The sequence below is a fragment of the Pantoea sp. PvP021 genome (assembly GCF_054056055.1).
The window spans coordinates 1-115343 of the sequence record NZ_JBSRXX010000003.1 but is presented as its reverse complement, the minus strand read 5'-3'; the positions used below and the strand labels follow the sequence as shown (position 1 = coordinate 115343).

General features: G+C 55.6%; 109 protein-coding genes, 3 tRNA genes, 1 rRNA gene and 1 other RNA gene (1 of these 114 running past the window's edge). 50 read left to right on the top strand and 64 right to left on the bottom strand.

Going from position 1 to position 115343, the window contains the following annotated elements; translation table 11 throughout:
- On the bottom strand, window positions 1–1072 hold the 5' portion of the coding sequence (locus ACVKSX_RS12160) for a tagaturonate reductase (protein ID WP_122889569.1). Its footprint begins 377 nt before the window's first position; only the first 1072 of its 1449 coding nucleotides appear in the window; the start codon lies at window positions 1070–1072; its stop codon lies off the left edge, out of view.
- A 2-nt stretch (window positions 1073–1074) separates the two neighbouring features.
- Window positions 1075–2490 (bottom strand): glucuronate isomerase, encoded by a 1416-nt coding sequence (gene uxaC, locus ACVKSX_RS12155; protein ID WP_010256553.1) that lies wholly within the window; start codon window positions 2488–2490, stop codon window positions 1075–1077.
- Window positions 2491–2889: 399 nt separating this feature from the next.
- Between uxaC and ACVKSX_RS12150 the strand changes: the two genes are divergently transcribed.
- From ACVKSX_RS12150 to ACVKSX_RS12105, 10 genes are all read left to right on the top strand, one after another.
- The gene (locus ACVKSX_RS12150; protein WP_010699779.1) at window positions 2890–4194 is read left to right on the top strand and encodes an MFS transporter; all 1305 of its coding nucleotides are present in this window, start codon (window positions 2890–2892) and stop codon (window positions 4192–4194) included.
- Between the two features lie 86 nt (window positions 4195–4280).
- On the top strand, window positions 4281–5057 hold the full coding sequence (gene exuR / locus ACVKSX_RS12145; protein ID WP_022623920.1) for a transcriptional regulator ExuR: 777 nt from the start codon (window positions 4281–4283) through the stop codon (window positions 5055–5057).
- Window positions 5058–5381: 324 nt separating this feature from the next.
- A complete protein-coding gene (locus tag ACVKSX_RS12140) occupies window positions 5382–6056 on the top strand; it encodes a DedA family protein (protein WP_010699781.1) in 675 nt (224 codons plus the stop codon).
- Window positions 6056–6403, top strand: coding sequence for an EnvZ/OmpR regulon moderator MzrA (gene mzrA, locus ACVKSX_RS12135; protein WP_010256540.1), 348 nt, complete (start codon window positions 6056–6058; stop codon window positions 6401–6403). Before ACVKSX_RS12140 ends, mzrA begins: the two co-directional genes overlap by 1 nt.
- Window positions 6404–6597: 194 nt before the next feature.
- Complete coding sequence (locus ACVKSX_RS12130) at window positions 6598–6972, top strand: DUF1090 domain-containing protein (protein ID WP_010256536.1); 375 nt, start codon at window positions 6598–6600, stop codon at window positions 6970–6972.
- A gap of 35 nt (window positions 6973–7007) precedes the next feature.
- A complete protein-coding gene (locus tag ACVKSX_RS12125; RefSeq protein WP_010256532.1) occupies window positions 7008–7313 on the top strand; it encodes a DUF883 family protein in 306 nt (101 codons plus the stop codon).
- 2 nt (window positions 7314–7315) lie between these two features.
- Window positions 7316–7711, top strand: coding sequence for a phage holin family protein (locus ACVKSX_RS12120; RefSeq protein ID WP_010256529.1), 396 nt, complete (start codon window positions 7316–7318; stop codon window positions 7709–7711).
- Complete coding sequence (locus ACVKSX_RS12115) at window positions 7711–7995, top strand: YqjK-like family protein (protein ID WP_010256526.1); 285 nt, start codon at window positions 7711–7713, stop codon at window positions 7993–7995. The genes ACVKSX_RS12120 and ACVKSX_RS12115 overlap by 1 nt, the downstream gene beginning before the upstream one ends.
- A 202-nt stretch (window positions 7996–8197) precedes the next feature.
- Complete coding sequence (locus ACVKSX_RS12110; protein ID WP_010256522.1) at window positions 8198–8611, top strand: DoxX family protein; 414 nt, start codon at window positions 8198–8200, stop codon at window positions 8609–8611.
- Between the two features lie 76 nt (window positions 8612–8687).
- Entirely contained in the window at window positions 8688–9662 is a 975-nt protein-coding gene (locus tag ACVKSX_RS12105; protein ID WP_010256519.1) for a glutathione S-transferase family protein, read from the top strand.
- 294 nt (window positions 9663–9956) lie between these two features.
- Here ACVKSX_RS12105 and rnpB read toward each other — a convergent pair.
- Both rnpB and rsmI read right to left on the bottom strand, forming a co-directional pair.
- An RNA gene (gene rnpB / locus ACVKSX_RS12100) (RNase P RNA component class A) lies at window positions 9957–10335 on the bottom strand.
- Between the two features lie 33 nt (window positions 10336–10368).
- Window positions 10369–11235 carry a 16S rRNA (cytidine(1402)-2'-O)-methyltransferase gene (gene rsmI / locus ACVKSX_RS12095; protein ID WP_010256516.1) on the bottom strand — a complete coding sequence of 289 codons (867 nt, stop codon included), beginning with the start codon at window positions 11233–11235 and terminating at the stop codon, window positions 10369–10371.
- Window positions 11236–11297: 62 nt separating this feature from the next.
- Here rsmI and ACVKSX_RS12090 point away from each other — a divergent pair, with 62 nt between their 5' ends.
- The 4 genes from ACVKSX_RS12090 to dolP are packed head-to-tail and all read left to right on the top strand — an operon-like array spanning window position 11298 to window position 14864.
- Window positions 11298–13322 (top strand): penicillin-binding protein activator, encoded by a 2025-nt coding sequence (locus tag ACVKSX_RS12090; protein WP_045139594.1) that lies wholly within the window; start codon window positions 11298–11300, stop codon window positions 13320–13322.
- Window positions 13280–13675: a YraN family protein gene (locus tag ACVKSX_RS12085; protein ID WP_010256511.1), complete on the top strand. Its 396-nt coding sequence runs from the start codon at window positions 13280–13282 to the stop codon at window positions 13673–13675. The genes ACVKSX_RS12090 and ACVKSX_RS12085 overlap by 43 nt, the downstream gene beginning before the upstream one ends.
- A 14-nt stretch (window positions 13676–13689) precedes the next feature.
- Window positions 13690–14277, top strand: a complete 588-nt coding sequence (gene diaA / locus ACVKSX_RS12080; protein WP_010256507.1) for a DnaA initiator-associating protein DiaA — start codon at window positions 13690–13692, stop codon at window positions 14275–14277.
- Between the two features lie 14 nt (window positions 14278–14291).
- On the top strand, window positions 14292–14864 hold the full coding sequence (dolP, locus tag ACVKSX_RS12075; RefSeq protein ID WP_010256504.1) for a division/outer membrane stress-associated lipid-binding lipoprotein: 573 nt from the start codon (window positions 14292–14294) through the stop codon (window positions 14862–14864).
- A gap of 52 nt (window positions 14865–14916) precedes the next feature.
- Here dolP and ACVKSX_RS12070 read toward each other — a convergent pair whose 3' ends face one another.
- Complete coding sequence (locus tag ACVKSX_RS12070; RefSeq protein WP_010256500.1) at window positions 14917–15621, bottom strand: pirin family protein; 705 nt, start codon at window positions 15619–15621, stop codon at window positions 14917–14919.
- A 129-nt stretch (window positions 15622–15750) separates the two neighbouring features.
- Between ACVKSX_RS12070 and ACVKSX_RS12065 the strand changes: the two genes are divergently transcribed.
- A complete protein-coding gene (locus ACVKSX_RS12065; protein ID WP_010256496.1) occupies window positions 15751–16650 on the top strand; it encodes a LysR family transcriptional regulator in 900 nt (299 codons plus the stop codon).
- A 9-nt stretch (window positions 16651–16659) separates the two neighbouring features.
- Here the strand turns inward: ACVKSX_RS12065 and ACVKSX_RS12060 are convergent, their stop codons facing one another.
- From ACVKSX_RS12060 to pmbA, 11 genes are all read right to left on the bottom strand, one after another.
- Entirely contained in the window at window positions 16660–18582 is a 1923-nt protein-coding gene (locus ACVKSX_RS12060; protein WP_031594357.1) for a BglG family transcription antiterminator, read from the bottom strand.
- Between the two features lie 107 nt (window positions 18583–18689).
- Window positions 18690–19430: a 2-dehydro-3-deoxy-phosphogluconate aldolase gene (gene dagF / locus ACVKSX_RS12055; RefSeq protein ID WP_187494972.1), complete on the bottom strand. Its 741-nt coding sequence runs from the start codon at window positions 19428–19430 to the stop codon at window positions 18690–18692.
- The gene (locus ACVKSX_RS12050) at window positions 19427–20548 is read right to left on the bottom strand and encodes a DgaE family pyridoxal phosphate-dependent ammonia lyase (RefSeq protein WP_354438922.1); all 1122 of its coding nucleotides are present in this window, start codon (window positions 20546–20548) and stop codon (window positions 19427–19429) included. The genes dagF and ACVKSX_RS12050 overlap by 4 nt, the downstream gene beginning before the upstream one ends.
- The gene (locus tag ACVKSX_RS12045) at window positions 20532–21662 is read right to left on the bottom strand and encodes an amidohydrolase/deacetylase family metallohydrolase (RefSeq protein WP_163637530.1); all 1131 of its coding nucleotides are present in this window, start codon (window positions 21660–21662) and stop codon (window positions 20532–20534) included. The genes ACVKSX_RS12050 and ACVKSX_RS12045 overlap by 17 nt, the downstream gene beginning before the upstream one ends.
- Before the next feature lie 43 nt (window positions 21663–21705).
- A complete protein-coding gene (locus ACVKSX_RS12040; RefSeq protein WP_010256482.1) occupies window positions 21706–22347 on the bottom strand; it encodes a DUF4310 family protein in 642 nt (213 codons plus the stop codon).
- An 11-nt stretch (window positions 22348–22358) separates the two neighbouring features.
- Window positions 22359–23135 (bottom strand): DUF4311 domain-containing protein, encoded by a 777-nt coding sequence (locus ACVKSX_RS12035; protein ID WP_010256480.1) that lies wholly within the window; start codon window positions 23133–23135, stop codon window positions 22359–22361.
- Between the two features lie 128 nt (window positions 23136–23263).
- Window positions 23264–23563, bottom strand: coding sequence for a DUF4312 family protein (locus tag ACVKSX_RS12030; protein WP_010256479.1), 300 nt, complete (start codon window positions 23561–23563; stop codon window positions 23264–23266).
- Between the two features lie 2 nt (window positions 23564–23565).
- Window positions 23566–23922 (bottom strand): SFCGS family glycine-rich protein, encoded by a 357-nt coding sequence (locus ACVKSX_RS12025; protein WP_010256477.1) that lies wholly within the window; start codon window positions 23920–23922, stop codon window positions 23566–23568.
- A gap of 1 nt (window position 23923) precedes the next feature.
- Complete coding sequence (locus ACVKSX_RS12020) at window positions 23924–24271, bottom strand: glycine dehydrogenase (RefSeq protein ID WP_354438924.1); 348 nt, start codon at window positions 24269–24271, stop codon at window positions 23924–23926.
- A gap of 295 nt (window positions 24272–24566) precedes the next feature.
- On the bottom strand, window positions 24567–24953 hold the full coding sequence (gene cybC, locus ACVKSX_RS12015; RefSeq protein ID WP_010256473.1) for a cytochrome b562: 387 nt from the start codon (window positions 24951–24953) through the stop codon (window positions 24567–24569).
- A 62-nt stretch (window positions 24954–25015) separates the two neighbouring features.
- On the bottom strand, window positions 25016–26356 hold the full coding sequence (gene pmbA, locus ACVKSX_RS12010; RefSeq protein WP_010256470.1) for a metalloprotease PmbA: 1341 nt from the start codon (window positions 26354–26356) through the stop codon (window positions 25016–25018).
- A 115-nt stretch (window positions 26357–26471) separates the two neighbouring features.
- Here pmbA and yjgA point away from each other — a divergent pair, with 115 nt between their 5' ends.
- Window positions 26472–27017: a ribosome biogenesis factor YjgA gene (yjgA, locus tag ACVKSX_RS12005; protein WP_010256467.1), complete on the top strand. Its 546-nt coding sequence runs from the start codon at window positions 26472–26474 to the stop codon at window positions 27015–27017.
- A 40-nt stretch (window positions 27018–27057) separates the two neighbouring features.
- On the opposite strand, the gene ACVKSX_RS12000 is transcribed toward yjgA, so the two are convergent.
- Both ACVKSX_RS12000 and mpl read right to left on the bottom strand, forming a co-directional pair.
- Window positions 27058–27798 carry an oligogalacturonate-specific porin KdgM family protein gene (locus ACVKSX_RS12000; protein WP_033772707.1) on the bottom strand — a complete coding sequence of 247 codons (741 nt, stop codon included), beginning with the start codon at window positions 27796–27798 and terminating at the stop codon, window positions 27058–27060.
- 353 nt (window positions 27799–28151) lie between these two features.
- Window positions 28152–29504 carry a UDP-N-acetylmuramate:L-alanyl-gamma-D-glutamyl-meso-diaminopimelate ligase gene (mpl, locus tag ACVKSX_RS11995; protein WP_010256463.1) on the bottom strand — a complete coding sequence of 451 codons (1353 nt, stop codon included), beginning with the start codon at window positions 29502–29504 and terminating at the stop codon, window positions 28152–28154.
- A 168-nt stretch (window positions 29505–29672) separates the two neighbouring features.
- On the opposite strand from mpl, the gene fbp reads away from it, so the two are divergent.
- Window positions 29673–30680 (top strand): class 1 fructose-bisphosphatase, encoded by a 1008-nt coding sequence (gene fbp / locus ACVKSX_RS11990; protein ID WP_010256459.1) that lies wholly within the window; start codon window positions 29673–29675, stop codon window positions 30678–30680.
- A 63-nt stretch (window positions 30681–30743) separates the two neighbouring features.
- Here the strand turns inward: fbp and ACVKSX_RS11985 are convergent, their stop codons facing one another.
- Window positions 30744–32303 carry a methyl-accepting chemotaxis protein gene (locus ACVKSX_RS11985; protein WP_010256457.1) on the bottom strand — a complete coding sequence of 520 codons (1560 nt, stop codon included), beginning with the start codon at window positions 32301–32303 and terminating at the stop codon, window positions 30744–30746.
- Between the two features lie 169 nt (window positions 32304–32472).
- Between ACVKSX_RS11985 and ACVKSX_RS11980 the strand changes: the two genes are divergently transcribed.
- From ACVKSX_RS11980 to ppa, 3 genes are all read left to right on the top strand, one after another.
- A complete protein-coding gene (locus ACVKSX_RS11980) occupies window positions 32473–32883 on the top strand; it encodes a lysozyme inhibitor LprI family protein (protein WP_354438926.1) in 411 nt (136 codons plus the stop codon).
- 61 nt (window positions 32884–32944) lie between these two features.
- Window positions 32945–33394: a DUF441 domain-containing protein gene (locus tag ACVKSX_RS11975; protein WP_003855520.1), complete on the top strand. Its 450-nt coding sequence runs from the start codon at window positions 32945–32947 to the stop codon at window positions 33392–33394.
- Window positions 33395–33494: 100 nt separating this feature from the next.
- Entirely contained in the window at window positions 33495–34025 is a 531-nt protein-coding gene (gene ppa / locus ACVKSX_RS11970; protein ID WP_003855519.1) for an inorganic diphosphatase, read from the top strand.
- A 59-nt stretch (window positions 34026–34084) separates the two neighbouring features.
- Here the strand turns inward: ppa and ACVKSX_RS11965 are convergent, their stop codons facing one another.
- From ACVKSX_RS11965 to tamA, 3 genes are read right to left on the bottom strand one after another with little or no spacing between them, the layout of a single operon-like run.
- Window positions 34085–34438, bottom strand: coding sequence for a gamma-glutamylcyclotransferase family protein (locus ACVKSX_RS11965; protein ID WP_010256451.1), 354 nt, complete (start codon window positions 34436–34438; stop codon window positions 34085–34087).
- A 2-nt stretch (window positions 34439–34440) separates the two neighbouring features.
- Window positions 34441–38208 (bottom strand): autotransporter assembly complex protein TamB, encoded by a 3768-nt coding sequence (gene tamB / locus ACVKSX_RS11960; protein ID WP_256844456.1) that lies wholly within the window; start codon window positions 38206–38208, stop codon window positions 34441–34443.
- A complete protein-coding gene (gene tamA, locus ACVKSX_RS11955) occupies window positions 38205–39920 on the bottom strand; it encodes an autotransporter assembly complex protein TamA (protein ID WP_174819611.1) in 1716 nt (571 codons plus the stop codon). The genes tamB and tamA overlap by 4 nt, the downstream gene beginning before the upstream one ends.
- A 518-nt stretch (window positions 39921–40438) precedes the next feature.
- On the opposite strand from tamA, the gene ACVKSX_RS11950 reads away from it, so the two are divergent.
- Window positions 40439–41761 (top strand): hemolysin family protein, encoded by a 1323-nt coding sequence (locus tag ACVKSX_RS11950; RefSeq protein WP_010256442.1) that lies wholly within the window; start codon window positions 40439–40441, stop codon window positions 41759–41761.
- Window positions 41762–41907: 146 nt separating this feature from the next.
- On the opposite strand, the gene ACVKSX_RS11945 is transcribed toward ACVKSX_RS11950, so the two are convergent.
- On the bottom strand, window positions 41908–42114 hold the full coding sequence (locus ACVKSX_RS11945) for a DUF1107 domain-containing protein (protein WP_003855513.1): 207 nt from the start codon (window positions 42112–42114) through the stop codon (window positions 41908–41910).
- A 314-nt stretch (window positions 42115–42428) separates the two neighbouring features.
- Here ACVKSX_RS11945 and ACVKSX_RS11940 point away from each other — a divergent pair, with 314 nt between their 5' ends.
- Window positions 42429–42986 carry a YtfJ family protein gene (locus tag ACVKSX_RS11940; protein WP_337030888.1) on the top strand — a complete coding sequence of 186 codons (558 nt, stop codon included), beginning with the start codon at window positions 42429–42431 and terminating at the stop codon, window positions 42984–42986.
- A 74-nt stretch (window positions 42987–43060) separates the two neighbouring features.
- Here the strand turns inward: ACVKSX_RS11940 and cysQ are convergent, their stop codons facing one another.
- Window positions 43061–43804 (bottom strand): 3'(2'),5'-bisphosphate nucleotidase CysQ, encoded by a 744-nt coding sequence (cysQ, locus tag ACVKSX_RS11935; protein ID WP_010256437.1) that lies wholly within the window; start codon window positions 43802–43804, stop codon window positions 43061–43063.
- Between the two features lie 293 nt (window positions 43805–44097).
- Between cysQ and ACVKSX_RS11930 the strand changes: the two genes are divergently transcribed.
- Window positions 44098–46041, top strand: coding sequence for a bifunctional 2',3'-cyclic-nucleotide 2'-phosphodiesterase/3'-nucleotidase (locus ACVKSX_RS11930; RefSeq protein WP_061902006.1), 1944 nt, complete (start codon window positions 44098–44100; stop codon window positions 46039–46041).
- A 44-nt stretch (window positions 46042–46085) separates the two neighbouring features.
- Here the strand turns inward: ACVKSX_RS11930 and fklB are convergent, their stop codons facing one another.
- Window positions 46086–46706: an FKBP-type peptidyl-prolyl cis-trans isomerase gene (fklB, locus tag ACVKSX_RS11925; protein ID WP_010256433.1), complete on the bottom strand. Its 621-nt coding sequence runs from the start codon at window positions 46704–46706 to the stop codon at window positions 46086–46088.
- A gap of 220 nt (window positions 46707–46926) precedes the next feature.
- Between fklB and ACVKSX_RS11920 the strand changes: the two genes are divergently transcribed.
- Window positions 46927–47604, top strand: coding sequence for a LysM-like peptidoglycan-binding domain-containing protein (locus ACVKSX_RS11920; protein ID WP_153020899.1), 678 nt, complete (start codon window positions 46927–46929; stop codon window positions 47602–47604).
- An 82-nt stretch (window positions 47605–47686) separates the two neighbouring features.
- On the opposite strand, the gene rplI is transcribed toward ACVKSX_RS11920, so the two are convergent.
- From rplI to rpsF, 4 genes are read right to left on the bottom strand one after another with little or no spacing between them, the layout of a single operon-like run.
- On the bottom strand, window positions 47687–48136 hold the full coding sequence (rplI, locus tag ACVKSX_RS11915) for a 50S ribosomal protein L9 (RefSeq protein ID WP_010256429.1): 450 nt from the start codon (window positions 48134–48136) through the stop codon (window positions 47687–47689).
- Window positions 48137–48175: 39 nt separating this feature from the next.
- On the bottom strand, window positions 48176–48403 hold the full coding sequence (gene rpsR / locus ACVKSX_RS11910) for a 30S ribosomal protein S18 (RefSeq protein WP_002210155.1): 228 nt from the start codon (window positions 48401–48403) through the stop codon (window positions 48176–48178).
- A gap of 4 nt (window positions 48404–48407) precedes the next feature.
- On the bottom strand, window positions 48408–48725 hold the full coding sequence (gene priB / locus ACVKSX_RS11905; RefSeq protein WP_010256154.1) for a primosomal replication protein N: 318 nt from the start codon (window positions 48723–48725) through the stop codon (window positions 48408–48410).
- A gap of 6 nt (window positions 48726–48731) precedes the next feature.
- Window positions 48732–49127, bottom strand: coding sequence for a 30S ribosomal protein S6 (rpsF, locus tag ACVKSX_RS11900; RefSeq protein WP_003855334.1), 396 nt, complete (start codon window positions 49125–49127; stop codon window positions 48732–48734).
- Between the two features lie 405 nt (window positions 49128–49532).
- On the opposite strand from rpsF, the gene ACVKSX_RS11895 reads away from it, so the two are divergent.
- Window positions 49533–49739: a hypothetical protein gene (locus ACVKSX_RS11895; protein ID WP_354438933.1), complete on the top strand. Its 207-nt coding sequence runs from the start codon at window positions 49533–49535 to the stop codon at window positions 49737–49739.
- A 48-nt stretch (window positions 49740–49787) separates the two neighbouring features.
- On the opposite strand, the gene yjfP is transcribed toward ACVKSX_RS11895, so the two are convergent.
- Complete coding sequence (gene yjfP / locus ACVKSX_RS11890; protein ID WP_354438934.1) at window positions 49788–50537, bottom strand: esterase; 750 nt, start codon at window positions 50535–50537, stop codon at window positions 49788–49790.
- Window positions 50538–50695: 158 nt separating this feature from the next.
- Between yjfP and ACVKSX_RS11885 the strand changes: the two genes are divergently transcribed.
- The gene (locus ACVKSX_RS11885; RefSeq protein ID WP_052271675.1) at window positions 50696–52627 is read left to right on the top strand and encodes a methyl-accepting chemotaxis protein; all 1932 of its coding nucleotides are present in this window, start codon (window positions 50696–50698) and stop codon (window positions 52625–52627) included.
- Between the two features lie 56 nt (window positions 52628–52683).
- A complete protein-coding gene (gene bsmA / locus ACVKSX_RS11880) occupies window positions 52684–53010 on the top strand; it encodes a biofilm peroxide resistance protein BsmA (protein ID WP_064690024.1) in 327 nt (108 codons plus the stop codon).
- Here bsmA and ACVKSX_RS11875 read toward each other — a convergent pair.
- From ACVKSX_RS11875 to nnr, 15 genes are all read right to left on the bottom strand, one after another.
- Entirely contained in the window at window positions 52984–54612 is a 1629-nt protein-coding gene (locus ACVKSX_RS11875; protein WP_050680381.1) for an isovaleryl-CoA dehydrogenase, read from the bottom strand. The genes bsmA and ACVKSX_RS11875 overlap by 27 nt on opposite strands.
- Window positions 54613–54832: 220 nt before the next feature.
- A complete protein-coding gene (gene rlmB, locus ACVKSX_RS11870) occupies window positions 54833–55567 on the bottom strand; it encodes a 23S rRNA (guanosine(2251)-2'-O)-methyltransferase RlmB (RefSeq protein WP_010256134.1) in 735 nt (244 codons plus the stop codon).
- 69 nt (window positions 55568–55636) lie between these two features.
- Window positions 55637–58129, bottom strand: coding sequence for a ribonuclease R (rnr, locus tag ACVKSX_RS11865; RefSeq protein WP_354438936.1), 2493 nt, complete (start codon window positions 58127–58129; stop codon window positions 55637–55639).
- 16 nt (window positions 58130–58145) lie between these two features.
- Entirely contained in the window at window positions 58146–58589 is a 444-nt protein-coding gene (gene nsrR, locus ACVKSX_RS11860) for a nitric oxide-sensing transcriptional repressor NsrR (RefSeq protein WP_010256130.1), read from the bottom strand.
- Window positions 58590–58807: 218 nt separating this feature from the next.
- Window positions 58808–60106 (bottom strand): adenylosuccinate synthase, encoded by a 1299-nt coding sequence (locus ACVKSX_RS11855; RefSeq protein WP_354438937.1) that lies wholly within the window; start codon window positions 60104–60106, stop codon window positions 58808–58810.
- Between the two features lie 166 nt (window positions 60107–60272).
- The gene (locus ACVKSX_RS11850; protein ID WP_010256126.1) at window positions 60273–60473 is read right to left on the bottom strand and encodes a DUF2065 domain-containing protein; all 201 of its coding nucleotides are present in this window, start codon (window positions 60471–60473) and stop codon (window positions 60273–60275) included.
- A 57-nt stretch (window positions 60474–60530) separates the two neighbouring features.
- On the bottom strand, window positions 60531–61535 hold the full coding sequence (gene hflC / locus ACVKSX_RS11845) for a protease modulator HflC (RefSeq protein ID WP_010256123.1): 1005 nt from the start codon (window positions 61533–61535) through the stop codon (window positions 60531–60533).
- A 3-nt stretch (window positions 61536–61538) separates the two neighbouring features.
- Entirely contained in the window at window positions 61539–62777 is a 1239-nt protein-coding gene (gene hflK, locus ACVKSX_RS11840) for an FtsH protease activity modulator HflK (RefSeq protein WP_033769798.1), read from the bottom strand.
- A 227-nt stretch (window positions 62778–63004) separates the two neighbouring features.
- Window positions 63005–64285 carry a ribosome rescue GTPase HflX gene (hflX, locus tag ACVKSX_RS11835; RefSeq protein ID WP_010256119.1) on the bottom strand — a complete coding sequence of 427 codons (1281 nt, stop codon included), beginning with the start codon at window positions 64283–64285 and terminating at the stop codon, window positions 63005–63007.
- Window positions 64286–64357: 72 nt separating this feature from the next.
- Window positions 64358–64669: an RNA chaperone Hfq gene (gene hfq, locus ACVKSX_RS11830; RefSeq protein ID WP_010256116.1), complete on the bottom strand. Its 312-nt coding sequence runs from the start codon at window positions 64667–64669 to the stop codon at window positions 64358–64360.
- Between the two features lie 103 nt (window positions 64670–64772).
- Complete coding sequence (gene miaA, locus ACVKSX_RS11825; protein WP_010256112.1) at window positions 64773–65723, bottom strand: tRNA (adenosine(37)-N6)-dimethylallyltransferase MiaA; 951 nt, start codon at window positions 65721–65723, stop codon at window positions 64773–64775.
- A complete protein-coding gene (gene mutL, locus ACVKSX_RS11820) occupies window positions 65716–67581 on the bottom strand; it encodes a DNA mismatch repair endonuclease MutL (protein WP_033785557.1) in 1866 nt (621 codons plus the stop codon). The genes miaA and mutL overlap by 8 nt, the downstream gene beginning before the upstream one ends.
- A gap of 46 nt (window positions 67582–67627) precedes the next feature.
- Window positions 67628–69298 carry an N-acetylmuramoyl-L-alanine amidase AmiB gene (gene amiB / locus ACVKSX_RS11815; protein WP_064690026.1) on the bottom strand — a complete coding sequence of 557 codons (1671 nt, stop codon included), beginning with the start codon at window positions 69296–69298 and terminating at the stop codon, window positions 67628–67630.
- On the bottom strand, window positions 69295–69771 hold the full coding sequence (gene tsaE, locus ACVKSX_RS11810) for a tRNA (adenosine(37)-N6)-threonylcarbamoyltransferase complex ATPase subunit type 1 TsaE (protein ID WP_064690027.1): 477 nt from the start codon (window positions 69769–69771) through the stop codon (window positions 69295–69297). The genes amiB and tsaE overlap by 4 nt, the downstream gene beginning before the upstream one ends.
- Window positions 69768–71288 carry a bifunctional ADP-dependent NAD(P)H-hydrate dehydratase/NAD(P)H-hydrate epimerase gene (gene nnr, locus ACVKSX_RS11805; protein ID WP_313925696.1) on the bottom strand — a complete coding sequence of 507 codons (1521 nt, stop codon included), beginning with the start codon at window positions 71286–71288 and terminating at the stop codon, window positions 69768–69770. Before nnr ends, tsaE begins: the two co-directional genes overlap by 4 nt.
- On the opposite strand from nnr, the gene queG reads away from it, so the two are divergent.
- On the top strand, window positions 71287–72426 hold the full coding sequence (gene queG, locus ACVKSX_RS11800; protein ID WP_010256097.1) for a tRNA epoxyqueuosine(34) reductase QueG: 1140 nt from the start codon (window positions 71287–71289) through the stop codon (window positions 72424–72426). The genes nnr and queG overlap by 2 nt on opposite strands.
- A gap of 350 nt (window positions 72427–72776) precedes the next feature.
- On the opposite strand, the gene ACVKSX_RS11795 is transcribed toward queG, so the two are convergent.
- The 4 genes from ACVKSX_RS11795 to orn form a co-directional block, all read right to left on the bottom strand.
- Window positions 72777–72852: transfer RNA gene (locus ACVKSX_RS11795), tRNA-Gly, on the bottom strand.
- A 25-nt stretch (window positions 72853–72877) separates the two neighbouring features.
- A tRNA-Gly gene (locus ACVKSX_RS11790) sits at window positions 72878–72953 on the bottom strand.
- Between the two features lie 28 nt (window positions 72954–72981).
- Window positions 72982–73057 (bottom strand) — tRNA-Gly (locus ACVKSX_RS11785).
- Window positions 73058–73211: 154 nt separating this feature from the next.
- Window positions 73212–73760 (bottom strand): oligoribonuclease, encoded by a 549-nt coding sequence (orn, locus tag ACVKSX_RS11780; RefSeq protein ID WP_010256094.1) that lies wholly within the window; start codon window positions 73758–73760, stop codon window positions 73212–73214.
- Between the two features lie 101 nt (window positions 73761–73861).
- Between orn and rsgA the strand changes: the two genes are divergently transcribed.
- From rsgA to mscM, 3 genes are all read left to right on the top strand, one after another.
- Entirely contained in the window at window positions 73862–74911 is a 1050-nt protein-coding gene (gene rsgA, locus ACVKSX_RS11775) for a small ribosomal subunit biogenesis GTPase RsgA (protein WP_010256092.1), read from the top strand.
- Window positions 74912–75082: 171 nt separating this feature from the next.
- A complete protein-coding gene (gene asd, locus ACVKSX_RS11770) occupies window positions 75083–75982 on the top strand; it encodes an archaetidylserine decarboxylase (protein WP_010256089.1) in 900 nt (299 codons plus the stop codon).
- Window positions 75983–75996: 14 nt separating this feature from the next.
- On the top strand, window positions 75997–79326 hold the full coding sequence (gene mscM, locus ACVKSX_RS11765; RefSeq protein WP_132500101.1) for a miniconductance mechanosensitive channel MscM: 3330 nt from the start codon (window positions 75997–75999) through the stop codon (window positions 79324–79326).
- A 49-nt stretch (window positions 79327–79375) separates the two neighbouring features.
- Here mscM and mdh read toward each other — a convergent pair whose 3' ends face one another.
- Window positions 79376–80314, bottom strand: a complete 939-nt coding sequence (gene mdh / locus ACVKSX_RS11760) for a malate dehydrogenase (protein ID WP_010256083.1) — start codon at window positions 80312–80314, stop codon at window positions 79376–79378.
- A 428-nt stretch (window positions 80315–80742) separates the two neighbouring features.
- Between mdh and argR the strand changes: the two genes are divergently transcribed.
- The 4 genes from argR to yhcN (ACVKSX_RS11740) all read left to right on the top strand — a co-directional run bounded on the left by argR (window position 80743) and on the right by yhcN (ACVKSX_RS11740) (window position 82663).
- Window positions 80743–81213 carry a transcriptional regulator ArgR gene (argR, locus tag ACVKSX_RS11755; protein ID WP_010256080.1) on the top strand — a complete coding sequence of 157 codons (471 nt, stop codon included), beginning with the start codon at window positions 80743–80745 and terminating at the stop codon, window positions 81211–81213.
- Window positions 81214–81687: 474 nt separating this feature from the next.
- A complete protein-coding gene (gene yhcN, locus ACVKSX_RS11750) occupies window positions 81688–81951 on the top strand; it encodes a peroxide/acid stress response protein YhcN (RefSeq protein ID WP_022623941.1) in 264 nt (87 codons plus the stop codon).
- A gap of 88 nt (window positions 81952–82039) precedes the next feature.
- Entirely contained in the window at window positions 82040–82306 is a 267-nt protein-coding gene (locus tag ACVKSX_RS11745) for a YdgH/BhsA/McbA-like domain containing protein (RefSeq protein WP_010256074.1), read from the top strand.
- 93 nt (window positions 82307–82399) lie between these two features.
- Complete coding sequence (gene yhcN / locus ACVKSX_RS11740; RefSeq protein WP_010256072.1) at window positions 82400–82663, top strand: peroxide/acid stress response protein YhcN; 264 nt, start codon at window positions 82400–82402, stop codon at window positions 82661–82663.
- Window positions 82664–82728: 65 nt separating this feature from the next.
- Here the strand turns inward: yhcN (ACVKSX_RS11740) and ACVKSX_RS11735 are convergent, their stop codons facing one another.
- The 5 genes from ACVKSX_RS11735 to aaeX all read right to left on the bottom strand — a co-directional run bounded on the left by ACVKSX_RS11735 (window position 82729) and on the right by aaeX (window position 87724).
- Window positions 82729–82998 (bottom strand): barstar family protein, encoded by a 270-nt coding sequence (locus ACVKSX_RS11735; RefSeq protein ID WP_354438940.1) that lies wholly within the window; start codon window positions 82996–82998, stop codon window positions 82729–82731.
- 55 nt (window positions 82999–83053) lie between these two features.
- Window positions 83054–84505: an NAD-dependent succinate-semialdehyde dehydrogenase gene (locus ACVKSX_RS11730; RefSeq protein ID WP_010699815.1), complete on the bottom strand. Its 1452-nt coding sequence runs from the start codon at window positions 84503–84505 to the stop codon at window positions 83054–83056.
- 113 nt (window positions 84506–84618) lie between these two features.
- On the bottom strand, window positions 84619–86571 hold the full coding sequence (gene aaeB, locus ACVKSX_RS11725) for a p-hydroxybenzoic acid efflux pump subunit AaeB (RefSeq protein WP_010256064.1): 1953 nt from the start codon (window positions 86569–86571) through the stop codon (window positions 84619–84621).
- A 9-nt stretch (window positions 86572–86580) separates the two neighbouring features.
- Window positions 86581–87513 (bottom strand): p-hydroxybenzoic acid efflux pump subunit AaeA, encoded by a 933-nt coding sequence (gene aaeA, locus ACVKSX_RS11720; RefSeq protein ID WP_010256061.1) that lies wholly within the window; start codon window positions 87511–87513, stop codon window positions 86581–86583.
- A gap of 7 nt (window positions 87514–87520) precedes the next feature.
- Window positions 87521–87724: a p-hydroxybenzoic acid efflux pump operon protein AaeX gene (gene aaeX / locus ACVKSX_RS11715; protein WP_010256058.1), complete on the bottom strand. Its 204-nt coding sequence runs from the start codon at window positions 87722–87724 to the stop codon at window positions 87521–87523.
- A gap of 230 nt (window positions 87725–87954) precedes the next feature.
- Between aaeX and aaeR the strand changes: the two genes are divergently transcribed.
- A complete protein-coding gene (gene aaeR / locus ACVKSX_RS11710) occupies window positions 87955–88872 on the top strand; it encodes an HTH-type transcriptional activator AaeR (protein ID WP_010256055.1) in 918 nt (305 codons plus the stop codon).
- 252 nt (window positions 88873–89124) lie between these two features.
- Here the strand turns inward: aaeR and tldD are convergent, their stop codons facing one another.
- From tldD to csrD, 8 genes are all read right to left on the bottom strand, one after another.
- Window positions 89125–90570 (bottom strand): metalloprotease TldD, encoded by a 1446-nt coding sequence (gene tldD, locus ACVKSX_RS11705; protein ID WP_287059532.1) that lies wholly within the window; start codon window positions 90568–90570, stop codon window positions 89125–89127.
- Window positions 90571–90634: 64 nt separating this feature from the next.
- On the bottom strand, window positions 90635–94459 hold the full coding sequence (gene yhdP / locus ACVKSX_RS11700; protein ID WP_010256049.1) for an AsmA2 domain-containing protein YhdP: 3825 nt from the start codon (window positions 94457–94459) through the stop codon (window positions 90635–90637).
- A gap of 148 nt (window positions 94460–94607) precedes the next feature.
- Entirely contained in the window at window positions 94608–96077 is a 1470-nt protein-coding gene (gene rng, locus ACVKSX_RS11695; RefSeq protein WP_003855268.1) for a ribonuclease G, read from the bottom strand.
- Window positions 96067–96660, bottom strand: coding sequence for a Maf family protein (locus tag ACVKSX_RS11690; RefSeq protein ID WP_354438943.1), 594 nt, complete (start codon window positions 96658–96660; stop codon window positions 96067–96069). The genes rng and ACVKSX_RS11690 overlap by 11 nt, the downstream gene beginning before the upstream one ends.
- 8 nt (window positions 96661–96668) lie before the next feature.
- Complete coding sequence (gene mreD / locus ACVKSX_RS11685) at window positions 96669–97157, bottom strand: rod shape-determining protein MreD (RefSeq protein ID WP_354438945.1); 489 nt, start codon at window positions 97155–97157, stop codon at window positions 96669–96671.
- A complete protein-coding gene (mreC, locus tag ACVKSX_RS11680; RefSeq protein WP_010256043.1) occupies window positions 97154–98176 on the bottom strand; it encodes a rod shape-determining protein MreC in 1023 nt (340 codons plus the stop codon). The genes mreD and mreC overlap by 4 nt, the downstream gene beginning before the upstream one ends.
- A 148-nt stretch (window positions 98177–98324) precedes the next feature.
- Complete coding sequence (gene mreB / locus ACVKSX_RS11675; RefSeq protein WP_004385136.1) at window positions 98325–99368, bottom strand: rod shape-determining protein MreB; 1044 nt, start codon at window positions 99366–99368, stop codon at window positions 98325–98327.
- 311 nt (window positions 99369–99679) lie between these two features.
- The gene (gene csrD / locus ACVKSX_RS11670) at window positions 99680–101629 is read right to left on the bottom strand and encodes an RNase E specificity factor CsrD (protein WP_010699819.1); all 1950 of its coding nucleotides are present in this window, start codon (window positions 101627–101629) and stop codon (window positions 99680–99682) included.
- Between the two features lie 286 nt (window positions 101630–101915).
- On the opposite strand from csrD, the gene msrP reads away from it, so the two are divergent.
- From msrP to ACVKSX_RS11600, 14 genes are all read left to right on the top strand, one after another.
- Window positions 101916–102920: a protein-methionine-sulfoxide reductase catalytic subunit MsrP gene (msrP, locus tag ACVKSX_RS11665; protein WP_010256016.1), complete on the top strand. Its 1005-nt coding sequence runs from the start codon at window positions 101916–101918 to the stop codon at window positions 102918–102920.
- The gene (gene msrQ, locus ACVKSX_RS11660) at window positions 102921–103526 is read left to right on the top strand and encodes a protein-methionine-sulfoxide reductase heme-binding subunit MsrQ (protein WP_010256013.1); all 606 of its coding nucleotides are present in this window, start codon (window positions 102921–102923) and stop codon (window positions 103524–103526) included.
- Between the two features lie 232 nt (window positions 103527–103758).
- Window positions 103759–104211, top strand: coding sequence for a type II 3-dehydroquinate dehydratase (gene aroQ / locus ACVKSX_RS11655; RefSeq protein ID WP_010256011.1), 453 nt, complete (start codon window positions 103759–103761; stop codon window positions 104209–104211).
- A gap of 25 nt (window positions 104212–104236) precedes the next feature.
- Entirely contained in the window at window positions 104237–104698 is a 462-nt protein-coding gene (gene accB / locus ACVKSX_RS11650) for an acetyl-CoA carboxylase biotin carboxyl carrier protein (RefSeq protein WP_010256009.1), read from the top strand.
- A gap of 11 nt (window positions 104699–104709) precedes the next feature.
- A complete protein-coding gene (gene accC, locus ACVKSX_RS11645; RefSeq protein WP_010256007.1) occupies window positions 104710–106059 on the top strand; it encodes an acetyl-CoA carboxylase biotin carboxylase subunit in 1350 nt (449 codons plus the stop codon).
- Window positions 106060–106131: 72 nt separating this feature from the next.
- The gene (locus ACVKSX_RS11640; RefSeq protein WP_010256005.1) at window positions 106132–106374 is read left to right on the top strand and encodes a YhdT family protein; all 243 of its coding nucleotides are present in this window, start codon (window positions 106132–106134) and stop codon (window positions 106372–106374) included.
- On the top strand, window positions 106364–107809 hold the full coding sequence (panF, locus tag ACVKSX_RS11635) for a sodium/pantothenate symporter (RefSeq protein WP_010256003.1): 1446 nt from the start codon (window positions 106364–106366) through the stop codon (window positions 107807–107809). The genes ACVKSX_RS11640 and panF overlap by 11 nt, the downstream gene beginning before the upstream one ends.
- A 16-nt stretch (window positions 107810–107825) precedes the next feature.
- Window positions 107826–108707, top strand: a complete 882-nt coding sequence (gene prmA, locus ACVKSX_RS11630; RefSeq protein WP_010699821.1) for a 50S ribosomal protein L11 methyltransferase — start codon at window positions 107826–107828, stop codon at window positions 108705–108707.
- A gap of 367 nt (window positions 108708–109074) precedes the next feature.
- Window positions 109075–110040, top strand: coding sequence for a tRNA dihydrouridine synthase DusB (dusB, locus tag ACVKSX_RS11625; RefSeq protein WP_008925814.1), 966 nt, complete (start codon window positions 109075–109077; stop codon window positions 110038–110040).
- A 23-nt stretch (window positions 110041–110063) separates the two neighbouring features.
- Window positions 110064–110360 (top strand): DNA-binding transcriptional regulator Fis, encoded by a 297-nt coding sequence (fis, locus tag ACVKSX_RS11620; RefSeq protein ID WP_003855228.1) that lies wholly within the window; start codon window positions 110064–110066, stop codon window positions 110358–110360.
- A 543-nt stretch (window positions 110361–110903) separates the two neighbouring features.
- On the top strand, window positions 110904–111929 hold the full coding sequence (locus ACVKSX_RS11615) for an amino acid ABC transporter substrate-binding protein (RefSeq protein WP_010255984.1): 1026 nt from the start codon (window positions 110904–110906) through the stop codon (window positions 111927–111929).
- A 68-nt stretch (window positions 111930–111997) separates the two neighbouring features.
- Window positions 111998–113176 carry an amino acid ABC transporter permease gene (locus ACVKSX_RS11610; RefSeq protein ID WP_354438949.1) on the top strand — a complete coding sequence of 393 codons (1179 nt, stop codon included), beginning with the start codon at window positions 111998–112000 and terminating at the stop codon, window positions 113174–113176.
- Window positions 113177–113191: 15 nt separating this feature from the next.
- Window positions 113192–114292 carry an amino acid ABC transporter permease gene (locus tag ACVKSX_RS11605; RefSeq protein ID WP_010255980.1) on the top strand — a complete coding sequence of 367 codons (1101 nt, stop codon included), beginning with the start codon at window positions 113192–113194 and terminating at the stop codon, window positions 114290–114292.
- A gap of 8 nt (window positions 114293–114300) precedes the next feature.
- The gene (locus ACVKSX_RS11600; protein ID WP_010699823.1) at window positions 114301–115062 is read left to right on the top strand and encodes an amino acid ABC transporter ATP-binding protein; all 762 of its coding nucleotides are present in this window, start codon (window positions 114301–114303) and stop codon (window positions 115060–115062) included.
- 193 nt (window positions 115063–115255) lie between these two features.
- Here ACVKSX_RS11600 and rrf read toward each other — a convergent pair.
- Window positions 115256–115343, bottom strand: a 5S ribosomal RNA gene (rrf, locus tag ACVKSX_RS11595); the annotation flags it as partial.

Here is a 115343-nt window from a genome sequence, read left to right as displayed (position 1 = left end):
TCGACAGCAGCGCGTGGCGAATAAACGGATTGCGGAAACGACGCTGTACCGCATCGGCAAACGCGTGCAGTTCATCGGCAGGCAGATCCAGCGTCGGGATCACTTCGTGACGCAGCAGGTTATCCACAAATCCGGCGATAGCCGGATCGGCCATCGCCTCTCCCACACTCTCAATACCGGCCAGAAACGCGACCGGTACCATTGCAGTGTGCGCGCCATTGAGAATGGCCACTTTTTGCGCTTTATAGGGCGCAATGTCATCCACATGCCGAACCTGCGGCGACAGCGCCGCCAGCTTCAGTTCATTAAACAGCGCCGACGGCCCCTGAATCACAAACTGATAGTAGACTTCGCCCGCCACCAGATAGCGATCTTCATAACCCAGCTCGCGTTGTAGCTGCTCGCTTTCCGCCGGGAAGCCGGTGACGATGCGGTCGACCAGGGTGTTATAGAACGCGCAGTGCTGATGAACCCAGGTTTTAAATTCGGAGGGCAGATGCCACTGATCGGCGTAGCGCAGCACCAGATCGCGCAGCGTGTCGCCGTTATGGTCAATCAGCTCGCACGGCACCACCAGCCAGCCCCGGTCGCTGGCGCCGTTGAAGAAGGAATAGCGCGCCCACAGCAGCTGCGTCAGTTTGCCGGGGAAACTGCTGGCGGGCTGATCGGTGAGCTGATCCGTGCCGACAAAGGCGATGCCCGCTTCGGTGGTATTGGAGAAGACCATGCGCAGATCAGGATTACGGGCCAGCGCCATAAATTCGCCGAACTGCTGCCAGGGCTGGATTTCACGGTTGAGGCTGCGGATCAGCCGGGTTTCGCTGACCTGCTCGCCCTGATCGTTCAGCCCGCGGATCAGCGTGGTATAGAGACCATCCTGCTGATTCAGGCTGTCGCTGACTTCACGGTTGCGCGGCCGCACCACCACGATCCCGGCATCGGTGCCCTGATGTTCATTCAGCCAGTCGATCTGCCAGTCAATAAAGGCGCGCAGGAAGTTGCCTTCGCCGAACTGGATCACCCGGTCGCGATAGACGGCGCCCGGAAAGTCGTGACGGTTTAGCCTTTTCATTATCAGGCTCCCAGCTCGATGCCGAAGTAATCGCGGGCATTGTTGAAGCAGATGTTCTGTACCATCTGACCTAACAGCGCTTCATCGGCTGGCGCTTCACCCTGTTCCACCCAGCGGCCTATCATCTGGCACAGTAGCCGGCGGAAATATTCGTGGCGGGTGTAGGAGAGGAAGCTGCGGCTGTCGGTCAGCATGCCGACGAAACGGCTCAAAAGACCAATCTGCGCCAGCTGCGTCATCTGACGCTGCATACCATCCAGCTGATCGTTGAACCACCAGGCTGAACCGAACTGCATTTTGCCCGCCTGACCTTCGCCCTGGAAGTTGCCCGCCATGGTGGCCAGCACTTCGTTGTCGCGCGGGTTCAGGCAGTAGAGAATGGTTTTAGGCAGCGCATTATTGAGATTCTGCGCGCCCAGCAGGCGTGCCAGCGGTTCGGCCAGCGGCTGGTCGTTGATCGAATCGAAGCCGACATCAGGCCCCAGCAGCTGGTACTGGCGCGGATTGGTGTTGCGCAGTGCGCCAATGTGATACTGCTGCACCCAGCCACGGCGGGCATATTCGCTGCCCAGCCAGACCAGCACCGCCGTTTTAAACTGTGCCGTTTCCTGCGGGTTGGGCGCGGCACCGCTGCGACGACGCGCCAGAATCGCATCCAGCGTGGCGTCATCCGCCTCGGCGTAGCAGACCACATCCAGCGCGTGATCGGAGACTTTACAGCCGTGCGCCGCGAAGTGATCCAGCCGCTGATGCAGTGCGCTGCGCAGATCGTCAAAACGCTGCACGCTGATATCCGTCAGCTGCTCCAGCGTCTCGATCCACGGCAGGAAGGTTTCCGCTTCGATATTAAACGCTTTGTCCGGACGCCAGCTCGGCAGCACTTTAACGCTGAAGCTGGCATCGTCTGCCAGCGCGCGGTGATGGCGCAGGTCATCCAGCGGATCGTCAGTGGTGCCCACCATCTTCACCTTCATCTGCTGCATGATGCCGCGCGTGGTAAAGCTATCCTGCGCCAGCAGTTCATTGCAGCGATGCCAGATGCTGTCAGCCGTTTTCTCAGAAAGCAGCGTATCGGTAATACCGAAAGGCCGGCGTAACTCCAGGTGGGTCCAGTGATAGAGCGGGTTGCCGATAGTGTGCGGCACGGTACGCGCCCAGGCGTCAAATTTTTCACGATCGCTGGCGTTACCGGTACAGAACGCCTCAGCCACACCGTTGGCGCGCATGGCCCGCCACTTATAGTGATCGCCCTTCAGCCAGATGTCATAAAGGTTGGCGAAGCGATAATTTTCGGCAATCTGCTGCGGCGGTAAGTGGCAGTGATAGTCGAAAATCGGCTGATCCTTTGCATAGTCGTGATAGAGACGACGGGCGAATTCGGTATCCAGCAAAAAATCTTCGGTCATGAAACGTGACATACATGCTTCCTCATCGACTGAACCACGGATGGCCCAAAGTTATCATACCAATTTTAGTCCGTTACGGATTTATTTGCGATCCTGCTCACATAAACGGCGGTAGCTGGCTGCCGTTATGGACGTTTTTGTCGCCCGCATCGCGCTAAATGGCTGTCATTACGCAGGTTTCCAGTATCCCACAGTGCAGAAAGGGTTTTTGTGATGGCTCTCAACTTTTAAAGTTGTATAACAAGTTAGGCTCTCGCCCCATCGTGAGGTCGTTAGCGACTCACAAATGGCAAGGTCATAACAGGGTTGCTCATACAGAACCTGCGGGCGTGAGCAGAGCTGCATCACGTGCTGTCCCGCTCCAGATAACAACAGCGGCAAGACCGCATACAGAACTGGAAGAGGTAGAGGATGCGTAAGATCAAAGGGTTACGCTGGTACATGATTGGACTGGTGACGCTCGGTACGGTGTTGGGGTATCTGACCCGTAACACCATTGCCGTGGCGGCCCCGACATTAATGTCAGAGCTGCATATCACCACGCAGCAGTACTCCTACATAATTGCGGCCTATTCAGCCTGCTACACGCTGATGCAACCGGTGGCAGGTTATGTACTGGATCTGCTCGGCACCAAAGTCGGCTACGCGGTGTTTGCTATTATGTGGGCGATTTTCTGTGCCGCTACAGCGATGGCGGGCAGCTGGGGCGGACTGGCGCTGGCACGTGGCGCAGTCGGTGCGGCTGAAGCGGCGATGATCCCGGCCGGACTGAAAGCGAGCAGCGAATGGTTCCCGGCTAAAGAGCGTTCGGTCGCCGTGGGCTACTTTAACGTGGGTTCGTCTATAGGTGCGATGCTGGCTCCGCCGCTGGTGGTCTGGGCGATTGTGGCGCACAGCTGGCAGATGGCATTTATCATGACCGGTGTGCTGAGCATGGCCTGGGCACTCAGCTGGCTGGTGTTTTACAAGCACCCGAAACAGCAGAAGAAGCTGAGCGATGAAGAGCGCGACTATATTATCTCCGGCCAGGAAGCGCAGCATCAGACCGGCAACACCCGCAAAATGTCAGCACTGGAGATTATCCGTAACCGCCAGTTCTGGGGTATTGCCCTGCCGCGCTTTCTGGCAGAACCGGCCTGGGGAACGTTCAACGCCTGGATTCCGCTGTTTATGTTTAAGGTATACGGCTTCAATCTGAAAGAGATTGCGATGTTCGCCTGGATGCCGATGCTGTTCGCGGACTTCGGCTGCATCCTCGGTGGCTATCTGCCGCCGCTGTTTCAGCGCTGGTTCGGCGTTAACCTGATCGTCTCCCGCAAGATGGTCGTGACGATGGGTGCGGTATTAATGATTGCGCCGGGCACCATCGGCCTGTTCACCAGCCCCTACGTCGCCATTGGTCTGCTGTGCATCGGCGGGTTTGCGCATCAGGCCCTCTCTGGCGCGCTAATCACCCTCTCCTCAGACGTTTTCGGCCGCAATGAAGTTGCCACGGCTAACGGCCTGACCGGCATGGCAGCCTGGACCGCCAGTACCATGTTTGCGCTGGTGGTCGGTGCACTGGCCGATACGCTGGGCTTCAGCCCACTGTTTGCCGCGCTGGCGGTGTTTGATCTGCTGGGTGCCGTCGTTATCTGGACGGTTCTGAAAAATAAACCCATTTCAGAGCTGAATGCCGAAGCTGTTATTCCGCAGGCCAGCGCCGTTCGCAGTTAATCTGCCGGGCTGGCGCAAGCCAGCCCATTTCCTCGCACCTCCTGAAGTGGTATAACAACTTATCTGTCTGCTACCAGGATTGTGCTATGGACTTCACTGAATCCCGTCGACTTTATCAACAGCTGGCCAGCGAGCTGAAAAGCCGCATTGAAACCGGAATCTATCCGGTGGGTGACAAACTGCCTGCTGAGCGCCTGATTGCCGAAGAGATGGAAGTGAGCCGCACCGTCGTACGTGAAGCGATCATCATGCTGGAAGTTGAAGGCTATGTTGAGGTCCGCAAAGGCTCGGGCATCCACGTCATTGCCAGCCAGCAGCAGAACCGCATCGCCTCCACCAGCAGTCAGCTGGAGTTCGCCACGTTTGGCCCCTTCGAACTGCTCCAGGCTCGTCAGCTGATTGAGAGTAATGTGGCCGAGTTCGCTGCAACGCAGGTAACGCGTCAGGACATTATCGACCTGATGGCGATTCAGGAAAAAGCCCGCCAGGAGGATCACTTCCGCGACTCCGAGTGGGATATGCAGTTTCATGTACGTATCGCGCAATCCACCCAGAACAGTGCCTTAGCCGCCATCGTTGAAAAAATGTGGCTGCATCGCCTGCACAATCCCTACTGGCTCAAACTTCACGAACACATCGACCAGCGCAGCATTCTCAGCTGGTGCGACGACCACGATCAGATTCTTAAAGCTCTGATGCGCAAAGATCCCGCCGCCAGCAAACTGGCGATGTGGCAACATCTGGAAAATACTAAACAGATGTTGTTTAACGCGACGGCGGATGATTTTGAATTTAACGTGGATCGATACATGTTTGGTGAGAATCCGGTCATCCTGCCTGATGGGTCCAATAACGCCCGCTAAAAGTGCCTGAAAATGCCCTGAGACGGTCAGTTAATCTGCAATAGTGTCAGGTCATGTAAAGCTCCTTTTTACACGCCGTTTCACAAGGTAAAACTCCTGTTCGCCAGAGAGTTTTCCTGTCTCAGACAGGCGATTTTTGTTACAGTTATCGCCCTTTTATTACCCTTTGCGACTGGGGGTTATAAAGTCGCTGATTTAACAATCAATTCTGGAAGGATCCGGAAAATCCCGCCCAGGCTGCGCTCCTAAAATTTATAACGAAATGCCGGTCTGCGTTTAAGTCCCTGTGGGACATGTTTAACAATGATGTTCAGGAATGAATTGATGGATATTTTGCAATCGTTGCTGCATGCCCTCTGGCAGCAGGACTACGAAACCCTCTCCGATCCCACGCTGGTATGGGCCATTTACGGCGTGCTGTTTATGATTTTGTTTTTAGAAAATGGCCTTCTTCCCGCTGCATTTCTGCCGGGTGACAGTCTGCTGATTCTGGTCGGCGTACTGATTGCCAAAGGCACCATGAGCTTCCCCCTGACGATTCTGGTGTTAACGACCGGTGCCAGTCTTGGCTGCTGGGTGAGCTACTTACAGGGCCGCTGGCTGGGTAACACGCCCACGGTACAGAAATGGCTCTCCCATCTTCCTGCCCAGTATCATCTGCGCGCGCACAGCATGTTCCATCGTCACGGCTTATCTGCCCTGCTGATTGGTCGCTTTATCGCGTTTGTGCGGACTCTGCTGCCTACCATCGCCGGATTATCAGGCCTCAGTAATGCCCGCTTTCAGTTCTTCAACTGGGTAAGTGCGTTCTTGTGGGTGGTGATTCTGACCGTTATCGGCTTCGCGCTGGGTAAAACCCCGATTTTCCGTCGTTATGAAGATGAGATGATGTTCTTCCTGATGATGCTGCCGCTGGCGCTGCTGGTGTTTGGTCTGGTGGGATCGCTGGTGGTGATATGGCGTAAACGTCAGGCGAATCAGAACGGGAAAGCCGAGTAATGAAACTGCTGCAGGCTATTCCTAAACGGTGGTTACCGTGGTTGATCGCTGGCGTCTTTGCGCTGGTCGCGCTTTGTGTGGTCCCCGGTCTGATGAAGCACGAGACGGTGGTGCAGATTCGGGTTTCCCATGCTGGCGCCACCCTGCCCGATGGTTTTTATCTCTACCAGCAATTAAGTGCGCAGGGTATTCGTATCAAAAGCATTACGCCTGCGGGTGATGCACTGATTATCCATTTTGATAGCGAAGAGCAGAGCCTGGCGGCCCAGAAGGTGTTACGCCGTCTGCTGCCACAGGGCTTTATTGTGGCGCAGCACGATCACTCTCAGCACCTCTCACTGGCGTAATCTCCCGACTCCCCTCTCCTTTTCAGACCGTCGCGCCATCCTGCGGCGGTCTGAAAGGCGCTCTATCTCCCGGTCTTCTTTGAACTTTTTACTATGGGTGTCTATGCTTAAGCGAGAGTCGATTCTTAGCACCCGCAGCCATATGATTACGCGGGTGATGGCGGATCAGGTCGCAATGGAAGGGTCCAGGACCAATGAAATATCAAGTATTACTGGGAGTCGCGCTGTTTTCGCTGTCGGGTTCGCTGCTGGCGGCAGAATCGCTGTGTGAGCAGAAAGAGCAGGATATTCAGCGTGAAATCGGGATGGCGCAGAAGCATAACAACCAGCGCCGGGTTAACGGTCTGGAGCGCGCGCTGACCGAAGTCCGGGCCGATTGCAGCGACAAAAAGCTCGAGGCCGCCCATCTGGAAAGAATTAACGCTCAGAAGCAGAAAGTTGCTGAGCGTGAGCACGCACTCAGGGAAGAGCGTGAAGAGGGCCATGACAAGGAGAAGATTGCTAAGCGACAACAAAAACTGGATGAAGCGCGCCGGGAGCTGAAAAAGTTACAGGCGGAGCCCTATTAATCGGAACTAAACAACTGATGTTAAAGGAGTATTTTATGTCTAAAGACACATCATCGGAACATTTGCGTGCTGAACTGAAAAACCTGGCCGATACCCTGGAAGAGGTGCTGAGCAGCAGCACTGAAAAATCCAAAGGCGAACTGGATAAACTTCGCAATAAAGCGCGTGTGGCGCTGGATAGCTCACGTGAACGTCTGGGCGAATCAAGCGAGCGCATTGCTGCGACCACCCGCGAAGCGGCGCAAAAAGCCGAAGGCTACGTGCGTGAAAATCCATGGCATGGTGTGGGTATCGGTGCAGCGATTGGCGTCGCACTGGGCATGCTCATTTCGCGTCGATAATTATGGCTGACTCACAGCATAACCACGGCCCGGCTAAAGGGGTCATTAACATCGGCCAGCGCATTGTTACCACGCTGGTTGGCATGGTCGAGACACGCGTTCGTCTGGCAGTGGTGGAACTGGAGCACGAGAAAGCTAACCTGATTCAGCTGCTGTTGATGGTTGGCCTGACAATGCTGTTCACTGCATTTGGTCTGATGAGCCTGATGGTTCTGATTATCTGGGCAGTGGATGCGCAGTACCGTCTGATGGCCATTGGCATCACGACCGGCACGCTGCTATTGCTGGCGGTTATTCTGGGGCTCTGGACGCTTCACAAATCACGTCAGTCCACGCTGTTGCGCCACACGCGCAAGGAGCTGGAAACAGACCGGGATTTACTTGAGGACCAGCGCTGATGAGCCGCCGCGAGCGTGAAGAACGCATCCATGAACTGCTTAAGCATGTGCAGCAGCAGCGGCTGGATTTAAGCGCTGCGCGGCGTGACTGGCTGGAAGGCACCGCCCATTACGATCGCGGCTGGTTCACCTTCCTCAGCTTGCGCCGCTACCTGGCCATTGGCAGCAGTGCGCTGGCTATCTACTCCGTTCGCAGTCCCAACATGCTGTTACGCTGGGTAAAACGGGGATTCGGCGCCTGGAGTACCTGGCGCATGATCAAGTCCGCTCTGCCACCGCGTTAATTTTGCTAAAAGCCGGTCCTGAAAAGGCCGGCTTTTCTTCATCAGAATTTCTGAAAAACACTGACAGTATATCTCGCTTACAACCTTTCCACTCCGCGACTATCATCTCCAGCTATCAACCCAATGAACGCAATACTGCTTTCAGCGGGCATAAACCTTGCGGGCAGCTTGCCCTGCATCCCTGATAGCGCTGGAGTAAATGATGAAAAAATTCGAAGACGTTGGTTTGTTACTGGCTCGCATCCTGATGCCAATCCTGTTCATTACGGCTGGCTGGGGCAAAATCACCGGTTATGCAGGTACTCAGCAATATATGGAAGCAATGGGCGTCCCGGGCTTTATGCTGCCGCTGGTTATCCTGCTGGAGTTTGGCGGCGGTCTGGCTATCCTGTTTGGTTTCCTGACCCGTTTCACTGCCCTGTTTACTGCAGGCTTCACCATCCTGACCGCGTTTCTGTTCCACAGTAACTTTGCCGAAGGCGTGAACCAGCTGATGTTCATGAAGAACCTCTCTATCGCCGGTGGTTTCCTGGTGTTAGGTCTGGTGGGTCCTGGTGCATACAGCATTGATCGCCTGATCAGCAAAAGAAAAACACAGCCAGCGATTGCGCGCTAATCTCACATAAAGCGTAATGCCACATATACTTAGCAGGGCGGGGACATTTCCCCGCCCTGTTTGCATTGGAGCCATTATGGGACAGTTAATTGACGGTGTCTGGCATGACACCTGGTACGACACCAAATCTACCGGCGGACGCTTCAAGCGTTCTGAGTCGGCTTTCCGCAACTGGGTTACCGCGGATGGCAGTGCTGGCCCGGTGGGTAAAGCGGGATTTGTCGCCGAACGCGACCGCTATCATCTTTATGTCTCGCTGGCCTGCCCCTGGGCGCACCGCACGCTGCTGATGCGTCAGCTGAAGGGCCTGGACAGCATGATTGATGTCTCCGTGGTGCATCCGCTGATGCTGGAGAATGGCTGGACGTTCGATGATAGTTTTCAGGATGCGACCGGCGATAAGCTCTACCAGAATGAGTTCCTCTATCAGCTCTATCTGCACGCCGATCCGCAATACAGTGGCCGCGTAACCGTGCCGGTATTGTGGGACAAGCAGCAGAACACCATCGTCAGTAATGAGTCTGCCGATATCATCCGCATGTTCAACAGTGCGTTTGATGCTGTCGGTGCCCGTGCCGGGGATTATTATCCTGTTGCACTGCACGAAAAGATTGATGAACTGAATAGCTGGATCTACGACACCGTGAACAACGGCGTTTACAAAGCAGGCTTTGCCACTTCTCAGTCCGCTTACGACGAGGCAGTCACTGCGCTGTTCCATTCGCTGTCGCGGCTGGAGCAGATTTTAGGCCAGCATCGCTATCTCACCGGCGATCAACTGACCGAAGCGGATCTGCGGTTGTGGACCACACTGGTGCGATTTGATCCGGTCTATGTGACCCACTTTAAATGCGATCGCCATCGCATTAGTGACTACAGAAACCTGAGTGGTTTCCTGCGTGATATCTATCAGATGCCTGGTATCGCAGAGACGGTTAATCTGCCGCATATTCGTCATCACTACTATTGCAGCCATAAGACCATCAACCCGAACGGCGTCATTTCACTGGGCCCGGCGTTTGACTGGGATGAACCGCACGGCCGCGGTTAAGCTGCCTGCTCATCGCGCTGGGAGCAGATACAATCTGACCGCAATGACAATCTAAACGCGAAGGGAACAGGGTCAGAAGAGGAAAGCGTCCCGCGCCAGGGATGGCGCGGGCCGAGCATGTCAGGGATGACGGATTTTGCGACTTTCCGATCTGACCCTGTTTCCTGCGCAGGCGCGATCTCCCAGCCAATCATTAACCGCACTCTTTCAGGAATAAGCGTCGTGGGCAGTCATTCATCCTGTCACCGCGCGTCACAAAGCAAAAACCCCGCCGAAGCGGGGTTTTTGATAAAAAGTCGAAGCTGACCGTTAAGCCGGGTTCTGTCGTGGACAGTCATTCATCTAGGCCAGCAATCGCTCACTGGCTCAAGCAGCCTACCCGGGTTCAGTACGGGCCGTACCTTGTGAACCCCTATTTGGCCTTGCTCCGGGTGGAGTTTACCGTGCCACGAACTGTTGCCAGTCGCGCGGTGCGCTCTTACCGCACCCTTTCACCCTTACCTGATCCCATTTCTGGGCCATCGGCGGTTTGCTCTCTGTTGCACTGGTCGTAGGCTTGCGCCTCCCAGGCGTTACCTGGCACCCTGCCCTATGGAGCCCGGACTTTCCTCCCCTCTGCCCGTCTCCCCACAAGTGAGGACGACGACAAAGCGGCGACTGTCTGGTCAGCTTCGGCGCGGGATAATAGGACATTCGCCGGCATTTGTCACGCCTCTTGCTGCTCCAGCGCATACTTATAAAGCGCATTTTTCTTCACGCTGTGGATCTCAGCGGTCAGCGCAGCCGCGCGTTTCAACGGCAGCTCTTTTTGCAGCAGCGCCAGCGTACGCAGCGCATCGGCTGGTAACGCATCTTCATCATCGGTCTTGTACCCTTCGACAATCAGCACCATCTCGCCTTTGCGACGATTCTCATCTTCTTTTACCCACGCCAGCAGCTCGCCGACCGGTGCACCGTAAATCGACTCCCAGGTTTTAGTCAGCTCGCGCGCCAGCACCACGTAGCGTTCGGCACCCAGCTCACTCACCATATCCTGCAGGCTGTCGATCAGACGGTGGGTCGACTCATAGAAAATCAGCGTGCGCGGCTCCTGCACCAGCGCCCGCAGGGCGTCGCAACGGCCTTTGGTTTTGGCGGGCAGAAACCCTTCGTAACAGAAACGATCGGATGGCAGTCCTGCAGCACTTAACGCAGCAATGGCAGCACAGGCGCCCGGCAGCGGCACCACACGGATGCCCGCTTCACGGCAGCGACGCACCAGATGGTAGCCTGGATCGTTGATCAGCGGCGTGCCAGCATCAGAAACTAAGGCTATGCTTTGACCCTCCTGCAGCTTCGTCAGCAGCAGTTCAGCCTTGTGCTGCTCGTTGTGGTCATGAAGTGAGAAGAGTCGCGCATTGATGGCGAAATGTTGTAGCAACAGTCCGGTATGACGTGTATCTTCCGCAGCGACCAGATCGACGCTCGAAAGCACCGTCAGCGCCCGCTGGGTGATATCACCCAAATTACCAATCGGGGTTGGAACGATGTAGAGCGTGCTGGCAGAAATCTCTGCCCGATCGAGTTGTTTCATTGTTTCATCCGAATTGCCGATTTAATATTGAGCATCTTGAAAAAAACATCACTGGATACAGTATGCTTCCTTCAAAAGTCGTTCGTCATAAAGCAGGACGCTTTCTGCCTGTCATTCTTGCTGGGCTGATTTTAGCCGCATGTAGCGGTCAGGGGCCGCAAACCTCAACCGTCAATATTCAGGGGCCCGTCACAGCCAGCTCCGCTTACTATCTGCAGCAAGCGCAGCAAAGCAGCGATGATAGCAAGACCGACTGGCAATTACTTGCAATCCGCGCCCTGTTGAAGGAAGGAAAGTATCCTGAGGCGACTCAGCAACTGAGCCAGTTGCCGCAGCAGCTCTCTGAGACGCAGCAACAGGAATCCCTGCTGCTGAAAGCGCAATTGCTGATTGCACAGCAGAAGATCAAAGACGCCGAACCGCTGTTAGCGGCAGTGAAAACCGGCGCACTGTCGCAGGATCAGCTGGCGCGTTACTACAGCCTGCAGATCGCCAGCGCACAGGGTCGCCCTTCACTCTCGCTGCTGCGCAACTATATTGCCCAGGAGCCGCTGCTGAAAGGCACCGATCATCAGGGCAATATCGACGCCACCTGGCAGACACTGACCCAGATGTCGCCGCAGGAAGTCAGCAACCTGGTCATCAATGCCGATGAAAATGTGCTGCAGGGCTGGCTGGATCTGCTCGCGGTCTGGCGCGCCAACACGCAGGATGCCGAGATGCTCAAGTCAGGCATCAAAGACTGGCAGACCCGCTATCCGCAGAACCCGGCGGCCAAAACGCTGCCGACGCAGCTGAGCCAGATGCAGAACTACACCAAAGCTTCAACCAGCATTATTGCGCTGCTGCTGCCGCTGAATGGCCAGGCTCAGGTGTTCGCCAACGCGATTCAGAAAGGCTTTAACGACGCGAAGAATGGCATCTCCGCGCCGGTCGCTCAGCCTGCGGCAGCTCAGCCCGCCGCTGCTGATGCAACCGCCAGCACCCAACCCGCTGCCGCTGCTGGTTCTTCCACCGATCCAATCAGCGCGCCGCAGCAGCAACAGCCTGCCGACGCGACGCCACAGCCTCAATCACAGCCTGCTGCCGCGGAACCGGCCAGCAACGCACAGATCAAGGTCTATGACACCAGCAGCCAGCCGATTGAACAGGTGATGCAGCAGGCACAGCAGGATGGCGCCACCATCGTGGTCGGTCCGCTGCTGAAGAGCAACGTTGAGAAGGTCGCCAACAGCCAGACGCCACTGAATGTGCTGGCGCTCAACGAGCCGGAAAAGATCCAGAACCATCCGAATATTTGCTACTTTGCGCTTTCTCCTGAAGACGAAGCGCGCGATGCGGCGCACCATATCTGGGATCAGGGCAAACGCCAGCCGCTGTTGCTGGTTCCGCGCAGCGGACTGGGCGATCGCGTCACCAATGCCTTTGCTCAGGAGTGGCAGACGCTGGGTGGCAGCACCGTGATGCAGCAGCGCTTTGGTTCGACCTCAGAGCTGAAACAGGGCATTAACAGCGGCGCGGGCATCAGTTTATCCGGTACGCCAGTGAACGCTGCACCTGCCGAGCCGCAGGGTGTTACGATTGCGGGCCTGACTATCCCGGCACCGCAGCAGAACACGCCAGATGTGGTCAGCACCAGCAGCGGCGGCGGTGTCGATGCGGTCTATATCGTTTCAACGCAGGACGAACTGCAGCTGATCAAACCGATGATCACCATGCGCACCGGCAGTCGCAGCAATATCTCGCTCTACGCCAGTTCGCGCAGCGCGCAAGCCGGTGCCGGCCCGGACTTCCGTCTGGAAATGGATGGCCTGCAGTTCAGCGATATTCCGCTGCTCTCCGGCAGCAATCCTGGCCTGATGCAGCAGACATCAAAGTCATTCAATAATGACTATTCGCTGGTGCGTCTCTATGCCATGGGAATGGATGCCTGGACGCTGGCGAATCACTTTAACCAGATGCGTCAGTCACCTGGCTTTACGCTGGACGGCAATACCGGCAAGCTCAGCGCCGACACGGATTGTGTGATCAACAGGAAGTTGACATGGAACCAGTATCGTCGGGGCGAAATCGCACCGGCCAACTAAATCGGCGTCAGACTGGCGCCAGGCATGAAGAAGATGCCCGGCGCTATCTGGAGCAGGCTGGCCTGATATGGGTCGCCAGTAATGTTCACTTTCGCAATGGTGAACTTGACCTGATAATGCGTGACGGGCACTGTTGGGTGTTTGTTGAAGTTCGCTACCGACGCGATGCGCGTTATGGTGGCGCGCTCGCCAGCGTAACCCGGAATAAACAACAAAAGCTGCTGCGCGCTGCTGCTCTCTGGCTGGCGCAACGCGGCGGCAGTTTTGAAACAGTGAATTGCCGTTTCGACATCATCGCCATTACCGGCACGGCGCTCGAGTGGCTGCCGAATGCCTTTAATGCAGACGTTTAGAACCAGGTGGTCGTGTGCAGGACAGAATTAAAGCGTGTTTTACCGAAAGTATTCAAACTCAGATTGCCGCAGCCGAAGCGTTGCCCGATGCCATCTCCCGCGCCGCTATGACGCTGGTGCAGTCGTTACTGAATGGCAATAAAATCCTGAGCTGTGGCAACGGTGCCTCATCCGCCAATGCACAGCACTTCGCCGCCAGCATGATCAACCGTTTCGAGACCGAACGCCCAAGCTTACCGGCGCTGGCGTTGAGCGCCGACAACGTGATGCTGACCGCGATTGGTAATGACCGCCTGCACGATGAAATCTATGCCAAGCAGGTGCGCGCTCTGGGACACGCAGGCGATGTGTTACTGGCTATCTCAACCCGTGGCAACACCCGTGACATCGTTAAGGCCGTGGAAGCGGCGGTAACACGCGATATGACTATCGTTGCGCTTACCGGGTATGATGGCGGAGAGCTCGCCGGACTGCTGGGTCCGCAGGATGTGGAGATCCGCATTCCGTCGCACCGCAGCGCCCGTATTCAGGAGATGCATATGCTCACCGTTAATTGCTTATGCGATCTGATCGATAACACTCTCTTTCCCCATCAGGAATGACCGAAGGAGCACGAATGAAAGCATTGAATGCTATAGCTATTCTGTTAACCGCCATGCTGCTGCAGGGCTGCGTTGCGGTTGTGGCGGGTGGCGCAGCAGTTGCCACTAAAACGGCCACCGATCCACGCTCGGTGGGTACGCAGGTTGATGACAGCACGCTGGAGCTACGCGTCACTAACGCGCTGGCTAAAGATCAGCAGATTAAAACCGATGCCCGCATTATCGCCACGGCCTATCAGGGCAAAGTGTTGCTGACCGGTCAGGCGCCTTCGCAGGAGATCGCCGGTCGTGCCAAACAGATCACCATGGGCGTTGATGGCGCAACCGAGGTCTATAACGAGATTCGTATCGGCCAGAAAGTGACGCTGGGCACCACGTCGTCAGACACCTGGATTACCACCAAAATCCGATCGCAGCTGCTGGGCAGCGATCAGGTGAAATCCTCCAACGTGAAGGTGACGACGGAGAATGGCGAAGTGTTCCTGCTGGGTCTGGTGACACCGCAGGAAGCGCAGGCAGCGGCTGATGTCGCCAGCCGCGTCAGTGGCGTGAAGCACGTCACCACGGCCTTCACCATGCTGAAGTAGTACGCAAAACGCAAAAAAGGCGGCCATGGCCGCCTTTTTTATTGCCCGATGTTCAGACGGGAATGTCGATGACCAGTGCGCGGGTCGCGGTTTTCGCCGTCAGTTGCAACAGCTTCTCTTCCTGCAAAAAGGCACCATCGCCACAGCCCAGCTTCTCCTGATGATCCGTGCCGGACATCGCTTCCAGCGAACCGTGAATCGACTGCAGATAGGCACGCGGCCCCTGTAACCGCAGCGAATGCTTTTCGCCTGGTGCCAGCTCGACCTGATGAATCCACACCTGCTGACGCAGTTGCAGACTGTCGTCCATGCCATCCGGCGAGGCGATCAGCTGGGACAACCGGCCATCCGTCAGGGCGATTTTCTGCATCCGCGGATTTTCTCGCTCCGGACAGGCGGCCAGCCAGAGCTGCATGCGTGTCAGCGGTCGATCTTTGCTCAGGTTCATTTCGGTGTAACTCACACCCGGCTGGGCAGAGAGCAGCAGCGCCTCCCCTTCCCGCACGCTGATGGTGTTGCCTTCGCTGTCGCGGTATTCAGCTTCACCCTGCAGCACGATGTTCAGGACATCAACCTGTGGATAGGTGCGCGGCTGAAAAGCGGCACCCGGCGCCAGCACTTCCTGGTTCAGTACGCGCAGCGACGCGTACCCCATCAGTTTGGGATCAAAATAGTGGCCAAAAGAGAAACTGTAGCGCGCCTGTAACCAGCCGAAATCGGCCTGACCACATGCGGACGCACTGCGTGTCGTTATCATTGTTTACCTCCAGCATCCGGTGACGAGGATCGGCCACGGACTATATGCTCCCATGGTAAAAGTCTGGACGCCGGATTGTTAGCCAGTTAATCTGCCGGGCATGTTCAAATTTCCTGACAGAGAACCGGGATGGCTAAAGAGCGTGCGTTAACCCTTGAATCTTTACGCGTAATGGATGCGATTGATCGGCGTGGCAGTTTTGCCGCGGCGGCGGATGAACTGGGGCGCGTTCCTTCCGCCCTCAGCTACACCATGCAAAAGCTGGAAGAGGAACTGGATGTGGTGCTGTTTGACCGTTCCGGTCACCGTACCAAATTTACTAACGTGGGACGCATGCTGCTGGAGCGTGGCCGGGTGCTGCTGGAAGCAGCCGATAAGCTTACCACCGATGCGGAAGCGCTGGCACGTGGCTGGGAAACCCATCTGACCATCGTCACCGAAGCACTGGTACCTGTTGATGCGCTGTTTCCGCTGGTGACGCGGCTGGCAGACAAGGCCAATACGCAATTTTCGCTGGTGACGGAAGTGCTGGCGGGCGCGTGGGAACGGCTGGAACAGGGCCGGGCCGATATCGTGATCGCTCCCGATATGCACTTCCGCGCCTCCACCGAGATCAATACCCGCAAGCTCTACACCATGATGAGCGTCTATGTCGCCAGTGCTGACCACCCGATTCATAACGAGCCAGAACCTCAGTCTGAAGTGACGCGGGTGAAATACCGTGGCATTGCGGTCGCAGATACCGCGCGTGAGCGTCCGGTGCTGACCGTGCAGTTACTGGATAAGCAGCAGCGCCTGACCGTGAGCAGCATGGACGATAAGCGCCGTGCGCTGCTGGCTGGCCTGGGCGTGGCGACCATGCCCTATTCGCTGGTGGAGCAGGATATTGCGGAAGGCCGTCTGCGGGTGGTGAGTCCGGAATATACCCGCGAGGTCGATATTATTATGGCGTGGCGGCGTGACAGCATGGGCGAAGCCAAATCCTGGTGCCTGCGTGAGATCCCGCGCCTGCTGGCGAAGAAAAACTAAAGCGCCGATTCAGGGCGAGGGCCAGGAGCGGCTCAGGCAATCCATCGCCACTGCCCTGAAGCGGGTGAAATCGGTGCTGTCCCGCAGGCGGGTCATCGCCCTTTCACGCAGGAACGTCACAAACAGATCGTATATCGCCATCGCCTCTTCATATTCACTTTTGCTGATCGCCAGCAGGAAAATGACATAGGCGGTATCGTCTCCCCAGGCGATGCCGTGCGGCGCCAGCACGGTGTAAACCACGGTTTTCTTTGCCAGCAGCCCCAGCGAGTGCGGCAGCGCAATGCCTTCGCCGAGCATGGTGCTGACAATCGCTTCGCGCTCTTCAACCGACGGATAGAACGCCGCATCCACAAATCCCTCCGCCTCCAGTTGATCGCACAGCTGGCGAAACAGTTCAGACTGGGTCATCGGCCTGTCGACGATATGAAAGTGCTGAGCATCAAAAAATTTCGCCAGCATATAGGGCCGGGTACGGTCCACCAGCACCAGCTTGCCAATCTGTTCCAGCTGAAAACCGGTGGGAAACGGCGACATCACCACCACCGGTTTCTCTTTTTCGCTGAGCCGGATGGTAGAGATAACAAAATCTTCGTCGATGCGGCTGCGCGCCTCATACTCGCGCTGGGACAGGCGGGCCGTGACCTGCAACTGCGGATATTTGCGCAGCAGCATCGCCTCAATCATTCGCAGCGTAGAGTTACCGCTGTCGCAGACCAGCAGCACCTGCGGATGACGCTGATAACCGACGTCATAGTGGCGCTCCAGCCCGACACCGATATGCAATACCAGAAAGCCAATCTCATTCTCGGTGATGACGTAAGGGGTATATTTCCCCCAGCTGGTCACCGCCGCTAAGGTGACATCATAGGCCATGGGATAGTGCTGTTTGATGTTGCTGAGCAGCGGGTTGGGAATATGAATCTGATAGCGCACCCGTGTAATCATGGTTTTGATGTGGGTGAGCAGGTCAGCACGCAGCTGCTGATCGTTTTGCAGATTGAAGTTGTAATGGGTGTTGATAAAGCTAAGCAGATAATCCACCAGCGCGTCGGCGTCATCAGCATTGATGGCGCTGGGAGCAATCGCCTGAATGCGTCGCGCGGCGATATTGACCCGCAGCCAGTTCTCTTCCGCCGGTGAAATCGGTTTGCTGACCAGCGGGCGCATCAGATTAATCAGGTGATGGGCCGCTTCACGCACCTCATCACCAATCTCCTCTGCACCCGGATCGTTAAGCGGATAGCCTTCACTGATGCGCCGCACCGCCACGGCGCAGTAAAGCCGCAGATAGCGTTCACCCTCATCGCTGAGCCGAATGTTGTGCTGAGCAAAACAGCTTTGCAGCAGCGGGCGCAGCGTCTCCAGCATGCCGCTGTTCAGCGCTTCGATAGTGAGCAGCGGGCTCTCGGGCTGCGCCTGATCAATTTGCCATAACAGGTCGGTCAGGCAGGTACGAATTGCCACTTCGCTGCCAAACAGCTTCATGCCGTAGTGGGGCTTGCTCTCAATGGTGAGGTGATAGCGCCCCAGCCATTCGCGCACCTCCGCCATATCATTCTGCAGGGTCGCGCGGCTGACAAACCACTCCTCTGCCAGCTCTTCAAGTTTCAGGGAATAAGCGGCGGTAAGAAAGCGGGTCAGCAGGTAGCGAACCCGATCCGGCGAGGTGCGCGGTACCCGCAGCGGCGACGCGGTATGCTGTTGCAGATGCTGAAAGCGCTGAGCATCCTCAATCTTCAGCTGATAGCCCGCGCCGCGATTGAGGACAAACTGCGCGCCATGTTCTGCCAGCAGCGCATTCAGCGCCGTGATATCGGTACGCACGGTGCGTGTCGAGACGGCGAAACGCCGCGCCAGCTCATCCTGAGGCAGCGTTTCGTTTTGCATGGCATCGAACAGTTGCGCAAGGCGCTGATTGGGAAATCTCACAAGCGTTACCTGTTTGCAGACAGAAATAGGGAACATCAGCCTACGGAGATCGTCTCGCAACGTCCATGTTGCGCGATCTGCCTGTTGCAGGCAGATCGTGTTGATCTCTAAGCCAGCAGCGTTTTACAGATGGCCAGCAACTGCTTCACATCTTCAACGCGGGTCTCTCCGCTGGCTTTGTCGATGATCGAACTGTAGACGTGCGGGATCACTTTGCTGACGCCCGACTCCAGCGCAATGCGCACGATCTCACCGAAATTTTCCAGATCGATACCGCCGGTTGGCTCCAGCCAGAAATCCTGTTTTGCACAGGCTTCCGCCACAGCGCGATACTCATCCACCGCCTGCAGACCGCCCATCGGGAAATATTTTACCGAGCTGCCGCCCATATCCTGCAGCATCGCGATCGCCGTTTCGACGGGCACGATCCCGTCACGCTGTTTTGAGCTGCGCGGTCCGGTGGAGATTTTCACCTGACCTGGCGTGCCGGTGGGCGAGATCAGCCCGTTCACTATCGTCTGCGACTGCCCCAGCAGCGCACGGCTGGTGGCGACGCCGGTAAAGACCTGATTCACATGCTGCGGTTGCAGCACTGCCGCGATCTCACTCACCATCTGTGACTGGTTGGGATCGCCCGCACCCAGACCAATCGAGAGCGCATTATCGATCAGCGCGGCATACTCGCGCATATCGGCGATAGCGGCTTCATTGCTGGCGTAGTTTTTCGACAGTACGCCGACCAGCACATGCCCTTCTGCCGCCTGCCAGATAGCGCGTGCATTCTCTTTCGATCCCGCCAGTACGTTAAGGCAGAGACGATCCTGATAGAAATTGGGGGTCAGCGTCATGCGTTTTTCTCTCCGTTTAACAGTGCCTGAATGCGGGTGAAAATAGTGTGCAGTTGATCGGCGCTGACGCTGCGCACGTCCGCCTCAATGATCCCTTCGTTGGCTTTGTAGCCACGGAAGTAGATCGCCACATCGCCGTTTTTCAGCGCCTGCACCAGATCGCCGGTGCGCTGCTGGATCGCGGCTTCGTCGAACTTGATCTCAGCCCGGGCGATGTCGCGTCCGGCTGCGTCCCACACTACCCGGGCCGTCACGCCATTCAGACTGTTGAGCTGTTCAATAAACGGCGTCATTTTTTCTGCCATCTGCGCGCCGCTGATTTTTGGCTGCGTCAGATAGTTTTCAATCGCCTGGGTCAGCCCCAGGATCCCCTCTTTGCCCACTTTCATCGCGCGGCCAATGCCGTTGGTCTGGCGTTTGACCCACTCAACGTAGTGGTGTCGGCCAATCACCAGTCCGCTGGTCGGCCCTTCAATCGCTTTTGCTCCGCTGTAGATCACCAGATCGGCACCCGCCTGGTAGTAGCATTGCAGATCCTCTTCCGCTGCCGCATCGACGATCAGCGGGACGCCATGCTGGCGCGCAACGGCTGCGGCCTGCGCCACATCGAGATGGCTCTTCTGCACACAGTGGTGCGATTTTACATAGAGGATCGCCGCGGTCTGTGGGGTGATCGCCACCGCCAGTTGGGCGGGTGAGCACTCGTTGCTGTAACCCGCTTCCACCAGTTGTCCGCCACCCAGTGCCACCATGCTGCCGACCGGTGCGCCATAGTTCACGTTGTGCCCTTTCGGCACCACAATCTGGTGCGGGACAGTCAGCGGCGCGGCATGCAGGTTATCCACCAGCCAGTCGTTGTCTTTCACAATCACCGCCGCCACGCTCTGGGCGATACCGGCCGAGGCGCAGGAGACCACCAGCGCGTTCTCCACCTTCAGCAGACCGGCGATATAAGCACCGGTCTTGTCCACCAGATCTTTCATTTCGAAGTAGTGATCGAGGCCATATTTCACCGTATCGATCACCTCACTCGACGGCGTAGAGACGCCGAGGATCGTCATACGGCCAGAGGCGTTAATCACCGGCTTCAGGCCATACTTTTCATATACCGAGGTCATGCGCTTTTCCTTCTTCAGTCGCGATCCACGTACCAGCAACGACGGCCGCTAGCGGGACCAGATGCTTCTCACCTGCGACCTGTTCACCTTCTGAATCGATGAATGGCCGGGTTTCCTCTTTGACGCTAAACACTGTCAGATCGGCGTCGTAGCCCACTTTCAGCTGGCCTTTGCGCTGCAGGCGCAGTCCTGCCGCCGCATTGACCGTTACGCAGTCAATCACCTGCGGCAGGGTCATACCGACACTGAAAAATTTCGACATCACATGCGCCAGGTTGTGAACCGGTCCGGCCAGACGATTGCGGCAGTAAATGTCAGAGCTGATGGTGTCGGGCAGAATGCCCTGCGCAATCGCCGCGCGGGCGACTTCAAAGCTGAAGCTGGCACTGCCGTGGCCGACATCGAGTTTGACGCCACGCGCGATAGCCTGTTTTACGGCCGCTTTGAGTTCGCCCTGCGGCGTCAGGATACGGTTGGGTTTGCCGTTAAAGCAGTGCGTGATGATATCGCCCGTGGTGAGCAGATCCGCAATCTGGTCGAGATTGGGCGGATTATTGCCAATGTGAACCATCAGCGGCAGCCCGCCGGTTTCCTGCTGGATCGCCTTCGCTTTGATCAGCGGCTGCACACCATTCTCGCCCACCACGCTGCTGCTGATGCGCGCCTTGAGGCCGACAATAAAATCGGGCAGCCGCGCCACCGCCTGCTGCACCGCCTCGCCATCTATCTGCGTCATGTCAGCCAGCTCATTCTGGGTGACGATGCCGGTGCGGGCGATATTGATCAGCGCATAAACCTGGGTCTGTGCCGCGCGTGTCAGCCGGTAAAAGTCATCAATGTGCTCTGCGCCGGTGCTGCCCGCATCGACAACCGTGGTGACGCCATGCGCTACGCCAATCGCATCCGCTTCATCATGATAAATTGGTGATTTGGGATAGCAGTGAACGTGGGAGTCGATCCAGCCTGCGCTGAGGTAGTAACGGCCAGCCAGATCGCGCTCGTGCTGCGCGTTACCCTGCACCTTGCCTATGGCGGCGATACGGCCATCCTGCAGCGCAATGTCGACCACCTGCTCATCGCTGAGACGCGCACCGCGAATAATCAAGTCGTACATGGTTTCTCCTTAACGGCAGCCCGCTGCCGGGCTGCCGGTGAGATCAGAGAGCAATCGGAAACAGTGCCCCGAGGATCATCGCGCCGAGGATGGCGCCGCCGGTAATGGGCTTGTTCCAGAGATAGAAGAGCAGCGCGCCCAGCAGCGAACCCAGGCCAATCGGAATGGATGCCGCCATGGCTGACAGGATGATCAGCGGCCCCAGAAAGCGCCCCGAGGCATTACCCGCACCCATCATCACGTCTGCGCCGTAGGTTGAGTCGCTCTGATTGATGGTGAATTTACGCGCCAGAATAATCAGGTAGCCAATCGCCACACCAATCACCAGGCCCGTCGCCAGCGAGGCAGCGAAGTTCGCCACCGGGAAGACAATGCCCGCACCCAGCAGCAGTGCCGGAACGCCCAGCCCGACGCCGGTCTGAATCGCCCCGCCGATATCCAGAATGCCCACCAGCGAGCCTTCGATGATACGGGCGAACAGGAAGCTGGCACCAAAGGCGGCGACCGCGCCGTAGACGCCGGTCTCCATGCCTGCGCGCAGCATCGACACAAACGCCACTTCATTGAACGCGCCGATGCCATAGAGGTAATACATGTGTGTCCCGGCAAAGACGCCAGAAGAGAGCAGGCCAACAAAGATCGGGAAAGACCAGTCGGCGTACCAGAAGCCTTTATTTTCGTTCATCGCATCGCCTCTTATTTGCCGCTGACTGAGTTGTGGATCATGTCGAGCCAGCCGGGAATGCCGAGCTGGAAGGACTGCAGCAGCTTCATATCGAAACCACGGAAGAAGCCGCTCAGCACAAACAGCAGCACGATGGCGGTCATCATGACTTTGGTGACCCGGTTCCAGCCGCTCTCTTCCACGCCTTTACCGATCAGGATACCCAGCACCAGTCCCGGCACGGCGTTGCCCATGATCAGCTGCGCCAGACCGCCAAAAATGGTGGCCCAGAAGCCTGACTTTCTGCCCGCGTCGATCGCCGCCAGCCAGAAGATCACCGGCATGACGGTGTTCACCAGCAGGTTAGCGGCGGGCACCAGCACTTTGACCGCCGTGACCTGCAGCGCAGCCGGAACAGCCGAGGCGGTGGAGTTGAGGAAGGCGACCACGATCATGCCGATGATGCCGCAGGCGATGGCCATTTTTTTCGGATCGTGCAGCGTCTCCGCCACATTACGATTCTTCACCATCAAGGCGGCCGCACCCCAGTTTGGAATGATGCGATGATCCACATCCTGAGTGAATGAACCGGCTGCGACAGACGATGCCCAGGCATTGAAAAAGAAGCCAAGACCAAAGGAGAAGTGGGATGCCGGATCGCCCTCGCACGAGTTCAGCTCGCCCAGCGTACGGAAAGCGCCCATGCCCTGAGTGGTTGGCGCGTGGAACATGCGCGCCGCACCCGCACCGACGCCGACCCCTACCAGCCCGCCAATGATCAACGACTTAAACAAAATGATTAAAAACATGTTGTTGTACCTTGTTGTCGTTTTTACCTGCCCAATCGCACGCCGCCGCATCGCCCATACCTGATCATCGCGATGTCGCGACAGCAGAGCATCGGGCAAACGGCTGGCTGGCGTTAACAGGCTCTGTTTTACGATGCCGCCGTGAACGCCACCTGTTCGGTGTCGAAAACGGTGACGCTGACGGTGATCTCCAGCGTGACGCTGAAGCTCCGCCGTTGGCGCGCCAGAAAGAAGAAGAGAAACTTCTCGGTTTTGACGCTCTCCTGCGCGCGCAGCACCCGGACATCCTGAGGTTCAATGCGCAGCAGAATTTTTTGCGTCGCGCGCAGAACCTGGTTCTGCACACGACTCAGGGCATCGGCAAAGGCTTTCGCTTTGGTGTCGCCTTTGCCCTCGACCGTCACCTGGGTAACGTATTGTTCTTTCATAATCAGCTGCCGTGCTTCTTGTTCCAGGCCTGCACCAGCCGCTCACCTAACTCTTCTTTATCCATAAAGCCGAAGCCCAGCACCGTGGCACCTTCATTAATGGCGGTGACGCCTTCGTCGACAGAACGCATGCCATGCTTTGCTTTGTAGCCATATTTGTTCTGAGCGGTGATAGCACCGGCGCCGCCGCTGCCGCAGAAAGAGATGCCGAAATCGGCGTTTTCCGCCTTCATCACGTCACCCAGTTTCATGTCAGCGGCGACACCTGGCACCACGACGGCACGGCCACCCGCTTTTTCGATGCCCGCCGCCACTTTCTGTCCTTTACCTAAACGATCGCCAATCACTACTGTTACCATCTTATGTTCCTCTCTGGTTGTTTGATCGCGCGACTTCAATATGCACTGACAGCAGCCAGGCCTCTTCGCGGGGCAGATTGCCAAACAGATCGACGACCTGCTGCGCCAGCGCTAACGTTTCCGGCGGAATATCCTCAAACAGCTCCGCTTCCACTTCCGGCAGCGGCTCACCGCTCAGCGAGCGTGACGCCATGGCACCGACATGCGATTGCAGCATCTGCTGCTGAACCGCATTGGGCTGAATACCCTGCTGCTGATAGATCGCAGCAATCTGCGTCATCACGCTGTCAGCCAGCTGTTGCACTTTCTCAGGTGCCGCTTCATACACCGGGACGCAGTTATTACTCACCTTGCTACTCCTGTTAAACCGGATAATTCGCGTTAAAAACAAATTAGCGGTCATCGCCCCGGCTGTGGAGAGGCAACATTTCCAGCAGCAAGTGGAAATTGAAGTGAAGGTTGTGCGTCAGATCGCAGGCTGCATGCTTAGTGCGACACGCGTCGCAGAATGCATAATTTGATGGATTTAACCGAGAAAAGCGGTGATGTTGTGCGGCGACAAGCCGGACGCGCGGGGGTTCAGGGTGCGGTAATAAGCAGAAGTGATGGTAAAAAACCGCCGGCCTGGCTGGCCGGCGATCTGATTAACGGAATTTCTTATGGTTGGTATTGCGGATGTCGTCGAACTTCGCTGCTTCGCGTTTCGCCCCGTCCACATTGTTGGCTTTCGCCAGCGCGCTGACCACATCGATCTGCGCGATCAGTGAGTCGATACCGGCATGGAAATCTTTCACCTGTGGGCTGTCAGCCGGCTGGCCTTCCAGCTTATCCGGCGTGCCCTGTCGCGCATCCTGCGCTGCGGCACGCATTTTGGTTAACGCCTGCTGCATCTCCTGGGCATTGTCACTTTTTTTGACGATTTTCAGGTTCGCATTCAGTGTATCCATATCCTGCTCCAGATCCGCCGCATAGAGACTGACGCTGGAGAACAACAGAGAAGCCGACAACATTGCAATCACATGCTTACGCATCATTACTTCCTTTTTATTGTGATGAAAAAAAGCAGCCAACCGGCTGCTTCAGGAATCCATCTTTATTGTCCCGCTATCTTCATCTCAGGCAGTAACACTGAACCGCACTGGATATTGCTGCGGGTTTCAATATCGTCACCGATGGTCACCATATTGCGCCACATCTCTTTGAGATTTCCGGCGATAGTCACTTCGCTGACCGGGTACTGAATAACGCCATTCTCGACCCAGAACCCGGCCGCACCGCGTGAGTAATCACCGGTAATGGCGCTGACGCCCTGTCCCATCAGTTCGGTCACCACTAACCCGGTGCCCATCTGCTTCAGCAGGTCGTCAAAGCTGTGGCCCTGGCCCGCAATGCGCCAGTTATGAATGCCGCCAGCGTGACCGGTGCTGGTCAGGCCCAGTTTGCGGGCTGAGTAGCTGGTTAACAGCCAGGTCTGCAGCACGCCATCTTTGATGATGTCGCGCGCCTGGGTACGCACCCCTTCGCTGTCGAATGGCGTGGAGGCGAGCCCTTTCAGCAGATGCGGCTGTTCATTTATGGTGAGCCACTCCGGCAGGATCTGCTGACCCATAGAATCCAGCAGGAAGGTCGATTTACGGTAAACGTTGCCGCCGCTGATCGCGCCAACCAGATGACCAAATAAGCCGGTTGCCACTTCTGAGGCGAAAATCACCGGGGCTTTCATGGTCGGAAGTTTACGCGGTGCCAGACGGGAGAGCGTGCGGCGCGCGCACTCTGCACCGACCCACTCCGGGCTCTTCAAATCTTCAAACGCGCGCCCAATGGTGTAGGCGTAGTCGCGCTCCATATTACCATCCTGCTCGGCAATCACGCTGCTGGAGAGCGAGTGACGGCTTGAGCAGTAGCTCTGTAACATACCGTGGCTGTTGCCAAAGACTTTGATGCCGACGTGGCTGTTGAAGCTGCCACCTTCAGTGTTGGTAATACGCTTGTCGGCGCGCAGTGATGCCTGTTCCGCCTGCGCAGCCAGTTCAATGGCGCGGTCAGCATCAATCTCCCAAGGATGGTAGAGATCCAGGTCTGGCGCATCATAGGCCAGCAGCTCTGCGTCGGCCGGACCGGCAAAGGGATCGGGCGAGGTATAGCGCGCAATATCAATCGCCGCCTGCACGGTGCGTTTGATCGCGTCCGGGCTGAGGTCGGTCGATGAGGCGCTGCCTTTACGATTCTGATGATAGACGGTGATGCCCAGCGCACCGTCGCTGTTGAATTCGACGTTTTCCACTTCGCCATAGCGGGTGCTGACCCCGATGCCGGTGGTTTTACTGACTGCCACTTCCGCGCTGTCAGTGCTTGCTTTAGCCAGTTCAAGTGCCTGCGCAATGGCCTGCTCCAGTACTTTTCGCTGTTCTGCAACCTGAGTAGATACGTTCATCGACCTGCCGTCTAATCTTATGTGTGAATGATTTGAGTCTATCAGAGTCAGAGAACAATTTCGCAGTCACCCGATAAACTGGTAGGATTAGCCTCTTTTTTTTGGGAGCCCGGAAATGACCAAACAGCCCGATGAGTGGCTCGACGATGTGCCAGATAATGACGAAGAAGAAGATGAAGAGATTATCTGGGTCAGTAAGAGTGAAATTAAACGCGATGCAGAAGAGTTAAAGCGCCTGGGTGCCGAACTGGTTGATCTGGGTAAAAACTCGCTGGATAAAATCCCGCTGGATGAGCGCCTGCGTACCGAAGTTGAACTGGCACAGCGCATCAAGAAAGAGGGTCGCCGCCGTCAGTTGCAGCTGATCGGTAAACTGCTGCGCAGTATTGATGTGGAGCCGATCCGCGTTGCACTGGATAAGCTCAATAATCGCCATAACCAGCAGGTTGCGCTGTTCCATAAACTGGAAATGCTGCGCGATCGTCTGATTGAACAGGGTGATGAAGCGATGGGCGACGTGATTGCGCTTTATCCCGATGCCGATCGTCAGCAGTTACGCAGCATGATCCGTAACGCGCAGAAAGAGAAAGCGGGCAGCAAGCCGCCGAAGTCTGCCCGTCAGATTTTCCAGTATCTGCGCGAACTGGCCGAAGCGAAGTAACGCCATGGCGGGCAGCCTCGCCCGCCTCCCGGCAGCGCATTCATCGATAGATATAGAGAATACCGGTGCGCAGCCGCAGCTGGCGTTCGCTCGATGTCGCAGAACGTCCGATATCACCAAAGGTGACGTAAGGCACCCAGACGCGATCGTTGCCAAGCGCATAATCGAACTGTAACTCCTGTTCGTAATCGTCATGTTTATTGGCAAAGAGTTTCGCATCCGCGTGTTTATACACCAGCTTATAGGTGGTGGTCAGCCGATCGCTTTTATTTCGCAGATAGAGATCAAAACGGTTGGCAGTGCGATGCCGGTCAGTATCGCAATAATCAATACCGCCGGTGCGGCATTGATCGTCATGCGCATAATCGGTCAGCTCAAGACGATAAAGGCCACCGAGAGACCAGCGATCATTAAATTTATACCAGGGTGCCACACCAAATTTCCATTCAGTGCGCGAGGAGTTAAATTCTGGCTGAATAAAAGGCGACACTGTCCAGTTTCCCCAGTAATACGACTTCAGAAAGGTCACCTCCACTACGTTTAACACGGTGTCGTTATAATATTTGTCTTTTGGATCGGCGCCGCCGGTTTTGAATTTGGTTTCGACCCCGAGAAACATATTGTCCGGCAGCGTGGTGCTCAGACCCAGCTTGTCGTAGTGCGTGCGGTCGCGAAGGCGGTACTCATGCCGGTAATCAACGGTGGCCGTGGCCAGCGCCGCAGCAGAACTGCATAACAACGCGGCGCCCAGAAAAAACGACAATGAATTATTATTTCCCATATGAACATCCTTATTAGTGGTAATCAGAGCAATGAATTATCCGAACTCATTCGTTTAACCCAGAGTTAACTTATATTTAAAACCCTCATCAATATAAGATCGCGCATAAAGAGAACCTGTTATTTATTCCTTTAACTTTAACGCGTTAATTATTATCCCTCAGTCACTACAGGGATGATGCTAGAAATAACCGGCGAGAGCGGCCTTTCTGTTTCAGACACTAATAAGAAAAACATGGCAACGGCAGGAAGAGTGAGCAGATCGAATTCAAAAATATGCGGGATTTATTGAGGGAATAATATTTCCGGGGATAATGCTTTTAAAAAAAGCGCCCGAAACGGGCGCCTGTGACATTATGCCAGCCTGTCCAGCAGCTTCTGGTGGATACCACCAAACCCGCCGTTGCTCATGACCAGAATCGTGTCGCCTGGCTGCGCGGCTTTGGCCACCATTTCCACCAGGGTATCGATATCCGCGCTCCAGTGTGCAGGCGGAATGCACGCTTCTGCGACATCAGATACCTGCCACGGAATATGGTGCGGCTGGAACAGAAAGACCTCATCAGCACGCGCCAGCGACGGTGCCAGATCGTTCTTGCTGACGCCCATCTTCATGGTATTAGAGCGTGGCTCCAGCACAGCCAGGATACGCGCTCTGCCGCCAACTTTGCTGCGCAGGGCAGCCAGCGTCGCCAGAATCGCGGTCGGATGGTGAGCGAAGTCATCATAGACTTTGATGCTGTTCACTTCGCCGCGCAGCTCCAGCCGTCGACGCGCATTGATAAAGCTGTTCAGCGCCTGGCCTGCATCTTCCGGCTTCACACCCACATGGCGCGCGGCAGCAATCGCCATCAGCCCGTTGTGCATATTGTGTTCACCCACCAGCGCCCAGTTCACTTCCCCGACTTTTTCGCCGTCGAGCCAGATTTCCCAGTGAGACGCATCGTTGGTGAGCTTCTTCGCCTGCCAGCGCCCGTGCTCGCCCACGTTCTCCTGCTCGCTCCAGCAGCCCATCGCCATCACCTGTTTGAGGTTAGGATCATGTTCCGGCAGCAGGATCTTTCCCTGGCCCGGTACGATCCGCACCAGATGGTGGAACTGCTTCTGGATCGCCCGCAGATCGTCAAAGATATCGGCGTGATCAAACTCAAGATTATTGAGGATCAGCGTACGTGGGCAGTAGTGGACAAACTTGGAACGCTTATCGAAAAATGCGCAGTCGTACTCATCCGCCTCAATCACGAAGAATGGACTTTTTCCTAATTTTGCCGAGACATCGAAGTTTCCGGGCACACCACCAATAATAAAGCCTGGCTCAAGGCCGCAGGCCTCAAGAATCCACGCTGCCATGCCGGCTGTGGTGGTTTTGCCGTGGGTTCCCGCGACCGCCAGCACCCAGCGATCGCGCAGCACGAAATCGTGCAGCCACTGCGGGCCAGAGAGGTAAGGAATGTTGCGTTCCAGCACCGCTTCCACGCAAGGATTACCCCGCGTCATCGCGTTGCCGATAATCACTAAGTCAGGCACCGGGTCAAGCTGACTGGCGTCATAACCTTCTGTTAATTCAATACCTTGCTGTTCAAGCAGAGTACTCATAGGTGGGTAAACGTTGGCGTCTGACCCGGTCACCTGATGACCAAGTGAACGGGCCAGCATCGCCAGACCGCCCATAAAAGTGCCACAAATCCCGAGGATGTGAATGCGCATTACGTGATCCATTACTCAAAAGTTCGGCGCACAGTGTAACGCCGCTCGCAGATGGAAGAAACGGATTAGGACTATGGTTTTTGAAGTTCAATCGGCTAAACTGCGTACGCATCCGTTGGCAGACTGTTACGCGTGCTGCCACTCCATCGAAGATTCAGGGAATGTGTTATGAAAACGTTGGGCGAATTTATCGTCGAGAAGCAGCATGACTTTCCGCACGCTACAGGTGAACTGACAGCGCTGATTTCCGCTATTAAGCTGGGTGCCAAAATCATCCACCGCGATATCAACAAAGCCGGTTTAGTGGATATTCTGGGTGCCAGCGGCGTCGAGAATATTCAGGGTGAGCAGCAGATGAAACTTGATCTGTTTGCCAACGAGAAACTGAAGGCAGCACTGAAAGCACGCGGCATCGTCGCCGGTATCGCTTCTGAGGAAGAAGACGAGTTTGTGATCTTTGAAGGTGAAGAAAACGGTAAGTACGTGGTGTTAATGGATCCACTGGATGGTTCTTCTAACATTGACGTTAACGTTTCCGTCGGCACCATTTTCTCTATCTACCGCCGCGTCAGCGAACCGGGTACGCCAGTTGTTGAAGCGGACTTCATGCAGCCAGGCAACAAGCAGGTCGCTGCCGGTTACGTGGTTTACGGCTCCTCCACCATGATGGTTTATACCACCGGTGCAGGCGTGCATGCGTTTACTTACGATCCGTCTCTGGGTGTGTTCTGCCTCAGTCACGAACGTATGACCTATCCACCAACGGGTTACACCTACTCCATTAACGAAGGTAACTACATTCGTTTCCCGCAGGGTGTGAAGAAATATCTGAAGTTCTGTCAGGAAGAGGATCTGCCAACGCACCGTCCTTATACCTCACGTTACATCGGATCGCTGGTCGCGGATTTCCATCGTAACCTGCTGAAAGGCGGCATCTACCTCTACCCAAGCACCGCCAGCCATCCTCAGGGTAAGCTGCGTCTGCTATATGAGTGCAACCCGATGGCGTTCCTGGCAGAGCAGGCGGGCGGTAAAGCCAGCGACGGTCAGAAGCGTATTCTGGATATTCCACCGGTCACGCTGCACCAGCGCTGTCCGTTCTACTGCGGTAACGAGGCGATGGTGAACGACGTTGAGCGTTTCCTGGCCGAGTTCCCGGATTGCCGTCAGGGTTAATCCGGCAGTGGTATAAAAAGTCATATAAAAAGTAAGGGCGCGATTTTCGCGCCCTTGCTGTTTTTACGCCGTCTGCAACCTGAACTGCGCCATGGTTGCCTGAAGCTGATCGGACTGCGCTTCCAGCGATTGGGTCGCGGCGGTTGCCTGCTCCACCAGCGCCGCGTTCTGCTGCGCCGCCGCATCCATCTGTGTGACCGCCAGATTAACCTGCTCAATGCCACGGCTCTGTTCGTCGGAGGCCATCGAGATCTCTTTCATCAGTGCCGTTACGCGCATGACCTCACCAGAAATCTCATCCATGGTTTCCCCGGCCCGCGTCGCCATCTCGCTGCCCTCTTTCACCCTCGACTGTGAATCACTAATCAGCGTACGGATCTCTTTGGCCGCGTTAGCGCTGCGCTGTGCCAGCGTGCGCACTTCATTTGCCACTACCGCAAAGCCACGGCCCTGTTCGCCTGCGCGCGCCGCTTCAACGGCGGCGTTGAGCGCCAGAATGTTGGTCTGGAAGGCGATACCATCAATCACGCCAAGAATGTCGCCGATACGATTGGCACTGTCGGTAATCTCATGCATTTTTTCCATCACATAGCAGACCACCTCCGCGCCGCGATCGGCAGTATCAGAGACCGCGTTAGCCAGCTGGTGCGCCTGCTGGGCATTGCTGGCGTTAAGCCGCACGGTTGCCGTGAGCTGCTCCATGCTGGCGGCAGTCTGCTCCAGCGAGGCGGCGGACTCTTCGGTACGCTGCGACAGATTGACGTTGCCCGCGGCCAGTTCACGGCTGCCGATGTCGATCTGCATACTCGCTTCGCGCACCTGACTCACCGAGGTACGCAACGACTGCTGCATCCCGGCGAGCGCATGATTAAGCCGCCCCAGCTCATTGTTGCCCGACGGTGGCAGCGCCTGCGAGAGGTCGCCCGCCGCGACCTGCTCAAGATGGAGAATGGCCAGGTTCAGCGGCTGCAGCAGCATCCGGCGCAGCAGTTGCCAGGCGAGCACCAGCAGCAGCAGTGTTAATACCACCGCCACGGCGATCAGGATTTTCATTTTGGTTTCGTTGTAGGCCGCCTGCGCCAGCTGGGCCTGGGTGATCTGATCGGCCAGCTGGCTGAAGTCCGTGACGGCCTTGTTGTAGCTGGCTGCCAGCGTCGCCAGGTTGCCTTCCAGCAATTGGTAATACTCGTCGGTATATTGCTTATCCAGGGCGTTCATCATCGGTTTGATGCCCTGGTCGAGATAGGCTTTGTAACTGGCCGAAACCGCATCGGCCAGCTTTTTGCCGTGCGCCGTCACCGTTCCGGCGTCCACAAAACGCTTCAGGCTTTGCTGTGATGAGACCACATCCGCCTGCGATAGTTTTGTTACTGCCGCCCCCTCTTCCAGCAAACCAATTTCAATTTTACGCACCGCCAGCGCGGCGTTAGCGCGGGCCCGCATCAGATCGGCATTGCTCTGGTAAAGACTGTTCAGCTCGATCCCCTGAATGCGGTTGATCACATCCAGCGAGCGATTCCCTTTGTTAATTGCCACGATACCCATAAAACTCACCGCCAACAGCAGCAGTGTCATAAATGCCAGCAATGCCAGCAACCCCGTGCGAAGTGATAACTGTTTCATCCAGATAGTTTCCGTGTATGTGAAAAGGCAAATTTTCCAGCGGCCCTAAAACGGATGAAGTATCGGCAGTAACGGCGCGAAACTTTAACCCTGATTAGTGTTAACAACTTGATCATCACGGGAACATCCATCAAGCTAATCGCCGCTTATCCGTTATCCGGAGAAAAGAATGAAACCAGGATTACTTCTGATGCTGCTGTGCCTCAGCACAGCGGTGCTGGCAGAGGATCTGCCGACAGACGCCTCGCCCGATCGCTGCCTCAATGACGCCTCGACTACCCTTGCCATGAACCAGTGCTACGCTGCGGCCAATCGGGCCTGGGATCAGGAGATGAATAAGCAGTACAACAAACTGATGAAAACCCTCTCCGGCGAACCTAAAAACAAACTGCGTGCCGCGCAACGCGTCTGGATGAGCTACCGCGACAGCTGGCTTGAGGCGAGCCGCAGCCAGCTCAGTTCACAAGGCACGCTGGGCAGCGTTTCGCTGAGCGCTCAGAGCCTGAGCCTGGTGCGCAATCAGGCACTGATGTTGCAGTCACTTGGTAAAGGCAGCTGTGCTAACCCCGATGACTGCTGATCGATAACCGGTTTTTGCGCTGGCTGAAGTCAGCGCGCTCATTAACCTTCAGGGAGAAACCATGGCTGCTTACGCCTCGACCATCATTCTGATTTGCCTTGCCGTACTGAGTTATTTCGTTCACAACAACGCGGTCACGATTTCAATTCTGGTGCTGCTGGCGATTAAAATTACCCCGCTGGCACAGTTCTTCCCCTACGTAGAAAAACAGGGCATTACCTTAGGCATCATTATTCTTACGGTGGCGGTGATGGCCCCGCTGGCAAGCGGCTCACTGCCCGCCTCTGCGCTGATCAAGTCGTTTGCTAACTGGAAGTCGATTGTGGCGATTCTGGTGGGGATCTTTGTCGCCTGGCTGGGCGGCCGTGGCGTGAACTTTATGAGCGTCCAGCCTTCGGTGATTGGTGGTCTGCTGATTGGTACAGTGATTGGCGTGGCGTTCTTCCGAGGGGTGCCGGTAGGACCACTGATTGCCGCAGGCATTGTTTCGCTGTTTGTGGCGGCTAAGTAGCGTTTGGGCGCATTCCGAAACGCCAAAAAGGGGGCATACTTTCAGAGTCAGTTGGCTATAATAGCCGACACTCAACATACGACTACTGAAGGAATGCCAGATGAGTTTGAACCAGGTGCCAGCAGGTAAAGACCTGCCAGAAGATATCTACGTTGTCATTGAGATCCCAGCGAATGCTGATCCGATCAAATATGAAGTTGATAAAGAGTCTGGTGCCCTGTTTGTAGACCGTTTCATGTCTACCGCCATGTTCTATCCGTGCAACTACGGCTACATCAACCATACCCTTTCTCTGGATGGTGATCCGGTTGACGTACTGGTTCCGACCCCGTATCCACTGGTTCCAGGCTCAGTGATCCGCTGCCGTCCGGTTGGCGTGCTGAAAATGACCGACGAGTCTGGCGAAGATGCCAAACTGGTTGCCGTTCCGCACACCAAACTCTCTAAAGAGTACGATCACATCAAAGATGTGAACGACCTGCCAGAACTGCTGCGTGCACAGATCACCCACTTCTTTGAGCACTACAAAGATCTGGAAAAAGGCAAATGGGTGAAAGTGGATGGCTGGGATAATGCCGAAGCCGCTAAAGCTGAAATCATCTCCTCTTACGAGCGCGCACAGAAGAAGTAATTCTGCTGCCGGTTTGTGAGTCGAAAAAAAAACACCGTCCGGATGGACGGTGTTTTTGTTCAGGCCTCTGGCTCCTCATCGCGCTTCAGCCAGTCACCACTCATGATGCGCTGGCGTCCTGCCACTGAGCGTTGATAGACATAAAGCCATGCACTGCCAAACGGCGTCTGAGTCAGATAACGTTTGTACTCTCCCCCTTTGGTGCGAAGCGCATCCAGCTCCGCAAGGGTTGAGGCATCAATGCGGTACACCTCACAATGTACCGCTCCATTGCCCTCAATCACGCCGGGATAATGGCCCAGACTGTAAAGCTCAAAGCCTTCAATCTGGTGATCACCCAGCCACTGCGCATTCGTCATCCAGTGACTGTTTCCCTGTTTGCGCCGTAAACTGCCGTAGACAATTATTCGCATTGCTAAAACTCAAACTGATAGAGCAAATCGAGAGCCTGATCCACACCGGACACGGCTTCCAGATAGAGTTTAGGCATCAGGCGGTAACGCAAGGTTAACGTCGCCAGTGAATCAAATATGCCAACACCGTATTTTACCTGCAGACCCGGTAGCACATAGCCGCTGACCTGCACCTGCTGGCTGTCGCCAACACCGGCAGTATCAACAGCGAGATTGCTGACACCGAATGTCTCCCCGATTTTACCCACAACCTGCCCACTTTGTGCAACCCCTAAGCCAACAAGTGCTGAAGTGAGGGCGTTACTGTCGCCATCGCTGCCCAATCCCTGACCGCGCAGCAGATAGGAAAGCGCTTCCTGTTGCGACATCGCCGGATCGGAGAAGACTTCCGCTTTTGGCTCATCCGCCAGGCCAGTGACGCGCAGACCCGCGGTGACGCCATCCTCGGTAGCATCCGGGTTACGGATGGCTTCCAGGTTGACGTAAGGCTGATCCGGCGGACCGGCAAACTGCAGCTCGCCTTTACGTACGATCAGATCCTGACCATAAGCGTGGAAGCGACCGGACGGAATGTTGATCTGACCGTTCAGGCCGAGTCCTGACTTATCCTGCACCATTTTCAGATCGCCATTCAGCTTCGCTTTCAGGCCAAACGCAGAGAGTCGCACATCGTTGCCGACGTGGATCACCAGATTGCTGTTAATCGGAATCGCGGCGGTTTGCGGTGCAATCGGCTTCAGCTGTTTATCCAGCAACACCTCATCCGACGAGACGCCGGTGGCGCTTTCCGGCACTTCCTGCACCGTGATGCGCGCCCATGGGATATCGACCCGGCCATCAAGGTTAAAGGCCGCTGGCGTCGCTTCAAACACCAGATCCGGCGAGACATCCATGCGCACCATCGGCGGCACGGTCACGCGAACCCGGCTGCCCTGCGCCGCAATGCGCGCACGCCAGTTGTCGAGCTGGCTCCAGTCTGCGTTACCGCTGAGGTTGATATTGCCCTGCCCGGTCTGCACCAGCCCGTTCAGGGTGGAGCTCATGCCGTTAAACACCAGATTCAGGTTGGCACTGGTCAGGTCAACCGGCATAAAGTTGCCATCCACATCCACACCCGTCAGGCCAAGCTGACCAAATACCTGCGGCTGCTGCACGCTGCCGCCCAGGCGCAGGCTGCTGTTCAGGCTGCCTTTGATCTTCTCGCCCTGCATCAGCGCCGGATTGAGCATCGCCAGCGAGACATTGCGGATGTTGACGTTACCGCCCAGCGTGCGGCGGTTTTGCGGATCGTCGATCTGCACGTTGCCATCCAGCTGACCGTTATTGGCGATGCGGATCAGCCAGTCGAGCTGGGCGCGTCCGTTTCGCAGCGCGGCATTGAGGTTCAGCGTGTCAAAGGCGATCGGCAGATTGTTGCCCTGCACATCCTGCACCACTTTCACGCCGTTGCCCTTCAGCGCCACGGTACCGGTCGGCAGGCTGCCATCGGCAGTCCAGTTGACGCGCACGTCACCGCTGAACAGGCCGCTAAGCTGAGTCGCATCCGGCATAAACGGCTTCACCATCGCCAGGTCAAAGCGATTCAGCACCACATGCGCCTTGCCTGCCGGGCCCGCTTCAACCGGCTCCGGCACACAAATTTGCGCATTGGGGTTCTGCCAGCAGTGCGGGCCGATGGTGGCCGTCTGGCGGCTGTTCAGATAGTCGATGGCCATGGCGCGGGTCAGACGCCACTCACCGACTGGCGTATCAAAGTGGGTGTCGTTCAGCGACCCTTTCCAGCGCTCCGTCTGGCGATCAAAGCTGCCGTTCAGCGCCAGCTGGCCAGAGACCGGTTTGCCCTGCACATTGAGCTTCAGCTGATGCTGATGCTCATTGCCGTCCGCGTTCAGCGTCAGCAGGCTGATGTTCAGCGCATCCTGCTTCAGCTGCTCGACGCGCAGTTGCAGTTTACCCGCCACCTGCTCGCCGGAACGGACGTCGCCATTCAGGGTGACGCGATTGATCTGCATCTGCTGCCAGCGCAGACCACGGGCATTAAGATCGGCCAGCAGCTGCGGTGCCTTCAGGGTACCCCGCGCTTTTATTGTGCCGTTGATGACGCCGCCCAGACCCGGCAGCGCATTGTCGAGCTGGGGTGCGTCGATACTGGCATCGAGATCCAGACTGTCGCCCAGCGCCCCTTTAACATCCAGATGGTTGCGTCCCAGCGCCAGCTTAATGCCCGGCACCGTCCACTGGTTGTAGCTGTTACCGGTCAGGGAGCCATCAGCGGTCACGGCGTTCTGTTTCACATTGCCTTTCAGCTGTAGCTGCGGCACGCTCAGTTGCCAGCTGCCACCATACAGACTGCCGCGGGTGGTGATTTTGCCATCCAGCCTTGCTGGCCAGTCGGGATACTGTTTAGCGGTATTAATTCCCGCCAGCGTCAGCTCACTGCGCCAGCTTATCGCCTTGCTCCAGTCCACCAGCGCGGTGAGATCGATATTGCCCTGCAGCGCAGCCACGCGCAGGCGGTCGAGGCTGAACTGCTCGACGTTGCCTTTACCCGTCAGCGAGATCGTCGCCGGTGGTACAGATTCACCCTTCACGGCAGTCTGCAGCGACATCACATAGTCGGTGGCTTTGCCTTTGAACTGATAGTCCAGGTTATCCGCCTGATACGCTACCGGACCGGTCAGCGGCCAGCGTAACTGCGGACTGGTCAGCTTCAGTGACAGCGGCAGTCCCGCCACCGCCAGCTGGGTCGTGGCGTCCAGCTGCGCATTCACCGGACCGGAGAGGTTCAGCCCCATCTTCAGCTCGTCGCGCATCGCGCCATTAAGTTTCAGCGCGAGCTTTTCGCCTTTAATCGGATCGGTATTCACTGTGCCGTTAAGGGAGAAATCGACCGGCCAGTTATCCGCGAGCGTCGCCTGACCGCTACCCTTCAGGTTGCCGAGGTTCGAGTCCACCTCCAGCGTGCTGAGCTGCATCTGACGATCGGCGGTTCTGGCTTTCAGCAGCAACCGGCTGACGGAAATATCGGTGTCGCCGGTAATGCGCAGCTGTTCACCCAGAATCTGCTGCACCTCAATATCCAGTGGCAGACGGAAATCAGGCATCGCAGGCAGCAGGGGTTGCGCAAACATCGCCTGCAGCGTTTCACCCAGCGGTTTTTCAGCAGGATGTGGCTGCTGGACTTTCGGCTCCACCACCTCGTCATTGACCACTTTCGCCGCTTTCGGCAGCGCAATCAGCAGGCTTTGAATATGGGTCGGGTTCAGCGTCAGCGCACGATCCTGCCACTGCAGGCCGGTGGTGAAGTCGAGCAGCGATATTGCGGTGTCATCAACTTTGACATTGATATTGTGCAGGCCAAAGTGACGCAGCGTGATGGGGTATGGCGTGCTGAGGTTAGTGTTGCCACTCTCCTCTTCCGGCGCTGGTGCCGCTGGCGTCATTTTCTTGCTGTCGACCACCACGCTGATATCGCGCAGGGAGACATCGTTAACGCACACGGAGGAGTGCAGCAGGCAGTTGAGATCCACTGCCAGATGAATTTGCCCGGCATCAACGCTGACGCCGGGCATTTCGTAACGCAGACCGTTAAGGGTCAGGTTACGCCAGCCCCCATCGACCTGTTTGATTGACAGGCCCGGCACCCAGCGCGACGCACCTTTCAGTACTAAATGCAGCCCAGGCGTGGTACCGATTAAAAATGCCACCCCACCCAACAGCACGACCAGAAAGATCAGAATGCCGATCAGGACCTTTTTCCACAGCTTCATAGTTCTGGCCCCAGCCCTACGTAAAATTGTAATCCATGCTCTTCGTCATCCCCGATGGGTCTGGCGATATCAAATTTGATTGGGCCAACCGGTGAAGACCAGCGCACGCCGACGCCCGCACCGGTTTTGACGTTACTTTGCTTGATGTCGTTAACCGCTTCGCCCGAGTCGACAAACACCGCGCCCCACCATTTCCCGGTGACGTTGTACTGATATTCCAGCGATCCGGTGGCGAGTTTTGATGCACCGGTGAGTTTGCCGTCATCATCGCGCGGTGAAATATTTTTGTATTTGTAGCCACGAATACTGCGGTCACCACCGGCAAAGAAGCGCAGATCCGGCGGCACTTTGTCGAAGTCGTTGGTTTCGATCCAGCCCAGATTGCCACGTGCCACAAAGCGATGACTGTCGCCAAGGGTACGGATCCAGACGTTTTGCGCCTGCAGGATCAGGAAGTCGACGTCTGAACCCCAGGTGGTATCAGAGACGTCTGCCGAATAGCGCTGTGAATCGCCCCATGTCGGCATCAGGCCGCCACGGGAACGGGTACGGTTTACGCTGACGCCGGGATAGAGCAGCATAGTGGTGTTGGTCACGCTGCCCTGAGTAAAGTGATCCAGGCTCCAGCGCAGGTTGACCGCCTTCTGCCAGCCGCTGCTGCTGTCCCAGTTGCGCGACATCGCAAGCGTCGTGGTATCCGCTTTGGTGTCGTTGAGGTCGGTGCGCTTCAGGCCGCCGGAGAAGGTGTAGTACTGCTCAAGCGGGCTTTTCAGCAGCGGCACTTTGTAGCTGAGATCGACCTGCTGTTCCGGCGCGGAAACGTAGGCGCTGGCCGCCAGGCTGTGGCCGCTGTCGTTGATCCACGGTTTTTTCCAGGTCCCTTTCAGGCGCGGACCGACGTCTGTGGAATAGCCGACGCCGGTTTCAATGGTGTTTTCGGTGCGGGGTGACATTACTGCGCTCAGCGGCAGCACTTTGGTCTGTCGTCCCTTGCTGAATTCCGGCGCGACCACCACCGAATTAAACCAGCCGGTAGCGGAGAGGCGGCGATTCAGCTCGGCTAAATCGCGGGAGCTGTAGTAGTCCCCCTCTTTAAACGGCACCAGGTTTTGCAGGTACTCTTCGCGAATTTGCGATCCCTGGAAAGTAACGTCGCCGAAGCGATAGCGTTCGCCACTGTCGTAGTCGATATCCCAGAACGCTTCACGCCGCTCAACCGAGACACCAAGCTGGCTTTTTTTAAACGTGCCGTCGAAATAGCCGTTACGCAGTGCGAGATTAGAGAAGCCGCTTTTGAATTTGTCATATTGCCCGTGGTTAAGCTGGCTGCCCACTTCAGGGCGTCCCTGCTTCACCCAGGCTTTGTAATCCGCGTCATTGCGCGCATCGCCTTCGACCACAATCGTGCTGCCGCCGATTTTTACCGGTTCACCAGGCGTTACGTGTGCCACTAATACCGGTCGTCCACCCTGCGCAGGCGCGGGGCGGGATTCGAAATCGATGGTGGGCTCGTAATAACCGAGCGCGCGCAGCCCCTCTTTTATCGCAACAGAAACGCGCGCGCGAAAGCGGCCATCATTAGAGACCTCATCGCTGCCGATGGTGGACAGACGCGCTCTGACATTCTTTTGCAGATCCCCGGATAAGCCGTCTACCTGTAATCGCACTGTCGCCGCCTCAAGGGCGGGCGCGGCAAGCAGCAGGCCAGCCATGCAATAAACATAAAATCGTGGCACCTGTACTCCTGTTAATCATGCCGGCCCCTTTTCCGCGGGGCGCTTATTAATCTTCTTTGCCCGCACTACCGCAACGGCAACATCCTCATCATAGCCGCACTTTATGGCAAACGGCGGAGCAACTCTGACATCTAAGTCAAATAACGGGGCTATTGTCGGTAAATGGGGTGAGCGATACAACTCCTGCGGGTCGGAATGATCAGTCCGATATGACTCACTCAGATAAATCCGAGTCTGTAACCGGCCGCTCTGGCTGCTAATGCGCCCTTAAGCAGCGGTTTGCCCTCTGGCGGCGCAATGAGCGCTCCTGCTATAATCGGCCACCACAGGCATGCCGCCTGTTTTCATTTCTGCCCCGACATGTCGTTTGTTGTCGAACTGGCGCAGACATTTTTGGCACGGATAGCTTTGTTTCACGGATAAACCAACTCTGTTTGCGCTTACCCACGCTGCCCAGGCCAAAAATGACAAGTGGATAACCCTTTGGATCTCATATGTTAGATAGCTTACTTGTCATTCTGTTACTGATCGTAATCAGTGCCTTTTTCTCTCTGTCGGAGATCTCGCTGGCGGCCGCCCGTAAGATCAAACTGAAACTGCTGGCCGATGAAGGCAACGTAAATGCGCAGCGCGTGCTGAAAATGCAGGAAACGCCGGGCATGTTCTTCACCGTGGTGCAGATTGGCCTCAACGCCGTCGCCATCCTGGGGGGTATTGTTGGCGATGCGGCGTTTTCGCCGGTTTTCAGCGGCCTGTTTAACCGGTTTGTCTCGCCGGAACTGGCGGAGCAGCTCAGCTTTATCTGCTCCTTCACCATCGTCACCAGCCTGTTTATCCTGTTTGCTGACTTAACCCCAAAGCGGGTCGGCATGGTCGCACCGGAAACCATCGCGCTGCGCATCATCAACCCGATGCGTTTCTGCCTGCTGATAATGCGTCCGTTGGTGTTTCTGTTTAATGGCCTGGCTAACGTCTTCTTCCGTATTTTCAAGCTGCCGATGGTGCGTAAAGATGACATCACCTCCGACGATATCTACGCGGTGGTTGAAGCGGGTGCGCTGGCTGGCGTGCTGCGTAAGCAGGAGCACGAGCTGATTGAAAACGTGTTTGAGCTGGAGTCACGTACTGTTCCCTCCTCCATGACCTCACGTGAGAATATTGTCTGGTTTGATCTGCACGAAGATGAGACCAGCCTCAAAACCAAAATCGCCCAGCATCCTCACTCGAAGTTTCTGGTCTGCAGCGGCGATATCGACCATATCGTTGGCTATGTCGACTCCAAAGAGCTGCTGCTGCGCGTGCTGGGTAATCAGAGCATGGCGCTGAACAGCGGCCTGCAGATTCGCTCGGCGCTGATCGTGCCGGACACGCTGACCCTCTCTGAAGCACTGGAAAGTTTTAAAACCGCCGGAGAAGATTTCGCGGTGATCATGAACGAATATGCGCTGGTTGTGGGCATTATTACCCTGAATGATGTAATGACCACGCTGATGGGCGATCTGGTTGGCCAGGGTATGGAAGAGCAGATTGTAGCGCGCGATGAGAATTCATGGCTGGTTGAAGGCGGTACGCCGATTGATGACGTGATGCGCGTGCTGGACATTGATGATTTCCCGCAGTCAGGCAACTACGAAACCATCGGTGGCTTTATGATGTATATGTTGCGTAAGATTCCGAAGCGTACCGATTTTGTGAAGTTTGCTGGCTACAAGTTCGAGGTGGTGGATATTGATAGCTATCGCATCGATCAGCTGCTGGTCACCCGCATCGATGAACGACCGCCGGTGCTGAGCATGACGAAAAGCGAAGAAGAGTAGAATGACCAGCAGTCTGGACATGGACAGCGCGGAACAACCGGAATGTGACGTAGTCTGTGAGAATTGTTGGCACTGCTCAGGTTCAGAGTGACAAATAAAATGGCCTGACTGGCCAGACACTAAGGGCGCCATCGGCGCCCTTATGATTAGTTGAACTCAAGTTTGAGACGAACGACCTGGCGGTTAATTTCTGACATCACGCTCAGGTGCTGTTTGTCTTTGACGCGCGGGATTAATACTTTCCCTTTGTCGAACTCGAACGCGCCGACGTCCTTGATATACAACCTTCCTTTGAACAGCGTTTTTACATATTTCGCTATTTGTAGCGGATTATAGCGCTGGAAGATCTTCATACTGACTAACTCCTGTACATTTTTAAGCACGCTTCGCCGTTTCCAAATTTGGTTCCAGCCCATGAAGCGCGAATTCGCGATAACTATAGAACACTCAAACCTACTAATGTTCCTAAAAGTGATTTTTTTTACTGAATTGACACATCATTACAGAACACTCTGTTATCAGGCTCACACAACACAGTATAAACCTTCGTTGGTTAAGGAATTGTGGAGGCCATAACAAACCTGACACCTTTCCAGGACAGGCGCATCATCCCTGCTTACTATTGCAGTAAAATGACTAACTGGTCTGATCACTCAAGGAAATAGCAATGCGAATAATTCTGGCAGCTGTAGCGTTGTCTTTACTGATACCGGCAAGCGTGATGGCTCATAACCTCAGGCAGGATATGCGGGTACCGGCCGTTGGCGTGAACGACAAAGGCGAGCTGTTATTGCAGCAGGATAAGTTTAGCTACAAAAACTGGAATAGCGCGCAGCTCGGCGGAAAAGTTCGCGTGGTTCAGCACATCGCGGGTCGCTCATCCGCTAAAGAGATGAATGCCGCATTGATCGAGGCGATTAAGGCCGCGAAGCTGCCGCATGATCGCTATCAGACCACCACCATCGTGAATACAGATGATGCCATTCCCGGTACGGGCATGTTTGTGCGCAGCAGCGTCGAGACCAACAAGCAGCAATATCCGTGGTCGCAGTTTGTTGTCGACAGCAAGGGCAATGTGCAGCATGCCTGGCAGTTACAGCCGGGCGGTTCCGCCATTGTGGTGCTGGATAAGCAGGGTAAGGTGAAATTTGTGAAGGATGGATCGCTGACGCAGGATGAAGTGACAAAAGTGATTACGCTGGTCACCTCCCTGCTGAAGGATTAATCGCTGAAGCCCCGGTGGGAAGAGCATCGCCCGCCGGGGCTTCAGCCTTCAGCAGGCTGAGCGCTCAGACAGCGTTAAAACAGTGAAACGCGGAAGCCAGGATTAAGGAAGGATTCGCGCGGCGCGTAGTCCAGAGTTTTACCCTGCCAGTCGTGCACATGCGCGCCCGCCGCCATCGCCACGGCATGACCCGCGCCGGTATCCCAGATGTTGGTGGGTCCGAAACGGGGATAGAGCTGGGCTTTTCCTTCTGCCACCAGGCAGAATTTCAGTGAGGATCCGGTCGCGACGGTCTGATGTTCACCTAACTGCTTCAGGTACTCTTTCATCTCATCGTCGTCGCCATGTGAACGGCTCACCACCACCAGCGGAGGACGCGCATCACGGACATGAATCTGTTCACGCTGACCGCCCTCCTCTTTCCACGCTTTGCCGTCTGCAGCGGAATACATCACGCCCAGCACCGGCGCATAGACTACGCCCATTACCGGCTTGCCTGCTTCGATTAGCGCAATATTAACGGTAAATTCGCCGTTACGCTTGATGAACTCTTTGGTGCCATCCAGCGGATCGACCAGCCAGTAGCGCTGCCAGTGCTGACGCACCTCCCAGGCTGGCGGATCTTCTTCTGACAGCACGGGGAGATCAGGCGTTAACTTTTTGAGGCCAGCGAGGATCACCTCGTGTGCAGCGATATCCGCGGCAGTCACCGGCGAATCATCCGATTTGTGAGAAACGTCAAGCGGCGCGGCACCGTTATAGACCTGCATAATCGCGTCGCCTGCTTCGCGTGCCAGTTGGCAGATTTGCTCTAACATTTTTCACCTCATTGTGTCTGTCTGCTGCAGGATCAGCTCATCGTCAGATAGTGACATTTTAGCAGTTCCGCCTGAAGTGCCCATTCACAGGCACTTCGGCGATTCAATTTATAGATATATCAATATCATAGTTACCCATTTATCGCCACGCCTGTGCCGCTACGCCTCCATCGTTTAAGAATCCGACGCTGACCGATGCGTCAAAACGTTATACCCATCACGATTTAAAATGACTATCTGTCATGCTTTTACATTATTTTGAGATCCTTATTTATTTTGCAGCAGGAGCAAGCATGTTTAAGCCCGGAATGATGTTACTGGCACTGAGCGTTTCCGTCGCCACCCAGGCGGCGACGGTGGATTTGCGGATACTGGAAACCACCGATCTGCACAGCAATATGATGGATTTCGACTATTACAAAGACACGCCAACCGAGAAGTTTGGTCTGGTGCGAACCGCCACGCTGATCCACGCCGCACGCCAGGAGGTGAAAAACAGCCTGCTGGTCGATAACGGCGACATCATTCAGGGCAGCCCGCTGGGTGACTACATGGCGGCCAAAGGATTACGTGAGGGCGAGATCCATCCGGTCTACAAGGCGCTCAACACGCTGGATTACAGCGTCGGTAACCTCGGTAATCATGAATTCAATTATGGCCTGCCCTACCTGAAAAAAGCGCTGGCGGGCGCACGCTTTCCCTATGTGAACGCCAACGTGATTGATGTGAAGAGCGGCAAACCGCTGTTTACCCCATACCTCATCAAATCCACTACGGTGGTTGATCGTGAGGGCAAAACGCAGACCCTGAAGATAGGTTATATCGGCTTTGTGCCGCCGCAGATCATGGTGTGGGATAAAGCCAACCTGCAGGGCAAGGTACGCGTCGATGACATCACCGAAACGGCTCGCCGCTACGTGCCTGAGATGCGCGCGCAGGGCTCCGATCTGATTATCGCTATTCCCCACTCCGGCCTGAGCAGCGAGCCGTATCACACGATGGCGGAGAACTCGGTTTACTATCTCAGCCAGGTGGAAGGCATTAACGCCATCCTGTTTGGTCATGCGCATGCGGTCTTCCCCGGCAAGGAGTTTGCTGACATCAAGGGTGCAGATATCGCCAACGGCACCCTGAACGGTATTCCGGCGGTGATGCCAGGCATGTGGGGCGATCACCTTGGCGTGGTTGACCTGGTGCTGAACAATGAGGGCGGACGCTGGCAGGTGAGCAGCGGCAAAGCACAGGCGCGGCCAATCTACGATACCGCAGCGAAGAAATCGCTGGCGGCAGAGGATCCGGCGCTGGTGAAGGTACTGGCTGACGATCACCGCGCCACGCGGGAGTTTGTGGCGAAGCCCATCGGCAAGTCCGCCGATGTGATGTACAGCTACCTGTCGCTGGTACAGGACGATCCGACGGTACAGATCGTCAATAATGCCCAGCGCGCCTACGTGGAGCATTTCATTCAGGGCGATCCGGATCTGGGCCGCCTGCCGGTGCTCTCTGCTGCTGCGCCGTTTAAAGCGGGCGGACGTAAAAACGATCCGGCCAGCTATGTCGAAGTAGAGAAAGGCGCGCTGACCTTCCGTAACGCGGCCGATCTCTATCTTTATCCCAATACCCTGGTGGTCATGAAAGTCACCGGTGCGCAGGTAAAAGAGTGGCTGGAGTGCTCAGCGGGCCAGTTTAATCAGATCGATCCCCACAGCACGAAAACGCAGTCGCTGATCAACTGGGATTTCCGCACCTATAACTTTGATGTGATTGACGGGGTTAATTATCAGATTGATGTGACCCAGCCCGCACGCTACGACGCAGAGTGTCAGTTGATCCATCCTGAGGCCTCACGTATCCGTCAGCTTAGCTGGCAGGGTAAACCCGTCGATCCACAGGCGACCTTCCTGGTGGCGACCAATAACTATCGCGCTTACGGCGGCAAGTTTGCCGGCACCGGAGATAAATACATTGCCTTTGCCTCGCCGGATGAGAACCGTTCCGTGGTTGCCGCCTACATCAGCGCGGAAACCAAAGCGCACGGTGAAGTTCAGCCGAAGGCGGACAATAACTGGCGGCTGGCACCGATTACCTCATCCACCCCGCTCGACATTCAGTTTGAAACGGCACCGGGTGATAAAGCGACCGGATTTATTAAGCAGCATGCGCAATATCCGCTTCAGCCCAAAGGGACAGATGCGATCGGCTTTGCTCTGTGGCAGGTGAATTTACAGCAGAAATAAGGCGGAAGAAAACGCTGCAACCGGGGGGGTTGCAGCGTCCGGAATTACAGAATTTCCAGCAGTTCGACTTCGAAGATCAGGGTGCTGAATGGTGGGATAGAGGCACCCGCACCGCGCTCGCCATACGCGAGGTTCTGTGGGATCACCAGTTCCCATTTTGAGCCAACCGGCATCAGGGTCAGCGCTTCAATCCAGCCTGGAATTACGCCGCTTACCGGGAATTCCGCCGGTTCGCCACGGGCAACAGAGCTGTCGAATACGCTGCCGTCGATCAGTTTACCGGTGTAGTGAACGCGTACGCGATCCTGACGTGATGGGATTGGACCTTCGCCCTGAGTAATCACGCTGAACTGCAGACCTGATTCGGTACTGCTCACGCCTTCACGCTGCGCATGTTCCTGCAGGAACGCCTGACCTTCTGCGGCCATGGCTTCGGTGCGCTCACGACGCACGCCTTCAGCGCGTTCATGCACTTCACGCAGTGCGCGATGAACCACATCAACCGGTACGGCCGGCGAGTTCCCTTCCAGCGCGTCGCGCAGACCCGCGAGCAGTGCTTCTGGTTGCAGACCCTGCAGACCAGATTCCAGCAACTGCTGGCCAACCTGTAAACCAATACCGTAACTTGCTTGTGCTTCGACGCTGTCGAAAGAAGGGGTAGTCATCTTCGTTCCTTTCACTCTCGGATAAATTCGAACCGGCAGCATAGCAGCGCAGGCCGCTGGCGTAAAATGCCCTGCATCGCAGATGACTTTTGCCGGGGAAAGAGAAACAATAGAGCCGTCAATTTTATCAATGCTGGCAGGCACTTCGCGCCGGTATTGCCCATACTATAACTATCGGGGGGGATCACCCCCTCTATAGCACACGAATAAGAGAGCAAACATGGGCCAGATAGCCCCACGACGCCGCAGGATGCGTGCAAAATATCTTGTATCCCGGTTGCAGACCTGGCTGGCCGCACGCAGGCTAAAGCAGCCTGCCGGAGAGGAGGAACCCCGAATGGCTTCAGACACGTCATCCCGCCTGCCGACATGGCTTCAGCGTATCTGGCATTTTACCGACCACATTCGCTGGATGGACCCGCTGCCTGCGCTGCACCGCCGTGGCATTGTGGCCGCACTGCTGGTGATGCTGGTGGCGTTTCTCTGGCCCGCCAGCACGCTGCGCTATCCGGTCGAGCAGCCGGTCGCACCCCAGACGGAGAAAGAGGTGCCGATGCAGGCGGATATTTATGAGAACAACAGTAGCCGCCAGCCGTCATCCTCACCGTCTCAGCAGACGCCAAAAGCCGATTCTCAGGGCGAGTGGCGCAATCTGACCATCGCTTCCGGTCAGACGCTGGCGCAGCTGTTTCGTGATAATAGTCTGCCGGTCAATGATGTGTTTGCGATGGCGCGGGTGGAAGGCAGCGATCAGCCACTCAGCTCACTGAAAAGTGGTCAGCAGGTGAAAATCCGTCAGGATGCGCAGGGGGCTGTAACCGGTCTGACGGTGGAGGGCGCAAACGGTCCGGTGCTGTTTACACGTCAGCCAGACGGCAGCTTTATTCGCGCGCAGTAACGCGAACAGCGGCGATTGAAAGGCACAAAAACAAAAACGCCGGCACAGGGCCGGCGTTTGTGTCGTGCTCAGTTAATAAAGATTAACCAGCAACTACTTTCACGTTCAGTTTCGCGAATACTTCGCTGTGAACCTGGAAGCTTACTTCATGCTCACCGGTAGTGCGCAGAACGCCGTTCGGCAGACGAACTTCGCTCTTAGCCACTTCAACGCCAGCTGCAGTCACTGCATCAGCGATGTCGCGGGCACCGATTGAACCGAACAGTTTACCTTCATCGCCCGCTTTAGACGTGATGGTTACAGTGCCCAGTTCATTGATTTTCTCAGCGCGTGCAGTTGCTGCAGACTGAACATCAGCCAGTTTGGCTTCCAGTTCAGCACGGCGTGCTTCGAAGAACTCAACGTTTTTCTTGGTAGCAGGAACAGCTTTGCCCTGTGGTACCAGGAAGTTACGAGCGTAGCCCGCTTTAACGTTAACCTGATCACCCAGGGTGCCAAGGTTTGCTACTTTATCAAGCAGAATAACTTGCATTACCTTATCCTCTTAAAGTCGTTAATGGACAGTTGCCGATTACTGATGACGATCAGTGTACGGCAGCAGAGACAGGTAACGCGCACGCTTGATGCAGCGAGCCAACTGACGCTGGTATTTTGCACGAGTACCGGTGATACGGCTCGGGACAATTTTACCGCTTTCGGTAATGTAGTTTTTCAACGTTGCGATGTCTTTGTAATCGATCTCAACAACGCCTTCCGCGGTGAAACGGCAGAACTTGCGACGACGGAAATAACGTGCCATTAGGCTAGTCTCCAGAATCTATCAATTCAATCTGCTCGGCATGGAACACCACTTTGCTCTGGCCATTTCGTGCCTGATGGCAACTAATGAAACCGTCGAGTGTGAGTTGCGTGCCGACCGTTATATGTTGAGTAATCACCTGATGGGCGCTGCCGCTGATAATAACCGGCATACGACACCAGGCTTGCCGGTGAAACCCGGCCTCCTCCTGCACTGAGCGGTGCTCAAGCACGAACTGACAGTGAGGAATTCCTGACGGGCTAACTCTTCGAACCGGCGTCTTGCACACAGTGCCAGACAGGCGAAGTCGATTAACCGTCACGATGGATTACTCTTCAGAATCCCCAGCATCTGACTCATCAGCGGATTCGTTAGCAAAATCTTCGCGACGATCACGACGCTCATCTTTCGCTTTAACCATCGGCGATGCTTCAGTTACCGCGTTTTTAACGCGCATAACCATGCTACGGATAACGGCGTCGTTGAAGCGGAAGTTCGTTTCCAGCTCATCGATCGCTTCCTGCGGCGCTTCAACGTTCATCAGAACGTAATGCGCTTTGTGCAGTTTATTGATCGGGTAAGCCAGCTGACGGCGGCCCCAGTCTTCCAGACGGTGAATCGTGCCTTCTGCACCAGTGATAGCACCAGTGTAACGCTCGATCATGCCAGGAACCTGTTCGCTCTGGTCAGGATGAACCATAAATACGATTTCGTAATGACGCATCGAAATTGCTCCTTACGGATTATTCAGCCTCCTGTCGGGGTCAACCGCGGCCCATGGAAGCAAGGAACGTTATAGGCTGTGTCCCACAAAGGTTCGTTATGACGAGCGTTTGTGGGACACAGCCTGAGAATGCGGCTGAAAAATTGACGCGTAATCATACTGGCGGCGACGGCTAAACTCAAGCGCACATTTCAACAAATGCCATCCGGCGTGCCATATACGGTAGCTTTTCGTGCTAATCATGTGAATACAGCGCGTTAAGCGGGAAAGGTTCAAAAAAGCTGATAAAGAGCTTCAGGCGGACGATCTGGCGATAATGTGCACAGTCGCTAAACTTAATGCAGACGTTACGGTTTGGCTTATCGGCGTCTAACAGAGTGTGTTCCCTGAAGTGAGGAGTCGGGCATGAAAACGTTCGTCATCGCCACTTTACTGGGTCTCTTCCTGTCTCCACCCGCTCTTGCCAGCAATACTGACTGTGCGCAGCAGATAAGAAGTCACAGCAGCGAAGCGGCATCGGGTTATATCTACATTAATCGGCTGGATGCGCCACAAAAGAACCCGGTCAACGCGCCTGCCAGAGCAGCAGAAAAATCGTCTGCGCACTGGTAAGTGCCGGTAAATTTACGGGCGGCAGATCCACTCTCCGCCCGCTCATTTTTATAGCTGCTGTTTAAAAAAGCTGACCAGCGCCGTCAATGCTGATGGCGTGATCTTATGTCCAATCTGTTTTTCAGACAGCGCAGTCAGATGCTGCGCCAGCCCGTTGTCACGCAGCGCCCTCTCCAGCCGGACGCTCTCCGCCCAGGGCACCACCTCATCCGCCTCACCATGCCACAACAGCAGCGGACGGTTTGCCAGGGCCTCCAGCCGGTTGCAGGGATCGTAGTCGGCCAGCGGTGCCATGCGGGCAGCAAACTGCGCTTGCTGCTCAGGCGTGTCGGCCACCAGCGGCGGAAAGAGCGACTGACTGAGCTGCATAAAATAGCCCGATCCCATCAGGCAGGCGACGCTCTGAATCTGCGGATAACGTGCCATCGCGCCCAGCGCCGTCATGCCGCCCATCGACGCGCCCGCCACCGCAAAACGCTCGCTGGCGATCAGATCGTCAGCGCGCAGCGCCGATTCCAGCTGCGGCAGCTCATCAATGTTCTGTTTCAGAATCTCCCAGAAGCGACCAAGGCGTGCATCGGCATCGCCGTGATAGCGCGCGCCGTGCAGATCCGCATCCGGCATCACCGCCCGGAACCCCGCCTGTGCCAGCGCGACAGCGAAGTAGGCGTAGACCTCTTTTGAAGAGGTAAAGCCGTGATAAAACAGCACGGTAGGCAGTGGCTGATGCCGTTGTCCGGCAGGCGTGGCGTGCAGGCATTCGATACCGGCCAGCGTTTCTGTGGTGAGTTCAATCATTGTCTCTCCTGAGAAGGGGCAAGGCGTGCCGATTGAGTGTACGTCTGCGGGTTAATTTACGAAATCCCCTGCTGCGTTTAGTCGCCAGATTTCGGCCTAAACTTTTCCCGCGCTTTGCCGTTGATGTTGTGTCCCCCTAACTTGATCAAAGGTAATTTATGAAGCGTCTCTCTCTCAGCGGCCTGAGTCTTGGAGTTAAGCTGTCTGTACTGACGTCTCTCAGCGTTGCGTTATTGTTGCTGGTTCTGACGCTAACCCAGAGCCACACCGCTTCGCGGCAGCTGGAAAATCTCGCCATCGATGACATGCAAAACCAGGTGCAGGGCATCAGTGAAATGGCCACCATGTTCAACGCCACTCTCACCGAAGAGGTGGCTCACTACACCAGTCTGTTTACCAGCTTCCTGCCTAAGCGCTTTAGCCTGGATGAAGACTCCCGGGTGCAGGTCGGTGCCTTTTCGACGCCGGTGCTGCGCGCCGGGTTAAAAACGCTGAACCTCGACCAGACCGCGGTAGACGATTTCACCGAACGCACCGCCGCCGTGGCGACCATTTTTGTGCGCGACGGCGATGATTTTATCCGTATTTCCACCTCGCTGAAAAAGCAGGATGGCAGTCGCGCAATCGGTACGCAGCTTGACCGCAACGGCGCCGCCTGGAAAAGCGTCAGTCAGGGCGACGTCTATCAGGGGCTGGCGACGCTGTTCGGCCATCGCTACATCACACAATATCAGCCGGTAAAAGATGAGAGTGGCAAGGTTGTCGCCATCCTGTTTGTCGGCGTTGGCATTGATAAGCAGTATGCGCTGATGCGTGAAAAAATCCTGGCACGCAAGCTGGGTGATAGTGGTCATTTCTTTGTGCTCAACGGCACGCCCGGTAAGACGCAGGGAGAGTATCTGTTCGATCAGCACGACGAAGGAAAACGACCCGCCTGGGATGACGCGACACTCCAGCCGCTGCTGACTCAGCCGCAGGGCATGCTGCAGGCAGAGATCAACGGCGAGCACCAGATTCTGGCCTGGCAGCAGCTGCCGGGCTGGAACTGGGTGATCGCCGGCGAAGTTAACCGTGAAAGCCTGCTCGCCCCGATTACGCATAGCCGTAACCTGTTCCTGATAACCGGACTGATTCTGGTGGTGGTCTTTGCGCTGGGGTTTGTCTGGTACAGCCGTCGGGCGATTACCCGTCCGCTGCAGCAGGTGATCCATCTGGCGGAGCAGTATGCTGCCGGGAATCTGCAGGTCCATATGGATACCCAGCGTCGCGATGAAGTGGGCCAGTTGATCGTTGCGATCAACGGCATTGGCGATGGTCTGGAGAAAATCGTCAGTCAGGTGCGCGGCGCGGCGCAGGAGATCAGCGACGGTACGGACACCATCGCGGCCAGCAGTCATAACATCAGCGAGCAGATCGGACGACAGGCCAGCAGCGTGGAACAGACCTCCGCCAGCATGGAGCAGTTTGGCGCAACGGTTGAACACACCGCAGACAGCCTGCGTCAGGCGATGTCACTGGTGGCCGAAGCCAGCGATATCGTCAGTCACGGCAGCCAGACGGTGGTGCGTTCGGTCAACACCATGTCGGCGATTAAGGTTTCATCACAAAGCATTGCGGATATCACCCACGTGATTGAGTCGATCGCCTTCCAGACCAATATCCTGGCGCTGAACGCCGCCGTTGAAGCGGCACGTGCAGGGGAACAGGGCCGTGGCTTTGCCGTGGTGGCCGCAGAAGTGCGTGCGCTGGCACAGCGTTCTGCGCAGGCCGCTAAAGAGATTGATGGACTGATTGCGACCTCCATCAGCAACGTGGCGGAAGGCCATCAGTTATCTGAGCAGACGCGCGATGCGATGAGCGACATTGTGACCCACATCGAGCAGGTGCAGGCGCTGATGGGCGAGATCAACGTGGCGGCGCAGCAGCAGGCGGCAGGAATCGGCCAGGTTAATCTGGCGATGAACCAGATCAGCCAGGCGACTCACCAGAACAGCGAACTGGTGACACAGGCGGAAAACAGCGCGCAGAACCTGAGTGATAAAGGGCATCACCTGACCCAGCTGGTCAGCGTATTCAGCCTTAAATCCTGACGCCATTCAGGGCGATGGCATACACTTAATGCTTCGTCCTGAAAGAGGGTTTTGCTATGCGTTTCGCTTGTTTACTGGTGATAAGCCTGCTGCTGGCAGGCTGTTCCGCGCTTGAGACCACGCCAAAAGCACCGCCCGCGCCGACGCAACAGGCGCAGGAGATTTCACGGGCGCAGAGTGGCGGTTTGCCAAAGCTGGGCAATATTACCGTTAACGTGCGCGGCTCACCGGATGATGCCGGGCGGGCCGTGGCCACCCGGGCTAACCAGGCCGGTGCGGCTTACTATCAGATCGTGGCGCTGAGTGAAACGGTAATGCCCGGTCTCTGGTACGCCAGCGCGATTCTTTACGGCGCATCACCTGCCACAGGCGCGGGCCAGTAAACGGTCTGTGATTGCTGTCTCAAGCGGGCGGGAGCCACGCCGATCGAGCCACTGCTGGCACCATGCATCCGCCAGCGGCGGTTCGCCATATTTCAGTAGCTGAGCGCCGGTCGCAAGCAGCAGCAGTGTGCGGGTCACCTCGCGCGCCTGCTCTTCGGGGACTTTGCTCATTCGCAGCCGTAACTGACGCCAGCGCGCATCGAAATGACGATTACTCCCTTTCACCGCTTCAAATTCCTGGCCCAGCATCTCCGAAACCTCTGCCTGACGGGTGAGCACGCGCAGTACGTCAAGACACATCACGTTGCCCGACCCTTCCCAGATGCTGTTGACCGGTATGTCACGATAGAGGCGCGGCAGCTCGCTCGCTTCGCAGTAGCCGATGCCCCCCAGCACTTCCATCGACTCCGCGACGAACGGGGCTCCCGCTTTGCAGATCTGATATTTTGCAGCCGGAGTGAATAAGCGGGCAAACGTGACCTCATGCGGTTTTGCCGGTTGTGACCAGGCGCGCGCCAGCCGCATCAGCAGCGCGGTTTGTCCCTCCAGCTGCAGCGCCTGCTGTGCCAGAACCTGACGCATCAGCGGCTGATCCACCAGGTTTTTTCCCATCACCTGGCGCTGATGTGCATGCCAGAGTGCCACCGAGAATGCACGCCGCATCTGACCATGACTGCCGAGTGCGCAGTCGAAGCGCGTCATACCGCCCATTTTAAGGATGAGCCGCACGCCTTCGCCCTCTTCTCCCAGCAGCCAGCCGGTCGCATCGCGAAACTCCACCTCACAACTGGCATTTGAGCGATTACCCAGCTTATCTTTAAGCTGCTCAAGCTGGATGGCGTTGCGTGACCCATCAGGCAACAGGCGCGGCAGGAAGAAACAGCTTAATCCGGCGGGCGTCTGCGCCAGCACCAGATGCGCATCGCTCTGCGGCACCGAGAAGAACCATTTGTGGCCGGTCAGCCGGTAGGCTTCACCCGGGCCGCGCGCCCCCAGCGGCTCGGCCCGGGTAGTGCTGGTGAGCAGATCGCTGCCGCCCTGTTTTTCCGTCATGCCCATACCGATCAGCAGACCCCGCTTCTGGTCGCCGGGCTGCGCATGGGTATCGTAACGATCGCTGAGCAGCGGATCGAGCCAGCCTTCGAACGCGGCGGGCAGATAAGTCTGCAGCAGTGGAATGGCCGCGTGCGTCATGGTCACCGGGCAAAGCGTGCCCGCTTCAACCTGTGCGTGCAGAATAAAGCGCGCAGCGCGCGCCACGCTGGCCTGTTCACGTACTGTGGGATGCCAGCTGAGATTATGCAGGCGGCTGGCGCAGACACCCTGCATCAGCAGGTGCCAGGCGGGGTGAAAACGGACTTCATCCATCCGTACGCCACGGGCGTCGTAGCGCAGCAGCTCAGGTGGCTCCGCGTTGGCGAGCCGGCCCAGCTCCAGCGACTCGGCGCTGCCCAGCTGTCGGCCTACCGAAGCCAGCCATTCCCGGTCCCATCCGGCGCCTTCGCGTGACAGTGCCTCGCCGAGCGGCGTATCAGACAGGAACAGGTTGCTGTTGCTCAGAGGATGGGGCTGATTAAAAACGGTGTGTGTTGTCCAGGTCATAACCACTCCTCGCGGATGTCACTCAGTAAGTATACCCGTCGTCTTTCAAGCTGCATTTTTGTTGGCTGCGTTCCCTCACCCGAATCACTTACTCATGTAAGCTCATCGGGATTCGTTCTCTTGCCGCCTCAATGCAACCCGAAATCCTTTGGGTATATACGAATGACGCGCAGTTATGCCTGGTACAGAAACTAATTTGTGGCGAGGATCACATCGGGGATCAGGCGTTGCGCTGACGCACCGCTTCAAACAGGCAGACACCCGTAGCCACCGAGACATTCAGCGAAGAGACGCTGCCGGCCATCGGAATGCTGATCAGCTCATCGCAATGCTCACGGGTCAGACGACGCATGCCTTCCCCTTCCGCGCCCATCACCAGCGCCATCGGACCGGTCATTTTGCTCTGGAAGACGGTATGGTCAGCTTCACCTGCGGTACCGACAACCCAGATGTTGTACTCCTGCAGCAGACGCAGGGTACGTGCCAGGTTGGTGACGCGGATCAACGGCACATTTTCTGCCGCGCCGCTGGCCACTTTTTTGGCCGTTGCATTCAGGGGCGCAGAGCGATCTTTCGGCACGATAATCGCGTGCACACCGGCCGCATCGGCACTGCGCAGGCAGGCACCCAGATTGTGCGGATCGGTGACCCCGTCCAGCACCAGCAGGAAGGGTTTCTCCAGGCTCTGCAGCAGATCCGGCAGGTCGCCTTCCTGATACTGACGACCCGGTTTTACCCGCGCCACAATACCCTGATGCACACCGCCTTCAACCTGGCTGTCGAGCCACTTGCGCTCGGCCAGCTGAATCACGACCCCCTGAGCTTCCAGCGCGGCGACCACGGGTTGCAGGCGACGATCGTCGCGGCCTTTGAGGATAAAGACTTCCTGGAAACGTTGTGGATCACGTTCCAGCAGCGCCTGCACGGCATGGATACCAAAAATAATTTCGCTCATCGATCTGCTCAGTGTTTGGAAATGAATGAATGACCGCCCTTTCTCAGTGAGAAAGGGCGGGTGCGCGCATCAGTCAGGCTGCGCCTTTTTTCTGGCGCGCTTCGCCCGGGTGGCGGCGGCGATTTTACGGGTTTTTTCCGAGACGTTTTTACTTTTATTCTCGGTATTTGCAGCGGCGGTCTTGCCCTTGTCACCCCGGAAAGCGGCGTCCGGCTCGAAGTTGGACTTCTTGCTCGCATCACGACGGCGTTTCGCTGGCGCTTTGTCGTCACGCTTCGCCCGGTCGCGTGCGGTTTTGCCTTCACCACGTACCTGACGCTGGCTGGAGATCAGGGCAAAGTCGATTTTACGCTCGTCCATATGGACAGCTTCAACACGCACTTCAACCGTATCACCCAGACGATAGGTGCGACCGCCCGATTCACCGATCAGACGCTGACCTACCGGGTCAAAACGGTAGTAATCGTTGTCGAGCGTCGAAACGTGGACCAGACCATCAATGAACAGATCGCTTAAGCGTACAAAGAAGCCAAATCCGGTCACGCTGGAGATGACGCCGTTGAAGACGTTGCCAACCTGGTCCTGCATGAAGTCACACTTGAGCCAGTCCGCGACGTCACGGGTCGCTTCATCGGCGCGGCGTTCGGTCAGGGAACAGTGCAGGCCCAGTTGCAGCATCTGCGGCATCTCGTAGTGATAGCCGCCGGTTGCTGTCGTCATATCTTTGGCGACGCTGCGATCTCTCGGCATCAGGTATTTAATGGCGCGCTGTACCAGGCCTTTACCTTCATCCTGCTCTTTTGCCAGCAGATATTTGATGGCGCGATGCAGCGTCAGATCCGGGTAACGACGGATTGGCGAGGTAAAGTGCGCATACGAAGAGAGTGCCAGACCAAAGTGACCGCGATTTTCCGGATCGTAAACGGCCTGCTTCATCGAACGCAGCAGCATGGTTTGCAGCATTTCCGCATCAGGACGATCGGCAACCTGCTTCAGCAGCGCCGCATAGTCGATTGGCTGCGGTTTATTGCCGCCAGGCAGGCTCAGTCCCAGCTCGTTGAGCACGGTACGGAAGCTCTTGATGCTTTCGTCGGTCGGGCGATCGTGATCGCGGAACAGCGCCGGTTCCTGATTTTTCTCAACGAAGCGTGCCGAGGCGATGTTCGCCAGAATCATGCACTCTTCGATCAGCTTATGGGCGTCATTACGTGACACGCGCTCAACACGCTCAATACGGCGCTCGGCGTTGAAGATAAACTTCGCCTCTTCCGTTTCAAACGAGATACCGCCGCGCTCTTCACGAGCGGCTTCCAGCGCATGATAGAGGTTGTTCAGCTCTTCAAGGTCTTTAACCAGCGGCGCATACTGCTGGCGCAGCTCTTTGTCGCCCTGCAGAATGTTCCAGACTTTGTTGTAGGTCAGACGCGCATGGGAGTTCATCACCGCTTCATAGTGCTTGAAGCCGGTCAGTTTACCTTTGGTCGAGATGGTCATCTCGCACACCATACAGAGGCGATCGACCTGCGGGTTAAGCGAACATAAGCCATTCGACAGCACTTCCGGCAGCATCGGCACAACCTGCGACGGGAAGTAGACCGAGGTTCCGCGCTGATGCGCTTCGTCATCCAGTGGGGTGCCCGGACGGACGTAATAGCTGACATCCGCGATAGCTACCCACAGACGCCATCCGCCACCACGCTTCTTCTCACAGTAAACAGCATCATCAAAGTCACGGGCATCTTCACCATCGATGGTGACCAGCGGCAGCTTACGCAGATCGACGCGGCCTTTTTTGGCCTCTTCCGGGACTTCTTCTTTCAGTTTGCTGACCTGAGCTTCCACTTCCGGCGGCCAGGTGTGCGGGATTTCATGCGTACGCAGCGCCATATCCACGGCCAGGCTGGTACCCATATCATCGCCCAGAATCTCGGCGATTTTACCGATCGCTTTGCTGCGACGGTTCGGACGCTGGACCAGCTCAACCACCACCACGGAACCCATGCGGGCATTCATCGTCTCTTCAGGCGGGATGAGGATGTCAAAACTCAGGCGACTGTCGTCCGGTACCACGAAGCCAGCACCGGCATCGGTAAAGTAACGGCCAACGATCTGATTGTTGCGGGGTTCCTGCACCCGGACCACGCGCGCTTCGCGGCGGCCTTTGCGATCGGCACCCAGCGGCTGCGCCAGGATCACGTCACCGTGCATACAGAATTTCATCTGTTCTGCGGAAAGGTAGAGGTCATCTTTCTGACCTTCTGCCCGCAGGAAGCCGTAGCCATCGCGGTGGCCAATGACTTTACCGCGCAGGAGATCAAGACGTTCTGGCAGGGCATAACACTGACGGCGGGTGAACACCAGCTGACCATCACGCTCCATGGCGCGAAGGCGGCGACGCAGCGCCTCAAGGTGTTCTTCTTCCTGCAGATTCATCTCTTCAGCCAGCTCTTCGCGGCTGGCCGGTTTTTCACGTTTTTCTAACAGAGCCAGAATAAATTCACGGCTCGGAATAGGGTTTTCGTATTTTTCAGCTTCTCTATCCTGAAAAGGATCTTTTGACATAGCGGTTCCTCCGATGTCATTTAATATTTATTTCCACCGGCGATCTGGACAAGATGATCTCATAAAGTGGTGTATTTCCTTCGACCAGATCTGCCAACGTATAGCTATCCAGCTCCTGCAAAAATCGCTGCACCGCATCATGTAACGCCTGCTTCAGACGACAGGCTGGCGTGATGGAACAGGACGCGCAATCCACTAATTGTAGTGGTTCCATCTTACGTACCACATCGCCAATGACAATCTGACGAGCTGGCATACCCAGACGAATGCCCCCGTTTTTACCACGCGTTGCGGCGACATAGCCCGCCCGGCTCAGCTGATTGATAATTTTGACCATATGATTACGGGACAAACCATAAGTGTTCGTCACTTCCGTAATATTGGTCTGCTGACCTTCCGGCAACGATGCCAGATAAATCAGTGCCCGTAAGCCATAATCAGTAAAACTCGTGAGCTGCACAGTAACCTCAGTGAACCTTCAGGCGCGGCATGACCTTATTCGCCCTGTGATTGATGCCAGGATTAAATCGGATCGCCATTCGATTAGCTACGATGATAAACCAGAGTCTGTCTGGCCGTGCGCTTTTTTAAGCCAGCAGAAGGTTTGACAAGCGAAGGGAGGTTAAGTGGCATCAAAGAATGGAAAAACAAGGGCCGGACAGCGTCCGGCCTGAATGATTACGCGTCGAACGGGTCGCGCAGAATCATTGTTTCACTACGATCAGGGCCGGTTGAGATGATATCAATCGGCACACCCGTTACCTCTTCCACACGCTTGATGTAGTAACGCGCAGCCTGAGGCAAACCTTCCAGCGTCTTGACGCCAAACGTTGTCTCACTCCAGCCTGGCAGGGTTTCGTAGATCGGCTCAATGCCTTCCCAGTTCTCTGCCGCCAGTGGCGTGGTGGTCACTTCGCGGCCATCAGGCATACGATAAGCCACACAGATCTTCACCTCTTTCAGGCCATCCAGCACGTCCAGCTTGGTCATGCAGAAACCTGACAGGGAGTTGATCTGGACCGCGCGGCGAACCGCTACCGCATCCAGCCAGCCGGTACGACGACGACGACCGGTGGTCGCGCCAAACTCATTACCCTGCGCACAGAGGAATTCGCCGGTTTCATCGAACAGCTCGGTCGGGAACGGGCCTGCGCCAACGCGGGTTGAGTAAGCTTTCACAATACCCAGCACGTAGTCGACATAACGCGGGCCAATGCCTGAACCGGTCGCTACGCCACCTGCGGTGGTGTTGGATGAGGTCACGTACGGATAGGTACCGTGATCGATATCCAGCAGCGTACCCTGCGCACCTTCAAACATAATCAGATCGCCACGCTTACGCGCGACGTCCAGCAGTTCAGAGACGTCAACGACCATGCCAGTGATGATGTCAGCGACTTCCATCACATCACTCAGCACTTTATCGAAGTCGACTGCCGGCTCTTTGTAGTACTCCACCAGCTGGAAGTTGTAGAAATCGACCACTTCTTTCAGCTTGGCAGCAAAGGTTTCTTTGTTAAACAGGTCGCTGACGCGCAGGGCACGGCGAGCGACTTTATCTTCGTAAGCCGGTCCGATGCCACGACCCGTGGTACCAATCGCTTTGGCGCCACGAGCACGTTCACGCGCCATATCCATCGCAACATGATATTGCAGGATCAGCGGACAGGCTTCAGAAATCAGCAGACGTTCACGTACCGGAATCCCGCGCGCTTCCAGGCCTTTCATCTCTTTCATTAAGGCTTCAGGAGAGAGCACTACGCCGTTACCAATGATGCTGGTGACGTTATCGCGCAGAATGCCAGAAGGGATCAGGTGGAGGACGGTTTTTTCACCGTTGATGACAAGCGTGTGGCCCGCATTGTGGCCGCCTTGATAACGCACAACGTAATTCGCGCGCTCAGTCAGAAGGTCTACAATCTTACCTTTACCTTCGTCACCCCATTGGGTGCCCAGTACGACGACGTTCTTACCCATTTCTCAAAATCACCGATTGCTTAAAAAAGGATTCTACCATCTGATCCCGTGGTTTTCAGCACTTTTAGCATACGATTGCGCGCTTTTTTGCCTGAGTTTTGATCACTACAACATGTTGGGGATAATAGCGTTGAAAGGCACAATTTAGCCGGTCTGAACGTCAGCCTCAGAGGTTGCCGTGCAGGCTGAGCATGCAGTAAATCACCATGCCAGCAACGACCAGTCCTCCACCAAAGCGGTGCAGCAGACGATCGGGCAACCGCGTCATCGTCAGGATCATGCGTCGCCAGGCGCGCGGCATAAACATTGGTCCCAACCCTTCCAGCACTAACACCAGCGCCAGCGCCATCCAGATGCTTGTTTTCATTCTGATACCCAAAAAAAAGGGCCGACAACATTGTCGGCCCACAGGTTATATCAGTTCTTAGCGTGTCGCGTTAGAGGGCGCCTTCATATATCGGAAGAAGTCGCTATCCGGGCTTAACACCATCACATCCTGATCGCTATTGAAGCTGTTTTCATAGGCACGCAGGCTACGAATAAAGGCGTAGAAGTCAGGATCTTTGCTGAACGAATCGGCAAACAACCGCGCCGTTTCCGCATCACCGTCACCGCGTGTAATCAGTGCTTCGCGCTGGGCTTCAGCCAGAGTACGGGTGACCTGGTAATCGGCCTGGGCGCGCAGTTTTTCCGCCTCTTCCTGACCCTGTGAACGCTGGCTACGCGCTACCGCTTCACGCTCAGCACGCATACGGTTAAAGATCGCATCAGACACTTCGGTCGGCAGGTTGATCTGCTTGATACGCACATCTACCACCTGAATACCTAACGCCGCCATACTGTTCGGGTTCGGAGCCGGTTCGCTGCTGTTGGTTTCACGCTCGACACGGGCCGCTGCACTGGCAATCGCGTCATCAGCCGCAGGGGTTGCGATTTCATCATCGTTGCCTGCAGAGCCGGTATTCAGCGCGTCACGCACATCGGTGGTCAGACGACCACGAGAGTCCGTTACGATATCTTTCACATCCAGACGACCCATCTCAGAACGCAAGCGGTCACTGAACTTACGTTTCAGCAGCACTTCCGCCTGAGAGACATCACCGCCACCGGTGGCCAGGTAGTAGCGACTGAAGTCGCTGATACGCCACTTGATGTAGGAGTCCACGATCAGATCTTTCTTCTCTTTGGTGACGAAGCGATCGGCCTGGTTATCCATGGTCTGGATACGCGCATCCAGCGTTTTAACCGTTTCCAGGAATGGAATCTTGAAATGCAGACCCGGCTCAAACACCTGCGGTTTGTTTTCGCCGTCGCGCAGGACTTTACCGAAGCGCAGAACAATGCCTCGCTGCCCTTCCTGCACCACAAACAGGGACGCATAGAGCGCCACCAGCACGACAATGATTAAAAATACTATTGGCTTACGCATCGATTACTCTCTCCCTTCGCGCTGGCTGTCGCTGCGCTGAGCATTTGCCCGACGCTGATCCATGATATTGTCCGGACTGTATGACGACGTTTCATTGCGGCTGGCACTGCTATCGGAGCGCGCAGGCAGCGAAGAACCATTCGCGCCTTTCTGACCATTCTGGCCCGATGAAGTCTGACCGCCACGCATCAGTTGATCCAGCGGCAGCACCATCAGGTTATTACTCCGATCGTTAACCAGTACTTTGCGGGTATGGCTCAGCACACGTTCCATGGTCTCGATATAGAGGCGCTCTTTGGTGATTTCGGGTGCAGCTTTATACTCAGGCAGGATCTTGGCGAAACGCGCCACCTCACCCTGCGCTTCCAGAACGGTACGCTCTTTGTAAGCGCGTGCCTCTTCCAGAATACGTTGCGCCTGGCCGTTAGCACGAGGCTGAACTTCGTTGGCGTAAGCTTCGGCTTCGCGAACGTATTGCTCGCGGTTTTCGCGTGCGGCAATCGCGTCATCAAATGCAGACTTCACCTCTTCCGGCGGACGTGCAGCCTGGAAGTTGACGTCCAGCACCGCGATCCCCATGTTATAAGGGCGAATCGTCTCGTCGATTTCACGCTGGGTATCGCTACGCACCACGGTACGACCTTCGGTCAGGATGCGGTCCATGGTAGAGCGACCAATCACGCCGCGCAGTGCGCTGTCGGTAGCCTGACGCAGGCTGTCGTCCGCGCTGGTCACAGCATAAAGATAACGTTCCGGATCGGTCACGCGGTACTGCACGTTCATCTCCACGCGTACCACGTTCTCATCCGAAGTCAGCATGACGCCAGAAGCAGCCAGTTCGCGCACCGATTCAACGTTAACCGCACGCACCTGATCAACGAATGTCGGCTTCCAGTTCAGGCCGGGTTCGACCAGATGGCTGAATTTACCGAAGCGCGTCACCACGCCACGTTCCGCTTCTTTGATGGTGTAGAAACCGCTTGCAGCCCAGATGACTACAGCAGCAACAGCCACGATACCAACAATTTTGCCACCGCTGCCGGAGCCGCGCTGACCGTTGTCGTTCTGTTTGCCACCGCCCAGTCCACCAAGCTTCTTGCTCAGCTTACGGAAGATATCATCCAGATCAGGAGGCCCGGATTCCCGTCCTCCCTTATTCCCCCCAGAGTTGCCGCCTTGATTATTGCTGCTTCCCCACGGGTCGCGGTCCTGTCCGTTATTTCCGGGCTGATTCCACGCCATGTTTCTACTCCATTTATTGTAATTACGATTTTTACCCTTCAGCTTTCGGATTGCAGCGGTGTTGGCTGCCTTCGCTCACCCTGGTCACTTACCTGCGTAAGCTCCCGGGGATTCACTCAGTTGCCGCCTTGCTGAAATCCAAAATACTCGGGTAACGCCAGCGTATTCGGGTCTGCAACGAAAGTGCGACAATCTTCAATTTTTAAGGTAAATGCGTTTGGGCAATATCAAACAATGTAACTGGTCAGCGACGGTTCCTGCTTACATAAACGCATCCACTCAATAATGGGCATACGTATCTGCAATCCTACACTGCCGTCTTCTTCATTCCACTCTTTCTCAATCGCCTGCAGCTGATAGAAACGGCTGCGAAGTCGCCCCGCTTCCGGTGGCAGACGTAATGCGTGCTGGGCTATTTCACCCGCCAGACGCTCAGACAGCGCCTGCCATAGCAACGGAATGCCTGCGCCTGTCTGGGCGGAAAGCCAGACGCGGATTGGCAGGTTTTCTTCGTTACGATCGATACGCGGTTCGAATCCGTCGAGCATATCGATTTTATTCATCACCAGTAACGTCGGGATTTCGTCCGCTTCAATCTCTTCCAGTACGGCATCGACGGCGGCGATATTTTCCGTGACGCGAAGGTCAGCCCCATCAATCACGTGCATTAACAGCGTCGCCTGACGTGTCTCCTGCAGCGTGGCTTTAAAAGCGGCAACCAGGTCGTGAGGAAGATGGCGAATAAAGCCTACCGTGTCCGCCAGTACCACGTCCCCGACATCAGCAACATTCAGACGGCGCAGTGTGGGGTCGAGCGTCGCAAACAGCTGGTCTGCGGCAAAGACATTGGCGGAGGTCATGGCGTTAAAGAGGGTCGACTTGCCGGCGTTGGTGTAACCCACCAGCGAAACCGTTGGCACATCCGCTTTGGCGCGTGACTGACGTCCCTGCTCACGCTGTTTTTCAACTCGCTCAAGACGAGACAAAATCTGACTGATACGGCCGCGCAACAGCCGGCGGTCCGTTTCTAACTGCGTTTCACCCGGGCCACGTAAACCAATCCCGCCTTTCTGGCGTTCAAGGTGGGTCCAGCCGCGCACCAGACGTGTCGCAAGATGGCGCAGCTGTGCCAGCTCAACCTGCAATTTACCTTCGTGGGTACGTGCGCGTTGGGCAAAGATATCCAGAATTAAACCGGTGCGATCAATGACCCGGCATTCGCACAGGCGCTCGAGGTTTCTTTCCTGAGCGGGCGTAAGGGCATGATCGAATAATACGACCGATGCTCCTGTTGTTTTTACCGCATCGGCAATTTCAACGGCCTTTCCTTCACCGACAAAATACTTGGGGTGTGGCGCTTTGCGGCTGCCAGTAACCACTTGCAGCGCCTCAACGCCAGCAGAAGAGACCAGGGTTTCAAACTCCTGCAAATCTTCTACTTCTTTGTCTTGGGAGAACCAGATGTGTACCAGTACGGCCTGCTCACCGGCTTCATAACGGTCAAACAAGCTATAACCTCGCTAAATAAAAGACCAGGACGGAAAACCGCTGTTCTCCGTTCCTGGCTGTACGGTGACGCGTTATTCTGCGTTATCACCGTCTTGTTGTGGCTGTGGCTGCGCAGTTGTGTTGCTGCCGCCATGATGGTAATTGTTGCTGCCGCCACCGGTATTATTGCTATGGTGAGAAACCGGGCGTGAAGGAACAACGGTAGAAATGGCGTGCTTATACACCATCTGACTCACCGTGTTTTTCAACAAAATGACGAACTGATCAAATGACTCAATCTGACCCTGCAACTTAATACCGTTAACCAGATAAATCGAAACCGGAACACGTTCACGACGCAGTGCGTTCAAAAACGGGTCTTGTAATGATTGCCCCTTAGCCATTCTATCTTTTCCTTATATGCTTGTTGTTTGTTGCAAGTAGAACCTATGGTTCTGAAAAAACTGCGTAAAAATTTGCGCACGATAACCCATCAATTGTACACAATCACCCATGCTTCGCACTAAGAACCTGTAACACTGTATCACGCGCCAGCCGGGGCTCGTCACTGTCAAGCCAGTGAACATTTTCCCAACCGCGTAACCAGGTCATCTGTCGCTTAGCAAGCTGCCGGGTTGCGCAAATTCCCCGATAAACCATCTCGCTGTAATCGATTTCGCCCGATAAATAAGACCACATCTGACGATAGCCAACACAACGAATGGAAGGCATGTCCGTATGCAAATCACCTCGTGCAAAAAGGGCCCGAGACTCCGCTTCAAATCCTGACGCCAACATCTGCTCAAAACGCAACGCGATGCGCTGGTGCAGCAATTCACGGCTCGCGGGGGCGATGGCAAACTGTTGCACGTCGTAGGGTAACGCTTCACCGGATGTTTTTGTCAGTTCCGTTAAAGTTTTACCCGAAATAAAAAAAACTTCCAGTGCTCGCGAAAGTCTCTGCGGATCATTCGGATGAATACGACTGCCGGCAACCGGGTCGATTTCACACAGCTGGCGGTGTAAAGCTTCCCAGCCTTTTTCACGCGCCGTTTGCTCTATCCGCTGACGAACGTCGGGATCGGCCGAGGGCAACGGCGACAATCCTTCAAGTAACGCCTTGAAGTAGAGCATGGTTCCACCAACAAGCAACGGTATTCGTCCGGCTTCAACGATATCCGCCATTTCTGCTAAAGCATCCCGCCGGAACTCCGCTGCCGAATAGGCTTCAGCGGGATCGCGAATGTCGAGCAGACGATGGGGTGCCACTGCTAACTCCTCAGCCGACGGTTTCGCCGTACCAATATCCATCTGACGATAGATTAAGGCAGAGTCTACGCTGATTAGTTCCACTGGTAACCGCTTACGCAATTCAATTGCTAAAGCAGTCTTGCCAGAAGCCGTGGGTCCCATCAAAAAAATAGCCTTTGGCCGGCCAGCCTGGTTTAATTCACTCATGCTTCAACGCGTTGATCGCGCTCTCAATCTCTATGGGCTGTAATAAGCCTGAAGGCGGCGATTTCAGCAGCTGTGGGCAAAGCCGTTCAAGCTCTGCCAGCAGGTTGATCGCCTGTGAGTGATTCCAGTCGGAGGACTCTGTATCCTGACGCCGCGCCAGCCACTGGGCCAGTTGCGTCGCAGAGATCTCCTGCTGCCGGGCGAGATAGCCTAACAGCTCAGGAATCAAGATTTGTAAATTTTGTGTTCGTAACGGTAAAGGCACCGCGCGTAAGGTCACGTGGTCACCTTCGGGCTGAAGATCAATACCCATCTGATTGAGCAGGCTGCTCTTTTCTTTTGCGGCCTGCCGTTCATCCAGGGCGATTTTGAGCCGCACCGGAATCAGCAGGGGTTGCGGTTTAAGCCCTTCCTCACCCGGTTCAAGCTGCGCCTGTTTCAGCCAGCGCGCCGCGACCGGCAGCGCCATCAGCATTAACTTCTGATCCTGCTCCAGCAGCGCATAATGGTTTTGCAACACGGTCAGTACCCGGCCAAAGCTCTGGGCATGCGCGGCCAGCGGCGAGGGTTTTTCGGCCGGACGCGGTGCCGGTTCACGGTTTTTTGGCGGCGGCGTGGCGCTGACAGGCGTTTTCAGCAACTGCTGATAAACCGCGCCTTCACGCTGACGATACACGTTCTCTTTGTTTTGCCAGGCCGGCGCCGCTGCGGGCGGTGTTTGCCGCGTGGAGGCTGAAGATTGATTCTCGCTGGCGGGGGCTGAAGGCTGCGCAAAATGATTCCCTCCCGCCGCCTGACGGTTTTCCGGCTGCCAGCGCGGTGCGGCTTCTTCTGCCTGCAGCGCAGGCAAAATGGGTGACGCTATCGCCTGTAATGCGCTGACCACGCCCTGATAAATAAAATCATGCACCAGGCGTGACTGATGAAAACGCACTTCATGCTTGGCCGGGTGAACGTTGACATCCACCTGATGCGGATCGATCTCCAGATAGAGCACATAAGCGGGCTGCTGGTCATCCTGGAGCTGGGTCTGGAAAGCCTGGCGGATAGCGTGATTAATCAGCTTGTCGCGCATCATCCGGCCATTGACGTAGCAATATTGTAACTCGGTGACCTGGCGCGAACCGGCGGGATCGGCGACCCAGCCGCGCAGCGAGAGATCATCATGCTGCCAGTCAATTCGCAGCGCATGCTGAATAAACGTGGTGCCGCAGATAGCCGCCAGTCGCCGTTCGCGCTGGCTCTCCTCGCTGACCGCCCGATACTGACGCATCATTTTGCCGTTGTGGCTCAGTGAAAGCGCGACATCAAAACGCGCCAGTGCAATACGACGGATCACTTCGTCGATATGACCGAACTCGGTTTTCTCTGTGCGCATAAATTTGCGGCGCGCCGGGGTGTTATAAAACAGATCCAGCACTTCGAGCGTGGTCCCACACGGATGCGCAGCCGGTTTAACCGTTACCGTCATATCACGCCCTTCCGCATAGGCCTGCCAGGCTTCGGTTTGATCGGCGGTACGTGAGGTTAAGGTCAGGCGGGAGACAGAACTGATACTGGCGAGCGCTTCACCGCGAAAACCCAGGCTCATGATCGCTTCCAGATCATCCAGTGAGGCGATTTTACTGGTGGCGTGTCGGGCCAGCGCCATCGACAGCTCGCTTTTCACGATGCCGCAGCCGTTGTCACGGATGCGGATAAGCTTTGCGCCACCCTTTTCAATATCAACGTCAATGCGCGTTGCACCAGCATCCAGGCTGTTCTCCACCAGCTCTTTTACAACCGATGCAGGACGTTCAACCACTTCACCCGCCGCAATCTGGTTTGCAAGTTGGGGCGGTAAAATTTGTATCGGCATGGTTTTCCTTTTAGCTGGCCGCCCGGCGCAGCGGCCGGGCAAACAATCAGGATGCAGGGATTTTCAGGTTCTGCCCCAACATGACGTTGGTCGATTTCAGATTATTGGTCTGCATTATCGCTTTCGGGCTGACGCCATAATGTGCGGCAATGCCGGTCAGTGAATCACCCACGACCACTTTATGACGCACAACGCCGCGTGGCGTGGCGCGCGTGGTACGGCTGGCGGCCGCACTGGCCGGCACTTTCAACCGCTGTCCGACCCATACCACATCCCGCTTCAGGGTGTTCATCTCACGCAGGGTCGCCATGCTGACGCCATACTTCGCGGCAATCCCGGAAAGTGTCTCACCGCGCGTTACCGTATGGCGCTGAGTTACGCCGGTATATTGCGTCACCCCGGTCGCCGGGTTGCTGGCGACGTTAACCGCTGGCGACGAGCCCAGCGGCCGGTTTTCCTCCTTTGGGATGGATTGCAGCGGGTGCGCCAGGAAATAAGTGCGCAGACCTTTATAGATCGACTGCGCAATCTTATCCTGGTGTGCGCTACTGCCAAGCAGTCGCTCCTCCGAGGAATTACTGATAAAGCCGGTTTCCACCAGCAAAGAAGGAATATCGGGTGAACGCAGCACGCCAAGACTGGCATGCTCAGGCAGACGTTTATGCAGCGACGTCACGCTGCGCATCTGCTGCAACACTTTCTGGGCGATGTCATAACCGACCCGCTGCGAGTGACCGAATTGCAGGTCAAGTACCGCCTGGCTGAGGTAGGGGTCGGCCTGACTGTTAGCCAGCAGGTCACCTGCGCCGCCCAGCAGCTCAGACTGTTTCTCTTTCTGCTCCAGCCAGTTAGCCATCTCGTTATTGGCCCGGCGGTTTGATAATACCCAGACCGATGCACCGGTCGCCGCATGGCTCGGCGCGGCGTCAGCATGAATTGAAACCAGCACGTTGGCGTTGGCTTTACGCGCCACGTCGGAGCGGCCCATAACCGAGATAAAATAGTCGCCATCACGCGTCAGGACGCCTTTAAACATCGGATCGTTATTCAGCAACACCCGCAGTTTACGTGCAATTGCGATTGTGACGTTCTTCTCTTTCAGTCCGCGCTGCCCGATAGCGCCGGGATCCTGACCGCCATGTCCGGCATCAATCGCCACAATCACGGTATCATTCTGGCTGACGGCCCGGCCAGGACTCACGGTGCTGGCTGTGCTGGTCACGGACGTCACCGGATTCGAATTAAAGGGGTTCGCCGCTGCGGCACTCTGGGTGGGCACGCGCGTCGGGGCCGTTACCGGCGCAGGCACACTGCGCGTAACAGCAGTTGGCTTACCGGTAATGGTGAAGACCACGCTGTAGCTGTTGCCATTGCGCTGGGTGACCGCCCGGGTTTTACCCGCCTGCGTCAGCTCAAACACCAGCCGCACGCTCTGTTTATCTTTCGGGGTGCTGGTGCGAATTCGCTTTACGATGTTTTCGCCGCTGAAATTTAACGGCAGCCCCTGAACCACGCCGCTCTGGCGCACATCAAGCACCACACGGTCAGGATTGCGCAGCGGGAAGAAGCCATAGACAGGCTGTCCGGCAAAGTTCAGGGTGATGGTTGCCTGGCTGTCGCCATTAGCGACTTTGATATCCGACAGGGTGGCGGCAAACAGGGGTGTACAGACCAGCAGCAACAGTGTCACCAGCGCTATTTTCATCCGTGACATCATGCCTGATCCCTGCCCTGACCAAATTGTTCAAGCCATTGCTGGCCCGACGAGGATTGTGCCGTCAGTTCCGCTTCACGCGCCTCGCCCACGTAACGCAGCGTTAGCATGAGATCGGGCGGCGGCAGAAAACCGGCGCCCTGCTGCGGCCATTCAACCAGGCAGATAGCATCGCCGCTGAAATAGTCGCGGATGCCCATGAATTCAAGCTCTTCAGGATCGGCAAGACGATAGAGGTCGAAGTGATAAAGTGTGCGGTCGTCCAGCGTGTAAGGCTCAACCAGCGTGTAAGTAGGGCTTTTGACGTTGCCCTGATGGCCCAGCGCCTGCAGAAAGCCGCGGCTGAAGGTGGTTTTACCCGCCCCCAGATCGCCATAGAGATAAATCACTGCCGCGCTGCCACAGGCGCGCGCCAGCTGAGCGCCCAAACTGAGCGTAGCCGCCTCATCGGGCAAAGAGATAACACAGGTCTTCATGCTTCTTTATTCATCTCAGGATTAACAAACTGCCACAGCAGATCCAGTAAATCAGTTGCCAGCATACCGCGCGTACCACGTTCCGCAGCGACCGCATCGGCCGCGGCACCATGTGCAACGCAGCCGGCGCAGGCCGCATCAAACAGCGTCAGTTTCTGGCCCACCAGCGAGGCGATGATTCCACTCAGGAGATCGCCCATACCGCCGGAGGCCATTCCGGCATTGCCCACGTCAGCAAAGGCCATTTCACCCTGCTCGCTGGCAATCAGCGTACCGGCGCCTTTCAGTACCACTACGCCACCATAACGCTGCGCCAATGTCTGCGCTGCATGTAAGCGGTCACTCTCAATTTCACTGGTCTCGGTATTAAGCAAACGCGCCGCTTCTCCAGGATGCGGCGTAATAATGCGATTCTGACGTTTCTCCGCACTGATTGCCAGCAGGTTAAGTGCATCCGCGTCCCAAAGCATCGGCTTTTCACTGCTCGCGACCTGCTTCAGCGCCCGCTTTCCCCAGTCGCGCTGACCCAGACCGGGCCCTATCGCAATGACATCGGCCCACTCCAGCGCCTCCGTCAGGCGCTCATCGGTCAGTTCATCGACCATAATTTCGGGCCGGGCGGTCAGGATCGGAATAATATTATCTTTGTGAGTAAGTACTCGCACTAACCCACTACCGCTGCGCAACGCCGCTTCTGCCGTCATCCGCACCGCGCCAGCGGTACCGGCATCGCCCCCCACTACCAGCAGCCGGCCATGACTGCCCTTGTGCGAGGTTGGTTTGCGCGGCTTGAGCCAGCGGGTTAATGCGCTGGCATCATAACGCGCGATGGGAGCTACTTCGCCCGCCAGAAAAGCGGCCAGGCCGAGATCGGCATAGTAAAGCTCTCCAATGTAATCTCGCGCTTTGCCAGTGATCTGGCCCGGTTTAAGAGCGACCACACTCAGCGTATGGCTGGCATTGATTACCTCACCGGGCGCGGTGCCATTGCGGGCTGATAAGCCGGAAGGCATATCAATGGCCAGTTTCGGCGCCGCATGGGCGTTCGCCTGCTGGATCAGCGTGGCATAGGGTTCTTCGGGCGCACGATGACTGCCGGTTCCCAGCAGCGCATCCACAATCACATCGATCTGCTCTGGCCAGACCGCATCGGCCGCATGAATTTCACCGCCCGCATCCAGCCACGCGTCACGTGCACGCTGCGCCTCTTCAGGCAACGCTTTTTTACTTTCGCACGCCAGCAGCGTAACGGTTTTGCCCGCCGCCTGTCCCAGTCGCGCCAGCACATAACTATCGCCACCGTTGTTGCCGTGACCACACAGAATCAGCCAGTGGCTGGCCTCTGGCCAGTGCGCAGTCAGATGCTCGTAAGCGGCCTGTCCGGCACGCAGCATCAGCTCATACAGCGTAATGCCGAGCGCATCGGCCCCCTGTTGCTCAAGCTGGGCCACAGCCTGCGCAGGCCAGACAGAATATGGTAAACTGCGGCTGTTTTTCTTCGAATCCTGGTTACTCATGTCATACCCTCTCGATCTTCATCAATTCGCACAACAGATTAAACAGTGGGGATTGGATCTCGGCTTTCAGCAGGTCGGCATCACCGATACCGATCTCAGTGCGGAAGAGCCGCGCCTGCAGGCGTGGCTGGATAAGCAGTATCATGGCGAGATGGAGTGGATGGCGCGACACGGCATGATGCGGGCGCGTCCTCATGAACTGCTGCCCGGCACGCTGCGCGTTATCAGCGTTCGCATGAACTACCTTCCGGCCAAAGCCGCCTTTGCCAGCACGTTGAAAAATCCCCAGCTGGGCTATGTCAGCCGTTATGCATTAGGTCGTGATTACCACAAAGTATTGCGCAATCGACTGAAAAAGCTCGGAGAAATGATCCAGCAGCATTGTGGCGAGCTTAATTTTCGCCCGTTTGTGGATTCGGCCCCGCTGCTTGAGCGGCCGCTGGCCGCCAAAGCGGGACTCGGCTGGACCGGCAAACATTCGCTGATACTGAATCGGGAAGCAGGTTCATGGTTTTTCCTCGGGGAACTGCTGATCGATATTCCGCTGCCGATAGATACACCTCAGCAGGAGCAGTGTGGCCGCTGTGTCGCCTGCATGACTATCTGCCCCACCAGCGCGATCGTTGAGCCCTACGTCGTGGATGCCAGGCGCTGTATTTCCTATCTCACCATTGAGCTGGAAGGCGCGATCCCGGAAGAATTTCGCCCGCTGATGGGCAACCGGATATATGGCTGTGATGACTGCCAGCTGATCTGTCCGTGGAATCGCTATGGACAACTCAGTGACGAAAGCGACTTTTCACCGCGAGCGGCGCTACACGCCCCTGAGCTGATCGATCTGTTTCAATGGGATGAAGCGAAGTTTTTACGCATCACTGAAGGCTCAGCGATTCGCCGCATTGGTCATTTACGCTGGCTGCGTAATATTGCAGTGGCGCTGGGTAACGCGCCCTGGTCGCCCGAAATCGTTCAGGTACTGGAACAACGACTCGGTGAAAGTGACCTGCTGGATGAACATATTCTGTGGGCAATCACGCAGCAGCAGCAGAAACGCGAGCAACTCGTGGTTGAAGTGCAACCTGCCCAGCAGAAGCGCCTGGTTCGTGCAGTAGAGAAGGGTTTACCGCGTGATGCGTGATTGAACAGCTTGATCGCGAATTATCGTTTTCCACATGCTGTGAATAAAAATAAAAAGCTGTTGTCATTCAACTGCAACAACGCTGATTTTGCTGTTTAATAACAAATTGAAATATTTTCATAATGATAAATATCAACAACTTATATAAAAGTTGTGTTTATTTAATAATGAGGCTATCGCTTCGGTTAACCTGCAAGGTTGTGGATAACTCTGTTCAAAAGCCATTTACAGATCGCCGTAACAGGCGCAGATGATGGGGTGCAGTGCTGTGGATAACCTTCATGAAACAATCAAAATCACGCGACGTAAAACAGTCGGATAACGGACTGAAATGAGGGTGATGTTAAATCTGGAGCGGGAAACGAGACTCGAACTCGCGACCCCGACCTTGGCAAGGTCGTGCTCTACCAACTGAGCTATTCCCGCATAGAAGGGCACTGCTAAATAAAACTGGAGCGGGAAACGAGACTCGAACTCGCGACCCCGACCTTGGCAAGGTCGTGCTCTACCAACTGAGCTATTCCCGCAAAGAGGGTACTGCTTACATTTTAAAACTGGAGCGGGAAACGAGACTCGAACTCGCGACCCCGACCTTGGCAAGGTCGTGCTCTACCAACTGAGCTATTCCCGCGCCTTGTACCGTTAATAAATTCTTCACCGGTACGGGGTGCGCATTATACGAGAAATCGTTGCTGCTGCAAGCGTCTGAAAGCAAAAATTTTCTCTTTCAGCGCGTTTGCTGATTAAATCAGCAACCTGGTGATTTCATGCGCACCCGTCGCCGATTAAAGCTGCAAAAAGTGTTCGCGGTAGTACGCCAGCTCCGCCACGGACTCACGGATATCATCCAGAGCCTGGTGCGTCCCCCCTTTTTTGAAGCCAGGAAGGATATCGGGTTTCCAGCGACGAGCCAGCTCTTTCAGGGTACTGACATCCAGATAACGATAGTGGAAATACGCTTCCAGCTCAGGCATGTACTTAAACAGGAAACGACGATCCTGCCCGATGCTGTTGCCGCAGATAGGCGAGGTGTTCGCCGGAACCCACTGTTTCAGGAACTCAATGGTCGCCAGCTCTGCTGCGCGATCGTCAATCTGACTCTCCTTCACCCGCGCAACCAGACCGCTGTTGGTATGAGTGCGGACATTCCACTCATCCATCAGCGCCAGCTGCGCATCGGACTGATGAACGGCCATGACCGGCCCTTCCGCCAGAATGTTCAGGTTGGCATCAGTCACCAGGGTCGCAATTTCAATAATGCGATCGTGCGTCGGATCAAGTCCGGTCATCTCAAGATCAATCCAGATCAGATTCTGTTCATTTCCAGTAGCCATGCTGTTTCCTGCGGTTGCTGTAGTCGTCATTTACGATGAATAAGGTGTATCATAGACGTTTTGCCCAGCCGGGCGAAATCTGGCTAACGCTGTGAGGGTGAGTGAGTAAAAATAAACTGTCGAAGGGCCAACAACGCCGCGTAAGCGCTAACCACGATCGCCGTCTCAACCAACGCAGAGAGCGTCCGGAAGCGGATGACAACCTGTTTGGTGAAGCTGCAGATGGGGTCGTTGTCAGCCGTTTTGGCATGCACGCTGATGTTGAGGATAGCGCAGGCGTCGCCCACCGCTGCAATATCCGCCGAACCATTCGTTCGCTGGTCACCGGCGACCGGGTGCTGTGGCGTCCGGCAACCAGCGGCAACAAAGGTATTGTTGAAGCGGTGCATGAGCGCACCAGCGTATTAACCCGCCCCGATTTTTACGACGGCGTGAAGCCGATGGCGGCGAATATCGACCAGATCATCGTCGTCTCCGCAATCCTGCCTGAACTGTCGTTAAACATCATCGACCGCTATCTGGTTGCCAGCGAAACGCTGGATATTGAACCGTTGCTGGTACTGAACAAAACCGATCTGCTGGATGACAAGGCGCGCGCCTTTGTCGATAAGCAGATGGATATCTATCGCAATATTGGCTATCGCGTGGTGATGGTCTCCAGCCGGGCGAAAAACGGCATGGACGACCTGAAAGCGGCGCTGACCGACCGCATCAGTATCTTTGCCGGTCAGTCTGGCGTCGGCAAATCGAGTCTGCTGAATGCCCTGCTCGGCTTCGACAAAGAAGAGCAGGTCGCTATTCTGACTAACGAGGTTTCGGATGGCTCAGGCTTAGGCCAGCACACCACCACCGCATCGCGCCTTTATCACTTCCCGGACGGCGGCGATGTGATCGATTCACCTGGCGTGCGTGAGTTCGGTTTATGGCATCTTGAGCCGGAACAAATTACCCGCGGATTTGTCGAATTCCGCGCATTCCTTGGCGATTGCAAATTCCGCGATTGTAAACACGGCAGCGATCCCGGCTGTGCCATTCGCGAAGCGGTCGAACAGGGCAAAATCAACAGGTCCCGTTTTGATAACTACCACCGTATCCTGGAGAGCATGGCGCAGGTAAAAACGCGTAAAAATTTCCCTGATGGTGAAAGTTAATCGGTATAACCGCGTCTGAACGGATAAGCCGGGGCATTTTGCGAGGTGCATTCCAGTCGCGCGTCCAGACCGTGCAGCGTGCCGGAATTCGGGTATAGTCGCCATCTGAACGGGGCGCTGCTACAATCCGCCCCCTTTTTTACAACGTCATAAAATAGCCAGGAGGCTAAGGTGTTTGATCGTTTAAAACTCGGCTTGAATCATATTCTCCCGAAGAAATGGCTGACTGAACTTGCCGGTTGGGGCGCCAGTCGCCGCGGTGGTTGGTTGACCAAACTGGTCATTGACATCTTTGTCTGGTTTTACAAAGTCGACATGGCGGAAGCGCGTAAGCCCGATACCGCCAGCTATCGCACCTTTAATGACTTTTTCGTTCGTCCGCTGAAAGACGATGCGCGTCCGGTGGATGCCGATGCCAATCTCATCGCCCTGCCCGCGGATGGCGCTATCAGCCAGCTCGGCCACATTGATGGCGATCAGATTTTCCAGGCTAAAGGTCATCACTACACCATCGACGCCCTGCTGGCAGGTGATGAGCGGATGGCGGCACAATTTGTTGATGGCGAGTTCGTCACCACCTATCTGGCGCCCCGCGATTATCACCGCGTCCATATGCCGTGCAACGGCATCCTGCGTGAGATGATTTATGTGCCTGGCGACCTCTACTCCGTCAACCCGCTGACCGCGCGTAATATTCCCAACCTGTTCGCCCGTAACGAGCGCGTCATCTGCTACTTCGAAACCGATATCGGGCCGATGGTGCAGATCCTGGTGGGTGCCACCATTGTCGGCAGCATCGAAACCGTCTGGGCTGGCACCATCACGCCACCGCGTGAAGGCGTGATCAAGCGCTGGCACTATCCGGCAGCGGATGATGAAAGCGCCGTGGTGCTGTTGAAAGGCCAGGAAATGGGCCGCTTCAAGCTTGGCTCTACCGTCATCAATCTGTTCGCACCTGGCCGCGTCAAACTGGCTGAAAGCCTGGAAGCAGAAAGCAAAACCCGTCTGGGTCAACCGCTGGCGATTGCGCTGCCGGTCGCGACAGACATTTCCGACGTCATCGTCGATTAAATTGAGTGTCCTCTGTGCGTTCGATTCTCCTCCTGCTGCTGAGCCTGTGGCTCAGCAGCCCGGCCTTCGCGGCCAGCCTTCCTGACGCCAGCCAGCTCAAACAGCAGCTGGAAGAGATAAAATCGGCCAAAAGTTCACCCTCGCAGGCTGAACAGATCCAGACGATTGAAGCCGCCTTAAACTTTCTCTCTGAACGCGATGAATCGCTGGAGCGCGCGGCGCAATATCAGCAGGTTATTGATGATTTTCCGCGTCTGGCGCGCGAACTGCGTCAGCAGATCGCCGCGCTGAGTGACAGCGGGAAAACCGTGCGCAACAACATGAGCAGCGCCGAGCTGGATCAGGAGATCCTGCAGGTCAGCAGCCAGCTGCTGGAAGAGGGGCGTCAGGCACGGCAGGAGCAGGATCGGGCGCGGGAAATCAGTGATTCGCTGTCGCAACTGCCGCAGCAGCAGACGGAAGCACGCCGGGCGATGACGGAGAGTGAACGCCGTTTGCAGAGCGTCAGCAGCAGTTCGCCACAGGGGCAGCTGCAGCTGGCGGCTCGCCAGGCGGAAAGCGCCGCGAATAAAGCGCTGGTCGATGAACTTGAGCTGGCACAGCTCTCTGCCAACAACCGTCAGGAACTGGCGCGGATGCGGGCTGAAGCCCACCAGCGCAAAGCAACTCAGCTCGATAACTATCTTCAGGCGCTGCGCAACCAGCTCAACGATCAGCGGCAACGTGAAGCCGAAGTCGCGCTGGCCCGCACCGAGCAACTGGCAGAAAACAGTGGCGATCTTCCGCCAGAGATCAGCGATCAGTTTCGGGTTAACCGCGAACTCTCGGTTGCCCTGAATCAGCAGGCGCAGCGCATGGATCTGGTGGCGTCGCAGCAGCGACTGGCCACCAACCAGATTATTCAGGTCCGTCAGGCGCTCTCTACCCTGCGTGAACAGTCGCAGTGGCTGGGTGCCTCTAATCTGCTGGGCGAAGCGCTACGGGCGCAGGTCGCGCGTCTGCCGGAGATGCCCAAGTCGCAGCAGATTGATAATGAGATGGCACAGCTTCGCGTGCAGCGTCTCAATTATGAAGATCTGCTGGAGCGCCAGGAGGCGCTGCGCAAGGGACGGCAGACCGATGGTCAGCCCTTCACCGCAGACCAGAAGCGTATTCTTGATGCGCAGCTACGCACTCAGAGGGAACTGCTCAATTCGCTGATCTCCGGCTGTGACACGCTGATTCTGGAGATCACCAAGCTCAAGGTTGGCAACACGCAGTTGCAGGATGCGCTGACGGAAGTCAAAGAGGCGACGCACCGCTATCTGTTCTGGACCGCCGACGTTAACCCGATTGGTTTGAGTTATCCGCTGGATCTGGCCAAAGATCTTTCCCGTCTGCTGTCGCTGGATACGCTGGGTCAGCTCGGCAAAGCGATGGCGATGATGTTTACCAGCCGCAACTCGGTGCTGCCGATTATTGGTGCGTTGCTGCTGGTCGGCTTCAGCATCAGTTCGCGCCGCCACTTCAATGCTTTCCTTGACCGTTCCGCCAGCAAAGTCGGCAAGGTCACGCAGGATCGTTTCCGCCTGACTATCCGTACCCTGTTCTGGTCGATCCTGGTGGCGCTGCCGCTGCCGGTGTTATGGGGTGCGCTGGGTTATGGCCTGCAGAACGCCTGGCCCTACCCTATCGCCGTAGCGATTGGTGATGGCATTACCGCCACGCTGCCGCTGCTGTGGGCGTTTATGATCAGCGCTGCCTTTGCCCGTCCTAACGGCCTGTTCATTGTGCATTTCCGCTGGCCGCAAAACCGGGTGGCGCGCGCCATGCGCTACTACTCGCTGAGCATCGGATTAATTGTGCCGCTGATTATGTTGCTGATCGCCTTTGGTAATCTGGAAGATCGGCAGTTCTCCTCGTCGCTGGGTCGTCTCTGTTTCATCCTGATCTGCGGGGCAATCAGCATTGTCACCGTGAGCCTGAAGCGTTCCGGGATTCCGCTCTATCTCGATAAAGAGGGAAATGGCGAGAACATGGTGAACCGGATGCTGTGGAACCTGATGATCGCTATGCCGCTGATGGCGGCTCTCGCCTCCGCTGTGGGTTATCTGGCTACCGCGCAGGCGCTGCTGGCGCGACTGGAAACCTCTGTCGCCATCTGGTTCCTGCTGCTGGTTATCTATCACATTATCCGGCGCTGGATGCTGATTCAGCGTCGCCGTCTTGGCTTTGATCGCGCCCGTCAGCGTCGTGCCGATATGCTGGCTAACCGTGCGCGCAGTGAAGAAGAGAAGGAGCAAGGCTCTCTGAACACTGATGCGATTGAAATTGAAGAGCCGGTAATTGACCTGGATGCGATCAGTGCGCAGTCGCTGCGGCTGGTACGCTCTATCCTGATGCTTATCGCCCTGGTCTCTGTGATTGTGCTGTGGTCAGAAATCCATTCGGCCTTTGGCTTCCTGGAGAATATTCAGCTGTGGGACGTCAGTACCTCAGTACAGGGCGTAGAGTCGATTCAGCCTATCACCCTGGGGTCAGTGCTGATCGCCATTCTGGTGTTTATTATCACCACCCAGCTGGTGCGCAATATGCCCGCGCTGCTTGAGCTGGCGCTGTTGCAGCATCTTAATCTGACGCCAGGTACGGGTTACGCCATCACCACACTGACCAAATATCTGCTGCTGTTGATTGGCGGGCTGATTGGTTTCTCAATGATTGGTATTGAGTGGTCGAAGCTGCAGTGGCTGGTTGCCGCGCTGGGTGTGGGACTGGGGTTTGGTTTGCAGGAGATTTTTGCCAACTTTATCTCAGGTCTGATTATCCTGTTCGAAAAGCCGATTCGTATCGGCGATACCGTGACGATCCGCGATCTGACCGGCAGTATCACGCGAATTAATACCCGCGCGACCACCATTACCGACTGGGACCGCAAAGAGATCATCGTGCCGAACAAGGCCTTTATCACCGAGCAGTTTATTAACTGGTCGCTGTCCGATTCCGTGACGCGCGTGGTGCTCACCATTCCGGCTCCGGCGAAAGTCAGCAGTGAACAGGTGACCACCATTCTGATCCAGGCGGCTGAACGCTGCAGCTATGTCCTGGACACGCCGCAACCGGAAGCCTTCCTGGTCGATCTGCAGCAGGGCATTCAGTTATTTGAACTTCGTGTGCATGCTGCTGAGATGGGACACCGTATGCCGCTGCGTCACGAACTGCATCAGTTGATTCTGAGCGGATTTGATCAGCACGGTATTGAGATGCCGTTCCCGCCGTTCCAGATGCGTATGGAAACCCTGGGTAAGAAGCTGCCTGCCAGCAACGGCACACCCGCTGCCCGCGCCTATAAGTCTGGCGGACTGTAATGCAAAACGCCCGGCTGAGCCGGGCGTTATTACAAGTCTGAGCCGTCAGTTACTGCTTAACGAACTCTTCGCCCTGGGCGATATCTTTCTTCAGCGTATCCAGCATGCCTGACAGCGCCTGCTGTTCGTAAGCGCTGAGGGTACCAATCGGCCTGCGTTCAGCCACACCGTTTTTACCTAGCAGCAGCGGCTGGGAGAAGAAGCGCGCATGCTCACCCTCGCCTTCTACGTAAGCACACTCCACCACATTAGCTTCACCCTTCAGCGCGCGTACCAGTGACAAACCGAAACGTGCGGCTGCCTGGCCCATCGACAGCGTGGCCGAGCCGCCACCCGCTTTGGCTTCCACCACTTCGGTGCCGGCGTTCTGGATGCGTTTGGTCAGATCAGCCACTTCCTGATCGCTGAAGCTGACGCCTTTAACCTGCGACAGCAGCGGCAGAATGGTTACGCCAGAGTGGCCACCAATGACCGGGACTTCCACCTGATCAGGCTGCTTGCCTTTCAATTCAGCCACAAAAGTATTGGCGCGAATGATATCCAGCGTGGTCACGCCGAACAGCCGATTTTTGTCGTAAACACCGTGCTTTTTCAGCACTTCTGCCGCAATGGCCACGGTGGTATTGACCGGATTGGTGATGACACCAATCAACGCTTTAGGTGCCGTTGTGGCAACCTGTTCGATCAGATTACGGACGATACCTGCGTTAACGTTAAACAGGTCGGCGCGATCCATACCGGGCTTACGTGCGACACCAGCGGAAATCAGTACCACATCGGCACCCTGTAAGGCAGGCGTGGCGTCTTCTCCACTGAATCCCTGAATAGCCACTGCGGTAGGAATATGGCTGAGATCAACGGCAACACCCGGCGTAACCGGCGCGATGTCATACAGCGAGAGTTCTGAACCTGCGGGAAGCTGGGTTTTGAGCAGAAGTGCGAGCGCCTGGCCTATGCCGCCAGCGGCACCGAGAACGGCAACTTTCATTCTTAACTCCTTATTAAGGTGGGGCAGAGATGGGCCGAAATTCTATCTGTGTCAGACCTTAATCAACTGCTCAGGCGATGATAAATATCCGTTGTTAATTCTACGTGTTTTCACACTTAATCTCCGGATTCAAAAGTTACTTATCATTGCACCTGAATGACCGACAACTTTGCCGTCGTCAGACAGAGAACGGCTACGTGCGTTTTCTGTTACTACACCACCAATAATATAACAACTTTGCAACCTTCGCCTTCCGGGGCTGTGACGCGTGTTTTGGTCTGAGCGGATTTATTTGCTATTATCGCCGCCCGCTAGCCGCCCGGACGCTGCTCATCAATCGAACGATTGCATAAAAATGCATATAAATGCATAATCACCACTCTGCCGCGGGCGGATGCGCGGTTATTCTCTCTATTTATTGGTAACCTATGCGAAACCCATCGAAACAAGACGATCTGGTTAAGGCTTTCAAAGCCTTATTAAAAGAAGAAAAATTCAGTTCCCAGGGCGAAATTGTTCAGGCGCTTCAGGACGAGGGCTTTGAAAATATCAATCAGTCCAAAGTCTCGCGGATGCTGACCAAGTTTGGCGCAGTGCGCACCCGGAATGCCAGGATGGAGATGGTCTATTGCCTGCCCGCTGAGCTGGGTGTGCCGACCACCACCAGCCCGTTAAAAAACCTGGTATTGGATATCGACTACAACGATGCCCTGGTAGTGATTCATACCAGTCCCGGCGCAGCGCAGCTGATTGCACGTATGCTGGATTCACTGGGTAAGTCGCACGGGATTCTGGGTACCATCGCTGGCGATGACACAATCTTTATTACCCGCGCGCGCGACTTCACCGTTAAGCAGCTGCACGGCGCCATCCTCACCCTGTTTGAACAGGAACTCTGATCGCGGACTGACGACCGGCCATCATGCGCCAGATCGTCAGTTCGTTCTCTCTGCTCACCCCTTTCCACAACAATTACCCGCTCTGGATAAGTAATAAGCCTGCTTTAACACGCCCGGCTGTTGGTCAGATCGATAACTCTGCTTCACTTTCTGCGCTATTTTACACTGCTTTACATCACTGAACCGGCACCATTGCCCGGATCCAGATCAAACTCCAGCCCGATGCACGCCCGACTTTCGCACTAAAAGTTAAAGTGATCTATCTCACTGTTTTTGCAATTAAAAGTGGCTTAAAGGTTACTTTTTATCCTTTTTTTATAACGTTAAGTTATTAAAAGTAGCCATAAGGATAAAGAATCACAAAAAAACATTATTAGCGGGGTATTAATTTCTGACGTTATTAGTTCTATACTTCTTTTCGTGATGCAAATCACACTAAATAAAAAGATAAAAATAGACGACGAGGAAAAATCTATGAACGTAAAAACTACCATTGCTACCCTGAGCATTCTCTCCGCACTCTCATTTGGTGCTGTGGCAGCAGAATCTATTGATGCGTCACAGGCGCAGAATCTGCAGGCTGTCGGCACCATCAGTGTCAGCGGCGTGGCGGGTTCACCGATGGATATCAAACAGAAACTCAGCGACAAAGCCGATCAGCAGGGCGCAAAAGCCTATCGCGTGATTGAGGCATACAACAACGGCAACTATCACGCTACCGCCGCACTGTATAACTAAGGCGTAACCGATAATGCCATCTGCTCTCTGTCTGACGCGCCCTTTTGCGCTCCGGAGAGCTGAAGCAGAAATTTCAGGAGAGTTGACCATGAAAATGAAATTAGCTATCGCTGCACTGAGTCTGGCATCCCTGTTCTCAGTAGGTGCCAACGCCGCCAGCCTGGTGTCCAATGAACAGGCACAGGGTCTGCAGCCAATGAATCAGACCATCAGCATTGGTGGACGAAATGGCGACCAGACGCATATCCGTCAGGTGCTGTCAGAGAAAGCGGATGCCCAGGGCGCAAGCCACTATCGCATCATCGAAAACAACCAGGATAACACCTGGCATGTCACCGCTGAGCTTTATAAATAATTAACCGTGATGACGCCTGAAGGGCGTCAGAAGATATCGACGACCCGCCTTTACGAGTAACCGCAGGTTGTTGAATGTATTGAGGAGATAATCATGAATATCAAAACAACCATCGCTACAGTCAGTCTGCTTTCCGTTATGGCGTTCGGCGCATCAGCCGCACAGCTGGTCACCGGCGATCAGACGCAGAACCTGCAGCCTGCGGGCACCGTAACCATCAGTGGAACCGCGGGATCGCCAATGGATTACCGCGCTGAGCTTTCTCAGAAAGCGGATGAACAGGGTGCCAGCGCCTATAAAGTTATTGAGGCGCGCACCGGCGATAACTATCACATCACCGCACAGCTTTATAAGTAATTCCTCGTCAGATGTATGACGAACCCTTTGGCCCCGCTCGCCGGGGCCTTTTTTCATCTGACGTTTTATCTGACATTAAAGTGAAGCTGATCTTCCAGCTCCTCTTCCGCTTCATCAAATAACAGAATCAGCGCGCCATAACGCCGTCGCTGTCCCCTGCCCAGATTAACAAATTCAATCTCCAGCGGCAGCGGTAACAGATCGCCCGTCACCACATCCCATAATCCATCCAGATCGCAGATGCGGCGCTCCTCCAGCGCAAATCGCTCGCTGAACTGGCGGAAGAAATGGGCCTGATCGACAATTTCATTAAAATCAAAACGCTCGATTTTCATGCTGACGGCTCCCATGCTCCGTCTGCGGGCGACCTGCGCCGCCCGTTACTGTCCGCTAGCTCAAACCGCCCAGGTGCAGCGCTTTGACCTCCAGATACTCTTCCATGCCGAGTACCGAACCTTCGCGGCCCAGCCCCGACTCTTTCACACCACCAAACGGCGCCAGCTCGGTTGATACGGCACATTCATTAATGCCGATCATGCCGCTTTCCAGCGCGGCTGAAACACGGAATACCCGCTGCAGATTCTGGGTGTAAAAGTATGCGGCAAGGCCGAACGGCGTATCGTTAGCACGACGGATGACGTCATCTTCATCATCAAAGCGGAAACAGGCAGCCACCGGACCAAAGGTCTCCTCCTGCGCGAGCTGCATCCCTTCGTGCGCCTCAGTAATCACAGTGGGCTGCCAGAAGTTGCCACCCAGCGCATGTCGCTCGCCACCCGCCAGTAATTTGCCACCTTTTGCTACCGCATCATTGACGTGCTGCTCAACCTTTTCCACCGCCGATGCCTCAATTAATGGCCCGACAATCACGCCCTCTTCCATGCCGTTGCCCACCTTCAGCTTGTTCACTTCGGTAGCCAGCTGCTGAGTAAAACGATCATAGATAGCATTGTGAATGTAGAAGCGGTTTACGCTGACGCACACCTGGCCCGCATTACGGAATTTGTTGGCAATAGCGCCCTGCACGGCGGCATCAATATCGGCATCGTCAAACACGATATAGGGGGCATTACCCCCCAGCTCCATCGACACTTTTTTCATGGTTTCGGCAGCATTGCGCATCAGCAGCTTGCCCACCTGGGTGGAGCCGGTGAACGAGATTTTACGCACCGCTTTGCTGGCCATGATGGCATCGCTGATAGCATGGGTATCACCGGCTACCGCATTCAGTACACCATCAGGCACGCCTGCCTCCTTCGCCAGCGCCAGCAGGGCAAAGGCGGAGAGTGGCGTGTTATTGGCAGGTTTGATAATGCCGGTGCAGCCGGCAGCCAGAGCTGGCCCCAGTTTGCGGGTCAGCATCGCCATCGGGAAATTCCACGGCGTAATGGCGGCCACAACGCCAATCGGTTCGCGGGTTGCCAGAATACGGGAGCCGGGTTTAGCTGGCGGAATAATCTCACCATTGGTCCGTTTCGCCTGCTCGGCGAACCACTGAATAAAACTGGCGGCGTATTCTACTTCCCCTTCCGCCTCTTTCAGGGGCTTGCCCTGTTCGGTCGTCATCAGCTGTCCCAGCCAGCGCTTGTTCTCAATGATCAGCTGGTACCAGCGAGTGAGAATTTCAGCGCGCGCTTTTGCAGTCTGCGCCCGCCAGGCGGGAAATGCGCGCTCCGCTGCGGCGATAGCCTGTTCCGTTTCAGCTTTACCCGCTTTCGCCACCTGTGCAATCACCTCACCGGTCGCCGGATTGGTCACGTCAAAGGTAGAAGCCGCCTGATGCCACTGGCCGTCCGCTAAATAGCCGGTCCGGAACAGTTCGCTCTCTTGCAGTGATTTCATTGATTCGCTCCTGTCAGTTTTGCTCTTCCGTCTGGAGAGTATAGTTGGCAAAAGCGACAGATTTTGTGATGGGTGGGGATTGCGCAGGCCGCTGCAGGTCACAGCGGCCAGATTCAGATTTGGATGAGCGTGTTCTGGTACTTATCCAGCATCATAGCCAGTCGTTTTACCGGTTCCGTTACGCTGGCGGGAGCCTCGTAATGGGCCAGTTTTTCCTGATAGACATCCAGCTCTTTCAGCAGACGTTCAAAGTAGTAACGCCGCTTGTCATCGCTGCTGGCGGAGATCACCCGGTCAGCGGTGTAACGCAACTGCCGGTGATAAGCAGAGAGATCGGCATTCACCGGCACTTCTGCGTCGCGTAACCGCTGATGACCGATGATCAGCGTCAGGGCGATGCGATATTTGTTGATATCGCCCGGAAACAGGTTGAGCAGCAGAAACAGTTGCTGATAGAGCGCTGGCAGATGGTTTTCACGCCGGCGCGCCTGATTGGTCGTCATGGCAGAGACAGCCGCATACATAAAGCGGTTCAGCAGCTTGCGGCCGGTACGCGCTTTTGATTTATCACGAATCAGCAGGATCACCATCATCGCCACGAAGCAGCCGATGACCTGGCCCAGAACGTTATCGAGAAAGACGTTAATGTGGAATTCCATCGGATTATCCAGCACCAGAACATTAAGGGTGCCAATCAATGCCCCCAGCGTGCCGAGCTGACGCCGCTGAATGAAGATACCACCGATAAAACCGAGCAGGCCGATTGCGATGCAGAGCAGCAGTGCGCTCTGCTGCGTCGCCGGGAGAACATACATAAAGTAGAGCGCGCCCAGCGGAACCGCGACCGTCATGCCGTAGAGAAAGTCCTTTGCCATCATCAGCGGATTGGGCATACGCATCGCCAGTGCGGTGATGACAGCCAGCATGACCATGCAGCCACTGCCAGAGGTCCAGCCGGTATAGAGCCAGAACAGCGAACCCAGCGCGGTCGCCACAAAGGTACGGATACCATTGATCATCGCATGATGCGTTTCAGCGGAACGCGCCTGGATCACCACCTCGCGCTGCAGAATCTCCTCTTCCAGCGAGGTGATCCGGCTATTACTTTTGATCCCTTTCAGCAGCAGCAGATATTCGGTAGCAGTGCCTACCCAGCTGGCCAGCGTGACCGGCGTTGATTTGCCGCTGGCACCAATCACCCGCCGCATCACTTTCATCCGCTTATGCACCTCTTCAACGGTCGAGGCTGGTTTTTCAACCATCAGACGATACTGGGGCGGAATGTAATCAGGACGGGAATTCTGGATCAGAAAGGTTTCGGCTGCCTGTGTAATCAGCGTCAGCGACAGCGTATTGAGCATCTGCAAACGGCGGTTGCTGTTCTTCCAGCGTGAGGATTCCATCATCAGCTGACTGCGCATGCTGTTCAGCGCCGTGGTGCGCCGTACCAGCGCGCTCCAGGCTTTATCGACCTCTTCTTTATCACCGTGAGCGACGCAGAGTTGCAGCAGGTTATAGTGTGCCACCAGCAGCGAATCGACCTCAGCGTCGATCACTTTTTTAATCGAACGGGGTGAGAAAATCATGTCGGCCAGAATGGCACACAGAATGCCGAGTACGATTTCACTGCAGCGCTCTACCGCATATTGTGGCACCAGCGTCAGACCGCCGCTGGCGTTAGCCGTCACCACAATAATCAGCGCGGTGTAGCCCGCCAGTCCAAGCGCGTAAGAGTTTTCTACCTTGATCAGCGAAGAGAGCCAGACGCAGAGTCCTGCCCAGATGCAGCACAGCAGCAGCATCACGACCGGTGCACGCACGGTGGCAATCATGATGGTCAGCGCGGCGATACAGCCAATAAATGTCCCGATAATACGCAAAACGCCGCGATAGCGCAGCGCCCCGGAATAGGGGTCCCCCCCGGCCGCAAACGCGGTACCGCCAGCCACGATACCGGCGGTCATCACCGCCCAGCGCGGCGTTTCAAGGTTAAAGTGAAAACCCACCATCAGCGCTAACACCAGCGCAAAGGTGAGCTTTACCGGGAACCGCAGGAACTCGATCATATCGCCCTCTTAACCAAACTCACGCAGGCGATTAAACAGTCGGACCATCGGTGAAACCTGTTCAGGCTGACGATCGGCCTGACCGGTGATCACCACTGTCGCTGTCGTGCCCGCCGGGAAGCGATTGCCGGGCTGCTGATCAAGCCGGATGCGAACCGGCACACGCTGCGCCAGACGGACCCACTCCAGATTGGAATCTACTGTGGCCATGCCTTTGCTGTCGACCGAGCTGCTGCTGTTGGTGACGCCAGCCGCCACACTGTCTACGGTGCCACGCAACACGATGTTGCTGCCAAGTGGGGTGACTTCCGCGCGGAAGCCCTTCTCCACGCCGTGCAGTTTGGTCTCTTCCAGGTAAGCCAGCACATAGAAAGAGTGCTGCTGAACCAGCGCCACGGCAACCGAACCACGGGTAATAAACTCACCCTGGTAGACATTCAGGTTGGTGACCCAGCCATCGGATGGCGCTTTCACCGTGGTGCGCTCAAGGTCGATCTTCGCCAGATCGCGTGTCGCCACCGATTTCGCCAGCTGGTGCTCGCTGGTTTGCAGATCGTTATTGGATTGCTCGATAGCCTCGCGCGACATGGCGGAGGTGCCCAGCTGGTTACGGCGCCCGGCTTCGCGACGTTTCTCACTGACCAGTGCCTGGTAATATTCAACATCCGCCTGCGCCTGATCGAGCGCTTTTTGATAGCGCGGCCGGTCAACCACAAACAGCGTATCGCCCTTCTTCACCAGCTGGTTGTCGTGTACCGGAACCTCGGTAATCAGGCCGGTGACGTCAGGGGAGATCGCCACCACGTCAGCGGCGAAACGCGCATCACGGGTCCAGGGCGATTCGGTATAGAAGACCCAGGCACGGAAAATAATGACCACTGCGATGATGACCAGCAGGATAGTAATCGCGTAGCGCGCGATTTTTCTTATGAGTGCTTTCACTTAAACCTCAGACTAATAAACGGGAGACAAGGTAAAACACACAGCAGTAAAGCGCTGTATTAAAAAGTGCCGGATGCCAGACAAGATCGTAGATACCGCTCGGCGTAAGCACGCGTTTCACTAACCAGAACAGCATCAGTGAAATAATAAGTTCGATGAAAATGGGCGGAAAAGAGAGCCCAAACATGACAAATACCGGAAGCACACTCATCACAAATCCTTAGTTCGACCTTGCCGGGATACTCATGCCTCTTCAGATGTCGCAGGAAAACCCTCTGGAAGCGTTATCCGAACCGCAGCTGGCTTAATAATAGCGTATCATCGAAGGGTATCAGGCAATGAAGAATCACCGGGAAATACCCCGGCGCGCTTATAATAACGCGCCTGACTATAAGTTTTCTACAGAATGTGATCTAAATCACTTTTAAGTCAGAGTAAATAATGGAACGACTGAAAGGCATGTCTGTCTTCGCTAAAGTGGTCGAACTGGGTTCGTTTACCGCTGCGGCGCGTCAGCTTCATCTGAGCGTCTCATCAATCAGCCAGATCGTCGCGAAACTGGAAGATGCATTGCAGGTTAAACTGCTGAATCGCAGTACCCGCAGTATCGGGCTGACCGAAGCGGGCAAAATCTATTATCAGGGCTGCCGCCGTATGCTGGCCGAAGCGACGCAGGTGCATGAACAGCTTTACGCTTTTAACAATACGCCCATTGGCGTACTGCGAATTGGCAGCTCCTCTACCATGGCGCAGAACGTGTTAGCTGGCATGACCAGCGATATGCTGCGGGAATATCCGGGGCTGAGTGTGAATCTGGTCACCGGCGTTCCGGCCCCGGATCTGATCGCGGATGGTCTGGATCTGGTGATTCGGGTGGGAGCGTTAAAAGATTCCAGCTTATTTTCGCGTCGCCTGGGTGCGATGCCGATGGTGGTGTGCGCCGCAAAAAGCTATCTGGCGCAGCATGGTACGCCGGAGAAGCCGGGTGATATCGATAATTTTTCCTGGCTGGAATATAGCGTACGGCCCGATAACAATTTCGAACTGATTGCGCCGGAAGGATTAGTGACACGCCTGGCACCGCAGGGACGTTTTGTGACCAATGATTCCCTGACGCTGATTCGCTGGCTAAAGTCGGGCAATGGTATCGCCTATGTGCCGATGATGTGGGTAATTGATGAGATCACCGCAGGCGAGATCGATATTCTGTTTCCGCAGTATCAGTCCGATCCGCGCCCGGTCTACGCGCTCTATACCGAGAAGGATAAGTTACCGCTTAAGGTGCAGGTCTGTATCGATTATCTGACCGGCTATTTTGAACAGGTGGCTGAGCAGTATCAGCAGCACCGTAAAAGCTAACAATAAATTGTTGACAACATCTGCCCCGACCAGCTGTAAGACCCAGCCAGCGAAGGAAACACGGTCAGATCGGAAAGACGCAAAATCCGTCATCCCTGACACGCTCGGCCCGCTCCATCCGTGGCGCGGGACGCTTTCCTCCTCTGCCCGTGTTCCCTGCGCTTTCAGCTATTGCATTGCTGCCAGGTTCATCCGGCTATGGATTTGTCAGCATTCTGACAACCCGCCAGGCGGCGGGTTGTTGGGGTCACATCAGGCGGTGCCGCCGATGGTCAGTTTATCCAGCTTCAGGGTCGGCTGACCGACACCGACCGGCAGGCTCTGCCCCTCTTTACCACAAACGCCGACGCCTTTATCCAGCGCCAGGTCATTACCTACCATCGAGATCTGCTGCATCGCTTCGATGCCGGAACCAATCAGCGTTGCGCCTTTAACCGGTTTGGTGATTTTGCCGTTCTCAATCAGATAAGCCTCTGAGGTTGAGAAGACAAATTTGCCGGAGGTGATATCCACCTGACCGCCACCAAAGTTCGGCGCATAGAGGCCATACTCAACGCTTTCAATAATATCCTGCGGCGATGACTTGCCAGCCAGCATATAGGTGTTGGTCATGCGCGGCATCGGCAGATGCGCGTAGGATTCACGACGTCCATTACCGGTAGGGCTAACCCCCATCAGTCGCGCATTCAGCTTGTCCTGCATGTAGCCTTTCAGTACACCATTCTCAATCAGCATGTTGTACTGACCGGGAACGCCCTCATCATCTACTGCCAGTGAACCGCGCAGCCCTTCAAGGGTGCCGTCATCCACCACGGTACAGAGGTCAGACGCAACCTGCTGACCAATTTTACCGCTGAACACCGAGGTGCCACGGCGATTGAAGTCGCCTTCCAGACCGTGACCGACCGCTTCATGCAGCAGCACGCCCGGCCAACCCGCACCCAGTACCACTGGCAACGCACCAGCAGGTGCGGCCACGGCGGAGAGATTCACCAGCGCCATACGCACTGCTTCACGCGCCCAGGCGTCAGCGCGGACTTCGCCATCTTCATCTGCCAGGAAAAACGCATAACCGGTACGCGCACCGCCGCCGCTTGCGCCGCGTTCACGTTTGCCCTGATCTTCCACCTGGACACTAATAGAGAGGCGAACCAGCGGACGGACATCTGCCGCCAGCGTGCCGTCAGTCGCGGCTACCAATACCTGCTCGTAAACGCCGGTCAGGCTGGCATTGACTTCCTGCACGCGCGGATCAGCCGCACGAGCCACTTTATCAACGCGATGCAGCAGGGCAATTTTGTCTTCACGTGTCAGGCTGCTCAGCGGATCGATAGCCTGATAGAGCAAACGGTTCATCACGGCAGAAAGCGTGTGTGCCTTGCCATTTCCCTGTTCGCGTACGATGCTGCGTGCGGCTTCAGAGGAGAGACGCAGTGCATTCAGCGTGATCTGGTCTGCATAGGCGAAGCCGGTTTTCTCCCCGCTGACCGCACGCACGCCCACACCCTGATCGATATGGTAGGAGCCATCTTTAATGATTTTGTCTTCCAGCACCCAGGATTCGTGAAAGCTGGACTGAAAATAGAGATCGGCATAATCCAGACGACGTTCTGAAAGCTGCCCTAACAGGGAAAATAGGTCCTGCTGATTAATGCCGTTAGCAGTCAGTAACTGCTCACTTACCAGGTTCAGAGTCATCGTTTCTCACTCATTATGTGCTCAGATAATCATAGCCTGCGGTAATTCCGGTACGGCGTCAAATTCACTTGTTGTCAGTCTCACGCGGTTTACGCAGCACTTCATTGATTTCTGGTTTATCCAGCGGGCCACTGATGTGATAACGCAGCAGCGATATCTTGTTCCACAGGGGTCCCAGAACTTTACTGGCGGCAAACACCGCCGCGCCAATCACCGGATTGATGGCAAAAGCTGTCGCCACACCAACCGAGGCGGATATTTCCGGCGCAACCACCGCTTCCATGTCGATCTGACGCTTCACCAGGTCGAGATTACCCTGCATCGCGATGTCCGCTTCCAGGCCATCTACCAGCAGATTATCGGTGCGCATCATGCCGTTTTCGATCCAGGCGGTGCCGTTAATCGAGTCGAAGTAGAAAGAATTGGTGAAGGTGTCGCTGAAGTCGAAGCGCAGCTTGCGCAGTAGCGCATCAAAACTCACCAGCCGCAGAATTTTACCGGCGGCACCGGTATTCACATCGGCGATCTGGCCTTTGCCAAAGTGGGTCTTCAGGGTGCCGCTCAGCGTCTCTGCCGAGGGCTGCCAGGGGGCAGAGCGCCAGTGCAGGTCATACGCAATATCAAATGGCGCATCGCGCAGCGGCGTGTTGACCCCAAACCAGTTGGTCGCGTTATTAATATTCGGGCCTTTCAGCGTGCCCTTCAGCGAAGTGCGCTGGTCGTCCGGGCGGTTAACCCATTCCCCGTTGATTTTCAGCTGTGAGCTGCCAGTATCCACTTTTCCGTTAGTAAGCGCTAACGTATCTCCGCGGGGTTGCAGCATCGCGGAGACCTGACCATATTTCTGACCCAGCACCCAGCACTCTTTACAGCGCAACTGTAAAGCGGGCCACTGGCTGAAGTTAATGTTCGTGGCTTTTTGAGGTGGCGCTTTGCCGCCTTTGCCTTCACCGTTATCCCACTGCGGATTGTAGTAAAGGTAATCCAGGTTCACCTGCCACGGTGCTTTCGGTGCCATTGCCAGCGCACCACGCAGCTCTTTAGCCCTGACGCCGACCTGGCCCTTGCCGCCCGCACTCTGAGCCAGTGTGGCTTCAACCTCATGCCATTGCTGCCCGGCCAGGGTGACGGCCGGGCTACGAAGCGTGATATTGCCGGGCAGCGTGACGCCACCCGTTTTGAGGCCGCCGCCTGACTCGCTGCCCCCGGATGCTCCCCCTGCGGCCATCATCGCCACCCAGGCCTCGCCATCCAGCGCGGGCAGGTTCAGTACCATGCCGGGATGATCGGGCAGAGCAGGTGTTTTCTGCGCATCATTCAGCCAGATGCCACGATCGACGCGCAGCGTCGGCTCCAGCAACCAGCGGCTGTTAAAGCGATGGTTTGCATCGACGCTGCCACTGAGATCGAAATGGTGCAGGTCGCCACTGGCCTTGATTGCGACTGGCATCGCCTCACCGGCTTTCTTATCGAGCGGTGCAGGTAAGTGACTACTTACTTCTTTTGCATTGCCGTTCAGCGTCACGTCATAACGCGCCCCGCCATGATGGGGCAGCGTAATATTGACGTCGCCCTGCCATGGCAGATTTCCGCCCAGCTGCTTGCTGACAGCTGCAGGAAGCTGGCTGATTTTAGCGGGCTGCCAGTCGCCCTGAAGTTTGACGTTCACGCCAAAGTCGTCCGGATTCTCTTTGGTGCTGAAACGCACGCCCATTGGCTGACCAAACCAGTTCGCACGCAGATCCTCACTGGCCAGATTGCCGTTGTCGTAACGGAAGCGCCCGGAGAGATTGTTAATGGTGGTTTTTAACGGTTTGATAAACAGCGAATTATTGTTCAGGTCCACATTGCCACGGGCGTGAACCTGCTCACCATCCAGCGGGATATCCAGATTCAGGTGGCCGCCGACGCGGCCTTTGATTTCCAGCTGCTCCAGCGCGGCACCCAGTGAAGGTTTCAGCGGAGTCTGCCCGAAATAGTCTGCGATCTGCTGGCCTTCACCACTGATATCACCCTCAATGATCAGTTTTTCTTTCAGGTAGTCGGGGATGACCGCAGTGACGTTGCGCGCGTCCACCTCGCCCAGTTTCGCCACCGGCGCTTTCATCCAGAGACCGTCATTCAGGAAGTTAAGGTCGATATCGAGATTGCTTAACGCTGGCCATTTGGGCTGAAACGCATAGGTTGCCTGGCGAAGCGGCACCCAGACCTGGAACATGCCATCATTATGCTTGAACGGGAACAGCGCCGGATTACCGGCAAACAGCAGTGTGGCGTTATCCACCTTGCCACCCTTCACTGCCCCACTCAGATAGTGCGTCAGGCTGTTACCCAACAGCGGCACCGGGAAGTAGCGCCAGGCATCGCCCGCATCGGTAAGCCGGATACCGGCCAGAATATCCAGACGAGGCTCACCGCCGCTGTTCTGCTGGTAGCTGAAGTCGCCGCGCGCCCAGAGCGAGCGTGCTTCCAGGTCAAGATTTTCGCCCGCCAGCGTGAGGCCATGATCATCATTCAGCCAGCGCAGCGCACCGGTCACCCGCTTAATCTCTAACGGAGCCTGGAACATGTCACCATAGGGAACGGTCGCCGCCCCCATATCCACACTGACCTGACCATTGCTCAGGCTGCCGCGCGCTTCACCGCTTAAATGGCTGATGCCCGGCAACAGTTTCCAGTGCTGCCAGCTGAAATCACGCCACTTCACCTGTACGCGGGTTTTTTCAGGCTGCTGTAACGGAATATCCAGCGCCAGGCCATCGATGGTGCCCTGTGGCTGCAGCGTCTGCCAGTTTTCAAACAGCGCCGGAGAGAGCGGCGCAAACAGCGGAACGATCGGCGCAATATGACTCAGCACCAGCTGTGTGGCGCGAACGCGCACTTCCGGCTGACCATCCGGTCCCAGCATCTGCTTATCTTCAGGGCGCCATAACAGAGAGAAGTGACCGGCGGGCCAGGCGTGGCCGTCGGTGCTGAGCCGGGTTTGTGGCACATTGACCACCCAGCCATTCTGGAAACGTGACAGATGCGCGGTCAGCCCATCGACCTCAATGCGGTGTCGTCCGGTCTCGCCCTGCCAGCTGGCTCCGCCCTTGCGCAGCAGCAAATCACCGGCGTAGATGTCGCCATCGCGCAGGTTAACCCAGGCCGCCAGGCTAAATCGGGCGCTATCCAGCCGGGTATTGTCACGCACCCAACGGCCCAGCCACGGGCGCATATCGACGTCGTCGGCCTGCATCCAGATGCGGCCATCATTGAGTAAACCGTTGCTGTCGTTAAGATCAAGCCGCACCTGGACCACGCCGTGCTGGCCGGTGAAGCTCGACAGGCTGACTTCGCCTTCGGCCCGGTGGCGGTTATCTTCATTGACCCAGGTGAGTCGCGGGATCGCCAGCTCAGCATGCTGACCGGAAGGGGTGCGGAAACGGATGGTGCTGTCACGCAGGTCAAAGTGGTCAAACTGACGCAGGAAGAGTTCGTTTATCTGCGCCGGACGGAAGCTGTTTTTCTCTTTGTCGTTATCCAGCAGCGGGCGATTAGTATCGAGGTGCAACTGCCAGAAGGTCAGATCGCGAAACTGCCACCGCCAGTGCAGCAGGGACTGCCAGACGTCGAGAGCCAGATTGATACGTTTGATAGTGAGTTTGCCGTTCTCATGCAGATCGACGCTAAGATCGCGAACCTGCAGGGTTGGGCCAAAATTCTCCCATTTACCCTGTAACTGGCTGGCGTTGACCGGCACGCCGCTGCTGTCGGAGATGTATTGCAGAAGGTTGCTGCGATAGCTGTCGAGATGCGGCATCACCAGACGCAATCCGCTGACCAGCAGCGCGACAATCACGATGATTGCCGCGACCAGCAGTAACAAAATCCTCGGCAACTGCCTCACTCACGCCTCTCCTTGTGTTCCGTAAACGACGGATAGTTGGTTCTCATACCCGACCGTCTCCCGATAAAAGCGTTAAAACGCGCATTTTATCTCAAACAAGGGCGATTTTTCAGCCCGATATCCGAAGAAACCGGTGACCGGGCTGGCGTTACATCATCACCACGTCGAACTGCTCCTGAGTGTAGAGCGCTTCAACATGAACTTTAACCTGCTTGCCGACAAAGATTTCGACTTCAGCCAGTGCATGAGACTCGTCAGTTTTTAACGCCTCACCCACCGTCGGTGAAACATAGACCAGAAAGCGGTCAGAATCATAAGCGTGATGAACCCGGACAATCTCACGCATGATTTCATAGCAGACCGTTTCAACAGTTTTCAGCGTGCCGCGCCCTTTGCAGACCGGGCAGTCCTGACACAAAACGTGCTCAATGCTTTCACGGGTACGCTTACGCGTCATCTCCACCAGACCCAGCGCCGAGAAACCATTAATACCGGTTTTAACCCGATCTTTACTGAGCGCGCTTTCCAGCGAATGCAATACCCGGCGGCGATGGTCTTCGTTGCTCATATCGATGAAGTCGATAATGATGATGCCACCAAGATTACGCAGTCGCAGCTGACGTGCGATCGCCTGAGTGGCTTCAACATTGGTATTAAAGATCGTCTCATCAAGGTTACGATGGCCGACAAACGCACCGGTGTTGATATCGATGGTGGTCATCGCTTCGGTCTGATCGATAATCAGATATCCGCCTGACTTTAGTTCAACTTTGCGATCCAGCGAGCGCTGAATCTCATTTTCGACGTCAAACAGGTCGAAAATAGGCTGTTTACCGTTGTAGAGCTCCAGCTTACCGGCCATTTCCGGGATATATTCACCGGTAAATTCCACCAGCATGTCGCAGGTCAGGCGGGAGTCGACCCGGATGCGATCCAGCGCCGCGCCCGCAAAATCACGCAGAATACGCTGGGCCAGAGCCAGCTCACCGTAGAGCAGGCAGCGGGTCTGATTGCGCTTTTTACGCTCGCTGACTTTGGTCCAGAGTCGTTTGAGAAAAGCCGCGTCCTGCGCCAGCTCCTCTTCCCCGATGCCTTCTGCGGCGGTACGGATAATAAAGCCGCCCAGATCGTCGCAGTAGTCAGCCACGACCGCTTTAAGCCGATCGCGCTCTTTCTCGCTCTCAATACGCTGAGAGACACCCACATGCGATGCGCCTGGCATAAAGACCAGGTAACGCGAAGGCAGCGTGATGTCAGTGGTCAGCCGGGCACCTTTGGTACCAAGCGGATCTTTGACGACCTGAACCACCAGATCCTGTCCCTGCCGCACCAGCTCGGCGATATCCCGCACGATAAAGTTTTTCTTTTCGTCGCCCGCCACACATTCAGTATGCGGCATGATATCTGAGGCATGCAGAAAGGCCGCTTTCTCCAGACCGATATCAACAAAAGCGGCCTGCATGCCGGGCAGAACACGGCTTACACGGCCTTTATAAATATTGCCAACGATGCCGCGCCGCGCCTCACGCTCAATGTGAATTTCCTGCAGTATGCCGCCGTCAATATAGGCAACACGTGTTTCAGAAGGCGTGACGTTTACCAGTAATTCAGCCGTCATGTTGACCCCTTACGGCACGCAGTGACTCGAAATGGCTGATCAACTCCCCTGTCTCAACCAAGGGTAATCCGACCACTGCATGGTAGCTTCCATTAATTTTGCGGACAAAGTTTCCTCCCCTGCCCTGAATACCGTATGCACCCGCTTTATCCATTGGCTCGCCGGTCGCGATATAGTCGTCGATGTCGGTGGCGGTTAAGGTGCGGAATGTCACATCAGTGATTACGACGCAATCCAGCGCCTGCTGACTGTCGGCCAGCGCTACCGCCGTCATCACCTGATGCGTATGACCAGAGAGTTTGCACAGCATCGCGCGGGCATTAGCGGCATCGCGCGGCTTTTCCAGCACTTCGCCATTCAGCACCACAATCGTATCCGCGCCCAGCACCGGCAGATCCTGCGCGGCCAGTTTGACACCCGCCTGCGCTTTATCATTGGCCAGACGGCGGACATAGATTTCCGCCGCTTCGTTCGGCTGACGCTGCTCTTCAACGCCAGTCACGATGCGCTCGAATGTCAGACCAAGTTGAGTTAACAGCTCACGACGACGCGGTGAACCGGAAGCAAGATAGAGGGTTACCATAAATTTCCTTATTGAACAGCGAACTGACGACGAATTTTTCTCATTAATAAGAATAGCCAGGGCCAGAGAATACCGTCGACGACACTGCTCCAGAAAATTTCAGGTCGGAATGAAACGTTGATTACCAGGAATTCAGCCCAGAAGACAATCACATCCATAGCCAGCGACAGCACCATAACCATTAACGCTTGCTGCCACAACGCTAAGTTGCGGAATAACTGGAACTTAAAGGCAATCAGGTAGGCGATGATACTGAGCGCCAGCGCACGCACGCCGAGTGTGGAACCCGCAATCAGATCCATGATGGCACCCAGCAAAAATCCGCTACCGACATTGACCCGATGCGGCAGTGCGAGCACCCAATAGATAAGGATCAACAGCAGCCATGAGGGCCGGAACATATAAATTTCATCCGGCCAGGGCATGATCTGCAGGACAAGCGCAACCAGGAAGGAGAGCCAGATGACCCAACGTCCCTGGCTGCGATATCGACTCAAGGCTGCCCCCCGCGTGAACGCGAGGAGTTGCTTTGTCCACTGCTGCTGGTAGCTGAAGGTGCAGGCGGTCCCATCTGTACGGCAGGCGCAGGCGGGCCCATTTCTCCCGCAGGCGGTAAGACCTGCGGCATCATCTGCATCAGACGCTCGTTCGCAACGCGATGAACTTCATCCTGCGGCAGCGGCATATCACCATTGCGATCGGCGCCCCACAGCAGCAGCAGGTAACGCAGACGCTGCAGACCCGCGGTCGGATGCGCCTGAATCACCGTATAGGCGCGTTGGGTATCCACTTTTACCGAAGAAACCACACCCACCGGATAGCCTTCAGGGAATCGGCCACCGATACCTGAAGTCACCAGTACATCGCCGACCCGAATGTCCGTATTACCCGGCAGATGCTCAAGCTGAAGATCTTCAGTACAACCGTTACCTGCGGCAATGACACGAATATCATTACGCAGCACCTGAATCGGCAGGGCATGTGACGCATCGCAGATGAGCAGAACACGGCTGGTGAGTTGTCCGACAGCGATGACCTGACCGACTACCCCTTTATCACTGATGACCGGCTGGCCTTCATAGACGCCGTTAACGCTGCCTTTGTCGATTACCACCTGGTCGGTGTAAGGATCGGTGCCGGTAGAAATGACCTGTGTCACCATCTTTTGCTCATCCTGACGCAGCGGTGAACCCAGCAGTTCACGCAGGCGTGCGTTTTCCTGCTTATATTGCCCCAGCATTAGCAGGTTACTGTTTTTCAGGAAGAGCTCACGACGTAACGCTTTGTTTTCCTGCTCGAGTTGCTGACGCGACGCCAGCGACTCTGACACGCCATCCAGCAACTGACGTGGCCCATTGGCCAGGAAGTAAAACGGACTGACCGACGTATCCAGATAGTTGCGTATTTGGGTAAAAGAACCCACACGGCTGTCGGCAATGATAATGGCAATCGCCACGATAACCGCCAGGAATAGACGCAACTGCAGGGAAGGTCCCCTGCTAAAAATCGGCTTCATATAATCTGCGTGATCCTCGACAACAGGAGAGGAAGCGACGGCATAACACCGTGCTTCCCTGGGCTGAACGCACTGCACCGGCACAGATTGCGCCGGTTCACATGCCACTCCCTCGCATGATCATTGCGTTCTTAGCCGGTTGAGGCAATTATTCTTCGCTGAACAAATCGCCGCCATGCATGTCGATCATTTCCAGCGCTTTGCCGCCACCGCGAGCCACACAGGTCAGTGGATCCTCAGCAACCACAACCGGAATGCCCGTCTCTTCCATCAGCAGACGATCCAGGTTGCGCAGTAACGCACCACCGCCGGTCAGCACCATGCCGCGCTCCGAAATATCTGAAGCCAGCTCAGGCGGACACTGCTCAAGGGCAACCATCACCGCGCTAACGATGCCGGTTAACGGCTCCTGCAGCGCTTCCAGAATTTCATTAGAGTTCAGTGTAAAGCCGCGCGGTACACCTTCTGCCAGGTTACGACCACGCACTTCGATCTCACGGACTTCATCACCCGGATAGGCTGAACCGATCTCATGCTTAATACGTTCTGCGGTCGCTTCGCCGATCAGTGAACCGTAGTTACGACGCACATAATTAATAATAGCTTCATCGAAACGATCGCCACCAATACGCACTGACGAGGAGTAGACCACACCGTTCAGCGAGATCACCGCAACTTCTGTGGTACCGCCACCAATATCCACCACCATTGAGCCAGTCGCTTCTGAAACGGGCAGACCCGCACCAATTGCTGCAGCCATTGGCTCTTCAATCAGAAACACTTCACGCGCGCCTGCGCCCTGAGCGGATTCACGAATCGCGCGGCGTTCAACCTGTGTTGCCCCGACGGGTACGCAGACCAGCACACGCGGGCTGGGACGCATAAAACTGTTGCTGTGAACCTGCTTGATGAAGTGTTGCAGCATCTTTTCGGTCACGAAGAAGTCAGCGATAACGCCATCTTTCATCGGACGAATCGCTGCGATATTGCCTGGCGTACGGCCAAGCATCTGTTTGGCCTCATGACCCACGGCCGCAACACTTTTCGGTGAACCGGCACGATCCTGTCGAATAGCGACGACGGAGGGCTCGTTCAGTACGATGCCCTGTCCTTTCACGTAAATCAGGGTATTCGCGGTACCCAGGTCAATGGACAAGTCGTTGGAAAACATGCCACGAAATTTTTTAAACATACTAAGGGGTAATCCTGCAAGCTGGGGGCGGAAAATAAAATCCGCTTACTTTACCAACCACACGAAGCTGCCACAAGGCGCAAAAACGTTCTGCTTCGGTGAAAAAAGACGCCTGATTGCGTTTAAGTCATCTGAACTGGCGATCCACAACAGCAGAATGGCGACCAGACGCCATCAGCACTGCATTTCACGCTATTTCCCCTCGCCCTGTCCGACATAAAATCTAACATTTCCGGCAGTAAGTTCAGAGGTTCAGACGCGGATAAACATTAAAAAAAACCGTAAATTTCCGTCAGTACGACAGCAATTCATTAAATACGGTAACGTTGTGAATACTTCTTCACGTTACTGTTAACCGGAAGCGAGGGAGCAAAAAAGTCGCCCTGCCCACCTGCTACGCCCAACGCGACTAAAGTTTGCCACTCCGCTTTAGTGCGGACACCGGTAGCAAACACCTGAATGCCCGTACATTTACAGACTTCCAGCAGACTCTGCACAAACAGCTGATTTTCAGTCCGGCGCTCAATATTGCGTACCAGACCGGCATCAAGCTTGATCAGTTCCAGCGGCAGCTGTCGTATGTAGGCGCTGCTTACCACGGTTAAACCCGCCTGATTTACCGCAACCCGACAGCCAAAAGCCTTAAGTGCGCGGAAAACTGGCGTTAAACGGTTGATGTGTTGACAAACATCTGCCTCGGCAAGTTCAAATAAAAATCGTTTTCTTTGCGCTTTCGGGCACTGCAGCAGCATGTTCTGCAGCCAGAGGACAAAAGAGCGCTGAAGAAGCGAGGTAATCGTCACCGGGATCACCAGCGTCTCTTCTGGCCAGAGTTCAGAGAGTGCCGCAATGCGGGTCATTAACTGGCGATCCCAGCCATCAGCCATGCCGAGCTGCTGTACCAGGGGCATATATTCTGCGGCCAGCACTTCTTTATCGCCGTCGAAGATGCGGGTCAGCATCACCCGGTGCTGTACCTTACCCTCAATATTGACGGTGGGTTTATGATAGAGCCGCGGGCCGCCACGGCTAAGCGTGTTCTCCAGCAGGGTTCGCCAGCGCACACTACCCCGCCCGGCGTCCTGCGGATTTCCGGCACCATTGGTCCAGTTGTTGCCGCCCAGCAGTGCCGCACGTCGGGTAGCCATTTCGGCATTTTCCATCACCTGCGGCACAGTCTGCCCGCTGTGCCAGGCGCTGATACCGATATGGATGAGATCATCACGATTAACCAGCCGCATCGGCGGCAGGGAATCAACGGCATTGATCAGCTGATCCGCAATACTGTTTGCCTCTTTGAGACTGCGATGCGGCAGTAGCACGGCAAAATCACTGCGGAAATAGCGTGCCAGCAGGGCGCCAGGATAGCGCAGCACAAAGGTGGAAAGCATGTTGACGAAATTGAAGAGGTACTCCTCAACCAGCCCCGGCTCCAGCGAATCCTTCAGCGTGTCCAGATCGGGCAGGCGCACCATCATCACCACACCATGGGTGCCGACTGCTTCCTGATCCTCCAGCAGGGTGGCGAGCTGGTTATCAAAGAACAGCCGGTTGTTGAGACCGGTGCGTCCATCCTGCGCAGCAAAGGTGCGGATCAGCGTGTCGATACGCAGACGCTGCTCGCCCGCCTCCTGCAGATCCGCCAGCAACACATCCAGTGCGCGGCTCGCTCTCGGTGGCCACTCATCCGCACCGCGTTTCGGCATTACACCGCGCTCACCGCTGATAATCGCCTCTGCCCGTACTTCAAGATGCTCCATACCGCGCCACTGACGACTGAGCCAGCGATGCATCAGCAGCAGCACCAGACTCATCACCAGCATGACGGTAAACAGGATGCCCAGCGTAGAGGTGCCGGTAATGGAGCGCAGCCAGGTTTTGGCAGGATCAAGGGTGACGACCCGCAGCTCTAAACCCGTCTGGTGCATCAAAGGCACATCGACCTGGATAAAACGATTAGGCTCGTCTTCCAGCATCTGGTTTTCGTGTCGGGAGAGGGTAAGGAAAGTCTGCCTGCCGTTGTGAAGAGAAATCTGCTCGGCATTCATTATCGGCATCATACGCGTGAGCCAGACATGCAGCTCTGCCGGCGTCTGGGTGAACATCGCCTGATCCACTTCGGTCGCCAGTATCTGCGCCCGATGTTCAACCCGCTGATGACTGAACCAGAAAACACTGAATGCACAGCCTGCCAGCATCAACGACATGGCCAGCAGGCTTAAAAAGGTAATAAACGCAGATAATTTTGTGGTTAATCGCATCCCTGTGCCTGTATTACTGCGGTGATAACCGGATCACCCAACCTTGTACCGTCAGCCTGACGAAAACGCGAGCAAAAATAGCATAATTTGCCGTTGCCGACAGCGCCGGGACGTATGAAGCCGAAGTATATCGTCGGGATATCATCGCTGACGCTGATCCTGGCACTTTTCGGTGCATTCTCATCGTACCGGCCAGCCAGGAAATTTCACATTTTCAGGGCGAAACTGGCTGATATCAGTAATAGTCATCATGCTGGTTAATGACATCCTGTCTGGAGAGGGCACCATGAAACGCACACCCCGTCTGACCGAAGCCGACGTAACGCCGGAAAGCATTTTTAACATGAAGCGCCGCCAGGTGCTGAAAACGCTGGGACTGAGCGCAGCGGCGATGGGTATGCCGGGCGTGGCGCAAGCCGATATTCTCAGCTGGTTCAAAGGCAACGATCGCCCACCCGCGCCAGCAGGCCGGCCGCTGGACTTTACCAAACCAGCGCAATATCAGGCCGATCTGACCTTAACGCCTGCGGATAAAGTTTCCGGCTATAACAACTTCTATGAGTTCGGGCTGGATAAGGCCGATCCGGCTGCCAATGCCGGTACGCTGAAAACAGAACCCTGGAAACTGACCATTGATGGCGAAGTGGCGAAGCCCGTGACCCTGGATATGGATGACATCTTTAAACGGTTTGCCATGGAGCAGCGAATCTATCGCATGCGCTGCGTGGAGGCCTGGTCAATGGTGGTGCCCTGGATAGGCTTCGAGCTCAATAAGCTTATCTCTCTGGCGGAACCCACCAGCAAAGCGCGTTTTGTCGCCTTTCAGACACTGTACGATCCTGAGCAGATGCCAGGTCAGAAAGATCGCTTTATTGGCGGCGGACTCAATTATCCCTATGTCGAAGGTTTACGTCTGGATGAAGCCATGCATCCGCTGACCATTCTGACCACCGGCGTCTATGGCAAAGCGCTGCCGCCGCAGAATGGCGCGCCGATTCGCCTGACGGTGCCGTGGAAATATGGTTTTAAGGGCATTAAGTCGATTGTCAAAATCACCCTGACCGCAAATCAGCCGCCAACGACCTGGAACCAGATCGCCGCAGATGAATATGGTTTTTATGCCAATGTGAATCCGCATGTTAATCATCCACGCTGGTCGCAGGCCACTGAGCGATTTATTGGCCCGGGCGGAAGTCTGAAGGTCGAACGTCAGCCAACGCTGCTGTTTAACGGCTATGCCGAACAGGTTGCGTCGCTCTATCGTGGCCTGGATTTACGGGAGAATTACTAGGTGGTACGCCTGTCGATAAAACAGATCACCTGGCTTAAGGTGATTCTGCATCTGGCGGCCCTGTTGCCGCTGATTTATCTGGTTCTTGCCGCGATGCAGGGCGGCCTGAGTGCGGATCCGGCAAAAGATATTCAGCATTTTACCGGCCGCATGGCGCTGAAACTGCTGCTGGGTACGCTGCTGGTCTCACCGCTGGCACGTTATGGCAGGCAACCGCTGTTAATCCGCACCCGGCGTCTGCTTGGCGTCTGGACGTTTGTCTGGGCTTCTCTCCATCTGCTGAGTTATTACCTGCTGGAGCTGGGCGCTGACAATCTGCGTCTGCTGGGCAGCGAGCTGATTTCCCGTCCCTATCTGACACTGGGGATTATCAGCTGGCTGATATTACTGGCCCTGGCGCTGACGTCGTTTCAGCGCGCTCAGCGCAAGCTCGGTAAGCGCTGGCAAACCCTGCACAACGCGGTCTATCTGGTGGCCATTCTGGTGCCGATTCACTATATCTGGTCAGTGAAAACCGTGTCACCCCAGCCACTTATCTACGCACTACTTGCTGCAATACTGTTAGCCTGGCGTTACAAAAAATTTCTCAAATGGTGGCCTCGCTAGCGCTTCACCCGTTGTTTTCCTCTGCACTTTTCTGATAAAAGATGTGGCCCGCAGGCCACATCCGATCATCTTCGCAGATAAGACCAGTATTTTGCTGCGAAATGACACGAAACGGATATAATGCCCGGCTTTATTGCTCGTCGGGTCTTCTTTTTCATTCTCAAAGGTGACAAATGAAGATTCGCAAGGTATTTTACGCGATGCCTCAATGATTGCGGGAGATGGCAGCACGATGGCGCATAAATTACATATTCTGCTTTTAAACGGGCCCAACCTGAACCTGTTGGGAACGCGTGAACCTGAGAAGTATGGTCATACCACGCTGCGTCAGATCGTTGACGATTTGACACGTCAGGCAGACCAGTTGAATGTGGAATTGAGCCACCTGCAAACCAATGCTGAATTTCAGCTGATTGATCGCATTCATGAGGCCAAAGGCAATGTGGATTACATCATTATTAATCCTGCCGCGTTTACCCATACCAGTGTCGCACTACGTGATGCCCTGCTGGCGGTAGAAATACCGTTTATCGAGGTTCATCTCTCCAACGTGCATGCCCGCGAGCCCTTCCGCCATCACTCCTATCTTTCTGATGTCTCTGCTGGCGTGATCTGTGGGCTTGGCGCTGACGGCTACACATGGGCTTTACAAACGGCAGTAAAACGCCTGTCTCAAACTAATTAATCAAACTGAGTACGGAACCCCACTCATGGATATTCGTAAAATTAAAAAACTGATCGAACTGGTTGAAGAGTCTGGCATTTCAGAGCTGGAAATTTCTGAAGGTGAAGAGTCCGTTCGCATCAGCCGTGCACCTGCAAATGTGGGTTACCCGATGATGCAGCAGACTTACGCTGCGCCGGTTCAACAGCCTGCTCTGGCAACAGCTGTTGCCCCTGTTGCAGCGGTTGCCGAAGCGGCACCGGCTGAAATCAGCGGTCACATCGTGCGTTCACCAATGGTAGGGACCTTCTACCGTACGCCGAGCCCGGATGCGAAAGCCTTTGTGGAAGTCGGCCAGAAAGTGAATGCCGGCGATACCTTGTGCATCGTCGAAGCCATGAAAATGATGAACCAGATCGAAGCTGACAAATCAGGTGTAGTGAAAGCGATCCTGGTTGAAAGCGGTCAGCCGGTCGAATTTGACGAGCCACTGGTTATCATCGAGTAACGGGGCAGATCATGCTGGATAAAATTGTTATTGCTAACCGTGGTGAGATTGCGCTGCGCATTCTGCGTGCCTGTAAAGAACTGGGCATCAAGACTGTTGCGGTACACTCAAGCGCGGATCGTGACCTTAAGCACGTGCTGCTGGCAGACGAAACCGTCTGCATCGGCCCGGCGCAGTCAGTTAAAAGTTACCTCAACATCCCGGCGCTGATCTCTGCTGCAGAGATCACCGGCGCGGTGGCGATTCACCCTGGCTATGGCTTCCTCTCTGAGAATGCCGATTTTGCTGAGCAGGTTGAGCGCTCCGGCTTTATCTTTATCGGTCCGAAAGCAGACACCATTCGCCTGATGGGCGACAAAGTCTCTGCGATTAATGCGATGAAGAAAGCAGGCGTCCCAACCGTACCCGGTTCTGACGGTTCGCTGACCGATGATATGGAAAAAAACCGTGCCTTTGCGAAGCGCATCGGTTATCCGGTCATCATCAAAGCCTCTGGCGGCGGCGGCGGTCGTGGTATGCGCGTTGTGCGCAGCGACAAAGATCTGGAACAATCCATCAACATGACGAAAGCGGAAGCCAAAGCGGCTTTCAGCAACGACATGGTTTACATGGAGAAGTATCTGGAGAATCCGCGCCACATCGAGATTCAGGTTCTGGCTGACGGCCAGGGCAACGCGATCTATCTGGGCGAACGTGACTGCTCTATGCAGCGTCGTCACCAGAAAGTGGTTGAAGAAGCGCCAGGCCCAGGTATTACTGAAGAACAGCGCAGCTTTATCGGCAATCGTTGTGCCAAAGCCTGTATTGAGATTGGCTATCGTGGCGCAGGTACCTTCGAGTTTCTGTACGAAAACGGTGAGTTCTACTTCATTGAGATGAACACCCGTATTCAGGTGGAACATCCGGTGACCGAGATGATCACTGGTGTGGATCTGATCAAAGAGCAGCTGCGCATTGCTGCGGGTCAGCCACTGTCGATCAAACAGGACGAAGTGGTTATTCGCGGACATGCGGTCGAGTGCCGTATTAACGCTGAAGATCCGGTCACCTTCCTGCCAAGTCCGGGTAAAATCACCCGCTTCCATGCGCCAGGCGGTTTTGGCGTGCGCTGGGAGTCGCATATTTACTCAGGCTACACCGTACCGCCGTATTACGACTCCATGATCGGTAAGCTGATCACCTATGGCGAAACGCGCGACGTGGCTATCGCCCGCATGAAGAATGCGCTGGCGGAACTGATCATCGACGGTATCAAAACCAACGTTGAACTGCAGATGAAAATTATGTCCGACGAAAACTTCCAGCACGGTGGAACCAATATCCACTATCTGGAGAAAAAACTCGGCTTGCACGAGAAGTAAACGCAACGCTGAGTCAGTCAGAGGCCGGTTAATCCGGCCTTTTTCTTTTGCCGCTGGCGTTAAGGTTGAATCATGGATGCTCGTTTTATACAGGCACATAAAGAGGCGCGCTGGTCGCTCTACCTCACCCTGCTCTGGCTCGCTGCCTGGGGGCTTTCTGCCTGGCTGGGTGGCAGTGAAATTGGTATCACCGGCCTGCCGCGCTGGTTTGAACTCTCCTGCCTGTTTGCTCCCCTGTTGTTCATATTCCTGTGCTGGATGATGGTGCGGTTAATTTTCCGCGACATGCCGCTGGAGGACACAAATGAACAGTGAAATTATCCTGCCGTTACTGATTTATCTGGTGTTGATTGCCGCGCTGTCGGTGTTTGCCGTGCGCAAAAGGCGCGAGGGTAGCTTCCTCACTGAATATTTCCTTGGCAGCCGCTCCATGGGCGGATTTGTGCTGGCGATGACGCTCACCACCACCTATATCAGCGCCAGCTCGTTTATTGGTGGTCCCGGTGCCGCCTACAAATATGGGCTGGGATGGGTATTGCTGGCGATGGTGCAGGTGCCCGCCGTCTGGCTCTCGCTGGGTGTGCTGGGGAAAAAGTTTGCCATCCTGGCGCGTAAGCATAATGCGGTGACGCTGAATGACATGCTCTACGCCCGCTATCAGAGCCCGCTGCTGATCTGGCTGGCAAGTCTGAGCCTGCTGGTTGCCTTTATCGGTGCCATGACAGTGCAGTTTATTGGCGGCGCGCGGCTGCTCGAAACCGCCGCAGGCATCCCGTATGACACGGGTCTGCTGATTTTTGGCGGCACTATTGCGCTCTACACCGCTTTTGGCGGGTTCCGTGCCAGCGTTCTCAATGACGCCATGCAGGGCATCGTGATGCTGATTGGCACATTTCTGCTGCTGTTCGCGGTGATTCATCAGGCTGGCGGCCTGAGCACGGCCGTGCAGAAACTGCATGACATTGATCCCGCTCTGCTGTCGCCGCAGGGACCGGGTGAGATTATAACGCCGACCTTCCTCAGTTCATTTGTCGTGCTGGTCTGTTTTGGGGTGATTGGCTTGCCGCATACTGCGGTGCGCTGCATCTCTTATAAAGACAGCAAGGCAGTCCATCGGGCCATTATTCTGGGTACCATTGTGGTGGTGATCCTGATGCTGGGAATGCATCTGGCCGGTGCGCTGGGCCGGGCGATACTGCCGAATCTGACCGTGCCGGATAGTGTTATACCCACCCTGATGATCACTGTGCTGCCACCGTTAGCTGCCGGACTGTTTCTGGCAGCCCCCATGGCCGCCATTATGTCGACCATTAATGCCCAGCTGTTACAGGCTTCGGCTACGCTGATCAAAGATCTCTATCTGCGTGTTGCCCCACAGCAGATGGAAAATGAGACGCGGCTGCGGCTGTTATCTGGCACCATTACGTTCGCACTGGGTCTCCTGCTGCTGATTGCGGCCTGGAATCCACCCGATATGATTATCTGGCTCAACCTGCTGGCCTTTGGCGGCCTTGAGGCGGTTTTCCTCTGGCCGCTGGTACTGGGTCTCTACTGGGAACGCGCTAATGCCGCAGGCGCCATCACCGGCATGGTGGTGGGTGGAGGCTGCTACGCTTTTCTGGCGAGCCTGAACCTGCAGATTCTGGGTTTTCATCCCATTGTGCCCTCACTGCTTTTAAGCCTGCTGGCATTTTTAGTGGGCAACCTGTTTGGACGCGCGCCGCAAACGGTCGACGCGCCGCAACATTGACGGAAAGAGAGACGTTATGCCGTGGATTCAAATCAAAATTAATAGCTCAGGTGAACACGCGGAAACGCTGAGCGATGCGCTGATGGACATTGGTGCGGTTTCAGTGACCTTTCAGGATACCAACGACACGCCGGTGTATGAGCCGCTGCCAGGTGAAACCCGCCTGTGGGGCGATACCGATGTTATCGGCCTGTTCGATGCAGAAACTGATATGGCCGCGATTACCGCCGAACTGGCGCAGCATCCGTTGCTGGGCGCCGGTTTTCGTCACCGGATCGAGCAGATCGAAGATAAAGACTGGGAGCGCGAATGGATGGAAAACTTCCATCCGATGCGCTTCGGTGAGCGGCTCTGGATCTGTCCGAGCTGGCGTGATGTGCCGGATCCTGATGCCGTCAACGTGATGCTCGATCCCGGCCTGGCGTTTGGGACCGGCACGCATCCGACCACCTCACTCTGCCTTACCTGGCTTGACGGGCTGGATCTGGTGGGCAAAACGGTGATCGATTTCGGCTGTGGTTCGGGGATCCTGGCGATCGCCGCACTGAAGCTGGGTGCGGCTCAGGCGATCGGGATTGATATCGATCCGCAGGCTATTCAGGCCAGCCGGGATAATGCTGAGCGCAACGGCGTCTCTGATCGCCTGTCGCTCTATCTGCCCCACCAGCAACCCGAAAATCTGCAGGCTGATGTGGTGGTGGCCAATATCCTGGCCGGCCCGCTACGTGAACTGGCCCCGCTGATCAGCGTACTGCCGAAGTCTGGCGGTCATCTGGGACTCTCGGGCGTGTTAGAGAGCCAGGCAGAGAGCGTCTGCGAAGCGTATGTCAGCGAGTTCACGCTCGACCCGGTTGCGGTTAAAGAGGAGTGGTGCCGGATTACCGGGATTAAATCCTGAATATGGCGCCTGTCTGCCGCCTCTGATATCGCGCTGCCCGGAACAAAGTGCCTTAACAGAACATTCAGCCAGCCCGTAGCGTAAGTTGCGGGCTTTCCCGATTTGAAATGGATGCTTGTATCGTTAATCACGGCATGTGACGTTTTTTATCTGGCGAATTGACGTACTTTTCTGGAAAAACTTTTGCTCACAATTTCAGCATAAATTGTTAAGTCTTTGATATTTAAGCTTAATAAATATGCGCATCGATCATGACCCGGATTTCATTGATCTTTCTTGCTGATTGTTCAAAGTTTGGCCTTTCATCTTCCTGCAAAAATGCGTAATATACGCCGCCTTGCAGACACAGTATGGCCATTCTGACTTCATGCGTATTGGAAACCTCCAGCTGAGAAATCGACTGATTGCAGCACCGATGGCCGGTATTACCGACAGGCCGTTCAGGGCGCTGTGTCACGAAATGGGTGCAGGCATGGCAGTTTCTGAGATGTTGTCTTCAAACCCGGAAGTCTGGGCAAGCGACAAATCTCGATTACGTATGGTTCACAGCGATGAGCCAGGCATTCGCGCCGTGCAAATTGCCGGTTGCGATCCCAGTGAAATGGCGCAAGCTGCACGCATTAATGTTGAGGCTGGTGCACAGGTCATCGACATTAATATGGGATGCCCTGCCAAGAAGGTTAACCGCAAAATGGCGGGTTCAGCCTTGCTGCAATATCCCACCGTGGTGGAGTCAATTCTCTCCGCAGTGGTTAATGCAGTGAATGTGCCGGTTACGCTGAAAATTCGTACTGGCTGGGATCCTGAAAACAGGAACTGTGTCGCGATTGCCCAATTGGCTGAACGCTGCGGTATACAGGCTCTGACGATACATGGTCGCACTCGTGCCTGCCTGTTCAACGGAGAAGCTGAATATGACAGCATTCGGACAGTTAAGCAGAGTGTCTCCATTCCGATTATCGCGAATGGAGACATAACTGACCCGCATAAAGCCAGAGCGGTGCTCGACTATACAGGGGCCGATGCTCTGATGATAGGACGTGCTGCTCAGGGAAGACCGTGGATCTTCCGGGAAATCCAGCATTATCTGGACACTGGGGAGTTGCTTGCCCCGCTGCCGATGGCAGAGGTCAAGCGCTTGCTTGTTTCGCATATACGTGAGCTGCACGACTTTTACGGTTCAGGCAAGGGATACCGTATAGCGCGAAAGCACGTCTCCTGGTACCTGCAGGAGCACGCCCCGAATGACCAGTTTCGGCGCACATTCAACGCCATTGAGGATGCCAGCGAACAGCTGGAGGCGTTGGAGGCATACTTCGAAAATCTTGCGTAACGAAATAAAGAGCTGAAAGAACTATGTTCGAACAACGCGTAAATTCTGACGTACTGACCGTTTCAACCGTTAACTCACAGGATCAGGTAACTCAAAAACCTTTGCGTGATTCGGTTAAACAGGCACTGAAGAACTATTTTGCTCAACTGAATGGTCAGGATGTGAGCGACCTGTATGAGCTGGTTTTGGCTGAAGTCGAGCAGCCTCTGTTGGACATGGTGATGCAGTATACCCGTGGCAATCAGACCCGTGCTGCCCTGATGATGGGTATCAACCGCGGTACGCTGCGTAAGAAATTGAAAAAATACGGCATGAACTGATTTTTAGTTCTGTCTGTAAATCACGCCAGCCTTCGGGCTGGCGTTTTTATTTGTGCGTCGACGCACAAAGCCACGGTAATGATAGTGAAACAGTTTCCGGTAATATGGTAACTGTAGTTGCAATCGCTGGCGTGATATTTCACCCTCTCGCTTTCGCCCGCTGTGATTTGACTTAGTGCCTGCCTGACCCTCACCTCGCTTCACATCCCCGCCACTGCTGGGTATGTGACTTTCTGCGCATTAAAAAGCAACGCAATCTCTTCATACATTTCTGCCTGAGTGAATGCTCACACTGCTCCCACATAGTGAAACTATTTGCACTAAATGTGATCGGGTCGACTCGCATTGCTTCCTTTTGGTGCGCCATATTAGCGGAACTTTCTAAGTGCTTCCGATTATTAACCGTTCTTTCATACGAATTCAGGAACCTGCAAACCTGGCATCAGCTTTGCAGAGTCGTGGATGGCTGACCGCCACAGACAGGAAAAACGCACACTAAAGTGCGCAAACATAACAACATGATCCCGCCACACAGGATGCTTTATGAAAAAGATGATGCTCTCTACGCTGATCGCTGCTGCCTCGCTGGTTGCCGTTGCTCAGCAAGCACACGCAGGCACCACACTGGATGCGATAAAGAAAAAAGGTTTTGTTCAATGTGGTATCAGTGACGGCTTGCCGGGCTTCTCCTATGCAGATGCTGGCGGCAAGTTTACCGGTATCGATGTGGATGTGTGTCGTGCGACGGCTGCCGCTGTGTTTGGTGATGCGACCAAAGTGAAATATACCCCGCTGACCGCGAAAGAGCGTTTTACCGCTCTGCAGTCCGGCGAGGTGGATGTGCTTTCACGTAATACCACCTGGACCTCATCGCGCGATGGCGGCATGGGCTTCCTGTTTGCGGGCGTGAACTATTACGACGGTATCGGCTTCCTGACTCACCAGAAGGCCGGCCTGAAAAGTGCGAAAGAGCTGGATGGTGCCACCGTCTGTATTCAGGCGGGAACCGACACCGAGCTGAACGTAGCGGACTTCTTTAAAGCCAACAAAATGCAATATACGCCTGTAACCTTCGACCGCTCTGATGAATCGGCTAAAGCGCTGGATAGCGGACGTTGTGATACGCTGGCATCTGACCAGTCTCAGCTTTACGCATTACGCATTAAGCTGGGCAAACCGGACGAATTTATTGTTCTGCCCGAAGTGATCTCCAAAGAGCCGCTGGGGCCGTTGGTGCGTCGTGGTGATGATGACTGGTTCACCATCGTGAAGTGGTCGCTCTACGCCATGCTGAATGCGGAGGAGATGGGCATCTCCTCGAAGAACGTTGACCAGATGACGGCCAAGCCAACCACACCAGACATGGCACACTTCCTGGGCGCCGAAGGTGATTTTGGTAAGGATCTGAAGCTGGATAACAAGTGGGCCTACAACATCGTCAAGCAGGTGGGTAACTATCAGGAAAGCTTTGACCGTAACGTCGGTAAAGACAGCGCACTGAAGATTGCACGTGGTCAGAATGCGTTGTGGAACCAGGGCGGTATTCAGTACGCACCACCGGTACGTTAACAGACCTCACTAATCGGGCACCCTATTCTGTGGTGCCCTACCCCAGCTTTCGTTACTGAGGTTTCAACATGTCACAACGCCCAACCGTGAAAAGGGATTTTTCATTTGGTAATCCCACGGTTCGCGCCTGGATTTATCAGCTCATCGCCGTCGTCGCGGTGCTTGGTGTGGTGGGTTATCTGGTGCATAACACCATTATTAACCTTACTAATCGCGGTATTACATCGGGGTTTGGATTTCTTGAGCGCACTGCCGGTTTCGGCATCGTTCAGCATCTGATTGAGTACACTGAGGGAGATACCTACGCGCGCGTGTTTCTGGTCGGATTAACCAACACGCTGCTGGTCTCTGCACTCTGTATTGTTTTCGCTTCGATTCTCGGATTCGCAGTCGGTCTTGCCCGCCTTTCTGACAACTGGCTGCTGCGGAAACTCTCGAATATCTATATCGAAACCTTCCGTAATATCCCACCCCTGCTGCAAATCTTCTTCTGGTACTTTGCAGTCTTACGCAATCTACCGGGCCCACGTCAGGCGCTGAATGCTTTTGACCTGGCATATGTCAGTAATCGCGGACTCTACGTTCCATGGCCGACCTATGCAGCAGGCAGCTGGCCGTTTGTTATTGCACTGCTTCTGGCCGCGGCTGTGAGCTATGGCCTGTACCGCTTTAACCGTAAACATCAGCTGAAAACTGGTCAGTTACGTCGCACATGGCCCGCTGCCGTTGTGATGCTGATTCTCTTTCCTTTGCTTGCACACATTGGGTTTGGCCCAGCCACGCACTGGGATGTGCCACAACTGCGCGGTTTCAATTTCCGTGGCGGCTCGGTGATGATACCGGAGCTGGCAGCCCTGACGCTGGCACTGTCGATTTATACCTCGTCATTTATTGCTGAAGTGATCCGCTCCGGGATTCAGTCAGTACCCTATGGTCAGCATGAAGCGGCGCGATCGCTGGGGCTGCCTAATCCGGTTACGCTGCGCCAGGTGATTATTCCGCAGGCCATGCGCGTCATTATTCCGCCACTGACCAGCCAGTATCTGAACATCGTGAAGAACTCCTCACTCGCCGCCGCTATCGGTTATCCCGATATGGTGTCGCTGTTTGCCGGATCGGTACTGAATCAGACCGGGCAGGCCATCGAGACGATTGCTATCACGATGGGCGTTTACCTGATTATCAGCCTGCTGATATCAATGCTTATGAACTTCTACAACCGCAAAATTGCGCTGGTTGAGCGTTAAGAGAACGGGATAACTATGTCTGTGACTACGCATGAAACGCCCCCCGTCCCGACGACTCTGGTCAGTCGCGCCTGGTTTTGGGCTCGTAAAAACCTGTTTTCCAGCTGGTTTAATACGCTACTGACGCTGTTTTGCATCTGGGTTATCTGGCACGTCATTCCGCCCGCGCTGAACTGGCTGGTCTTTCAGGCAAACTGGATCGGCACCACGCGCGCCGATTGCACCAAAGAGGGTGCCTGTTGGGTCTTTATCCATGCTCGTTTCGGCCAGTTCATGTATGGGCTTTACCCGCATGAGTTGCGCTGGCGTATTAACCTGGCGCTGGTGATCGGCCTGCTGTCGATTGTGCCGATGTTCCTGAAGAGCCTGCCGTATCGTGGACGCTACATTGCTGCCTGGGCTGTCATCTATCCGGTGATTGTCTGGTTTCTGCTGTATGGCGGCTATCTGGGGCTGGAACGTGTCGAAACACGTCAATGGGGCGGATTAACGCTGACGCTGATTATTGCGTCGGTGGGTATTGCCGGTGCGCTGCCGCTGGGTATTTTGCTGGCACTGGGCCGTCGCTCACGCATGCCGGTCGTGCGCACGCTGTCGATTATCTTTATTGAGTTCTGGCGCGGCGTGCCGCTGATTACCGTACTGTTTATGTCATCCGTGATGCTGCCGCTGTTTATGTCTGAAGGCACTAACATCGACAAGCTGGTGCGCGCGCTGGTCGGCGTCATTCTGTTCCAGTCCGCCTATGTGGCAGAGGTGGTTCGCGGTGGCCTGCAGGCACTGCCGAAAGGTCAGTACGAAGCAGCCGAATCTCTGGCGCTGGGCTACTGGAAGACGCAGATGCTGGTTATTCTGCCCCAGGCGCTGAAGCTCACTATTCCCGGCCTGGTCAATACTATCATCGCACTGTTTAAAGATACCAGCCTGGTCATCATCATTGGTCTTTTCGATCTGTTCAGCAGCGTCCAGCAGGCAACGGTCGATCCGACCTGGCTGGGGATGTCGACCGAAGGTTATGTCTTTGCTGCACTGGTCTATTGGATCTTCTGTTTTAGCATGTCGCGCTACAGCCAGTATCTGGAAAAGCGCTTTCACACCGGGCGTACATCGCACTGAGGTTTTACATGACTGACTCTATGACACACTCTTCCGACGCGTTGATGATCTCGCTTGAGAACGTGAATAAATGGTACGGGCAATTCCATGTACTGAAAGACATCAACCTGCAGGTTAAACCCCGTGAACGCATCGTACTGTGCGGACCTTCCGGCTCCGGCAAATCGACGACGATCCGCTGTATCAACCATCTGGAAGAGCATCAGCAGGGCCGCATTGTTGTTGACGGTATCCATCTTAATGATGACGTTCGTAACATTGAGCGCGTGCGCACCGAAGTCGGTATGGTCTTCCAGCACTTCAATCTCTTTCCGCATCTGACCGTACTGCAAAACTGCACGCTGGCACCTTCCTGGGTAAGAAAGATTCCAAAGAAGGAAGCTGATGAGCTGGCCATGCACTATCTGCAACGCGTGCGTATTGCCGAGCATGCACATAAGTTTCCGGGCCAGCTCTCTGGCGGACAGCAGCAGCGTGTCGCCATCGCCCGCTCACTCTGTATGAAACCCAAAATTATGCTGTTTGATGAGCCCACGTCAGCGCTGGATCCTGAGATGGTTAAAGAGGTGCTTGATACGATGATTGGTCTGGCGGAGGATGGGATGACTATGCTGTGCGTAACCCATGAGATGGGCTTTGCCCGAACGGTGGCTGACCGGGTGATCTTTATGGATCGGGGAGAGATCGTCGAAGTCGCGCCACCGCAGGAGTTCTTTGCGAATCCAAAATCGGAGCGTACCCGGGCGTTTCTATCGCAGGTTATTCACTGATCAGACGTTCAGTTATCTCATTACCCGGCCTGGTGCCGGGTTTTTTATGGACTGAACAGCCGCTTTAATATGCTTACTGACCTGTTGCTGTTATGAATAAACAGACAGATACGTTCTTCAGAGGGAGTTTTATTGCGGTTTGCTACAACGAAAAAAGCCCTTCGCATACGCAAAGGGCTCTCTCTTATTTGATGCCTGGCAGTTCCCTACTCTCGCATGGGGAGACCCCACACTACCATCGGCGCTACGGCGTTTCACTTCTGAGTTCGGCATGGGGTCAG

Coding starts and splice junctions, on each gene's coding strand:
- uxaC (WP_010256553.1), bottom strand. CDS start 2,490: ATGTCACGTTTCATGACCGAAGATTTTTTGCTGGATACCGAATTCGCC.
- ACVKSX_RS12150 (WP_010699779.1), top strand. CDS start 2,890: ATGCGTAAGATCAAAGGGTTACGCTGGTACATGATTGGACTGGTGACG.
- exuR (WP_022623920.1), top strand. CDS start 4,281: ATGGACTTCACTGAATCCCGTCGACTTTATCAACAGCTGGCCAGCGAG.
- ACVKSX_RS12140 (WP_010699781.1), top strand. CDS start 5,382: ATGGATATTTTGCAATCGTTGCTGCATGCCCTCTGGCAGCAGGACTAC.
- mzrA (WP_010256540.1), top strand. CDS start 6,056: ATGAAACTGCTGCAGGCTATTCCTAAACGGTGGTTACCGTGGTTGATC.
- ACVKSX_RS12130 (WP_010256536.1), top strand. CDS start 6,598: ATGAAATATCAAGTATTACTGGGAGTCGCGCTGTTTTCGCTGTCGGGT.
- ACVKSX_RS12125 (WP_010256532.1), top strand. CDS start 7,008: ATGTCTAAAGACACATCATCGGAACATTTGCGTGCTGAACTGAAAAAC.
- ACVKSX_RS12120 (WP_010256529.1), top strand. CDS start 7,316: ATGGCTGACTCACAGCATAACCACGGCCCGGCTAAAGGGGTCATTAAC.
- ACVKSX_RS12115 (WP_010256526.1), top strand. CDS start 7,711: ATGAGCCGCCGCGAGCGTGAAGAACGCATCCATGAACTGCTTAAGCAT.
- ACVKSX_RS12110 (WP_010256522.1), top strand. CDS start 8,198: ATGAAAAAATTCGAAGACGTTGGTTTGTTACTGGCTCGCATCCTGATG.
- ACVKSX_RS12105 (WP_010256519.1), top strand. CDS start 8,688: ATGGGACAGTTAATTGACGGTGTCTGGCATGACACCTGGTACGACACC.
- rsmI (WP_010256516.1), bottom strand. CDS start 11,235: ATGAAACAACTCGATCGGGCAGAGATTTCTGCCAGCACGCTCTACATC.
- ACVKSX_RS12090 (WP_045139594.1), top strand. CDS start 11,298: ATGCTTCCTTCAAAAGTCGTTCGTCATAAAGCAGGACGCTTTCTGCCT.
- ACVKSX_RS12085 (WP_010256511.1), top strand. CDS start 13,280: ATGGAACCAGTATCGTCGGGGCGAAATCGCACCGGCCAACTAAATCGG.
- dolP (WP_010256504.1), top strand. CDS start 14,292: ATGAAAGCATTGAATGCTATAGCTATTCTGTTAACCGCCATGCTGCTG.
- ACVKSX_RS12070 (WP_010256500.1), bottom strand. CDS start 15,621: ATGATAACGACACGCAGTGCGTCCGCATGTGGTCAGGCCGATTTCGGC.
- ACVKSX_RS12065 (WP_010256496.1), top strand. CDS start 15,751: ATGGCTAAAGAGCGTGCGTTAACCCTTGAATCTTTACGCGTAATGGAT.
- dagF (WP_187494972.1), bottom strand. CDS start 19,430: ATGACGCTGACCCCCAATTTCTATCAGGATCGTCTCTGCCTTAACGTA.
- ACVKSX_RS12050 (WP_354438922.1), bottom strand. CDS start 20,548: ATGACCTCGGTATATGAAAAGTATGGCCTGAAGCCGGTGATTAACGCC.
- ACVKSX_RS12045 (WP_163637530.1), bottom strand. CDS start 21,662: ATGTACGACTTGATTATTCGCGGTGCGCGTCTCAGCGATGAGCAGGTG.
- ACVKSX_RS12040 (WP_010256482.1), bottom strand. CDS start 22,347: ATGAACGAAAATAAAGGCTTCTGGTACGCCGACTGGTCTTTCCCGATC.
- ACVKSX_RS12035 (WP_010256480.1), bottom strand. CDS start 23,135: ATGTTTTTAATCATTTTGTTTAAGTCGTTGATCATTGGCGGGCTGGTA.
- ACVKSX_RS12030 (WP_010256479.1), bottom strand. CDS start 23,563: ATGAAAGAACAATACGTTACCCAGGTGACGGTCGAGGGCAAAGGCGAC.
- ACVKSX_RS12025 (WP_010256477.1), bottom strand. CDS start 23,922: ATGGTAACAGTAGTGATTGGCGATCGTTTAGGTAAAGGACAGAAAGTG.
- cybC (WP_010256473.1), bottom strand. CDS start 24,953: ATGCGTAAGCATGTGATTGCAATGTTGTCGGCTTCTCTGTTGTTCTCC.
- pmbA (WP_010256470.1), bottom strand. CDS start 26,356: ATGAACGTATCTACTCAGGTTGCAGAACAGCGAAAAGTACTGGAGCAG.
- yjgA (WP_010256467.1), top strand. CDS start 26,472: ATGACCAAACAGCCCGATGAGTGGCTCGACGATGTGCCAGATAATGAC.
- ACVKSX_RS12000 (WP_033772707.1), bottom strand. CDS start 27,798: ATGGGAAATAATAATTCATTGTCGTTTTTTCTGGGCGCCGCGTTGTTA.
- mpl (WP_010256463.1), bottom strand. CDS start 29,504: ATGCGCATTCACATCCTCGGGATTTGTGGCACTTTTATGGGCGGTCTG.
- fbp (WP_010256459.1), top strand. CDS start 29,673: ATGAAAACGTTGGGCGAATTTATCGTCGAGAAGCAGCATGACTTTCCG.
- ACVKSX_RS11985 (WP_010256457.1), bottom strand. CDS start 32,303: ATGAAACAGTTATCACTTCGCACGGGGTTGCTGGCATTGCTGGCATTT.
- ACVKSX_RS11980 (WP_354438926.1), top strand. CDS start 32,473: ATGAAACCAGGATTACTTCTGATGCTGCTGTGCCTCAGCACAGCGGTG.
- ACVKSX_RS11975 (WP_003855520.1), top strand. CDS start 32,945: ATGGCTGCTTACGCCTCGACCATCATTCTGATTTGCCTTGCCGTACTG.
- ppa (WP_003855519.1), top strand. CDS start 33,495: ATGAGTTTGAACCAGGTGCCAGCAGGTAAAGACCTGCCAGAAGATATC.
- ACVKSX_RS11965 (WP_010256451.1), bottom strand. CDS start 34,438: ATGCGAATAATTGTCTACGGCAGTTTACGGCGCAAACAGGGAAACAGT.
- tamB (WP_256844456.1), bottom strand. CDS start 38,208: ATGAAGCTGTGGAAAAAGGTCCTGATCGGCATTCTGATCTTTCTGGTC.
- tamA (WP_174819611.1), bottom strand. CDS start 39,920: ATGGCTGGCCTGCTGCTTGCCGCGCCCGCCCTTGAGGCGGCGACAGTG.
- ACVKSX_RS11950 (WP_010256442.1), top strand. CDS start 40,439: ATGTTAGATAGCTTACTTGTCATTCTGTTACTGATCGTAATCAGTGCC.
- ACVKSX_RS11945 (WP_003855513.1), bottom strand. CDS start 42,114: ATGAAGATCTTCCAGCGCTATAATCCGCTACAAATAGCGAAATATGTA.
- ACVKSX_RS11940 (WP_337030888.1), top strand. CDS start 42,429: ATGCGAATAATTCTGGCAGCTGTAGCGTTGTCTTTACTGATACCGGCA.
- cysQ (WP_010256437.1), bottom strand. CDS start 43,804: ATGTTAGAGCAAATCTGCCAACTGGCACGCGAAGCAGGCGACGCGATT.
- ACVKSX_RS11930 (WP_061902006.1), top strand. CDS start 44,098: ATGTTTAAGCCCGGAATGATGTTACTGGCACTGAGCGTTTCCGTCGCC.
- fklB (WP_010256433.1), bottom strand. CDS start 46,706: ATGACTACCCCTTCTTTCGACAGCGTCGAAGCACAAGCAAGTTACGGT.
- ACVKSX_RS11920 (WP_153020899.1), top strand. CDS start 46,927: ATGGGCCAGATAGCCCCACGACGCCGCAGGATGCGTGCAAAATATCTT.
- rplI (WP_010256429.1), bottom strand. CDS start 48,136: ATGCAAGTTATTCTGCTTGATAAAGTAGCAAACCTTGGCACCCTGGGT.
- rpsR (WP_002210155.1), bottom strand. CDS start 48,403: ATGGCACGTTATTTCCGTCGTCGCAAGTTCTGCCGTTTCACCGCGGAA.
- rpsF (WP_003855334.1), bottom strand. CDS start 49,127: ATGCGTCATTACGAAATCGTATTTATGGTTCATCCTGACCAGAGCGAA.
- ACVKSX_RS11895 (WP_354438933.1), top strand. CDS start 49,533: ATGAAAACGTTCGTCATCGCCACTTTACTGGGTCTCTTCCTGTCTCCA.
- yjfP (WP_354438934.1), bottom strand. CDS start 50,537: ATGATTGAACTCACCACAGAAACGCTGGCCGGTATCGAATGCCTGCAC.
- ACVKSX_RS11885 (WP_052271675.1), top strand. CDS start 50,696: ATGAAGCGTCTCTCTCTCAGCGGCCTGAGTCTTGGAGTTAAGCTGTCT.
- bsmA (WP_064690024.1), top strand. CDS start 52,684: ATGCGTTTCGCTTGTTTACTGGTGATAAGCCTGCTGCTGGCAGGCTGT.
- ACVKSX_RS11875 (WP_050680381.1), bottom strand. CDS start 54,612: ATGACCTGGACAACACACACCGTTTTTAATCAGCCCCATCCTCTGAGC.
- rlmB (WP_010256134.1), bottom strand. CDS start 55,567: ATGAGCGAAATTATTTTTGGTATCCATGCCGTGCAGGCGCTGCTGGAA.
- rnr (WP_354438936.1), bottom strand. CDS start 58,129: ATGTCAAAAGATCCTTTTCAGGATAGAGAAGCTGAAAAATACGAAAAC.
- ACVKSX_RS11855 (WP_354438937.1), bottom strand. CDS start 60,106: ATGGGTAAGAACGTCGTCGTACTGGGCACCCAATGGGGTGACGAAGGT.
- ACVKSX_RS11850 (WP_010256126.1), bottom strand. CDS start 60,473: ATGAAAACAAGCATCTGGATGGCGCTGGCGCTGGTGTTAGTGCTGGAA.
- hflC (WP_010256123.1), bottom strand. CDS start 61,535: ATGCGTAAGCCAATAGTATTTTTAATCATTGTCGTGCTGGTGGCGCTC.
- hflK (WP_033769798.1), bottom strand. CDS start 62,777: ATGGCGTGGAATCAGCCCGGAAATAACGGACAGGACCGCGACCCGTGG.
- hfq (WP_010256116.1), bottom strand. CDS start 64,669: ATGGCTAAGGGGCAATCATTACAAGACCCGTTTTTGAACGCACTGCGT.
- miaA (WP_010256112.1), bottom strand. CDS start 65,723: ATGAGTGAATTAAACCAGGCTGGCCGGCCAAAGGCTATTTTTTTGATG.
- mutL (WP_033785557.1), bottom strand. CDS start 67,581: ATGCCGATACAAATTTTACCGCCCCAACTTGCAAACCAGATTGCGGCG.
- amiB (WP_064690026.1), bottom strand. CDS start 69,298: ATGATGTCACGGATGAAAATAGCGCTGGTGACACTGTTGCTGCTGGTC.
- tsaE (WP_064690027.1), bottom strand. CDS start 69,771: ATGAAGACCTGTGTTATCTCTTTGCCCGATGAGGCGGCTACGCTCAGT.
- queG (WP_010256097.1), top strand. CDS start 71,287: ATGTCATACCCTCTCGATCTTCATCAATTCGCACAACAGATTAAACAG.
- nnr (WP_313925696.1), bottom strand. CDS start 71,288: ATGAGTAACCAGGATTCGAAGAAAAACAGCCGCAGTTTACCATATTCT.
- orn (WP_010256094.1), bottom strand. CDS start 73,760: ATGGCTACTGGAAATGAACAGAATCTGATCTGGATTGATCTTGAGATG.
- mdh (WP_010256083.1), bottom strand. CDS start 80,314: ATGAAAGTTGCCGTTCTCGGTGCCGCTGGCGGCATAGGCCAGGCGCTC.
- argR (WP_010256080.1), top strand. CDS start 80,743: ATGCGAAACCCATCGAAACAAGACGATCTGGTTAAGGCTTTCAAAGCC.
- yhcN (WP_022623941.1), top strand. CDS start 81,688: ATGAACGTAAAAACTACCATTGCTACCCTGAGCATTCTCTCCGCACTC.
- ACVKSX_RS11745 (WP_010256074.1), top strand. CDS start 82,040: ATGAAAATGAAATTAGCTATCGCTGCACTGAGTCTGGCATCCCTGTTC.
- yhcN (WP_010256072.1), top strand. CDS start 82,400: ATGAATATCAAAACAACCATCGCTACAGTCAGTCTGCTTTCCGTTATG.
- ACVKSX_RS11735 (WP_354438940.1), bottom strand. CDS start 82,998: ATGAAAATCGAGCGTTTTGATTTTAATGAAATTGTCGATCAGGCCCAT.
- ACVKSX_RS11730 (WP_010699815.1), bottom strand. CDS start 84,505: ATGAAATCACTGCAAGAGAGCGAACTGTTCCGGACCGGCTATTTAGCG.
- aaeB (WP_010256064.1), bottom strand. CDS start 86,571: ATGATCGAGTTCCTGCGGTTCCCGGTAAAGCTCACCTTTGCGCTGGTG.
- aaeX (WP_010256058.1), bottom strand. CDS start 87,724: ATGAGTGTGCTTCCGGTATTTGTCATGTTTGGGCTCTCTTTTCCGCCC.
- aaeR (WP_010256055.1), top strand. CDS start 87,955: ATGGAACGACTGAAAGGCATGTCTGTCTTCGCTAAAGTGGTCGAACTG.
- tldD (WP_287059532.1), bottom strand. CDS start 90,570: ATGACTCTGAACCTGGTAAGTGAGCAGTTACTGACTGCTAACGGCATT.
- rng (WP_003855268.1), bottom strand. CDS start 96,077: ATGACGGCTGAATTACTGGTAAACGTCACGCCTTCTGAAACACGTGTT.
- ACVKSX_RS11690 (WP_354438943.1), bottom strand. CDS start 96,660: ATGGTAACCCTCTATCTTGCTTCCGGTTCACCGCGTCGTCGTGAGCTG.
- mreC (WP_010256043.1), bottom strand. CDS start 98,176: ATGAAGCCGATTTTTAGCAGGGGACCTTCCCTGCAGTTGCGTCTATTC.
- mreB (WP_004385136.1), bottom strand. CDS start 99,368: ATGTTTAAAAAATTTCGTGGCATGTTTTCCAACGACTTGTCCATTGAC.
- csrD (WP_010699819.1), bottom strand. CDS start 101,629: ATGCGATTAACCACAAAATTATCTGCGTTTATTACCTTTTTAAGCCTG.
- msrP (WP_010256016.1), top strand. CDS start 101,916: ATGAAACGCACACCCCGTCTGACCGAAGCCGACGTAACGCCGGAAAGC.
- aroQ (WP_010256011.1), top strand. CDS start 103,759: ATGGCGCATAAATTACATATTCTGCTTTTAAACGGGCCCAACCTGAAC.
- accB (WP_010256009.1), top strand. CDS start 104,237: ATGGATATTCGTAAAATTAAAAAACTGATCGAACTGGTTGAAGAGTCT.
- accC (WP_010256007.1), top strand. CDS start 104,710: ATGCTGGATAAAATTGTTATTGCTAACCGTGGTGAGATTGCGCTGCGC.
- ACVKSX_RS11640 (WP_010256005.1), top strand. CDS start 106,132: ATGGATGCTCGTTTTATACAGGCACATAAAGAGGCGCGCTGGTCGCTC.
- panF (WP_010256003.1), top strand. CDS start 106,364: ATGAACAGTGAAATTATCCTGCCGTTACTGATTTATCTGGTGTTGATT.
- prmA (WP_010699821.1), top strand. CDS start 107,826: ATGCCGTGGATTCAAATCAAAATTAATAGCTCAGGTGAACACGCGGAA.
- dusB (WP_008925814.1), top strand. CDS start 109,075: ATGCGTATTGGAAACCTCCAGCTGAGAAATCGACTGATTGCAGCACCG.
- fis (WP_003855228.1), top strand. CDS start 110,064: ATGTTCGAACAACGCGTAAATTCTGACGTACTGACCGTTTCAACCGTT.
- ACVKSX_RS11615 (WP_010255984.1), top strand. CDS start 110,904: ATGAAAAAGATGATGCTCTCTACGCTGATCGCTGCTGCCTCGCTGGTT.
- ACVKSX_RS11610 (WP_354438949.1), top strand. CDS start 111,998: ATGTCACAACGCCCAACCGTGAAAAGGGATTTTTCATTTGGTAATCCC.
- ACVKSX_RS11605 (WP_010255980.1), top strand. CDS start 113,192: ATGTCTGTGACTACGCATGAAACGCCCCCCGTCCCGACGACTCTGGTC.
- ACVKSX_RS11600 (WP_010699823.1), top strand. CDS start 114,301: ATGACTGACTCTATGACACACTCTTCCGACGCGTTGATGATCTCGCTT.